91 protein-coding genes, 1 tRNA gene, 22 pseudogenes and 1 CRISPR repeat array (2 of these 115 running past the window's edge) are annotated in these 115,343 nt (G+C 68.0%); of the genes and pseudogenes, 86 read left to right on the forward strand and 28 right to left on the reverse strand.

What is annotated here, in order from left to right:
* From BW737_RS07315 to BW737_RS19145, 4 genes are all read left to right on the forward strand, one after another.
* Positions 1-711, forward strand: partial view of a protein kinase family protein gene (locus tag BW737_RS07315; protein WP_086614109.1) — the 3' portion only. 537 nt of this gene lie to the left of the window's left edge; 711 of the gene's 1,248 nt are visible here — the last part of the coding sequence; its start codon lies off the left edge, out of view; the stop codon is at positions 709-711.
* A gap of 200 nt (positions 712-911) precedes the next feature.
* Positions 912-2,375, forward strand: a complete 1,464-nt coding sequence (locus tag BW737_RS07320) for an alanine/glycine:cation symporter family protein (RefSeq protein ID WP_420835723.1) — start codon at positions 912-914, stop codon at positions 2,373-2,375.
* A gap of 51 nt (positions 2,376-2,426) precedes the next feature.
* Complete coding sequence (locus BW737_RS19140) at positions 2,427-2,927, forward strand: enolase-like domain-containing protein (protein ID WP_276567343.1); 501 nt, start codon at positions 2,427-2,429, stop codon at positions 2,925-2,927.
* A complete protein-coding gene (locus tag BW737_RS19145; RefSeq protein ID WP_276567344.1) occupies positions 2,928-3,596 on the forward strand; it encodes an enolase C-terminal domain-like protein in 669 nt (222 codons plus the stop codon).
* Positions 3,597-4,231: 635 nt separating this feature from the next.
* Here the strand turns inward: BW737_RS19145 and BW737_RS07330 are convergent.
* Together BW737_RS07330 and BW737_RS07335 are read right to left on the reverse strand one after the other, a co-directional pair.
* Positions 4,232-4,693 (reverse strand): hypothetical protein, encoded by a 462-nt coding sequence (locus tag BW737_RS07330; protein WP_086614108.1) that lies wholly within the window; start codon positions 4,691-4,693, stop codon positions 4,232-4,234.
* Positions 4,694-5,906 (reverse strand): annotated as a pseudogene (locus tag BW737_RS07335) (pyridoxal phosphate-dependent aminotransferase). It abuts the gene before it with no gap.
* Positions 5,907-6,076: 170 nt separating this feature from the next.
* Here BW737_RS07335 and BW737_RS07340 point away from each other — a divergent pair.
* From BW737_RS07340 to BW737_RS07365, 6 genes and pseudogenes are all read left to right on the forward strand, one after another.
* A tRNA-Trp gene (locus BW737_RS07340) sits at positions 6,077-6,149 on the forward strand.
* Positions 6,150-6,249: 100 nt separating this feature from the next.
* Complete coding sequence (secE, locus tag BW737_RS07345) at positions 6,250-6,483, forward strand: preprotein translocase subunit SecE (RefSeq protein WP_086614107.1); 234 nt, start codon at positions 6,250-6,252, stop codon at positions 6,481-6,483.
* 59 nt (positions 6,484-6,542) lie between these two features.
* Positions 6,543-7,274, forward strand: a complete 732-nt coding sequence (gene nusG / locus BW737_RS07350; protein ID WP_086614106.1) for a transcription termination/antitermination protein NusG — start codon at positions 6,543-6,545, stop codon at positions 7,272-7,274.
* Between the two features lie 192 nt (positions 7,275-7,466).
* A complete protein-coding gene (rplK, locus tag BW737_RS07355; protein ID WP_073327584.1) occupies positions 7,467-7,898 on the forward strand; it encodes a 50S ribosomal protein L11 in 432 nt (143 codons plus the stop codon).
* A 78-nt stretch (positions 7,899-7,976) separates the two neighbouring features.
* Positions 7,977-8,665 (forward strand): annotated as a pseudogene (gene rplA, locus BW737_RS07360) (50S ribosomal protein L1).
* Between the two features lie 159 nt (positions 8,666-8,824).
* On the forward strand, positions 8,825-11,143 hold the full coding sequence (locus tag BW737_RS07365) for a serine/threonine-protein kinase (protein ID WP_086614105.1): 2,319 nt from the start codon (positions 8,825-8,827) through the stop codon (positions 11,141-11,143).
* A gap of 21 nt (positions 11,144-11,164) precedes the next feature.
* Here the strand turns inward: BW737_RS07365 and BW737_RS07370 are convergent, their stop codons facing one another.
* Positions 11,165-12,769, reverse strand: a complete 1,605-nt coding sequence (locus tag BW737_RS07370; RefSeq protein WP_086614104.1) for an OmpA family protein — start codon at positions 12,767-12,769, stop codon at positions 11,165-11,167.
* 508 nt (positions 12,770-13,277) lie between these two features.
* Between BW737_RS07370 and BW737_RS15665 the strand changes: the two genes are divergently transcribed.
* The 4 genes from BW737_RS15665 (at position 13,278) to BW737_RS07385 (ending at position 16,504) form a co-directional block, all read left to right on the forward strand.
* The gene (locus tag BW737_RS15665; protein ID WP_143233319.1) at positions 13,278-13,796 is read left to right on the forward strand and encodes a hypothetical protein; all 519 of its coding nucleotides are present in this window, start codon (positions 13,278-13,280) and stop codon (positions 13,794-13,796) included.
* Positions 13,797-14,364: 568 nt separating this feature from the next.
* Entirely contained in the window at positions 14,365-14,880 is a 516-nt protein-coding gene (locus tag BW737_RS07375) for a hypothetical protein (protein WP_143233320.1), read from the forward strand.
* A gap of 131 nt (positions 14,881-15,011) precedes the next feature.
* The gene (locus BW737_RS07380; protein WP_086614102.1) at positions 15,012-15,485 is read left to right on the forward strand and encodes a hypothetical protein; all 474 of its coding nucleotides are present in this window, start codon (positions 15,012-15,014) and stop codon (positions 15,483-15,485) included.
* Positions 15,482-16,504, forward strand: a complete 1,023-nt coding sequence (locus BW737_RS07385; protein ID WP_143233321.1) for a hypothetical protein — start codon at positions 15,482-15,484, stop codon at positions 16,502-16,504. The genes BW737_RS07380 and BW737_RS07385 overlap by 4 nt, the downstream gene beginning before the upstream one ends.
* Positions 16,505-16,543: 39 nt before the next feature.
* Here BW737_RS07385 and BW737_RS07390 read toward each other — a convergent pair whose 3' ends face one another.
* Positions 16,544-16,732 (reverse strand): DUF192 domain-containing protein, encoded by a 189-nt coding sequence (locus BW737_RS07390; protein ID WP_086614153.1) that lies wholly within the window; start codon positions 16,730-16,732, stop codon positions 16,544-16,546.
* A 394-nt stretch (positions 16,733-17,126) separates the two neighbouring features.
* Between BW737_RS07390 and BW737_RS18095 the strand changes: the two genes are divergently transcribed.
* The 5 genes and pseudogenes from BW737_RS18095 to BW737_RS07415 all read left to right on the forward strand — a co-directional run bounded on the left by BW737_RS18095 (position 17,127) and on the right by BW737_RS07415 (position 28,115).
* A complete protein-coding gene (locus BW737_RS18095) occupies positions 17,127-18,674 on the forward strand; it encodes an OmpA family protein (protein WP_257210602.1) in 1,548 nt (515 codons plus the stop codon).
* A gap of 285 nt (positions 18,675-18,959) precedes the next feature.
* Positions 18,960-19,481, forward strand: a complete 522-nt coding sequence (gene rplJ / locus BW737_RS07400; RefSeq protein ID WP_086614100.1) for a 50S ribosomal protein L10 — start codon at positions 18,960-18,962, stop codon at positions 19,479-19,481.
* 79 nt (positions 19,482-19,560) lie between these two features.
* A complete protein-coding gene (gene rplL, locus BW737_RS07405; RefSeq protein ID WP_086614099.1) occupies positions 19,561-19,950 on the forward strand; it encodes a 50S ribosomal protein L7/L12 in 390 nt (129 codons plus the stop codon).
* A gap of 547 nt (positions 19,951-20,497) precedes the next feature.
* Positions 20,498-24,015: pseudogene (gene rpoB / locus BW737_RS07410) on the forward strand (DNA-directed RNA polymerase subunit beta).
* A gap of 134 nt (positions 24,016-24,149) precedes the next feature.
* Positions 24,150-28,115 carry a DNA-directed RNA polymerase subunit beta' gene (locus tag BW737_RS07415; RefSeq protein ID WP_086614098.1) on the forward strand — a complete coding sequence of 1,322 codons (3,966 nt, stop codon included), beginning with the start codon at positions 24,150-24,152 and terminating at the stop codon, positions 28,113-28,115.
* A 378-nt stretch (positions 28,116-28,493) separates the two neighbouring features.
* Here BW737_RS07415 and BW737_RS16205 read toward each other — a convergent pair whose 3' ends face one another.
* Positions 28,494-28,646: a hypothetical protein gene (locus tag BW737_RS16205; RefSeq protein ID WP_180272127.1), complete on the reverse strand. Its 153-nt coding sequence runs from the start codon at positions 28,644-28,646 to the stop codon at positions 28,494-28,496.
* A 10-nt stretch (positions 28,647-28,656) separates the two neighbouring features.
* Here BW737_RS16205 and BW737_RS07420 point away from each other — a divergent pair, with 10 nt between their 5' ends.
* The 17 genes and pseudogenes from BW737_RS07420 (at position 28,657) to rpsQ (ending at position 44,228) form a co-directional block, all read left to right on the forward strand.
* Positions 28,657-31,134, forward strand: coding sequence for a hypothetical protein (locus BW737_RS07420; RefSeq protein ID WP_143233322.1), 2,478 nt, complete (start codon positions 28,657-28,659; stop codon positions 31,132-31,134).
* A gap of 155 nt (positions 31,135-31,289) precedes the next feature.
* Positions 31,290-32,099 carry a hypothetical protein gene (locus tag BW737_RS07425; RefSeq protein WP_143233323.1) on the forward strand — a complete coding sequence of 270 codons (810 nt, stop codon included), beginning with the start codon at positions 31,290-31,292 and terminating at the stop codon, positions 32,097-32,099.
* Positions 32,100-32,921: 822 nt separating this feature from the next.
* Positions 32,922-33,296, forward strand: a complete 375-nt coding sequence (gene rpsL, locus BW737_RS07430) for a 30S ribosomal protein S12 (RefSeq protein WP_073327562.1) — start codon at positions 32,922-32,924, stop codon at positions 33,294-33,296.
* Positions 33,296-33,766, forward strand: a complete 471-nt coding sequence (rpsG, locus tag BW737_RS07435) for a 30S ribosomal protein S7 (protein ID WP_073327560.1) — start codon at positions 33,296-33,298, stop codon at positions 33,764-33,766. Before rpsL ends, rpsG begins: the two co-directional genes overlap by 1 nt.
* 75 nt (positions 33,767-33,841) lie before the next feature.
* Entirely contained in the window at positions 33,842-35,977 is a 2,136-nt protein-coding gene (fusA, locus tag BW737_RS07440; RefSeq protein WP_086614095.1) for an elongation factor G, read from the forward strand.
* 199 nt (positions 35,978-36,176) lie between these two features.
* Positions 36,177-37,367: an elongation factor Tu gene (tuf, locus tag BW737_RS07445; protein WP_086614094.1), complete on the forward strand. Its 1,191-nt coding sequence runs from the start codon at positions 36,177-36,179 to the stop codon at positions 37,365-37,367.
* A 1,580-nt stretch (positions 37,368-38,947) separates the two neighbouring features.
* On the forward strand, positions 38,948-39,256 hold the full coding sequence (gene rpsJ, locus BW737_RS07455) for a 30S ribosomal protein S10 (protein WP_003786051.1): 309 nt from the start codon (positions 38,948-38,950) through the stop codon (positions 39,254-39,256).
* An 11-nt stretch (positions 39,257-39,267) separates the two neighbouring features.
* Complete coding sequence (gene rplC / locus BW737_RS07460; RefSeq protein WP_086614092.1) at positions 39,268-39,930, forward strand: 50S ribosomal protein L3; 663 nt, start codon at positions 39,268-39,270, stop codon at positions 39,928-39,930.
* 4 nt (positions 39,931-39,934) lie between these two features.
* A pseudogene (rplD, locus tag BW737_RS07465) lies at positions 39,935-40,581 on the forward strand (50S ribosomal protein L4).
* Positions 40,578-40,883, forward strand: a complete 306-nt coding sequence (gene rplW, locus BW737_RS07470) for a 50S ribosomal protein L23 (RefSeq protein ID WP_086614091.1) — start codon at positions 40,578-40,580, stop codon at positions 40,881-40,883. Before rplD ends, rplW begins: the two are co-directional and overlap by 4 nt.
* 21 nt (positions 40,884-40,904) lie before the next feature.
* Entirely contained in the window at positions 40,905-41,741 is an 837-nt protein-coding gene (gene rplB, locus BW737_RS07475; protein WP_086614090.1) for a 50S ribosomal protein L2, read from the forward strand.
* A 12-nt stretch (positions 41,742-41,753) separates the two neighbouring features.
* On the forward strand, positions 41,754-42,032 hold the full coding sequence (gene rpsS, locus BW737_RS07480) for a 30S ribosomal protein S19 (protein ID WP_073327549.1): 279 nt from the start codon (positions 41,754-41,756) through the stop codon (positions 42,030-42,032).
* Between the two features lie 32 nt (positions 42,033-42,064).
* Positions 42,065-42,442, forward strand: a complete 378-nt coding sequence (rplV, locus tag BW737_RS07485) for a 50S ribosomal protein L22 (protein ID WP_086614089.1) — start codon at positions 42,065-42,067, stop codon at positions 42,440-42,442.
* A pseudogene (rpsC, locus tag BW737_RS07490) lies at positions 42,442-43,244 on the forward strand (30S ribosomal protein S3). The gene rplV and the pseudogene rpsC overlap by 1 nt, the downstream one beginning before the upstream one ends.
* Positions 43,245-43,247: 3 nt before the next feature.
* Positions 43,248-43,666, forward strand: a pseudogene (gene rplP, locus BW737_RS07495) (50S ribosomal protein L16).
* Positions 43,666-43,917 (forward strand): 50S ribosomal protein L29, encoded by a 252-nt coding sequence (rpmC, locus tag BW737_RS07500; RefSeq protein WP_086614088.1) that lies wholly within the window; start codon positions 43,666-43,668, stop codon positions 43,915-43,917. The pseudogene rplP and the gene rpmC overlap by 1 nt, the downstream one beginning before the upstream one ends.
* A gap of 20 nt (positions 43,918-43,937) precedes the next feature.
* Positions 43,938-44,228 (forward strand): 30S ribosomal protein S17, encoded by a 291-nt coding sequence (rpsQ, locus tag BW737_RS07505; RefSeq protein WP_086614151.1) that lies wholly within the window; start codon positions 43,938-43,940, stop codon positions 44,226-44,228.
* A 581-nt stretch (positions 44,229-44,809) separates the two neighbouring features.
* Here rpsQ and BW737_RS07510 read toward each other — a convergent pair.
* Positions 44,810-45,148: an Imm51 family immunity protein gene (locus BW737_RS07510; protein WP_086614087.1), complete on the reverse strand. Its 339-nt coding sequence runs from the start codon at positions 45,146-45,148 to the stop codon at positions 44,810-44,812.
* A 463-nt stretch (positions 45,149-45,611) separates the two neighbouring features.
* Here BW737_RS07510 and rplN point away from each other — a divergent pair, with 463 nt between their 5' ends.
* From rplN to rplQ, 19 genes and pseudogenes are all read left to right on the forward strand, one after another.
* Complete coding sequence (gene rplN / locus BW737_RS07515) at positions 45,612-45,983, forward strand: 50S ribosomal protein L14 (RefSeq protein WP_073327539.1); 372 nt, start codon at positions 45,612-45,614, stop codon at positions 45,981-45,983.
* A gap of 3 nt (positions 45,984-45,986) precedes the next feature.
* Positions 45,987-46,331 (forward strand): 50S ribosomal protein L24, encoded by a 345-nt coding sequence (rplX, locus tag BW737_RS07520; protein ID WP_073327537.1) that lies wholly within the window; start codon positions 45,987-45,989, stop codon positions 46,329-46,331.
* Between the two features lie 88 nt (positions 46,332-46,419).
* Entirely contained in the window at positions 46,420-46,914 is a 495-nt protein-coding gene (rplE, locus tag BW737_RS07525; RefSeq protein ID WP_257210620.1) for a 50S ribosomal protein L5, read from the forward strand.
* 1 nt (position 46,915) lies between these two features.
* Complete coding sequence (locus BW737_RS07530; RefSeq protein WP_073327534.1) at positions 46,916-47,101, forward strand: type Z 30S ribosomal protein S14; 186 nt, start codon at positions 46,916-46,918, stop codon at positions 47,099-47,101.
* Between the two features lie 58 nt (positions 47,102-47,159).
* Positions 47,160-47,558, forward strand: coding sequence for a 30S ribosomal protein S8 (gene rpsH, locus BW737_RS07535; RefSeq protein ID WP_073327533.1), 399 nt, complete (start codon positions 47,160-47,162; stop codon positions 47,556-47,558).
* A gap of 21 nt (positions 47,559-47,579) precedes the next feature.
* Complete coding sequence (gene rplF, locus BW737_RS07540; protein WP_086614085.1) at positions 47,580-48,119, forward strand: 50S ribosomal protein L6; 540 nt, start codon at positions 47,580-47,582, stop codon at positions 48,117-48,119.
* Between the two features lie 2 nt (positions 48,120-48,121).
* Positions 48,122-48,496 (forward strand): 50S ribosomal protein L18, encoded by a 375-nt coding sequence (gene rplR / locus BW737_RS07545; RefSeq protein ID WP_086614150.1) that lies wholly within the window; start codon positions 48,122-48,124, stop codon positions 48,494-48,496.
* Positions 48,497-48,527: 31 nt separating this feature from the next.
* Positions 48,528-49,234 (forward strand): annotated as a pseudogene (gene rpsE, locus BW737_RS07550) (30S ribosomal protein S5).
* Positions 49,227-49,448 (forward strand): 50S ribosomal protein L30, encoded by a 222-nt coding sequence (gene rpmD / locus BW737_RS07555; RefSeq protein ID WP_180272128.1) that lies wholly within the window; start codon positions 49,227-49,229, stop codon positions 49,446-49,448. The pseudogene rpsE and the gene rpmD overlap by 8 nt, the downstream one beginning before the upstream one ends.
* Positions 49,449-49,484: 36 nt before the next feature.
* Positions 49,485-49,922 (forward strand): 50S ribosomal protein L15, encoded by a 438-nt coding sequence (gene rplO, locus BW737_RS07560; RefSeq protein WP_086614084.1) that lies wholly within the window; start codon positions 49,485-49,487, stop codon positions 49,920-49,922.
* Between the two features lie 451 nt (positions 49,923-50,373).
* A complete protein-coding gene (gene secY, locus BW737_RS07565; RefSeq protein ID WP_086614083.1) occupies positions 50,374-51,666 on the forward strand; it encodes a preprotein translocase subunit SecY in 1,293 nt (430 codons plus the stop codon).
* The gene (locus tag BW737_RS07570; protein ID WP_218961845.1) at positions 51,663-52,247 is read left to right on the forward strand and encodes an adenylate kinase; all 585 of its coding nucleotides are present in this window, start codon (positions 51,663-51,665) and stop codon (positions 52,245-52,247) included. The genes secY and BW737_RS07570 overlap by 4 nt, the downstream gene beginning before the upstream one ends.
* A 14-nt stretch (positions 52,248-52,261) precedes the next feature.
* Positions 52,262-53,142, forward strand: a pseudogene (map, locus tag BW737_RS07575) (type I methionyl aminopeptidase).
* A gap of 347 nt (positions 53,143-53,489) precedes the next feature.
* On the forward strand, positions 53,490-53,711 hold the full coding sequence (infA, locus tag BW737_RS07580) for a translation initiation factor IF-1 (RefSeq protein WP_003781847.1): 222 nt from the start codon (positions 53,490-53,492) through the stop codon (positions 53,709-53,711).
* 33 nt (positions 53,712-53,744) lie between these two features.
* Positions 53,745-53,858: a 50S ribosomal protein L36 gene (gene rpmJ, locus BW737_RS07585; protein WP_073327519.1), complete on the forward strand. Its 114-nt coding sequence runs from the start codon at positions 53,745-53,747 to the stop codon at positions 53,856-53,858.
* A gap of 159 nt (positions 53,859-54,017) precedes the next feature.
* Positions 54,018-54,390: pseudogene (rpsM, locus tag BW737_RS07590) on the forward strand (30S ribosomal protein S13).
* A gap of 57 nt (positions 54,391-54,447) precedes the next feature.
* Positions 54,448-54,849, forward strand: coding sequence for a 30S ribosomal protein S11 (gene rpsK, locus BW737_RS07595; RefSeq protein WP_073327516.1), 402 nt, complete (start codon positions 54,448-54,450; stop codon positions 54,847-54,849).
* Between the two features lie 159 nt (positions 54,850-55,008).
* A pseudogene (locus BW737_RS07600) lies at positions 55,009-56,009 on the forward strand (DNA-directed RNA polymerase subunit alpha).
* Between the two features lie 30 nt (positions 56,010-56,039).
* Positions 56,040-56,819, forward strand: a complete 780-nt coding sequence (gene rplQ / locus BW737_RS07605) for a 50S ribosomal protein L17, sunset domain variant (protein ID WP_086614081.1) — start codon at positions 56,040-56,042, stop codon at positions 56,817-56,819.
* Between the two features lie 79 nt (positions 56,820-56,898).
* Here rplQ and BW737_RS07610 read toward each other — a convergent pair whose 3' ends face one another.
* Positions 56,899-57,657: an ROK family protein gene (locus BW737_RS07610; RefSeq protein WP_086614080.1), complete on the reverse strand. Its 759-nt coding sequence runs from the start codon at positions 57,655-57,657 to the stop codon at positions 56,899-56,901.
* A 353-nt stretch (positions 57,658-58,010) separates the two neighbouring features.
* Between BW737_RS07610 and truA the strand changes: the two genes are divergently transcribed.
* The 4 genes and pseudogenes from truA to glmM all read left to right on the forward strand — a co-directional run bounded on the left by truA (position 58,011) and on the right by glmM (position 61,678).
* The gene (truA, locus tag BW737_RS07615; protein WP_257210603.1) at positions 58,011-58,955 is read left to right on the forward strand and encodes a tRNA pseudouridine(38-40) synthase TruA; all 945 of its coding nucleotides are present in this window, start codon (positions 58,011-58,013) and stop codon (positions 58,953-58,955) included.
* A gap of 260 nt (positions 58,956-59,215) precedes the next feature.
* A pseudogene (rplM, locus tag BW737_RS07620) lies at positions 59,216-59,658 on the forward strand (50S ribosomal protein L13).
* Positions 59,659-59,718: 60 nt separating this feature from the next.
* Positions 59,719-60,189, forward strand: a complete 471-nt coding sequence (gene rpsI / locus BW737_RS07625) for a 30S ribosomal protein S9 (RefSeq protein WP_086614078.1) — start codon at positions 59,719-59,721, stop codon at positions 60,187-60,189.
* Between the two features lie 131 nt (positions 60,190-60,320).
* Positions 60,321-61,678 (forward strand): annotated as a pseudogene (glmM, locus tag BW737_RS07630) (phosphoglucosamine mutase).
* Between the two features lie 189 nt (positions 61,679-61,867).
* Here the strand turns inward: glmM and BW737_RS07635 are convergent.
* Together BW737_RS07635 and BW737_RS07640 are read right to left on the reverse strand one after the other, a co-directional pair.
* Entirely contained in the window at positions 61,868-63,382 is a 1,515-nt protein-coding gene (locus BW737_RS07635) for an NAD(P)(+) transhydrogenase (Re/Si-specific) subunit beta (protein WP_086614077.1), read from the reverse strand.
* 4 nt (positions 63,383-63,386) lie between these two features.
* Positions 63,387-64,949, reverse strand: a complete 1,563-nt coding sequence (locus tag BW737_RS07640; protein ID WP_086614076.1) for a Re/Si-specific NAD(P)(+) transhydrogenase subunit alpha — start codon at positions 64,947-64,949, stop codon at positions 63,387-63,389.
* Between the two features lie 266 nt (positions 64,950-65,215).
* On the opposite strand from BW737_RS07640, the gene BW737_RS07645 reads away from it, so the two are divergent.
* The 3 genes from BW737_RS07645 (at position 65,216) to BW737_RS07655 (ending at position 69,049) form a co-directional block, all read left to right on the forward strand.
* Positions 65,216-66,502: a hypothetical protein gene (locus BW737_RS07645; RefSeq protein WP_086614075.1), complete on the forward strand. Its 1,287-nt coding sequence runs from the start codon at positions 65,216-65,218 to the stop codon at positions 66,500-66,502.
* Between the two features lie 961 nt (positions 66,503-67,463).
* Positions 67,464-67,763 carry a hypothetical protein gene (locus BW737_RS15670; protein ID WP_143233324.1) on the forward strand — a complete coding sequence of 100 codons (300 nt, stop codon included), beginning with the start codon at positions 67,464-67,466 and terminating at the stop codon, positions 67,761-67,763.
* The gene (locus BW737_RS07655; protein WP_143233325.1) at positions 67,760-69,049 is read left to right on the forward strand and encodes a hypothetical protein; all 1,290 of its coding nucleotides are present in this window, start codon (positions 67,760-67,762) and stop codon (positions 69,047-69,049) included. Before BW737_RS15670 ends, BW737_RS07655 begins: the two co-directional genes overlap by 4 nt.
* Here BW737_RS07655 and coaA read toward each other — a convergent pair.
* Positions 69,016-70,037, reverse strand: a pseudogene (coaA, locus tag BW737_RS07660) (type I pantothenate kinase). The gene BW737_RS07655 and the pseudogene coaA overlap by 34 nt on opposite strands.
* A gap of 137 nt (positions 70,038-70,174) precedes the next feature.
* Here coaA and glmS point away from each other — a divergent pair.
* From glmS to BW737_RS07675, 3 genes and pseudogenes are all read left to right on the forward strand, one after another.
* Positions 70,175-72,111: pseudogene (gene glmS / locus BW737_RS07665) on the forward strand (glutamine--fructose-6-phosphate transaminase (isomerizing)).
* Between the two features lie 289 nt (positions 72,112-72,400).
* Positions 72,401-72,850 (forward strand): hypothetical protein, encoded by a 450-nt coding sequence (locus tag BW737_RS07670; protein ID WP_086614072.1) that lies wholly within the window; start codon positions 72,401-72,403, stop codon positions 72,848-72,850.
* Between the two features lie 125 nt (positions 72,851-72,975).
* Entirely contained in the window at positions 72,976-74,715 is a 1,740-nt protein-coding gene (locus BW737_RS07675; protein ID WP_257210605.1) for a bifunctional ADP-dependent NAD(P)H-hydrate dehydratase/NAD(P)H-hydrate epimerase, read from the forward strand.
* 200 nt (positions 74,716-74,915) lie between these two features.
* Here the strand turns inward: BW737_RS07675 and BW737_RS07680 are convergent, their stop codons facing one another.
* The 5 genes and pseudogenes from BW737_RS07680 to BW737_RS07700 form a co-directional block, all read right to left on the reverse strand.
* Positions 74,916-75,629, reverse strand: coding sequence for a response regulator transcription factor (locus tag BW737_RS07680; protein ID WP_257210606.1), 714 nt, complete (start codon positions 75,627-75,629; stop codon positions 74,916-74,918).
* A 532-nt stretch (positions 75,630-76,161) separates the two neighbouring features.
* A pseudogene (locus BW737_RS18105) lies at positions 76,162-76,926 on the reverse strand (histidine kinase dimerization/phosphoacceptor domain-containing protein); the annotation flags it as partial.
* Positions 76,884-77,678, reverse strand: a complete 795-nt coding sequence (locus BW737_RS07690; protein WP_257210607.1) for an ABC transporter permease — start codon at positions 77,676-77,678, stop codon at positions 76,884-76,886. The gene BW737_RS07690 and the pseudogene BW737_RS18105, both read right to left, overlap by 43 nt.
* 29 nt (positions 77,679-77,707) lie before the next feature.
* Complete coding sequence (locus BW737_RS07695) at positions 77,708-78,466, reverse strand: ABC transporter permease (protein WP_086614071.1); 759 nt, start codon at positions 78,464-78,466, stop codon at positions 77,708-77,710.
* On the reverse strand, positions 78,466-79,485 hold the full coding sequence (locus BW737_RS07700; protein ID WP_086614070.1) for an ABC transporter ATP-binding protein: 1,020 nt from the start codon (positions 79,483-79,485) through the stop codon (positions 78,466-78,468). The genes BW737_RS07695 and BW737_RS07700 overlap by 1 nt, the downstream gene beginning before the upstream one ends.
* A 126-nt stretch (positions 79,486-79,611) precedes the next feature.
* On the opposite strand from BW737_RS07700, the gene alr reads away from it, so the two are divergent.
* The 7 genes and pseudogenes from alr (at position 79,612) to BW737_RS07735 (ending at position 86,704) form a co-directional block, all read left to right on the forward strand.
* Complete coding sequence (alr, locus tag BW737_RS07705; RefSeq protein WP_086614069.1) at positions 79,612-80,952, forward strand: alanine racemase; 1,341 nt, start codon at positions 79,612-79,614, stop codon at positions 80,950-80,952.
* Positions 80,949-81,515, forward strand: a complete 567-nt coding sequence (tsaE, locus tag BW737_RS07710; protein WP_086614068.1) for a tRNA (adenosine(37)-N6)-threonylcarbamoyltransferase complex ATPase subunit type 1 TsaE — start codon at positions 80,949-80,951, stop codon at positions 81,513-81,515. The genes alr and tsaE overlap by 4 nt, the downstream gene beginning before the upstream one ends.
* 51 nt (positions 81,516-81,566) lie before the next feature.
* Positions 81,567-82,337: a tRNA (adenosine(37)-N6)-threonylcarbamoyltransferase complex dimerization subunit type 1 TsaB gene (gene tsaB, locus BW737_RS07715; protein ID WP_086614067.1), complete on the forward strand. Its 771-nt coding sequence runs from the start codon at positions 81,567-81,569 to the stop codon at positions 82,335-82,337.
* 349 nt (positions 82,338-82,686) lie between these two features.
* The gene (locus BW737_RS18110) at positions 82,687-82,917 is read left to right on the forward strand and encodes a GNAT family N-acetyltransferase (protein WP_257210621.1); all 231 of its coding nucleotides are present in this window, start codon (positions 82,687-82,689) and stop codon (positions 82,915-82,917) included.
* Positions 82,918-83,170: 253 nt separating this feature from the next.
* Positions 83,171-83,917: a succinate dehydrogenase cytochrome b subunit gene (locus tag BW737_RS07725; protein WP_180272135.1), complete on the forward strand. Its 747-nt coding sequence runs from the start codon at positions 83,171-83,173 to the stop codon at positions 83,915-83,917.
* A 17-nt stretch (positions 83,918-83,934) separates the two neighbouring features.
* Positions 83,935-85,934, forward strand: a pseudogene (locus tag BW737_RS07730) (fumarate reductase/succinate dehydrogenase flavoprotein subunit).
* Entirely contained in the window at positions 85,931-86,704 is a 774-nt protein-coding gene (locus tag BW737_RS07735; protein WP_086614064.1) for a succinate dehydrogenase/fumarate reductase iron-sulfur subunit, read from the forward strand. The pseudogene BW737_RS07730 and the gene BW737_RS07735 overlap by 4 nt, the downstream one beginning before the upstream one ends.
* Before the next feature lie 351 nt (positions 86,705-87,055).
* Here the strand turns inward: BW737_RS07735 and BW737_RS07740 are convergent, their stop codons facing one another.
* Positions 87,056-87,796, reverse strand: a complete 741-nt coding sequence (locus BW737_RS07740) for a hypothetical protein (protein WP_099330355.1) — start codon at positions 87,794-87,796, stop codon at positions 87,056-87,058.
* Positions 87,797-88,043: 247 nt separating this feature from the next.
* Here BW737_RS07740 and BW737_RS07745 point away from each other — a divergent pair, with 247 nt between their 5' ends.
* On the forward strand, positions 88,044-89,510 hold the full coding sequence (locus BW737_RS07745; protein ID WP_099330356.1) for a L,D-transpeptidase family protein: 1,467 nt from the start codon (positions 88,044-88,046) through the stop codon (positions 89,508-89,510).
* 7 nt (positions 89,511-89,517) lie between these two features.
* Here the strand turns inward: BW737_RS07745 and BW737_RS07750 are convergent, their stop codons facing one another.
* A complete protein-coding gene (locus BW737_RS07750; protein ID WP_086614061.1) occupies positions 89,518-90,162 on the reverse strand; it encodes a TetR/AcrR family transcriptional regulator in 645 nt (214 codons plus the stop codon).
* A 166-nt stretch (positions 90,163-90,328) separates the two neighbouring features.
* Between BW737_RS07750 and BW737_RS20215 the strand changes: the two genes are divergently transcribed.
* From BW737_RS20215 to tsaD, 3 genes and pseudogenes are all read left to right on the forward strand, one after another.
* Complete coding sequence (locus tag BW737_RS20215; RefSeq protein ID WP_086614060.1) at positions 90,329-92,161, forward strand: ABC transporter ATP-binding protein; 1,833 nt, start codon at positions 90,329-90,331, stop codon at positions 92,159-92,161.
* Positions 92,162-92,306: 145 nt separating this feature from the next.
* Positions 92,307-93,983, forward strand: coding sequence for an ABC transporter ATP-binding protein (locus tag BW737_RS20220; RefSeq protein ID WP_476723622.1), 1,677 nt, complete (start codon positions 92,307-92,309; stop codon positions 93,981-93,983).
* A gap of 63 nt (positions 93,984-94,046) precedes the next feature.
* Positions 94,047-95,092: pseudogene (gene tsaD, locus BW737_RS07765) on the forward strand (tRNA (adenosine(37)-N6)-threonylcarbamoyltransferase complex transferase subunit TsaD).
* 38 nt (positions 95,093-95,130) lie between these two features.
* Here tsaD and BW737_RS07770 read toward each other — a convergent pair.
* Positions 95,131-96,327 (reverse strand): annotated as a pseudogene (locus tag BW737_RS07770) (glutamate--cysteine ligase).
* A 62-nt stretch (positions 96,328-96,389) separates the two neighbouring features.
* Positions 96,390-97,787 (reverse strand): class I SAM-dependent methyltransferase, encoded by a 1,398-nt coding sequence (locus BW737_RS07775; RefSeq protein WP_086614058.1) that lies wholly within the window; start codon positions 97,785-97,787, stop codon positions 96,390-96,392.
* Between the two features lie 151 nt (positions 97,788-97,938).
* On the opposite strand from BW737_RS07775, the gene BW737_RS07780 reads away from it, so the two are divergent.
* The 3 genes from BW737_RS07780 (at position 97,939) to guaB (ending at position 100,823) form a co-directional block, all read left to right on the forward strand.
* Complete coding sequence (locus tag BW737_RS07780) at positions 97,939-98,634, forward strand: SanA/YdcF family protein (protein ID WP_420835721.1); 696 nt, start codon at positions 97,939-97,941, stop codon at positions 98,632-98,634.
* 228 nt (positions 98,635-98,862) lie between these two features.
* A complete protein-coding gene (gene groES / locus BW737_RS07785; RefSeq protein WP_073327475.1) occupies positions 98,863-99,159 on the forward strand; it encodes a co-chaperone GroES in 297 nt (98 codons plus the stop codon).
* A gap of 140 nt (positions 99,160-99,299) precedes the next feature.
* Positions 99,300-100,823 (forward strand): IMP dehydrogenase, encoded by a 1,524-nt coding sequence (gene guaB / locus BW737_RS07790; RefSeq protein WP_086614056.1) that lies wholly within the window; start codon positions 99,300-99,302, stop codon positions 100,821-100,823.
* Positions 100,824-100,851: 28 nt separating this feature from the next.
* Here the strand turns inward: guaB and BW737_RS07795 are convergent, their stop codons facing one another.
* Complete coding sequence (locus tag BW737_RS07795) at positions 100,852-101,616, reverse strand: exonuclease domain-containing protein (RefSeq protein ID WP_086614055.1); 765 nt, start codon at positions 101,614-101,616, stop codon at positions 100,852-100,854.
* Positions 101,617-101,953: 337 nt separating this feature from the next.
* Here BW737_RS07795 and BW737_RS07800 point away from each other — a divergent pair, with 337 nt between their 5' ends.
* Positions 101,954-103,363, forward strand: a complete 1,410-nt coding sequence (locus BW737_RS07800; RefSeq protein WP_086614054.1) for a hypothetical protein — start codon at positions 101,954-101,956, stop codon at positions 103,361-103,363.
* A pseudogene (locus BW737_RS07805) lies at positions 103,353-104,476 on the forward strand (GuaB3 family IMP dehydrogenase-related protein). Before BW737_RS07800 ends, BW737_RS07805 begins: the two are co-directional and overlap by 11 nt.
* A 90-nt stretch (positions 104,477-104,566) precedes the next feature.
* Here the strand turns inward: BW737_RS07805 and BW737_RS07810 are convergent.
* Complete coding sequence (locus BW737_RS07810) at positions 104,567-105,022, reverse strand: PLDc N-terminal domain-containing protein (protein WP_086614053.1); 456 nt, start codon at positions 105,020-105,022, stop codon at positions 104,567-104,569.
* A 63-nt stretch (positions 105,023-105,085) separates the two neighbouring features.
* Here BW737_RS07810 and BW737_RS18120 point away from each other — a divergent pair, with 63 nt between their 5' ends.
* The 3 genes from BW737_RS18120 to BW737_RS07820 all read left to right on the forward strand — a co-directional run bounded on the left by BW737_RS18120 (position 105,086) and on the right by BW737_RS07820 (position 107,783).
* Entirely contained in the window at positions 105,086-105,832 is a 747-nt protein-coding gene (locus BW737_RS18120; RefSeq protein WP_257210609.1) for an O-succinylbenzoic acid-CoA ligase family protein, read from the forward strand.
* The gene (locus BW737_RS18125; RefSeq protein WP_338063884.1) at positions 105,729-106,403 is read left to right on the forward strand and encodes an AMP-binding enzyme; all 675 of its coding nucleotides are present in this window, start codon (positions 105,729-105,731) and stop codon (positions 106,401-106,403) included. The genes BW737_RS18120 and BW737_RS18125 overlap by 104 nt, the downstream gene beginning before the upstream one ends.
* A gap of 156 nt (positions 106,404-106,559) precedes the next feature.
* Positions 106,560-107,783 carry an MFS transporter gene (locus tag BW737_RS07820; RefSeq protein ID WP_218961846.1) on the forward strand — a complete coding sequence of 408 codons (1,224 nt, stop codon included), beginning with the start codon at positions 106,560-106,562 and terminating at the stop codon, positions 107,781-107,783.
* A 38-nt stretch (positions 107,784-107,821) separates the two neighbouring features.
* On the opposite strand, the pseudogene purU reads toward BW737_RS07820, so the two are convergent.
* Positions 107,822-108,696, reverse strand: a pseudogene (gene purU / locus BW737_RS07825) (formyltetrahydrofolate deformylase).
* 440 nt (positions 108,697-109,136) lie between these two features.
* On the opposite strand from purU, the gene BW737_RS07830 reads away from it, so the two are divergent.
* Positions 109,137-109,613, forward strand: a complete 477-nt coding sequence (locus BW737_RS07830) for a helix-turn-helix domain-containing protein (protein ID WP_143233326.1) — start codon at positions 109,137-109,139, stop codon at positions 109,611-109,613.
* Between the two features lie 270 nt (positions 109,614-109,883).
* Positions 109,884-110,337: a CRISPR direct-repeat array (repeat unit 28 nt; unit sequence GGATCATCCCCGCTCGCGCGGGGTCGAC).
* A 52-nt stretch (positions 110,338-110,389) separates the two neighbouring features.
* Here BW737_RS07830 and BW737_RS07835 read toward each other — a convergent pair.
* Positions 110,390-111,597 (reverse strand): annotated as a pseudogene (locus tag BW737_RS07835) (IS110 family RNA-guided transposase).
* 255 nt (positions 111,598-111,852) lie between these two features.
* Here BW737_RS07835 and BW737_RS18130 point away from each other — a divergent pair.
* Positions 111,853-111,984, forward strand: a pseudogene (locus BW737_RS18130) (IS5-like element ISMt1 family transposase); the annotation flags it as partial.
* A 232-nt stretch (positions 111,985-112,216) separates the two neighbouring features.
* Here the strand turns inward: BW737_RS18130 and BW737_RS07845 are convergent.
* The 5 genes from BW737_RS07845 to BW737_RS07865 all read right to left on the reverse strand — a co-directional run.
* Positions 112,217-113,218, reverse strand: a complete 1,002-nt coding sequence (locus tag BW737_RS07845; RefSeq protein WP_086614050.1) for a TIM barrel protein — start codon at positions 113,216-113,218, stop codon at positions 112,217-112,219.
* Between the two features lie 12 nt (positions 113,219-113,230).
* The gene (locus BW737_RS07850) at positions 113,231-113,653 is read right to left on the reverse strand and encodes a C-glycoside deglycosidase beta subunit domain-containing protein (protein ID WP_086614049.1); all 423 of its coding nucleotides are present in this window, start codon (positions 113,651-113,653) and stop codon (positions 113,231-113,233) included.
* 55 nt (positions 113,654-113,708) lie between these two features.
* The gene (locus BW737_RS07855) at positions 113,709-114,101 is read right to left on the reverse strand and encodes a C-glycoside deglycosidase beta subunit domain-containing protein (protein WP_086614048.1); all 393 of its coding nucleotides are present in this window, start codon (positions 114,099-114,101) and stop codon (positions 113,709-113,711) included.
* Between the two features lies 1 nt (position 114,102).
* Positions 114,103-115,119 carry a sugar phosphate isomerase/epimerase family protein gene (locus tag BW737_RS07860; RefSeq protein WP_086614047.1) on the reverse strand — a complete coding sequence of 339 codons (1,017 nt, stop codon included), beginning with the start codon at positions 115,117-115,119 and terminating at the stop codon, positions 114,103-114,105.
* A gap of 218 nt (positions 115,120-115,337) precedes the next feature.
* Positions 115,338-115,343 carry the 3' end of a Gfo/Idh/MocA family protein gene (locus BW737_RS07865; protein ID WP_086614046.1) on the reverse strand. 1,119 nt of this gene lie beyond the right edge of the window, so only the last 6 of its 1,125 coding nucleotides appear in the window; the start codon falls outside the window, past its right edge; the stop codon is at positions 115,338-115,340.

Below are 115,343 nucleotides of genomic sequence, written 5' to 3' on the forward strand. Positions count from 1 at the left end.
GGCGTACCCGCGCCGGACGTGCTGCGCGATGATGCGGACGGCCTGGTGCTACTGTCCACCGGCCGGGGCGTACCCCTGTCCGGGCTGCTGTCGCGAGGCATGGATGAGGCCCAGGCCGCCCGCGTGTTCCAGGGGCTGACGGGCCTGTTGGACTCCCTGCCGGCCGCTGCCGTGCAATTGGCGGCCCACCCCGCCTGGTCCGAGCGCGCCCGTCACTACGCGCACGCCGCCGCCACCGTCCTGCCCGAGCACCTGGCCCGCGCCCGCGCTGTCGCCGAGGGCGTCGAACAGTTGATGGCCGCCTCGGACCCCGGGCCGGTGGTGCCCGTACACGGTGACTTCTATGAGGCGAACGTGCTCATGGAGGGAGAGCGAGTAGCGAGTCTGCTCGACGTCGACTCCCTCGGACCCGGGCGGCGCGTGGATGACCTGGCTTGTCTGCTCGGGCATGTCAGCGTGCTGGATCACCTGGCGCCCGCCTCCTACCCGCATCTGCGCCCCGTGCTGGAGACGTGGACGGCCCTGGCCGAGCAACAGGTGGACCCGGTGGCGCTGCGCGCCCGCTGCGCCGGCGTGGTGTTGTCGCTGGTGGCCGGGGCACGCCGGGAGGACGGCGGACCGTGGCGTGCCGACGCCGAGGGGCGCCTGGCTCGCGCCGAGTCCTGGCTGGCGCAGGGCCGGGAGCTACAGGCGCGCCGCGGCGCCCATTGAGTGGGGCGCTTGGGACCCGATGCCGCAGCGGGAGCGAGCTGCGCGTCGACGTCGTCGTTCTCCGGCCCGGTAGGGGGAGGTAGCCACGTTGTGGACAGTTACATGCCCGAAACCGTCCGAGTGCGTAACCTGCGGCCGCGCCGGTGCCCGCCGGCTGAAAGGCAGAAATCGTGTTCCCCACGTCCTCCGCTACTCCCACCATCTCTGCACTCACCGGACTGGGTGCGGCGCCCGCCGCGGCCCGGCCCGCCGGTTTCAGCGAGGCCCTGACCGCCGCCGATGACTTCCTGTGGGGTCCCTGGCTGCTCATCCCCCTGCTGCTGGGCACCGGCATCTGGCTGACGATCCGGCTGCGCGCCGTCCAGCTGCGCAAGCTCTTCCCTGCGCTGCGCTTCGCCTTCGTGGACCGCAGCGACGGCGAGGCGGACACCGCCGAGGGCGACATCTCCCACTACCAGGCGCTGACGACGGCACTGGCTGCCACCGTCGGGGTGGGCAACATCATTGGCGTGGCCACCGCCATCCACCTGGGCGGTCCCGGCGCCCTGTTCTGGATGTGGGTGACCGCCTTCTTCGGCATGGCATCGAAGTATTCCGAGGCCTTCCTCGCCGTGCGCTTCCGCACCACCGATGCCAACGGGCAGAAGTCCGGCGGCCCCCAGTACTACCTGCAACATGCGATCAAAGGGCGCGTGGGCACCGTGCTGTCGGTGTTCTTCGCCGTTGCCACGCTGCTGGCCTGCTTCGGCATCGGCTCCATGACCCAGTCCAACTCGGTCGCCGCCCAGCTGGAGCACTCCTTCGGTGCGGATCCGGCGCTGGTCGGCATCATCATGGCCGTGGCGATCGGCGGCGTGCTGTTGGGCGGTATCGAGTCCATCGGGCGCGTCACCGCCGCCTTCGTGCCGATGATGATCGTTTTCTACGTCGGCGGCTGCCTGTACATCCTCGCCATCAACATCACGGCGATCCCCGCCGCACTGGCACTGGTATTCGCGGATGCCTTCACCGGGCACGGTGCCGTGGGCGGCTTCGCCGGCTCCACCATGCTCATGGCGATCAAGTTCGGTATGGCCCGCGGCATCTTCTCCAACGAATCCGGCATGGGGTCGGCCGCCATTGCCGCCGCCGCGGCCAAGACCAACCATCCCGTCCGGCAGGGCCTGGTGTCCATGACCCAGACCTTCATCGACACCTTCGTGGTGGTCACCTGCACCGGCCTGGTGGTGCTGTCCACCGGCGCCTGGACGGGTGATGATCCGGCCACCATGACCGCTACCGCCTTCACCACCGGCCTGCCCGGGCAGTGGGGCCACTACATCGTCTCGGTCGCGCTCATCTTCCTGGGGTGCTCCACGATCCTGGGCTGGGCCTACTATGGCGAGCGCTGCATTGTGCGGCTGGTGGGCGTGCACGGAGTGCTGCCCTTCCGCCTGTTCTTCACCGTCCTGATCTTCCTGGGCACCGTCACCAGCCTGGACGACGTGTGGACCTTCGCGGACATCGCCAACGGGCTGATGGCCATTCCGAACCTGATCGGCCTGGTGCTGCTGTCCGGCCTGATCGCCCGCGAGACCAAGGCCTACCTGGAGCAGGACCCGTACCTGCGTCGCCCCGGGGAGGAGTTCACCTCCGTCCCGGAGGATGCCGAGGTGGAGGCCTGAGCGGCGCGACTACGATGGATGCGCGAGCCCGCGGCATGCAAAGGACGTTCAATGAAGATCGTCTCTGCTCACGTCGGCACCATCCCGATCAGTTCCCCGATACGCAACGCCTACATCGACTTCAGTTCCATGGATTGCTCGATCCTGGCGCTCGTCAGTGACGTGATCGTTGACGGCAAGCCTTTGGTCGGCTATGGCTTCAACTCCAACGGCCGTTACAACGCCTCCGCGATTCTTGAACAGCGGTTGCTGCCCCGTCTGTTGGCCGCCCCTGAGGCCGAGTTGCTCGACGGCGATGGCGCCCTCTCCCCGGAGCGCGCCTGGGAGGTGATGATGCATAACGAGAAGCCCGGTGGGCACGGGGAGCGCTCGGTCGCCGTGGGTGTAGCGGACATGGCACTGCACGACCTGGCCGCAAAGATCGCCGGTGTCCCCCTGTACCGCTGGATCTCCGACCACTACGGCGATGGCAGTCCCGACGCCGATGTCTTTGTCTACGCCGCTGGCGGCTACTACGCGCCCGGCAAGACCCTGACCGACCTGCAGGATTAGATGCGTCGCTTACTGGACGCCGGATACCGGGTGGTCAAGATGAAGATCGGCGGCGCCCCGCTGGATGAGGACCTGCGCCGCATTGATGCGGTAGTCGACGGCGTCCTGGATGGCGACGGCTCTCGCCTGGCTGTAGACGTCAATGGACGCTTCGACCTGGACACCGCGTTGGAGTACGCCCGCGCGCTGGAGCCCTTGGGCCTGTTCTGGTACGAGGAGATCGGCGACCCGCTCGACTACGCCCTGAACGCTGTGGTGGCCGAGAGCTACCAGGGGGCCATCGCCACCGGCGAGAACCTGTTCTCCATGCAGGACGCCCGCAACCTGCTGCGTTATGGCGGGCTGCGGCCGGACCGCGACTACATTCAGATCGACCCGGCGCTTTCCTATGGGCTGACCGAGTACCGTCGAGTCCTGGACACACTCGATCGCCACGGCTGGTCCTCGCGCCGCTGTATCCCCCACGGTGGGCACCAGTTCTCACTCCACATCGCGGGCGGGCTGCACCTGGGCGGCAACGAGTCCTACCCGGGCGAGTTCCAGCCGACCGGCGGCTTTACCGACGACGCCCAGGTGGTGGACTCTCGCGTGTCGCCGGGTGGGCTGCCGGGCATTGGGCTTGAGGGCAAGGCGGAGTTCTACTCCGTGCTGCGCGGTCTGCACGCCTGAGGAAGGAGCAGGAGTCAGCGAGTTAGGGTGTGGCGGTGCCGTCGGCCGGTTCATCCCGCGTGGTGGGATCTGTGCCGACAGCAGGCGGAGCCTCGTCGGGGCACTGGACGGCGATCAGCGCCGAGCTAGTGGCGGAGCCAGGGCCTTTCCCTGATGACCGCTTGGGGTGGGACTCCAGGACGGTGATGGTGCAGCCGAGCACCTCGCAGAGGAGCCGACTGGGATCAGCGTATATGGCTCGTTCTCGTATGAGTCCGCGAGGTCGCCCGACTCGGATCGAGAGAAATTGACGCCGATATTCTTCTCGCTGACAAAAGTGACGACGAGCACCCATTCCACGGCATCTCCCGTGCCGTGGCGTCCCGGCTGCAGCATAACGTAGCTTCTGGCCTGGTCTCGCAGCGCCTCAACCTCGGGCGAAAGTTTGGGCGTCCCTTGCGGCAATGGGAGCCAATGGGCGTTCGCGTACAAGCCGATTCCTGCTATCAGAAGAACCGCGAACGCGGCTGCGAGGTACCGTTTGGCGTGAAAACGTCTCGTTGCGGTCACGCTGCCAACCTTACCTACGCTCCGCGTCTGAAGGACGGCAGCGACCCGGCGTGGTGCGGTGCCGAGAGAAGCTATCCGCGGGTGTGTCAGGGCGTCGGGGCGCCGGTCGGTTCATCCTGAGCGTTGGGTGCGGTGGCAGTGGGCGTGGCGCTCTCGGGGCACTGGACGGCGATCAGCGCCGAGCTAGTGGCGGAGCCAGGGCCTCTCCCTGATAACCGCTTGGGGTGGGACTCCAGGACGGTGATGGTGCAACCGAGTACTTCCTCAGAAGAACCAACATCTATCCGTGCATCCGGAACTGCTTCACCGCCTCGGCTGAAGTGAACCCAGACGGTCTCGGCATTCGCGGTTCCGAGAACTAGAGACCAGTCATCGCCTGTGCCGGGTTGATTCTCTACGTAGCTTGTGGCCTGGCTGCGCAGCGCCTCTACCTCGGGGGCAAGCTCCGGTGTTCCCTGTGGCAGTGGCCACCAGAACATGTAGACCGCCGCCGCGGCGATGACGGCCAGCATGCCGATCGCCGCGGCCAGTAGCCGTTTGCGTCGCACTCAATCGACCTCGGCCAGCAGCTGTTGCATGCGGGCAACACCCTCGGTGATGGCGTCGTCGCTCATGGCGTAGGACATGCGCAGGAAGCCGGAGGGGCCGAAGGCCTCGCCGGGCACGACGGCCACCTCCGCGTACTCCAGCAGCAGTTCGGCCAGCGTAGCCGAGGAGTCGATCACGTGCCCGCGCAGCGACTTGCCGATCAGCGCCTCAACGCTCGGATAGGCGTAGAAGGCCCCCTTGGGGGTGGGGACCTGAACGCCATCGATCTCGGAGAGCATGGATACGATCAGCTGACGCCGACGGTCGAAGGCGGTCCGCATGTGGGCGACCGCGGACAGGTCTCCGCCCACCGCGGCTATGGCCGCGCGCTGGGAGACGTTGGCGACGTTGCTGGTCAGGTGTGACTGGAAGTTGGTGGCCGCCTGATGACGTCGGTGGGCCCATCATCCAGCCGACGCGCCAGCCGGTCATCGCGTAGGTCTTGGCGACGCCGTTGAGCACCACCGTCTGGTTGGCCAGTTCGGGCACGAGCGCAACGATGTGTGCCGGCTGGGCGTCGTCGTAGAGCAGGTGCTCGTAGATCTCGTCGGTGACCACCCAGATGCCGTGCTCCAGCGCCCACTGGCCGATGTGGGTGAGTTCGGCGGCGGTGTAGACGGCGCCGGTGGGGTTGGACGGCGAGCACAGTAGCAGCACCTTGGTGCGTTCGGTGCGGGCGGCCTCCAACTGCTCGAGCGTGACCTTGTAGTCCTGGTCCGCGCCGGCGAACACCTCCACGGTGGTGCCACCGGCCAGGGCGACTACCTCCGGGTAGGTGGTCCAGATGGGGGTGGGCATCAGCACCTCGTCGCCCGGGTCGACGAGTGCGGCGAAGGCCTGGAATACGGCCTGCTTGCCGCCGTTGGTGACCAGGATGTCCTCGGGGGAGACCAGATAGCCGGAGTCGCGCAGTGTCTTGGCGGAGATGGCCTCGCGCAGCTCGGGCAGTCCCTTGGCCGGGGAGTACTTGTGGTTAACCGGATCCTGAGCCGCGGCGACGGCGGCGGCGACGATGTAGTCCGGGGTGGCGAAGTCCGGTTCGCCCGCGCCAAACCCAATAACGGGGCGCCCGGCTGCGCGCAGGGACTTGGCCTTGGCGTCGACGGCGAGGGTCGCCGACGGGGAGATGGCGGCCAGACGGGCTGAGACTCGACTTATGGGTGCAGTACTCACGCGCCGATAGTCTCATGTCGCCATGGTGGGGCGGTGCCGCTGTCCCGCTATGCGGCGCAAGGTGGCGAGATTCTCATACCGGGGGCGGGCCGGCACCGCCGACGTGGCGCAGCCCACGGAACTGGAGTTCGGCATTCGCCGCTCGATGTGGCAAGATGGGTTGCCGCTGAAGGGCAGTGGCGCAATTGGTAGCGCACCGGTCTCCAAAACCGGCGGTTGTGGGTTCGAGTCCCGCCTGCCCTGCTGAGAACGGCGGATCTGTCGGGAGATCCCGTCGGCTCCGTCTTCTCGCCCACCAGGGCGTGACCGGACCGTCGACCCCGAGGATCACGAAAGCAGAAGCATGAGCGATACAACCGTCGCCAAGGGCAAGCGGAAGCAGAGGCGTGGCCCCTTCTCCCGTATCGCCTTGTACTTCCGGCAGGTGATCGACGAGCTCCGCAAGGTGGTCTGGCCCACCCGGAACGAGCTGTGGACCTACTTCGCGGTGGTTGTGGTGTTCATCTTGGCGATCATGCTGTTCACCGGGGCGCTCGACGCCATCTTCGATCGGCTCGTCATGTGGGCCTTCGCCTGACCATCCGTTCTCGCTAGTCGCCGTCGCCGTTAGATTCAGTCCGAGGAAAGAGAAACACCGTGTCCGAGGAGAACCTCCCCGAGGAGTCCACCGTCGTCGACGGGGTCGCACCCGCAGAGCCGCAGCAGTCGGCCGAAGTCGACCCGGTTGAGGAGTTCCGTCAGCAGCTGTCCTCGCTGCCCGGCGAGTGGTACGTGCTGCACACCTACTCCGGCTATGAGCGGCGCGTCGCTGCGGACATCATGGCGCGCGCGGAGAACTTCGAACTGGAGGACTACGTCTTCGACGCCGTCGCCCCCATGGAGACGGTCATCGAGATCAAGAACGGCAACAAGAAGAAGGAGGTCTCGCGGGTCCGCATCCCCGGCTATGTGTTCGTGCGCATGGATCTGGATGACCCGGAGACCTCCGAGCAGGTGTGGCGCACCATTAAGGACACCCCCGCCGTCACCGGCTTTGTTGGTGACCGCTACGACCCGGTGCCGCTGACCTTCGAGGAGGCTGTCTCCCAGCTCGGCCCCACTCCCGAGGAGGTTGCCTCCAAGCGCGCTGCCGCGGCCACCGCCGCCCCCGAGGAGGGGGCCGGAACCCAGGTTGCCGCCGACGGTCAGGTCTACGAAGTCGCCTATTCCGTGGGCGAGTCCGTCATCGTCACCGATGGCCCCTTCGAGTCGCTGCCCGCCACGATCTCGGAGATTCACCCCGAGACGCAGAAGCTGCAGGTGCTCATCTCCCTGTTCGGCCGCGACACCCCGGCCGAACTGGCCTTCAACCAGGTCGCCAAGATCTGATCGCCCCGCCCGGGCCCCAAGGGCCCACAGGCGAAGGCGCAGCACCTGTGAGACCGCCCACCGGCTGGCTCACGGGCGCGCACGCGGGTCTAAGATGGGCGCTCGCGTGCCAGGTACGTGCCCACGTGCCAACGCATGAACCCGCTGCACGGCAGGTGTGCAGCATTCCGGACAAGAAAGATCGAATTACCCATGGCTCCTAAGAAGAAGGTCGCCGGGCTGATCAAGCTCCAGATCCAGGCCGGTCAGGCCAACCCCGCCCCGCCGATCGGCCCCGCGCTCGGTCAGCACGGCGTGAACATCATGGAGTTCTGCAAGGCCTACAACGCTGCGACCGAGTCGCAGCGCGGCAATGTCGTCCCGGTGGAGATCACGGTTTACGAAGACCGCTCCTTCACTTTCGTGACCAAGACCCCGCCGGCCGCAGAACTGATCAAGAAGGCGGCCGGCGTCTCCAAGGGCTCCGCCACCCCGCACACGGACAAGGTCGGCTCGCTGACCCAGGCCCAGGTGCGCGAGATCGCCGAGACCAAGATGCGTGACCTGAACGCCAACGACGTCGACTCCGCCGCCAAGATCATCGCCGGCACCGCCCGCTCCATGGGCATCAGCGTCGAGGCCTGAGCCCAGGCCGACTCCCCAAACCGATAAGCGTGGAAGGGCCTGCGCGGCCCGTTCACCACGACTGCTAAGGAGAAGCAGATGACTAAGCGCAGCAAGGCTTACCGCGCCGCCGCGGAGAAGATCCAGTCCGGGATCCTCTACACCCCGGCGGAGGCCGTGAAGCTGGCCAAGGAAACGTCCGTCACCAAGTTCGACTCCACCGTGGACGTCGTCCTCCGCCTGGGCGTTGACCCCCGCAAGGCCGACCAGATGGTGCGTGGCACCGTGTCCCTGCCGCACGGTACCGGCAAGACCGCCCGCGTGGTCGTCTTCGCCCAGGGTGAGCGGGCCGAGCAGGCCCTTGCCGCCGGCGCGACGAGGTCGGCGGCGACGAGCTCATCGCGAAGGTCGCCGGCGGGTACACCGATTTCGACGCCGCCGTCGCCACCCCAGACCTGATGGGCAAGGTCGGGCGCCTTGGTCGTGTGCTCGGTCCCCGTGGCCTCATGCCTAACCCCAAGACCGGCACCGTTACCATGGACGTGGCCAAGGCCGTCGCCGACATCAAGGGGGGCCGCATCGAGTTCCGCGTGGACCGCGCCGGCAACCTCAACTTCGTGATCGGCAAGTCCTCGTTCACCGAGGAGCAGCTGGCCGAGAACTTCCAGGCCGCCTTGGACGAGGTGCAGCGTCTGAAGCCGTCGGCCTCTAAGGGCCGTTACATTCTCAAGGCCACCATGGCCACGACCATGGGCCCCGGCATTCCCATGGACGTCGCCAAGCTCTGAGGCATTGCGGCTGATACGCAGCTGAACGACCGGGCCGGTCCCCAGGCGGGGGCTGGCCCGGTCGTCATTCCAACGAGACTTTTCTCTTAGGATGGCGGTACCGGGCGGGCCGGGCGGACACGCCCGCATGCCCGCTATCCCGATTCCGAGGAGACGCCCATGCCCCCAATCAACGACGCTGCCCAACGTCTGGGAAGCGCCTACGTGCTGGACTCACGCATCGGGGCGGGGGCGCAGGGGGACGTCTGGCTGGCCCATCGCAGCGATGCGCCCGGCATCCCGCTGGCGGTGAAGCTGCTGCGCGCCGACCTGCTGGAGGACGCGGGTGTCGTTGAACGCTTCATCCGGGAGCGCGCCACCCTGATGCGGGTGGCCTCCCCCTACGTCGTGGGCGTGCAGGATATGGTGATTGAGGGCAGTCGCTTCGCCATCGTCATGGACTATGTGGGCGGCGGCAACCTGCGGGGCCTGCTCAATGAGCGAGGGGTGCTGCCGCCCGCCGAGGTGGCTCGGGTCGGGGCGATGCTTGCGAGTGGACTGGCCACCGTGCACGACGCCGGTATCGTCCACCGCGACATCAAGCCCGCCAATGTGCTGATCGCCACGTCGGGCGAGAGTGCGGATCCGGCCGACGGCGATACTGCCGTGATCGGGCGGGACACTTGGACGCCTCGGCTGGCCGACTTCGGGGTAGCCCGCATCTGCGATACGGTCGCCTCCTCCCGGGCCACCGGAGCCATTGGAACCCCGCTGTATATGGCGCCGGAGATTCTTGATCCTGCCGCCCCGACGCCCGCTGCGGACGTGTATTCCCTCGGGGTGCTGCTGTATGAAGCCGCCTGCGGTATCACCCCGTTCGTCGGTGCACCGTCCCAGGTGCTCGCCCAGCACGCGCGCCGTGCCCCCGGCCGCCCTGACGGCGTGCCCGACGCTCTGTGGCACGTGCTGGAACGCATGCTCGCCAAGCAGCCGGCCGCCCGTCCCAGCGCCCATGAGGTCGCTGCTGCGCTGCAGGCGGCCGCTCCCGCGCTGGCGGGCAGCGCCCCCGCTCGCCGCTTGACCGTGCCCCCGCCGTCGGCTCCCGCGGCAGCGCCGTACCTGTGGGCGGGTGACGCACTGCCCGAACCGGAGACAGCGCCGACGCTGGTGGGCCCGGCCAGCCCCGGGCCAGGTACGCCGGCCACCGTCCCGCTGACGCCGCCACCGACCATGGTCTCCGCATCCAGTCCACCACGGCGCAGTCGACGCAGAAGACGTGCGCTTTTTGGCGTGATCGCCGCCGCGGTCGTGCTCGCCGTCGCGGTCGGCGGGGTGATTACCTGGCGGCACCGGACCGCGGGCGCGCCCGGGTCGACCGCCGTCGCCGCGCTGCCTGCACAGGCCGATACGATCGAACTGCAGCGGATCACCGATGTGGATGAGTACCGATTGGCCCCCAACCATGGCGCCCTGGCGGCGGAAACCAGCTATAAGCACTGGTCGCTGTACGACCTGGACGCCGTGGGCCAGGCCCCGGTGTGGTCCGACGATTGCGACTCGGCGGGCTTCTGGACCAACGAGACCTTCCTGTGTGTACAAGACGACGCCGGGCAGTTGATCGGCCTGGACGGCGCCGAGACCGGCGACGTCCTCGCATTCGACGAGCGCACGCAGCTGGGAACCACCGGAAGCACCGCCATTGTGATCGACGGCAGCTACTCCGGCTCGCTCGTGGCCCTGGACGCCAGCGGCGAGCAGCTGTGGCGCCGTGACGGCAGCTTCCGGGATGCGCACATCGGTGCGGGCTTCATCGTCACCTACGAGACCGGCTCCGAGCGGCTGCTCGTGCTCTCCGCGGAAACCGGAGAAGTGCTGCTGTCCGAGGCGGCCGAGAACACCCCCGACTTCGACTCCTCCCTGCCCGGCGGCATTGGCATCGACGTGGGCACGCAGGCCTTCTACAAGGTCGATGGCGAGGCGGTGACCGTCTATGACGCCACCGGCACCGAGGTCGGCACCGTGGATGGGGTCGACGCCCGCTCGGACTGGGTACTCTCTGACGCGGTGAGTGCCGAGCAGCTGGTGGAGCTGCTGCGCGACGTGGCTGCCGATAACTCGGTGCACGTGCGCGGTCGGAGTACCGAGGCCGGGCTTGCCGTCGATGCGGTCACCTGCACCGTCACCGGCCCCGATGGGGCGAGCTATACCGTGCCCGAACGCACCGACGGAGAGGCCTGCGTCATCACCCCGGAGGGGCTCATCGGCAAGGACGAAGGCGTGCTATTCACCATGGGGCAGCCCTCCTCGCGCACGGATGCCACCGGCGACCACGTGATCGCTTACGACCTCGACGACGGCGAGCAACTCTGGCGGGTGGCCGGTACCCTGGTGGGCGTGCTCCCGCCTTCGGACAACGCCGCCGGCAAGGCCGCCGGGGCCCCGCGCATGCTGGTGGCCGAGGGGGACGACCTGGTGATTCACGCCGTCGTGGGGAAGTAAACCGAGGTCGGCCGCTGCCGGCTAGGCCTGTGCCACCGGGATGTCGGTCAGGCGCGCGGCCAGGTTCTTGCCGGGCAGGTCCAGGGTGACGGTGTCGGCGCCGGGGTAGGGCCAGACGACGGGCAGCCTCGTGGCCTCACCGCTGGCAATCTTGTACACATTCCGGTTGGTCACCGGGACGTACTCGCTGTCGGCATCCAGGTAGTTGGCTGCCAGGTAGCGCGTACCTCCCTGCAGGAGCGTGGGGTTGTGGACTCCGGTGAAGGAGGCCGGCCAGTGCAGGATCTGCAACTCGTTGGGCAGAGCGAACAGGCTCACGGTGATGCTCACGTCCTCCTGCGCGCTGAGCAGGAGCGCGCCGGTCACATAGTCGCCCACGCGCGTCACCGACTCCATCGCCAGGTGGACGGTCTGGTCGCTGATGCGCACGTCTACGCCGTCGGCGCCCGTGCCCACCGGGCCGACGGAACGGGGCATCTGCCCGGCAGTCGCCGTGGAGGCCTGGCCCGGCGGAGGAGTAGCTGCCGACAGGGCCGTGGCCTCCGCCGGGTTCTTCGGCGTCATCACCACTTCGACTCTGCGGTTGGTGGCGCGCGCCTCGTCGGAGGTTCCCTCCGCCCGGGGAGCGGACTCGCCCTTGCCGGTTACGGTGGCGTCCCAAGCAGACAGATCCGTGAGCTCTCCGAGCCGGTCGGCGACAGCTTGAGCACGCTGCTCGGACAGGGTCTGGTTGTAATCCTCCTCGTCGACGTCGTCGGTGTGTCCGGTAACTGACAGCTTCCCGCCGGATGGGTAGCGATTCAGCTGCTCGACCACCTTCGTCAGCACATCGTCCGCCTGTGCTGACAACTCGGTCGAGTCGGAGCCGAACGTAACGTCCCCCGAAACTGTCACCGTCGTTGAGTCCTCATCGGAATCGGTGTCATAGGAGCCGTCGGTGGCGACCACTAGCGAGCTGAGTTGGTAGGGGCCCGGGTCGGCCTCACGGTCGATCTCGGCCACGCTGAGCAGTTCTCCCGCCTCGAAACCGGCGTTCTCGGGGCTCACCACGGGGACGCCCACCGCCACCCCAACGCTGGGGAGGAACAACTCGACGGTCTCGACGCCGTCGTCGACCGCATCGAAAACCGGGAACAGCTCCACCGGGGATGTTCGGGAGACGGTGTCAAACAGCCCATCCGAACGCTCGCCAAGTTCGGGGAACACCAGTGACTGGTGCAGGGAGAGCAGCCGCATGCCGCGCATGGTGTAGGGGGAGGAACCACCGAAAGCGGAGGAGATGGTCAGCTCCTCGTCGGAGTCGGTGGATACTTCCACGCGTACCAGCGTGTAGCCGTCCTGCACCGTGGCGGGACCGACCCGGAAGGTAGCCGCCACACCGCCGAGCGCGGAGGCCAGGGCGACGGCGCCGGAGGCGTCCGCGGTAGGCACCGGGGGCGCAGTGACCGCGGGGGAGGCCGTAGGGCCGGCAGGACCGTCGGTAGACTGCGCTGCCCGCTGTAGCGGATTGCCGGAGCAGGCGGCCAGGCCAAGTCCGGCTGCGCCCAGCGGCAGGAGCGACAACAGGGTGCGGCGGGGGACGCGAATGGGGCCGGGGACATCGGGGTGGGAGGGTGAGATGCGCATGAGTGTGCCTTTCTGAACGTTGTGCAAGGCATCTGTCTTGACGTGGAGACGCTATTGGTGCTTCTGTGCGCCACGCGATGGGCAGAACTCAACGACTCCCCGGGTGTACCTGGGTAACCCCGGGCCGCCCTGCGGCCCGAGCCGGTAGGGCCGTCCGCCCATGGCGGAGACGTGATCGAGGCGTTATGATCGGCGCGCCCCGCTCCCGACCGGAAGGCTCGAACCGTGCTTGAGTGCAGTCATGTCGCCGTCCCGGCGCGTTTCTTTGACTCATTAGTGAATGTGGTGCGCGTTGTCGGCGACAGCTGTGATTGATTGACTTTTAGGTAAGGCTCGGGCAAGGTGACCTCCATAGTTGAGTGGACAACAATACGACGCTCAACAAGATAGGCGGTTGGCTCTTTGCGGTATCGCGAGTCGGCGTCTGTGCAGGGTGTGAAGATGGTTGAGGAGCGGCTAGCTTAGTTTCGAAGACTAGGTCACAAACGGAATTGGTGGTGTCTGAAAGGTGGAAACGATGGGTGGTCCTTGGAAACGAAGGACGTTCTTTCTTGGGGTTGCGCTCGGTGTGTTGTCCGCGGGTTGCGGGTGTTCGCAGCGTGGCCACTCGACGCCGCAAGGTTGGTACCGAGTCGCCCATGGATGTGGCGCGTTCGATCTAAAGGACGGCTGGCAGGAAGTCGATATCCCAGACGATGCGAACCTGCTTGGATGGGACTATGTGGTGCAGGATACTGCCGAATTTGGTAGCGAGGACACGCGGTTGCGGCTCGGTGCGATGACAAATGGGGGATATACTGATTACTTGGTGTATCCACCTGAATCGGCTGAAGACCTCGCGAGTGATCTGGCTGGATTCGAGTTATTTGGAAAGTACAAGGCGAAGTCGCCGAATCCAACTCGAATGGAGGGTGTGGCGGATGAGATCTGGCGCATCGACTATCCTAATGATGACGATCCGACGAGCCTGTCATACCTATTTACTGCCAAAGATGATGGTTATGATGAGATGCTTGTTGTGGGTTGACTGGCCCTGACGTTGATGAGCAGTTATTGGAGATTGTCGTGGCCGGCATCGAGGTGGTTCATCGTGACTGAATGTCGTGGCAAGAGGATCGGCCTGTATTGATGATTTCACGCTGTGCTCACGCTAGACGGCGCCGCCATCGGCGCGCTTATCGCAAGGTTGGTGCTGGTGATGCGGTGACGCACACGGCTTGTCGGGACGGTGTCGCCGAGCAGAAGAGCGCGTGGTCGGTTTGGGGAGGTTCCATCGGAGGGTTCGGTGTTGCAGGCGGTGTATTCGGATGTGCCCGGGTATACCTGGGGAGTTGGTCAGGGGTGCCCATGGGACGATTCCCTCGGGCGGTATACGGTTGGTGTATTCGGGATGAGAGATGCTGCGAATGTCGATGGATAGCGCGCAGGCCCGGGTATTCTTGAAGGAATGAGGTTGTCCTATGAGGCGTTGTATGTACAAGTTCCGGCGTGCGGCGGTCGTTGCGTCAATGGTTGGCCCGATGATGGTTGCTGCTACTAGCTGCTCAGCGGGAAGCAGTGGTGAGTCCACTGTCGAAGCGAAGGCGAGCGCGACGATGTCTGCGATTGAGACTACGGAAGCGGATGGTGTAAGCGTTGCGGTCGCCGAGGCTGCCCCGGGGCTCACGATCGAGATAGCCGCGAACGCATACACTGCGCCACCGGACACCTATAGTGACGGTCGTCGCGGAGTAACTTATCATGTGGATAATGAAGCGGCGTCTTACACGGTGATAGTGGAGTATTATGAGTCTGGAGGCAAAACTGCCAGCGAGGTTTTGGAATCTGAGCTGGGTGCGTTCGAGTTGCAAGGTGCATCTGCTGGCGTGACACAGAGTGATGTTTCAGTTGAAGGTAGCGAGGAGGCGTATCGACTCGATTGGACGCAAAGTGCGGAGGTGCCGTGGTCCGCGGAGGATGACACAGAGATTGATGTGCAGTGTTCCGGTGTGATATTCGACGGACAGGATGGCTATAGTTATGCGGTGTACGTCTATGCAGAAGTTTTTGACGAGGCGTCGCTTGCCGCAGTTGCCGACGTTATCGACTCAATCCAGGTGAGTCAGCCGTGAGGCGCCGTGCAGCGATTCTCGGGGGCATACTTCCTGCTGCGCTCGTAGTGTCGGCATGCGGCAGTGACGATGATGGGGCTGCGGCAAGTTCAGCGACTCCCGTGGAAGACGTTCCGCAGCCCGCTACGCCCATGGCGGGACCTACCGAAGACCCCTCGGCCTGGACGAACATCGAGGCTGACGACGGCCTGAACCTCGCAATTCCCGCTGCGTTTGAGGGGCCGGTCACCCACGACGATTGGGGCTCGTACACCGATTCTTACGACCTGAACGATGCTTCCGGCGCGATGGTCCAGAGGCTTATGCTCGGCGTCGTTGGCGAGGCGACGAGTGCCGACGGCATGCGGCAGATGGCTACGTTCACCAACAAGTTTTTGATCACCGACTATGAGGAGATCAACCGGATCAGCTGGCAGCAGGACGAGAACACGGCGATAGATCGGGTCACCTTCAAATGGGGCGATGACGCCAGCGGCGCCGGCACCTGCTGGTTGGTCGCCAGCAATGGCATCGTCGCGTTCGTGACGTTGTACGGGGAATACTTCGATGACGGGATGCGCAACGGCATTGAGGAGTCCATTACCTTTGCTCAGGAGGAATCATGAGCCGGTTGGTTGGACGCCGTCGCAGCTTGAAGGCTGCCGGTCTACTGGGAGTCGCAACGTTGCTGGCCGCCTGTTCCAAGAATGAAAGTAACGCGATGCAGGGCTGGGAGACCACTGAGGTAGATGGGCTGTCGTTTTTGGTGCGCTCCGACTGGACTCGCGGAGATGTCGAAGGTCAGGTCTGGACGGGGCGCTGGGATAGCGAGGACGGGCAGAATCGCCTCTTGGTTGCCAGCGACCTGGAGGCGGATGACGCCTATGCCGCCATCGAGATCGCAATGGATGCAGCACGCTCGGCTACCCGGGGCTACGCTCCCGTAGGGACTCGTACCGCTGAGCGCGTCGGTGACTTGCTCGTCGTCCGTCAGGACTATCGGACCTCGTGGCCGCTGAATGGCGACGGAACGGTCTGGTGCGTCAGCTCGGGGAACCGGCATGCGTTGGTGGATTTGTCCGGGGCCGACGTGTCCGCAGAAGAGCGCGACGGCGTCGGCGCGAGTTTTTCGGTCAGTGAATCGTTCGCGCAGGAAGCGAGTGCTGTAGCAACGTCTGCGGCGCCGCAGGACGCTCCCGAAGGCACGGCACTGCTCGAGCGCTCGGGCGTGCGACTAGCCGTGCCGGAAGGGTGGTACGACACGGACGGCATTGAGGGATCGGAACGGTGGACGGTGGGTTGGGCAATGATCGACGACGATGAGATCATCCAAGCGCGCCTCTTGGTAGCCCCGAGTATGCCGCAGGAATCGGTTTCGCTGGCCCTGGCGCAGATCGAAGTCGATCATCAAGCCGGATCCCTGGATGGCTACACCATGCGTTCGCGCACGCCGCTGACGCTCGCCGGGATGACGGAGGCGGTGCGCACCGACTTCGTTTCGGGTGATGCGGGCGAAGACCAAGGGTGCCTGTGGGTCTTCACGGATGGGACCACTGTTGCCGCCGTTCAGTACAACTGCGTGGGCCAGCTCGACACATCGGTCCGCGACGCGGTCGAAAACACCCTGGCATTCGTGACGGTCTGACGGCGCGCGGGTCGACCGGTTGGAAGCTGGCTGCTACCGTCAGCGATGGGGCTCGGTGCCGATAACGGTTCCGCGTTTAATGCCGAGCTTCGCGGCCGTGCCTGCCGGCATCTCGACGGTGGCATGGGCGGTCAGGCGGGGCAGGCAGAGCCGGCGCGGAGGAGTGGTGGTGAAGGCGACGACACGCCCATGGCGCCCGACGTATACCAGGTCAAGGGCATAACGCATGCCGAAGGTGTGCACCCAGTTGCACGCCTTGATCCACGGGCGCCATCGAGGCTATCGGTGCCCAGTAGACCGGCGTTGCGTTCCTTGCGGTTGCTGGCAACCCAGGCCTGTGTCGTCGTCGCCTCGCCGTCCACCGTCAGGACGTGCTCGGGGTTGCTGGTGGCCCGGGCGGGATGAGACAAAGTCATACGGTTATGGTCTCATAACCGCGGGGTGTTGTCATGCGCCGGCTGTGCGTGCCGTTGGTGCAGTGTCGTGAAGTCTTTGCGGGTAGGTGGTGCCCGGGTATACCCGGATAGTCGGGCTGGGCTCCCCAAGGCGTAGGGGTGATCATCTTGTTACTGTTGACGGGTTCCGGGTTTCCAAGGGCTTTGGCCTGCGGTTCGTTGTAGGAGTGGTGTTCGTGATGTTGCGTCGACGTGAGGTGCTGACCGGGTCTGTGTCGGTAGCGGTGGCGGCGGTGCTCGCCGCCTGCGCAGGGGGTCGTGGCGGAGATGGCGGTGCGGCTTCGCCTGCGTCGCCGACCGGTATGGGTAGCGCGTCGGCGGCGCCCGTGAACTCAGACCCGGTGGTGCTGAACTCGGTGTGGGAGGGCGAGTCTTTGACGACGCGTGTGGGTCCTGCGGTGGTGCAGGATGGTTTCACGGTGGTGCGGGTTGAGGTGTCCACCGATGATGCGGAGGGCGCGGTGGACTTGTATGGCATGTTGGGGCCTCATACCGCGGCTTGGACTTTGAACGCGGTGCGGCTGTTGTCACTCACTGAGGGGGTTGCGTTTCGTGAGGTGACGACGAATGGTGGTAATGAGAGTGTGGAGCCGGGTGGGTCGGCTCAGTTGTTTCCGGTGTTTGGGGGTGTGCCGGATGGTTTGAGTTCGGTGGATGTGTTTTTGCCGAATGTGGGTGTGGCGCTTGGGGTGCCGGTGGTGGATGCCGGTGAGGCTGGGTTTGATGTGGATGCGGCGTTGTCGGCCGCGGAGATTGATGAGAGTGTGGAGTCGGGTCCGTTTGAGTTGAACTCGGTGGTGGTGGCGGCGGATGGTTCGTCGGATACGGAGAAGGATGATGTGTCGACGACGGTGAATGTGTCGGGTGATGTGTTGTTTGCGACGGATTCTGCGGAGTTGAGTGGCCAGGCTGATGAGGTGCTGGGGAGCGTGGTGGAGCAGTTGGAGCTGTATCCGTCTGGTGGCGCGCTTGAGATTACTGGGCATACGGATGATGTGAATACTGATGAGCATAATCAGGAGTTGTCGGAGCGGCGGGCGCAGTCGGTGTCGGATCGTCTGGGGGACCTGGTCGACCTGTCGAATTGGGAGACGGTCGTGTCGGGTAAGGGTGAGTCTGAGCCGCGGGTGGCTAATGATTCGGATGAGAATCGGCAGTTGAACCGGCGGGTGGAGGTGCTGCTTACTCCCGCCGACCCCGATGAGGCCAGCACCGCGAGTCCGGGCGCTGGCTCGTCTGGTGAGATGCCCGAGCCCAAGGGGCCGGTGGGGCGCGGCCCGGACGGGGTGGATATCGAGGTTGACGGGGTGCCTGCGCGTATCTCCCTGGACAGCGTCACCAGGTACGAGGGCTACCTGATAGGCAACGTCAAGGTTGTGGCCGAACGCGATGCGTCGGTATCCATCGTCCATTTCGGTGTTCCAACCGATATGTATTCACTGCGTGAATGGGGTGCGTATCAGTCGACGGGGTTCAGTTTGCTGAAGGGCGGACAACGGTATCTTCTCGCTGATTTCACGGATGGTGAAGGCGTGAACCGGCCGCTGACGAATTTCTGGAGTAACAAACTCGAGGGGGAGGTTGAGCACTCGTTTCCGGTTGTGTGGCCTGACACGGGCGAGGACATGATCACGGTCGATGCGCCTGGCGGAACAAATGGCGGCTTGCCAGTGCTCGCTGTGCGCTTGACCGACATCCCCGTCATCGACGCCTGAGCGGGCCGGCGATCTGTCGCGGTTGGTGGCGGCGTGACCAAGAGCACCGCCGTCCGTCGTCGTCGGGCTTGCGTCGCAAGGGCTGGCGGCGTGTATGGTCGTGCCCGCCAAAGACCGCAGGTCTCCCGCGCAAGCGGGGCCAAGTCCGCGTCACGCGGAGCCGGCGCAGGTGAGAACGAGCCCAACGGCTCTCGGAGCATTCCGAGTGCAGCAGCGAGCCCCGTGCCCACCGGCGCGGGGCTTTTTCCGTGCCGGAGCCTGCGGCAGACCACGGAAGGAGGGCCCATGGCAAGGCCTGAGAAGGACGCGGCTGTTGCACAGCTGGCGGACAAGTTCCGTGAGGCCAACGCCGTTCTGCTCACCGAGTACCGTGGGCTGAGCGTCGCCGACCTTAAGGAACTGCGTCGCTCGCTCGCCGGCAACGCCGAATACACCGTGGCGAAGAACACGCTGGCTTCCATCGCCGCCCGTCGCGTCGGACTGGACGCGATTGTGGACGATCTGAAGGGCCCCACCGCCCTGACGTTCGTGACCGGAGAACCGGTCGAGGCCGCCAAGGCCCTGCGCGACTTCGCCAAGGACAACAAGAACCTCATCATCAAGTCCGGCGTCATGGACGGCAACGCCCTGACCGCCGACGAGATCGACCGGCTCGCTTCGCTCGAGTCCCGCGAGGTCCTGCTGGCCAAGGCTGCGGGCGCTATGAAGGCGTCTCTGTCCAAGGCCGCGTACCTGTTCGCTGCGCCCGCCTCCAATGCGGTCCGCACCGTCGACGCCCTGCGCGAGAAGCAGGAAGCCGCGGCCTGAGCCGCATCCACTACCAAACCCATAATCGCCCTGCGCATAAACAGGTGCAGGACCCCTTTTCCAGGAAGGAACGCCCATCATGGCGAAGCTGACCACCGACGAGCTCATCGAGGCCTTCAAGGAGCTCTCCCTCATCGAGCTGTCCGACTTCGTTAAGGCCTTCGAGGAGACCTTCGACGTGACCGCTGCCGCCCCGGCCGCTGCCGTCGTCGCCGCCGCTCCCGGCGCTGCCGCCGGCGGTGCTGCCGAGGAGGAGAAGACCGAGTTCGACGTCATCCTCGAGTCCGCTGGTGACAAGAAGATCCAGGTCATCAAGGAGGTGCGCGCCCTGACCTCCCTCGGTCTGAAGGAGGCCAAGGACCTCGTCGAGGCCGCCCCCAAGGCCATCCTCGAGGGCGCTGCCAAGGACGCCGCCGAGAAGGCCAAGGCTCAGCTCGAGGGCGCCGGCGCCACTGTTACCCTCAAGTGAGCCCGTCCCCGACGCCGTCGGCTGCTAGCCGGCGCTGGGGGACCGCATGAACACCGTCGCCGCCCCGACTACTGATCAGTAGTCGGGGCGGCGACGCGTTACGGCAGCGGCATGCGCCGACCCTTGCGTCGGTTTGGACCGCCTACGTCGGTTTGGACCCCTTGCGTCGGTTTGGACCCCTTGCGTCGGTTTGGACCGCCCCAGTTGCACACAACGGCGGTCCAAACAGGGGAGAGCGGTCCAAACAGGGGAGAGCGGTCCAAATGGACTTACGCGGTCCAAACAGGGGACGGCGATCCAGGTGGGGGAGTGGGGCAGTATGCGGGATTGTGGCGGGAATCGCAAGGCGGAACGCCGCCTTGGCGTGGATCGGTGAGGGGTGAGCGTGTAGGCTAGCTCTTCGCGTACCTTGTGTGTACTGGCCTCAGTGGTACTGCCCGCAATCCGGCCCGACCAGCCGACGGACCCGAGAGGGGACTGCGGGGAGTCGCCGAGACCGCACGCAGGCGTACGCAGAGTGATCCCCGAGATAAGGGAAGGATCCCCTTTGGCTGCCTCGCGCACCTCTGCACCAACCGCCGCTGACATCGCCGCGCGTACCGCGTCGCGTCGTATCAATTTCGCCAAGATCGCCGAGCCGATGCAGGCTCCGAATCTTCTGGGCCTGCAGACCGAGAGTTTCGACTGGCTCGTGGGCAACGAGAAGTGGCGCGCCCGGGTGGACGCCGCCAACGCCGCCCAGCCGGGTTCGCTGCCGGAAACCTCCGGGCTGGAAGAGATCTTCGAAGAGATCTCGCCGATCGAGGACTTCGGCGAGACCATGGCCCTGTCCTTCCATGACCACCGCTTCGAGGAGCCCAAGTACACGGCCGAGGAATGTCAGGAGAAGGACCTGACCTACTCGGCTCCGCTGTACGTGGTGGCGGACTTCGAGAACTTCACCACCGGTGAGATCAAGTCCCAGACGGTCTTCATGGGCGACTTCCCGCTCATGACCGACAAGGGCACCTTCATCGTCAACGGCTCGGAGCGCGTCGTCGTCTCCCAGCTGGTCCGTTCCCCGGGCGTGTACTTCGAGCGCACCACCGAGAAGGCCTCGGACAAGTACGTCTACAACGTCAAGTTCATCCCCTCGCGCGGCGCCTGGTTGGAGTTCGAGGTTGACAAGAACGACCGCGTGGCCGTGCGCATCGACCGTAAGCGCAAGCAGGACATCACCGTCTTCCTGCTGGCCCTGGGCCTGGACGAGGCCGAGATCCGCGAGGAGTTCAAGGACTACCCGGCGCTGACCGCCGCTCTGGATGAGGACCGCAAGGTCACTACCCAGGACGAGGCTCTGCTCGACATCTACAAGAAGATCCGCCCCGGCGAACCGCCCAGCGTCGAGGCCGGCCGTACCCTGCTGGAGAACTTCTACTTCAATGCCAAGCGCTACGACCTGGCCAAGGTCGGCCGCTACAAGATCAACAAGAAGCTCGGGCTGACCGCGGACCTGAACGAGTCCGTGCTGCGCATCGAAGACATCGTCGCCGCCATCAAGTACCTGCTCGCGCTGCACGCCGGCGCCGAGAGCGTCGAGGGCGTGCGCGACGGGGAGATCGTGGACATAGCCGTCGAGTTCGACGACATCGACCACCTCGGCAACCGCCGCATCCGCGCTGTCGGCGAGCTCATCCAGTCGCAGGTGCGCACCGGTATGAGCCGCATGGAGCGGCAGGTGCGCGAGCGCATGACCACCCAGGACGTCGAGGCCATCACCCCGAACACCCTGATCAACATCCGGCCCGTCACGGCCGCGATCAAGGAGTTCTTCGGCACCAGCCAGCTGTCCCAGTTCATGGACCAGAACAACCCGCTGGCAGGCCTGACCCACAAGCGGCGTCTGTCCGCGCTCGGCCCCGGCGGTCTGTCCCGTGAGCGCGCCTCCATGGAGGTGCGTGACGTGCACACCTCCCACTACGGGCGCATGTGCCCCATCGAGTCCCCCGAGGGCCCGAACATTGGTCTGATCGGCTCGCTGGCCACCTTCGGCCGCATCAACCCCTTCGGCTTCATCGAGACCCCCTACCGGGTGGTGCGCGACGGCCAGGTCACCGATGAGATCCACTACCTGACCGCCGACGACGAGGACCGCCACGTGATCGCCCAGGCGAACGTGGAGCTCACCGCCGACGAGCACTTCGCCGAGGACCACGTGTTGTGCCGGGTCACCGGTGGCGAGCCGGCCCTGGTGCCGGCTTCCCAGGTGGACCTCATGGACGTGTCCCCGCGGCAGATGGTCTCCGTGGGCACCTCGCTCATCCCCTTCCTGGAGCACGACGACGCCAACCGCGCCCTCATGGGTGCCAACATGCAGCGCCAGGCCGTGCCGCTGATCCGCCCGGACGCCCCGCTGGTGGGCACCGGCATGGAGCGGCGCACCGCCGTCGACGCCGGCGACGTGCTGGTCGCCTCCAAGGGCGGCGTGGTCACCGAGGTGTGCGCCGACTTCGTGCGCGTGGCCAACGACGACGGCACCGAGACCGTCTACAAGGTCGCCAAGTTCCGCCGCTCCAACCAGGGCAACTGCTACAACCAGCGCGTGGTCGCCTCCGAGGGTGAGCGCGTGGAGGTCGGCAGCGTGCTCGCGGACGGGCCCGCCACCGCCGACGGCGACCTGGCCCTGGGACAGAACCTCCTGGTCGCCTTCATGACCTGGGAGGGCCTGAACTACGAGGACGCCATCATCATCTCCCAGCGCGTGGTCGCCGAGGACCTGCTCACCTCGATCCACATCGAGGAGCACGAGGTCGACGCTCGCGACACCAAGCTGGGCGCCGAGGAGATCACCCGCGACATCCCCAACGTCTCCGAGGAGGCGCTGGCCAACCTGGACGAGCGCGGCATCATCCGCATCGGCGCCGAGGTCCGTAGCGGCGACATCCTGGTCGGCAAGGTCACCCCGAAGGGCGAGACCGAGTTGACCAGTGAGGAGCGGCTGCTGCGCGCCATCTTTGGTGAGAAGGCCCGCGAGGTGCGTGACACCTCCCTGCGCGTACCCCACGGCGAGTACGGCATCGTCACCGGTGTGCGCGAGTTCGACGCCTCCTCCGAGGATGCCGAGCTGCCCGCCGGCGTCAATCGGATGGTGCGCGTGTACATCGCTCAGCGCCGCAAGATCACGGTAGGTGACAAGCTCTCCGGCCGTCACGGCAACAAGGGCGTCATCTCCAAGATCCTGCCCGTGGAGGACATGCCCTTCCTCGCCGACGGCACTCCGGTGGACGTCATCCTCAACCCCCTGGGCGTGCCCAGCCGTATGAACGTCGGCCAGGTCCTCGAGCTGCACCTGGCTGGGTCGCCTCCCGCGGCTGGGACGCCTCCGCCGCCCGCGAGGCCGGCGAGGCCTGGGCCGAGCGCCTGCCCGAGAACGGCGTGGTGGCCGAGCCCCGCACGCCCGTGGCCACCCCGGTGTTCGACGGTGTGCGCGACGACGAGATCATGGGCCTGCTCGACTCCACCCTGCCCAACCGGGACGGTCTCCAGCTGGTTCAGCCGGACGGTAAGGCGCGGCTGTTCGACGGCCGCTCCGGCGAGCCCTTCCCGTACCCGATCTCGGTCGGCTACATGTACATCCTCAAGCTCCACCACCTGGTGGACGACAAGATTCACGCCCGCTCCACCGGCCCGTACTCGATGATCACCCAGCAGCCGCTGGGCGGTAAGGCGCAGTTCGGTGGCCAGCGCTTCGGCGAGATGGAGGTGTGGGCCATGGAGGCGTACGGCGCCGCCCACGCCCTCCAGGAGCTGCTGACCGTCAAGTCCGACGACGTGGCGGGCCGCGTGAAGGTCTACGAGGCCATCGTCAAGGGTGAGGACATCCCCGAGCCCGGCATCCCCGAGTCCTTCAAGGTGCTCATGAAGGAGATGCAGTCGCTGTGCCTGAACGTTGAGGCCCTGGACGCCGCCGGAAACGTCATCGGCCTGGATGACACCGACGACGACGGCCGGCGCGCCTCCGATGAGCTCGGCTTCGACCTGGGTCGCCGTCCTGGTGGAAGCGCCATGGCGGTGGACGAGATCTAACCCCCACGCCCGGGAGGGCGGGCGCCCAGTGCGTCGGCCCTCCCGGGCCAACGGGACCGGAGCCGCCGTGGAACCGCGGCACCGAGATCCCCTAAGACTTTTGAGCTGACCACTCTGATTCGGAAGTAGGAACTGTGCTCGACGCCAACGTGTTCGACAGGATCCAGCTCGGCCTCGCCACCGCCGAGGACATCAAGTCCTGGTCGCATGGCGAGGTCAAGAAGCCCGAGACCATCAACTACCGCACCCTCAAGCCGGAGAAGGACGGACTCTTCTGTGAGAAGATCTTCGGCCCCACCCGTGACTGGGAGTGCGCCTGCGGCAAGTACAAGCGCGTGCGCTACAAGGGCATCGTCTGTGAGCGCTGCGGGGTGGAGGTGACCCGCTCCAAGGTGCGCCGTGAGCGCATGGCGCACATCAAGCTGGCCGCCCCGGTAACCCACATCTGGTACTTCAAGGGCGTTCCCTCGCGCCTGGGATATCTGCTCAACCTGGCCCCCAAGGACCTGGAGAAGGTCATCTACTTCGCCGCCCACATGGTCACCGAGGTGGATGAGGAGGCACGCCACGACGACCTGCCCTCGCTGCGCAACGAGTTCGAGGTCAAGAAGCGGCACGTGGAGGAGGCCGGCCAGGCCGACATCGAGGCCCGTCAGCGCCGCCTGGAGGAGGATCTCGCTCAGCTCGAGGCGGAGGGCGCCGAGCAGGCGCAGCGGGACAAAGCCCGCAAGACCGCCGAGCGCGAGATGGCGTCCCTGCGTCGCAAGAACACCCGCACCCTGGAGCACATGGACAAGGTGTGGGACCGCTTCGTGTCTCTCAAGGTCGGTGACCTCGAGGGCGACGAGGTCCTGTACCGGGACATGGCCGCCGACTACGGCATCTACTTCAAGGGAGCCATGGGCGCAGAGGCCATTCAGGACCGCCTGCGCAGCTTCGACCTGGAGGCGGAGGCCGCCGCCCTGGCCGAGATCGTCGAAAGCGGCACCGGCCAGCGCAAGACCCGTGCCATCAAGCGGCTGAAGGTCATCAACGCCTTCCGCATGACCGGCACCGCCCCCGAGGCCATGGTGCTGGACAACATCCCGGTGATCCCCCCGGACCTGCGCCCCATGGTGCAGCTGGACGGTGGCCGCTTCGCCACCTCCGACCTCAACGACCTGTACCGCCGCGTCATCAACCGCAACAACCGCCTCAAGCGGCTGATGGACCTGGGCGCCCCGACGATCATCGTCAACAACGAGAAGCGCATGCTGCAGGACGCCGTCGACGCCCTGTTCGACAACGGCCGCCGCGGCCGCCCCGTCACCGGCGTGGGCAACCGCCCGTTGAAGTCCCTGTCCGACATGCTCAAGGGCAAGCAGGGCCGCTTCCGGCAGAACCTGCTGGGTAAGCGCGTGGACTACTCGGGCCGCTCCGTCATCGTCGTCGGCCCGCAGCTGAAGCTGCACCAGTGCGGTCTGCCCAGCCAGATGGCCCTGGAGCTGTTCAAGCCCTTCGTCATGAAGCGGCTGGTGGAGCTCAAGGAGGCGCAGAACGTCAAGGCCGCCAAGCGGATGGTTGAGCGCGCCAACCCGAAGGTCTGGGACGTGCTGGCCGAGGTCATCCGCGAGCACCCGGTGCTGCTCAACCGCGCCCCCACGCTGCACCGCCTGGGCATCCAGGCCTTCGAGCCGCAGCTGATCGAGGGTAAGGCCATCCAGCTGCACCCGCTGGTGTGCGGTGCCTTCAACGCCGACTTCGACGGCGACCAGATGGCCGTGCACCTGCCGCTGGGCGCCGAGGCGCAGGCCGAGGCGCGCATCCTGATGCTTTCGAGCAACAACATCCTCAAGCCCTCCGACGGCCGCCCCGTGACCATGCCCTCCCAGGACATGATCATCGGTACCTACTACCTCACCCAGGAGCCGGATCCGGCCGTGGCGGTGGAGACCGACGAGCACGGCGAGCCGATCGTCCCGGCCTTCTCCTCCTACGCGGAGGCGGTCATGGCCTACGACTTCGGCAAGCTGGACGTCAACGCCACCTGCGACATCCGCTTCGAGGAGGGCATCACTGCGCCCGAGGGATGGCAGCCGCCCGAGAACTGGAACGAGGGTGACCCGATCACCCTGCGCACCTCCTTCGGTCGCGCCCTGTTCAACACCGCCCTGCCCGAGTCCTTCCCCTACGTCAATTACACGGTTGACAAGAAGAAGCTCGGCAACATCATCAACACGCTGGCGGAGTCCTACCCGCGTGTGGAGGTGGCCGCCTGTCTGGACGAGTTGAAAGCCAACGGCTTCCACTGGTCGACCTGGTCCGGCATCACCGTGGCCTTCGCCGACGTGGTCTCGCCGCCCTCGAAGCCGGAGATCCTCGCCCGCTACGAGGCCGAGGCCGCCGAGATCGAGGAGCAGTTCGAGCTCGGTGCCCTCACCGAGGACGACCGCTACAAGTCGCTGATCGACATTTGGACCAAGGCCACCGACGAGGTCGCCCAGGCCATGCGCGCCAACTTCCCCGAGCGCAACACCGTCTACCAGATGGTGGCGTCCGGTGGCCGCGGTAACTGGGACCAGATTCGCCAGCTGGCCGGTATGCGCGGCCTGGTGGCCGACCCCAAGCAGCGGCTGATCGAGCGGCCGATTAAGGCGAACTACCGGGAGGGCCTGTCCGTCCTGGAGTACTTCATCGCCACCCACGGCGCCCGCAAGGGTCTGGCCGACACGGCTCTGCGCACCGCCGACTCCGGCTACCTGACTCGTCGTCTGGTCGACGTCTCCCAGGACGTGATCGTCCGCGAGGACGACTGCGGCACCCGCAAGGGCCTGACCAAGCGGTTGTTCACCTGGCGGGAGGTCGACGGTGAGCGCGTCAAGGAGGTCTCCGACATCCTGGAGACCACCGTGTTCGGCACCACGCTCGCCCGCGACGCCGTGGACGCCGACGGCAACGTCGTGATCGCGGCCGGCACCGACCTCGGTGACGCCGACATCCGCGCGGCCATCGACGCCGGTATCGAGGAGATCGTCTGCCGCTCCGTGCTGACCTGCGACTCCGCCGTCGGCACCTGCGCCGCCTGCTACGGTCGCTCGCTGGCCACCGGCAAGCGTGTCGACATCGGCGAGGCGGTAGGCATTATCGCCGCCCAGTCCATCGGCGAGCCCGGCACGCAGCTGACCATGCGTACCTTCCACACCGGTGGTGCGGCCGGTGCCGCCGACATCACCCAGGGTCTGCCCCGCGTCCAGGAGCTCTTCGAGGCCCGCACCCCGAAGGGTGAGGCCGCGGTGGCCGAGGCCGCCGGCACCCTCAAGATCGAGGACGACGCCGACGGCAAGCGGCTGGTGATCACCCGCGACGACGGCGAGGAGGACCTGGTGGTCCCCGTCTCCCGTCGCCAGCGGCTGCTGGTCGCCGACGGCGACCACGTGGAGCCGGGCGACGCCCTCACCGAGGGACCGATCGATCCCAAGAAGCTGCTGCGCCTGCGCAGCGTCGGCGCCACCCAGCGGCACCTGGTGGACGAGGTGCAGGAGGTCTACCGCTCCCAGGGCGTGGACATTCACTCCAAGCACATTGAGGTCATCGTGCGGCAGATGCTGCGTCGCGTGACCGTGCTGGACGCCGGTGACACCAACCTGCTGCAGGGTGACCTGGTGGACGTCTCGCGTTACCGCGAGGAGAACCGTCGGGTCATGGCCGAGGGCGGGAAGACCGCTTCTGCGCGCACCGAGCTCATGGGTATCACCAAGGCCTCGCTGGCTACCGACTCCTGGCTGAGTGCCGCCTCCTTCCAGGAGACCACGCGCGTGCTCACCGAGGCCGCCATGAGCGGCAAGTCGGACCCGCTGCTGGGCCTGAAGGAGAATGTCATCCTGGGCAAGCTGATCCCCGCCGGTACCGGTCTGGCCCGCTACTCGGACATCGAGGTGGAGCCGACCGAGGAGGTCAAGGCGGAGGTCTTCTCCCGCGCCGGCTTCGCCGGCAGCGACGGATTCTCCGCGGGCGACTCGGTGGCGCTGGACGACTTCTCCTTCGGCGGTGACTTCCGTGCGGACTTCTCCGACGACTTCCGCACCGGTTTCAACACCTCCTCGGAGGACATCCAGTTCTGAGGCGAGTGCGGCCGCTGGGCGACCGCACAGCGCCGAGTGACAACGACGGCGGCCCGCACCCCCACTACGGAGGGTGCGGGCCGTCTCGCCCGTCGCACGTCGGTTGCGATGTGCGTCACGTGGTGGCAAGGTGAGCTCGCGTCAGCCCTCCTCATTTCCAAAGGGATGCCATGAGTGACTACCGAAACTCCCTGAGTCCCGAACCTGTGCCCGAGAGCTATCCCGACGGCGTCGCCCCTGCCCCGGACCCATCGAACCCGCCTGCGAGCAGCGCATTCCCGGCGGCACCCGAGCGACCGGCTTTGAAACGGCCCCGCCGCCGGCCGCCGCGGCACCACCCCCGGCAGCGCCGGTATTCCCCCAGGCCGACGCCCAGCCTCAGCCGGCCATGCAGCCGCCCACGCCGACGCCGCCGACCGCCCAGCAGCCGGCCATGCAGCCGCCTGTGGTCAGTGCCGCCGCTCCCAGCCCGGTCGGGGCCACGATGCAGGCGCTGATGCGCAAGCCCGCGCTTACGACGGTAGGGCTCACGCTCGTGGTCGTGTTTGGGGCCGCGCTGGTCTCGGCGATACTGCTCATGACATCGCTCGAGTTGCTTGGGCAGCACAACGTGCCGACTTCCTTCGGATTGTTCGTGGTTGCCATTGGCTTCAGCCTCGGAGGCAGGCTGCAAGCCACGTTCTCCCCGGAGACGCTGGGGGTGGGCACATATGCCTCTGTCAATGCGGGGCTGACGGTACTGCCGCTGGGAACGCTGCTGGCGATCGCCATCGGCGTGTTCCTGCTCGCCCGCAAGCGCGCTCCCGTAGACGAATCCGCGGCGCCCCTGGGCGCGATGGCATTGCGTGCGGCCGTGGAGTCGGCTGCGGTCGCGCTCGTGGCGTGTCTGCTCACCGCCCTGGGCTCTTACGACCCAGCAGGAACCGGCGACGTGGTTGTGCGCGCCTCCGCCGGATCGTCACTACTGATCATCTGGGTGATCGTCTTCGCCCCGCTGATGCTGGCGCGTGCGGGGACGCAACTCACCTCCCGCGTTCCGGCCCGGTTGCGCCAAGTGTTGCGCGAACTCGGTGCACTGGCAGCGGTGACCGGGGTGGTGCTCGGCGCAGTCAGCCTCGTGGTCGGCGTGTTTGCGGCATTTAAGAATGACGCGAGTGGTGCGACGGTCTTATTGCCCGTGCTGCTGGGCAATCTGATCGTGTACGCGCTCACGCTCGGCACCCTGGGCAGTATCACGGGCTCCGTATCGGCTGTTGTCCTGCAGGAACTCGGCCTTGGCGATACCCCGTATCTTGCGGGCACCGTATCTGCCCGGGACATCATGGGCTCATGGTCCATCCTGCTGTACCTCGCCGTGGTGGTGGTCGCCATAGCCGGCGCGGCCCGCGTCGGTGTGCGCCGACAGCGGCTGGCCTCGGCGGACTTGGGCCGGACCTGGCAGATGCCTGTCGCGGCGCTGGTGGCAGGACTGCTCGTGCTGCACCTGCTCGCACCGGTACGCGTCTCGGGGAGCCTGCTGGGACAGCAGGCGTCGGCAAGCGTCGGTCCGGCCTGGTGGTCCAGCCTGACATTGGCGATCTTCGTGCTGATGGTCTCGGCGCTGGCGGAGGTACTGCCCACGTGGCTGTACGCCAACGCCATCTCCTTCCTACGACTGTGCGCGGGCGCTCGGGCGGTTGAATACTGGGTGAACGGTCAGGCACAGCCGGCCCGGCAATTCGTGGCGCCCGCCCAGCCCTACCCCTACGCGGCGGGCGTTGCACAGCCGGCCGGACCGGATCCCGCGGTACCACCCGCAGGCGCCGTCCCGCCCGCCCCTGCGCCGGCGGCGGGCGACGTCCCCGCCGGTTACGTCGCCCAGCCCTACGCGACTTCGGCGCCGACAGCGGTCTATGCGACGCCTGCACCCGCGCCGGCTTACGCGTCGTCGGCTCCGAGCATGTCGGCCGCCTCCGCGCCAGTAGCCATGTCGGCCAATGCGGCAGGAGTGCCTGCGCTGCCCGCGCCGCAGCCGATGGACCCGGCGGCCAGAAGGCGGCTGAAGCGTGTGGCTGGTGTAGTGGTGGCCTGCCTAGTTGTGATCGGAGCCGGTGCCATCGCGGTGCACGTGCTCAACTCGCGGCGGGGGCCGGAGCAGGCGGTCGAGGCTTACCTGGAACTGATCGCCGACGGCCAAGCCGCCGCGGCCACCGCCATGGTGGACCCCGGCGTGCCGAACAACCAGCGGCTGCTGCTGACCGACGACGTCCTCGGTGCCGCGACCTCCCGCATCCAGGTAGTCGATGTGCGGGTGCCTTCGGGTGCCGATGCGGACCTGAGCGGTAGTGACTCGGTCACTGTTAACGCAACGCTATCCCTGGACGGCAAGCGCTTGGACGTGCCCATCACCGTGAAGCCAGGGGACAAGGAGTACGGCTTGCTGAACACCTGGGAGGTCGACACCCCACTCATCCGGGAGATCACATTGTCCTCCTACTCGCTCAACGCTGTCACCGTCGGCGGCACGGAGGTGTCACTGGAGACCAGTGAATACGACGGCGCCTCGGCCACCCAGTACGTCTACTTCGGCATCTACGACGTCGGCGTTGGTGCAGACGTGTCCGATTACCTCACGGCCGACAACACCACGCTGAACGTCAATGACTCCTCCGAAGGCGAGTTGCGGGTCGAGGGCACACCCACCGAGGCGCTCAACACCCTGGTGCTTGACGCCGTCAACGCGCAGGCGTCCGACTGCGTGACTCCGCCCGGGAACCTCGACGAGGTCTGCCCGAGCCCGCTGCAGTCCACGCAGTTGGACTCGCTAGAGGTGAGCCAAGAGGCCGCGGAGGTGACGGTGGACGGAGCCAGCTTTGAAAGCGGCCCGGTTACCTTCACCACGCGCGACAATCCGAGCGACTGGAACAAAGACCCGGACCCCGAGGACTGGAAGTACACGCTCTACGGTTCCATTGAGTGGCCCGATGGGGGCGGCGAGCCGACGATCACCGTCACCGGGTCCTCCATCTACTGGTACTGACACGAACGTGTCTAAACGCACCCTCGTGACGACGCTGCGGATCGGTACCGTTTTGGGTGCACCGGTCCGCAGCGTCGTCGCCAAGGAGAGTTGCCCGTGACCACTCCACCGGAGTACCAGCCAATCCGCATCCATCGCGCGGCGCGACCAGGCGCGTGAGCGCTTTCGGCCGCAACGGCAATGATGGTCGGTTGGATCGCGACGCCGCCGACGCCCAGTGGCAGGATGCGCAGCCGACCCAAACGGTCGACACCACCACCGGCCTGGGTGACGGCGCCGCCACCACTGCGCTACCCGAGTCGTATGCACCCGCCGACTGTGCGGACATCGGCTATGCGCGCTCGGACGCAGAACCGGCCCCGACCATGGCGCTGCCGGTGGGTACCGGCTACGCGATGCCCACCACGCAGGCCGGGTACGCGCCCGCCGCGGGGCATGTGCAGCCGGGCACCCCAGTGCGCCTGCCGGCGGCTCCGACCCGACGCCATACGGCCGCCACTCCGCTGGGGATGATCCTGGTGCTGCTCGCATCGGCGCTGCTCGGCTGGGGCATCTACACGCTGCTCGCCTCCCTGGATGTCATTGCCGTAGCGCAGGGTGCGGGCAGCCCGATCAACACCACGGCCGCCGCGGCTTTTGCCACCGGGGGAGTGCTGGCCTTCATCGCCTTCATCGTCGCCATCGTGGCCGTGGCCCGGGCGCGTCCGAAGACGGCCGCGGTGATCCTGCTGCTGACCTGCCTGGTACTGCCGACCGTGGCGACTTTCGGCGGTGCCTATTACGGGGCAACAGCCCTCAAGGAGCGAACCGTGGCTCAGGCGGAGACATACGCCGACTTGCTCGACGTGGGTGCAATCGACACCGAGCAGATCGACGCCGTCATTGATCGGGTGGAGTCCCTGGGGGTGGACCTCCCCGGCAAGGACGAGGTCTTGGACATCCTCCGCGCCGCCAAGGGAGAGTAGGGGAAGTCCGCGCGGCGCTGGGCATCTTCCCGTCGGCGGCAACCGAGATCCGCACCACCGCGGTGCGCCAGTTCGATCAGCTTGCCGTCGGCCCGGAGACCGCCACCAACGGCTCCGTCTTGTACATACACCGAGCAGGTCCCGGAGATCCGGCATGAGCCGACCGCGACGCCGGCATCGCTGCGCTCGTACAGCCGTGCCAGCCGGTCGTCTGCTACGCCACTTCGGTGTTTGGAACGCCGGTTAGCGATCTGCTGTATACCCCGGAGGCCTTCAGCAGACCGCTAAGTGGCGTAGTAGACGGTGAACCGGCGTAGTAGACAGGCTCTTTGTGTTTGTGGGGGGCGGCGGTTCGGACTCGGGGCCGCGATGTGGTGGTCGTGTTCGGGTGTGGGCGGTCGTTCCCGGGTTGACGAGGACGACGTCGAGCCGGCGTTGTTGGCCTGTGCGGACGGTTCGTCCGGCCTCGCAGGCGGTTCGTCATGAACAGCGACCGGCGGCGAGGTGGGACGTGGCCAGGAACACCCCAACCCCGTCTGGCGCACGGCGTCACGCACGGGTAATGTGTCCCACTGGTGCCCGCGTACGGTCACCGTTCTCCATTCCGTTCCCAGCCACTCGGAGTTCAGGCTCCGGTCGGTGACGCGGGTCTGCCGCGGCGGGAACCGACGGGCCCCGTCACGGGGCTCCGGGCGCATCGCCGTCGGCCCGGCCGACGGTGGGCGGGCCGGCCCTAACCGTGGCGCAGTGCGCCGTCTCGGGGGAGCGGGCCGGCACGTGGGCAGCGACAGCCCGCAAGCACTTCAAGATGGAGAATCAGTAGTGCCCACGATTCAGCAGCTGGTCCGTAAGGGCCGCTCGACCAAGCGCGCGGCGTCCAAGACGCCGGCGCTCAAGTCCAGTCCGCAGCGCCGTGGCGTATGCACCCGTGTGTACACCACGACCCCGAAGAAGCCGAACTCCGCCCTGCGTAAGGTCGCCCGTGTGCGCCTGTCGACCGGCATCGAGGTCACGGCCTACATTCCCGGTGAGGGCCACAACCTCCAGGAGCACTCGATTGTGCTCGTCCGTGGTGGTCGTGTGAAGGACCTTCCCGGTGTCCGCTACCACATCGTGCGCGGTTCCCTCGACACCCAGGGTGTCAAGGGGCGCCAGCAGGCACGTTCCAAGTACGGCGCCAAGAAGGAGAAGAACTAATGCCTCGTAAGGGTCCCGCACCCCGGCGCCCGCTGGCCGTCGACCCGGTCTACGGCTCGCCCGTCGTCACCCAGCTCGTCAACCGTGTCCTGCTCGACGGCAAGAAGGCGACCGCAGAGCGCATCGTCTACGGCGCCCTCGAGGGCGTGCGCTCCAAAACCGACCAGGATCCGGTCTCGGTGCTCAAGCGCGCCCTGGACAACATTCGTCCGTCCCTGGAGGTCCGCTCCCGCCGCGTCGGTGGCGCGACCTACCAGGTCCCGGTCGAGGTTCGCCCCAACCGCGCCACCACCCTCGCTCTGCGCTGGCTCGTGGACTTCTCCCGCCAGCGGCGCGAGAACACCATGACCGAGCGGCTCATGAACGAGATCCTGGACGCCTCCAACGGCCTCGGCGCCGCCGTGAAGCGGCGCGAGGACATGCACCGAATGGCCGAGTCCAACAAGGCCTTCGCTCACTACCGCTGGTAATCAACCGCACGCCCCCGAGCCCCCGGGCCCGGGCGGCGCCCAACTCCCGCACCACAAGAACGAAGGACATTACTAGTGGCACTAGACGTGCTGACTGACCTCACTAAGGTCCGCAACATCGGCATCATGGCTCACATCGATGCCGGCAAGACGACCGTGACGGAGCGCATCCTGTTCTACACGGGCATCAACTACAAGATCGGCGAGACGCACGACGGCGCCTCGACGATGGACTGGATGGAACAGGAGCAGGAGCGCGGTATCACCATTACCTCCGCGGCCACCACCTGCTTCTGGAAAGACAACCAGATCAACATCATTGACACCCCCGGCCACGTCGACTTCACGGTCGAGGTTGAGCGCTCCCTGCGTGTGCTCGACGGCGCCGTCGCCGTCTTCGACGGCAAGGAGGGCGTCGAGCCCCAGTCCGAGACGGTGTGGCGCCAGGCGGACAAGTACAACGTGCCCCGCATCTGCTACATCAACAAGATGGACAAGCTGGGTGCGAACTTCGACTTCTCCGTGCAGACGATTCGCGACCGGCTTCACGCCACCCCGATCGTCATCAACTTCCCCATCGGTGCCGAGAACGAGTTCTCCGGCGTCGTCGACGTGCTGGAGATGCGGGCCATCCGCTTCCCGGAGAAGGACGCCGACGGCAAGGAGACCCGCGGCAGTGTCGTCGTTTACGAGGACATCCCGGCCGAGCTCGTCTCCCGCGCCGAGGAGCTGCGCAACGAGCTCGTCGAGACGGTCGCCGAGGCCGACGACGAGCTGATGGAGAAGTACCTGGAGGGTGAGGAGCTGTCGGTCGCCGAGCTCAAGCGCGGCATCCGCAAGCTCACCATCGCCGGCGAGGCGTTCCCGGTCTTCGCCGGGTCCGCCTTCAAGAACAAGGGCATTCAGCCCGTGCTCGACGGCGTGCTCGACTACCTGCCCTCTCCGCTGGACGTGCCCGACGTCGAGGGCCACGTCCCCGGAGACGAGTCGAAGATCATCACCCGCAAGGCCGATGAGCACGAGCCCTTCTCCGCGCTGGCCTTCAAGGTCGCCACGCACCCGTTCTACGGCAAGCTCGTGTACGTGCGCGTGTACTCCGGCAAGGTCTCCCAGGGCGACACGATCTTCAACGCCACCAAGGGCCGCAAGGAGCGCGTCGGCAAGCTCTTCCAGATGCACTCCAACAAGGAGAACCCGGTGGAGCAGGCCCACGCCGGCCACATCTACGCGTTCATCGGGCTGAAGGACGTCACCACCGGTGACACCCTGTGCGCTCAGGGCGACCCGATCATCCTGGAGTCGATGACCTTCCCGGACCCGGTCATTCACGTGGCCATCGAGCCCAAGACCAAGGGCGACCAGGAGAAGCTCGGCGTTGCCATTCAGAAGCTCTCCGAGGAGGACCCGACCTTCACGGTCGAGCTAGACGAGGAGACCGGCCAGACCGTCATCGGCGGTATGGGCGAGCTGCACCTGGACGTGTTCGTGGACCGCATGCGGCGCGAGTTCAAGGTTGAGGCGAACGTCGGTAACCCGATGGTCGCCTACCGCGAGACCATCCGTAAGAAGGTCGACAAGGTCGAGTACACGCACAAGAAGCAGACCGGTGGTTCCGGCCAGTTCGCGAAGGTGCTCATGACCTTCGAGCCGCTGACCCACGACGACGCGGACGAAGAGGGCGAGAACAAGCACTACGAGTTCGTCAACGCCATCACCGGCGGCCGCGTGCCCCGCGAGTTCATCCCCAGCGTCGACGCCGGCGTGCAGGAGGCCATGACCACCGGTGTGCTGGCCGGCTACCCGATGGTGGACGTCAAGGCGACCCTCGTCGACGGCGGCTACCACGAGGTCGACTCCTCCGAGATGGCCTTCAAGATCGCCGGTTCCATGGCCTTCAAGGAGGGTGCCAAGAAGGCCAAGCCGGTTCTGCTCGAGCCGGTCATGGCCGTCGAGGTGCGCACCCCCGAGGAGTACATGGGCGACGTCATCGGCGACCTGAACTCCCGGCGCGGCATGGTCCAGTCGATGGAGGACGCGCAGGGCGTGAAGGTCATCAAGGCCAACGTCCCGCTGTCGGAGATGTTCGGGTACGTGGGCGACCTGCGATCCAAGACGCAGGGCCGCGCCGTGTACTCCATGGAGTTCGACTCCTACGCCGAGGTTCCCAAGAACGTCGCGGACGAGGTCATCGCCAAGGCCAAGGGCGAGTGACCCAGGCCGCACCCGGTGCCGGGGCGTGACGACACGCGCCGTCCGCCCCGGCCCCACCGGCCCCGGAATTGCATCCGGGGCAGCCCATCCAAGTAAGATTTCCAACAATTCATCAGTAGACACTCTCGCAGTCGGTATGGCTACCATGTGCTAGTCGATCCCCGACGAAGAGAACTACCCGAGTCCCAGGAGGACACCAGTGGCCAAGGCCAAGTTCGAGCGGACCAAGCCGCACGTCAACATCGGAACGATCGGTCACGTCGACCACGGCAAGACGACGCTGACCGCAGCGATCTCCAAGGTCCTGCACGACGAGTACCCGGACCTGAACCCCTTCACTCCCTTCGACGAGATCGACAAGGCTCCGGAGGAGCGTCAGCGCGGTATCACCATCAACATCGCGCACGTCGAGTACGAGACCGCCAAGCGTCACTACGCTCACGTTGACGCCCCGGGTCACGCCGACTACATCAAGAACATGATCACCGGTGCCGCGCAGATGGACGGCGCCATCCTGGTGGTCGCCGCCACCGACGGCCCGATGGCCCAGACCCGCGAGCACGTTCTGCTCGCCCGCCAGGTCGGCGTCCCCGCCCTGCTGGTCGCGCTGAACAAGGCCGACATGGTCGACGACGAGGAGCTCCTCGAGCTGGTCGAGATGGAGGTCCGCGAGCTGCTGTCCTCCCAGGACTACGACGGCGACAACGCCCCCGTGATCCGCGTGTCCGCGCTGAAGGCCCTTGAGGGCGACCCGGAGTGGACCGCCAAGATCAAGGAGCTGATGGACGCGGTCGACGAGTACATCCCGACCCCCGAGCGCGACATGGACAAGCCGTTCCTCATGCCCATCGAGGACGTCTTCACCATCACCGGCCGCGGCACCGTCGTCACCGGCCGTGTCGAGCGCGGCAAGCTGCCGATCAACTCCGAGGTCGAGATCCTCGGTATCCGCGAGCCGCAGAAGACCACCGTCACCGGTATCGAGATGTTCCACAAGTCCATGGACGAGGCTTGGGCCGGTGAGAACTGTGGTCTGCTGCTGCGCGGTACCCGCCGTGAGGACGTCGAGCGCGGACAGGTCGTCTGCAAGCCCGGCTCCATCACCCCGCACACCCAGTTCGAGGGCCACGTCTACATCCTGACTAAGGACGAGGGCGGTCGCCACAACCCCTTCTACTCGAACTACCGTCCGCAGTTCTACTTCCGCACCACGGACGTCACCGGCGTCATCACGCTGCCCGAGGGTACCGAGATGGTCATGCCCGGCGACACCACCGAGATGTCGGTTGAGCTGATCCAGCCCATCGCCATGGAGGAGGGCCTCGGCTTCGCCATCCGCGAGGGCGGCCGCACCGTCGGCTCCGGCCGCGTCACCAAGATCATTAAGTGACGATCCACCTGCTTTGAGGCGCCCCGGGCGCCACTTAGCCAAGACAATCCCCTTCCTCGCCTCGCGGCGGGGGAGGGGATTTCTTTGTCCTGGCGCTCTGCGAATGAGGTTCTACGGGATCACCCGAATGCGACCACCGCAGGCGGCAGGGCCGAATCACCACCTGCCCCAGTCTCCGCAGCTGCTCGAAAGGCGCTTCTAAGGCATCTTCGAAACCGGTTCTTTGGGTTTGAGGTTGCGGTGGTCGTGGTCGGGTGCTGAGGTCGTTGTCGGGCGGGATGGTTGTCGGTGTTGTGCGTTGTTGGTTGTCCGGATCGGCGGGTCGGTGGGGATGGTTCGAGGGCGTGGGTTGGCCCGCGAGGACGTGGCCCGGTCCTTCCAGGACGCCGCCCCTCAGGGCGTTCTCGACGGTGGGCCGGCGTCCTGGCCGAACTCGCGTCCTCGAGCGATCTTCGCCTGGAAGAGACAGCGACCCGTAAACGTCCCCGCCCGAAGACGTCCTTGTCAGCCCGAAGGTGTCCGCGGGCGGATGAGGTCGCATTCGACGAGCGCGGGGTGTTCGAATACCGCCTCGCGAGCCCGAAGGTGTCCTCGTGAGCCTCGGGACGACCCGGCCCGGCCGGCTAATACGAACTCTTGTGCCCGAGTGCGACTCTCGCAGGGTAGCCCGTGCTGAATCATCACGGGATATCGGCGCGACCGTGGTGCTTCGGCCTGGTGTGTTGTGGGGAGCGTGCTGCCAACCCCCTAGATGTTTGGACCGGGATCCCGCGCTTGGACCGGGTTCCCGCACTTGGACCGCGTTTCTTCAGTTGGACCGTCTGAGAGTGCGTTTGAGGCGGTCCAACCGCAGGCAGGCGGTCCAGCCGCAGCTTGATGGTCCATCTGGATGCGGGTGGCCCAAGTCTGGGACGAAGGGGGCAGCGACGAGCGTCTGGGAGCACACCTTGCCAGCGACAGGCGGGCGGGGCGGGGACCATGCCGGCGTTGGGCGTCCCCGGCGGCTACACCACACTACGAGACCCACCCGTGAGAGCAGGGACTTCGTCAATACACGCGACTTAGGCGAGGCCGGGGTACTGGTCGCCAACGTTCCCCGTGCCTAGACGGGTGACGCCCTGGACAGTCTTTAAAACAAGGTCGTTGAGCCGGAACAGACCGAGGAACTGCGCGCCGATCCCTAACGCGACCCGGTGACCCCGGTCACCTGCACGCCCATGGGTGTCAACAACCACCGAATACTTGTCACAGGAGAGCGGACACCAGCACCCTGCCACCAAGCGATCGCGGTACGCGACACGCCCGAACGCGTGGACCCGTGCGCGGTCTCACAGGCCCGGCGGGTGCCCTCGGCTTTCACATGCGGGGGCGGCGCTGATAGCGTAGGCCAGCCGGCGGGCCCACACCCGTTCCGGCCGCACCGGGGGCCCACCCCGGAATCCAGTCTGACGGACCCGATCGCCATCGGGACTCCGTGTGTCCAGACCGGCTCACCAGCTTGACTGGGCCGAGGTGCGCGTCGCATCGCGACACGCCCGAGCGCGTGGACCGGTTACCGAAAGCAAGAGAGGTTAGGCGCCATGGCGGGACAGAAGATCCGCATCCGGCTCAAGTCCTACGACCACGAGGTCATCGACTCCTCGGCGCGCAAGATCGTCGACGTCGTGACCCGCGCGGGCGCGACGGTCGTGGGCCCAGTGCCGCTGCCGACCGAGAAGAACGTGTTCTGCGTCATCCGGTCGCCCCACAAGTACAAGGACAGCCGCGAGCACTTCGAGATGCGTACGCACAAGCGGCTGATCGACATCGTCGACCCGACGCCGAAGGCCGTCGACTCGCTCATGCGTCTCGACCTGCCGGCCGACGTCAACATTGAGATCAAGCTCTGAGGACTGAAGCCATGACTACCAACCAGCGGTCCGCCGCGCCGACCAAGGCGCTGCTCGGTACCAAGCTCGGCATGACTCAGATCTGGGACGAGAACGGTGTGCTGCGTCCGGTCACGGTCGTGCGCATCGACACCAACGTCGTCACCCAGGTCCGCACCGTCGAGAACGACGGCTACGAGGCCGTCCAGCTCGCCTTCGGCGAGATCGACGAGCGCAAGGTCACCAAGCCGCTCGCCGGTCACTTCGCCAAGGCCGGCGTAACCCCCCGCCGTCACGTCGCCGAGGTGCGCACCTCGCTCGCCGGCGAGTTCACGCCCGGTCAGGAACTCACGGCCGACACCTTCGAGGTCGGCCAGCTGGTCGACGTCACCGGCACCTCGAAGGGTAAGGGCTTCGCCGGCACCATGAAGCGCCACGGCTTCTCCGGCGTCGGCGCCTCCCACGGTGCCCACCGCAACCACCGCAAGCCCGGCTCGGTCGGCGCCTGCGCCACCCCGGGCCGCATCTTCAAGGGCCTGCGCATGGCCGGCCGCATGGGCCACGCCACCACGACCGTCCAGAACCTCAAGGTCCGCGGCGTCGACACCGACAAGGGCGTGCTGCTCATGGGCGGCGCCATCCCCGGCCCCAAGGGCTCGGTGGTCGTCATCCGTACCGCCGTGAAGGGAGCCTGACACCATGGCAGACACCATCACCGTCGACGTCGTCGACTCCACCGGCGCCAAGACCGGCACCGTCGAGCTTCCCGGCGAGATCTTCGACGTCGAGCTCAACATCCCCCTGATGCACCAGGTCGTCGTGGCCCAGCTGGCCGCGGCCCGCCAGGCACCCACGCCACCAAGACCCGCGGCATGGTTCGCGGCGGTGGCCGCAAGCCCTACCGGCAGAAGGGCACCGGTCGCGCACGCCAGGGTTCCATCCGGGCGCCCCAGTTCACGGGCGGTGGCACCGTGCATGGCCCGCAGCCGCGCGACTACTCCCAGCGCACGCCCAAGAAGATGAAGGCCGCCGCCCTGCGCTCGGCTCTGTCCGACCGGGCCCGCAACGGTCGCATCCACGTCATCACCGAGTTCGTCACCTCCGAGACGCCGTCGACCAAGGCGGCCCTCGCCGCTCTGCGCAACCTCACGGACCGCCCGAAGTCCCTGGTGGTTGCCACCGGCGCCGACGACCTCACCCGCCTCAGCCTGCGCAACGCCCCCGAGGCGCACGTACTCAAGGCCGACCAGCTGAACACCTACGACGTCCTCAACTCCGACGACGTCGTCTTCACCGCCGCCGCCCTGGACGACTTCCTCGGCAAGGGTGAGGAGGAGTCCAAGTGAGCTTCGTAAAGAGTAAGAACCCCCGCGACGTCATTATCGCGCCGGTCGTCTCCGAGAAGTCGTACACCTGCATGGACCGCGGGCAGTACACCTTCATCGTGGCCCCCGACGCCAACAAGACCGAGATCAAGATCGCCATCGAGTCCATCTTCGATGTCAAGGTCGCCTCGGTGAACACGCTCAACCGCCGCGGCAAGACGCACCGCACCCGCACGGGCATCGGCAAGTCGAAGGACACCAAGCGCGCGATCGTGACTCTGCGCGAGGGCACCATCGACATCTTCGGCGACGTGACGGACTGACACGGAAGGTAGAAGATCGAGATGGCAATCCGTAAGTACAAGCCGACGACCCCGGGTCGCCGTGGCTCGTCGGTCGCCGACTTCAGCGAGCTGACCCGCAACCGCCCCGAGAAGTCGCTGGTTCGGCCCCTGAGCAAGACCGGTGGACGTAACTCCTCCGGGCGCATCACCACCCGCCACAAGGGTGGCGGCCACAAGCGCGCCTACCGGCTGATCGACTTCCGTCGGCACGACAAGGACGGCGTGCCCGCCAAGGTCGCGCACATCGAGTACGACCCCAACCGCACCGCCCGCATCGCCCTGCTGCACTACGCCGACGGCGAGAAGCGCTACATTCTGGCTCCCAACGGCCTGCGTCAGGGCGACCGGATCGAGGCCGGCCCCGGGGCCGACATCAAGCCCGGCAATTGCCTGCCGCTGCGCAACATCCCCACCGGTACCGTGGTGCACGCCGTTGAGCTGCGCCCCGGCGGCGGCGCCAAGATCGCCCGCAGCGCGGGGACCTCGGTGCAGCTGGTCGCCAAGGAGGGCAAGTACGCGCAGCTGCGCATGCCCTCCGGCGAGATCCGCAACGTCGAGGCCGCCTGCCGGGCGACCATCGGTGAGGTGGGCAACGCCGAGCAGTCCAACATCAACTGGGGTAAGGCCGGCCGCATGCGTTGGAAGGGCGTCCGCCCGACCGTGCGCGGCGTGGTCATGAACCCGGTGGACCACCCCCACGGTGGTGGTGAGGGCCGCACCTCCGGTGGCCGCCACCCCGTCTCGCCCTGGGGCAAGCCTGAGGGCCGTACCCGTCGTCCCAACAAGTCCAGTGACCGGCTCATCGTGCGCCGTCGCCGGACCGGCAAGAAGCGCTGATAGGAGCCAGTCATGTCGCGAAGCCTTAAGAAGGGCCCCTTCGTCGACGACCACCTGCAGAAGAAGGTGGACGCCCAGAACGAGCAGGGCACCAAGAACGTCATCAAGACCTGGTCTCGGCGTTCGATGATCACGCCGGACTTCATCGGGCACACCTTCGCCGTCCACGACGGTCGCAAGCACGTCCCGGTGTTCGTTACCGAGTCCATGGTGGGCCACAAGCTCGGTGAGTTCGCTCCCACCCGTACCTTCCGTGGGCACGTCAAGGACGACCGCAAGGCGCGTCGCTGACGGGCGCCGGAGAGTTTGAGAGGCTGAGAATCATGGAAGCCAAGGCGCAGGCCAAGTACGTGCGCTGCACGCCGATGAAGGCACGCCGGGTCGTGGACCAGGTCCGCGGCAAGCGCGCCGTCGACGCCGTGGGCGTGCTGCGTTTCGCACCGCAGTCCGCTGCAGTGCCCGTCCGCAAGGTCATCGAGTCCGCAATCGCCAACGCCCGGTACAAGGCCGAGCGCGACGGCGAGCGCTTCGACGAGAACGACCTGTTCATCACCGAGGTGTACGCCGACGAGGGTCCGACCCTCAAGCGGTTCCGTCCACGCGCCCAGGGGCGTGCGGCGCGGATCCTCAAGCGCACCAGTCACATCACCGTCGTCGTCGGCGACCGCGCCGACGCCCCCAAGCAGGAAGGAGCCCGGTAATGGGGCAGAAGGTCAACCCGACCGGTTTCCGCCTGGCATCACCACGGACCACCGCTCCCGCTGGTTCGCCGACTCCACCAAGCCCGGTCAGCGTTACCGCGACTTCGTGGATGAGGACGTCAAGATCCGTCGCCTCATGGAGAGCGGCATGGAGCGTGCCGGCATCTCCAAGGTCGACATTGAGCGCACCCGCGACCGGGTTCGCGTCGACCTGCACACCGCCCGTCCCGGCATTGTCATCGGACGTCGCGGTGTGGAGGCCGAGCGGCTGCGCGGCCAGCTGGAGAAGCTGACCGGCAAGCAGGTTCAGCTCAACATTCTCGAGGTCCGCAACCCCGACCTGGACGCCCAGCTGGTCGCCCAGGGCATCGCCGAGCAGCTCGCCAGCCGCGTCTCCTTCCGCCGCGCCATGCGGCGGGGCCTGCAGTCGGCCATGCGCGCCGGCGCCAAGGGCGTGCGCGTGCAGTGCTCCGGCCGCCTGGGTGGTGCGGAGATGAGTCGCAGCGAGTTCTACCGCGAGGGGCGCGTGCCGCTGCACACCCTGCGGGCCAACATCGACTACGGCTTCTACGAGGCCAAGACCACCTTCGGCCGCATTGGCGTGAAGGTGTGGATCTACAAGGGCGACATGACCGAGCGCGAGTTCGCCCGCCAGCAGGCCGAGTCCGCTCCGCGCGGTCGCGGCCGTGGTGAGCGCCGCGGCGGCCGCCGCGGTGAGCGCGCCCCGCGCCAAAGCGAGCAGCAGGCCGAGCAGGCGCCGGCCACCGAGAACGCTGCCCCCGATCAGGGAACGGAGGCCTGAGCCGTGCTCATCCCCCGCCGGACCAAGTACCGCAAGCAGCACCGCCCGCACCGTTCGGGCATGTCCAAGGGCGGCAACCAGATCGCCTTCGGCGACTACGGCATCCAGGCTCTCGAGCCGCCTACGTCACCAACCGGCAGATCGAGGCGGCTCGTATCGCCATGACCCGCCACATCAAGCGCGGCGGCAAGGTGTGGATCAACATCTTCCCGGACCGCCCGCTGACCAAGAAGCCCGCCGAGACCCGCATGGGTTCCGGTAAGGGTGCCCCGGAGTGGTGGATCGCCAACGTCAAGCCCGGACGCATCATGTTCGAACTCGGCGGCGTCGACGTCGATCTGGCCCGCGAGGCCATGCGTCGCGCCCAGGCGAAGCTGCCGATGAAGACCCGTTTCGTGACCCGTGAGGGTGGTGACATCTGATGGCTATCGGTTCCAAGGGGCTCAGCCCCGCAGACCTCGACGCCATGGACAACGAGCGCCTCGCCGAGGAGCTGTCCAAGGCCAAGACGGAGCTGTTCAACCTTCGGTTCGCGGCCGCGACCGGGCAGCTGGAGGACCACGGTCGCATGAAGGCTGTGCGTCGCGACATCGCCCGTATCTACACCATTGTGCGCGAGCGTGAGCTCGGCATCCGCACCGCTCCGAGCACGCAGGAGGAGGACGCCAAGTGAGCGAGCAGACCACTGACAACGTGACCCCCAGCAACGAGCAGACCGGCACCGACGCCCCCGAGCGCAACCACCGCAAGGTGCGTCGCGGCTACGTCGTGTCCGACAAGATGCAAAAGACCATCGTCGTCGAGGTTGAGGAGCGCTACAAGCACTCCCTGTACGGCAAGGTTCTGCGTCGCTCGAAGAAGTACAAGGTCCACGACGAGCACAACGACGCCCACCCCGGCGACCTGGTGCTCATCATGGAGACCCGTCCGCTGAGTGCCACCAAGCGCTGGCGGCTGGTGGAGATCCTCGAGAAGGCCAAGTGACCGCTCGTAGGGGCCGGTAGGCCATCGGACCGCTGGTCCGCTCCGCCCTCATCACAAAGACGACGCCGCAGCCTCCGGGGCAGCCCGGGCTGCGGCGTCGTCGTATTCAACAGAGACAGAGATCATCGGTGTGCATGCAGTGCCTCTCAGACAGGCGCGTCGTAGGCGCAGCGGCTGGTGTAGTCGGTTTGGACCGTCTGAAAGTGTCTGCCAACTAGTCCGCAGTGACGCTGACGGTCCAATCAGGCTTGGCCAGTAGCGTTCCATAGACAGCACGCGCCCCAGGCCCACGCCGATCCCCGCCCCGCGCCTAGGGCGACGTGCCGAAACCGGTACTGGTGACGTGCTGGGAACGGCTGGTGGTGTTTTGGGGTGTGGTGGTGGCTGGGGTCATCTATGACGCCGGTTAGGTGTTCGTTGAAGGGATGCGGAGCCTTCAGCAGACGCCGAAGTGGCGTCCCCAACGAACATGTCCCAGACTCCCGCACCTCTACGGCGCTACCCACGCCGCGGCGCAGGCCTGCGCCGCCATCACACCCACAAACACCAAGGGCCGGAAGACCTGTGGCACAGGCGGTATATCAGTCGTCGAAGTCGAAACCGTCCGCTTCCGCCGCGGTGACGAATGCGGTCAGTGCGTCTGGATCCGTCAAGTACGGAACGAGCGCCTGCGCCAGCCGTTCCATCAAGGCGTGGGTGCCAAAGGCGCTGAATGTGTCGCCCTCGGGGTCGGTCTCGACTTCGGGGAGCTCGCCGAGATCGACCAGGCGGCGAACCACGCCGGCCCAGAAGTAGCCGTTGGGCTCGTGGCCGAGATCGGCGACTCGCTCGGTCGTGCGCGGCCCGCTGACGTCGAAGCAGCAAGACCACTGGTCGAACTCGGGCAAGTCGTGCAGGCGGAGATAGCCGGGGAGCTGCACGGACGCAGGTTCATCGGAAGGGGGCACGTGCTGCCTTTCTGAGCGATCGAGTACAGTGGTGACGATCTTACGAGGCGTCGCTGCGGATTACCGGCATGGCCGGCTCTTTCCTCAGTTACCCCGAACGGCCGAGTCGTTGAGGCCCGCCGGCTTCAGGAGAGGTACGCCCCCACCTCGTAGGGGCGGCATGGCCGGTCGGCTCATAGTGGTGAGCAAAGGCACAGGCCTGGAGTTCTCGGCGGACTACCGGCAAATCCGCGCCTTGGACTAGGTTGGGGAGTTGCGCGCGCCCTCCGTGCGCCCGGCAGAGACCTCGCGCTCATGCGCCTGTGTCTGTCGGGACCCGCGTACCGGAACTTTGCCCGCCGTCGGCGGGCAGCGTGCACCACCAGAAGGAACGTTCGGCCAGGCTCGCGCCGCCATGCGCGGCGGGAGAACCGGCTCGACGACAGGAGAACATTCAATGATCCAGCAGGAGTCGCGACTAAAGGTCGCCGACAACACCGGTGCCAAGGAGATCCTGTGCATCCGTGTGCTCGGCGGCTCGGGTCGGCGCTATGCGGGCATCGGCGACCAGATCGTCGCTACCGTGAAGGACGCCATCCCCGGCGGCAACGTCAAGAAGGGCGAGGTCGTCAGGGCGGTCGTTGTGCGCGCCACCAAGGAACGTCGCCGCCCGGACGGCTCGTACATTCGTTTCGACGAGAACGCCGCCGTCATTATCAGGGACAAGGATGGCGAGCCCCGTGGCACGCGCATCTTCGGCCCCGTCGGCCGTGAGCTTCGCGAGAAGAAGTTCATGCGCATCGTATCGCTCGCACCGGAGGTGATCTGACCTATGGCACGTATCAAGAAGGGTGACCAGGTCATCGTCATCGCCGGTAAGGACAAGGGCAAGACCGGTCGTGTGCTTCGGGTCATCCCGAAGGAAGACCGCGTCGTCGTCGAGGGCGTGCAGCGGGTAACCAAGCACACGCGCCCGCGGCAGACCGCTCAGGGAGCCCGCGCCGGCGGCATCGAGACCGTCGAGGCCCCCATCCACATCTCGAACGTCATGCCCATCGACCCCAAGACGGGCCAGCGCACGCGCGTCGGCTTCCGGGTTGAAGAGGGCGTGCGCCCCAACGGCCGCAAGCGCACCGTCCGCGTGCGCTACGCCAAGAAGTCCGGGGAGGATCTGTGACCATGGCTGAGAACACGGCTGAAACCACGGCAACCGCCGTCGCCCCCCGCTGAAGGCCAAGTACGACGAGCAGGTGCGTCCCGCCCTGATGGAGGAGTTCAAGCACTCCAACGTCATGGAGGTTGGGCGCGTCGCCAAGGTCGTAGTCAACATGGGTGTGGGCGAGGCCGCCCACGACTCCAAGCTGATCGAGGGCGCCGTGCGCGACCTCGCCGCTATCACCGGCCAGAAGCCGCAGGTGACTCGGGCACGCAAGTCGATCGCCCAGTTCAAGCTGCGCGCCGGACAACCCATCGGCGCCCACGTCACGCTGCGTGGTGACCGCATGTGGGAGTTCCTCGACCGGCTCATCTCCATCTCGCTGCCCCGCATCCGCGACTTCCGCGGCCTGAGCCCGAAGCAGTTCGACGGTAACGGCAACTACACCTTCGGACTGACCGAGCAGGCGGTGTTCCACGAGATCGATCCCGACGCCATTGACCGCGTGCGCGGCATGGACATCACCGTGGTGACCACGGCCAAGACCGACGAGGAGGCCCGCTCGCTGCTCAAGCAGCTCGGCTTCCCCTTCAAGGAGAAGTGACATGGCGAAGACCTCTTTGAAAGTCAAGGCGAACCGCAAGCCGAAGTTCGGCGTCCGTGCCTACACGCGCTGCCAGCGCTGCGGCCGGCCCCGCTCGGTGTACCGCAAGTTCGGCCTGTGCCGCATCTGCCTGCGCGAGATGGCTCTCAACGGCCAGCTCCCCGGCGTGAGCAAGTCCAGCTGGTAAGAACTTACGTCGCAGGTCCGAAGAGGAAACCGCGACGAGGAAGGGCGCAGGCCCACTCATGACAATGACAGACCCAATCGCAGACATGCTGACTCGTCTGCGGAATGCCAATAACGCATACCACGAGACCGTCTCCATGCCCTCCAGCAAGCTGAAGGTGAACATCGCCAAGATGCTGAAGAACGAGGGCTACATCGACGGCTACGAGGTGACCGACGCTCAGGTCGGCAAGACGCTCACGCTGACCCTGAAGTACGGTGCCAACCGGCAGCGTGCCATCCAGGGACTCAAGCGCGTGTCCAAGCCCGGTCTGCGCGTGTACGCAAAGTCCACGAACCTGCCCAAGGTCCTCGGCGGCCTGGGGGTGGCCATCCTGTCCACCTCCTCCGGCCTGCTCACCGACCGGCAGGCGGAGGCGCGGGGCGTAGGCGGCGAAGTGCTCGCCTACGTCTGGTGAGAGAAGGAGCGGAGAAGAACCATGTCTCGTATTGGACGCCTTCCCGTTTCGGTTCCCGCCGGCGTGGATGTAACCATTGAAGGAAATGACGTGACGGTCAAGGGCCCCAAGGGCACCCTGAGCCGCACCATCGCCCAGCCGCTGACGGTCGCCCGCCAGGAGGACGGCTCCATCCTGGTGTCCCGGCCCGACGACGAGCGCCGCTCGCGCTCGCTGCACGGCCTGTCCCGCACCCTGATCAACAACATGGTCATCGGCGTGACGGAGGGCTACTCCAAGGTGCTGGAGATCGTCGGCACCGGATACCGCGCAGCCCAGAAGGGCACCGGCATCGAGCTGTCGCTCGGCTTCTCCCACACCGTCGTCGTCGACGCCCCCGAGGGCATCGAGCTGAAGGTGGACGGTCCCAGCAAGGTGATCGTCTCGGGCATCTCCAAGGAGCAGGTCGGCGAGGTCGCCGCGAACATCCGCAAGATCCGCCCGCCGGAGCCCTACAAGGGCAAGGGCGTGCGCTATGCCGGCGAGAACGTGCGCCGCAAGGTCGGAAAGGCTGGTAAGTGACCATGGCTTATGCGATCAAGAGGGACAAGACCAAGGCCGTCGCCCGCAAGATCCGCCACCAGCGCGTGCGCAAGCACGTGTCAGGCACCGCCGAGCGCCCCCGCCTGGTGGTCAGCCGTTCCAACCGCCACATGGTGGCGCAGGTTATCGACGACACCATCGGCCACACGCTCTGCTCCGCCTCCACACACGAGGCCGCGGCCCAGGGCGTCGAGGGCCACAAGGTTGGCGCGGCCCGCCGCGTTGGCGAGCTGGTTGCAGAGCGCGCCAAGGCCCTGGGCATTGAGAAGGTCGTGTTCGACCGTGGCGGCAACAAGTACCACGGTCGCGTCGCGGCCGTCGCCGAGGGCGCCCGCGAGGGCGGCCTGGCGTTCTGAGCCAGACGACGAGAAAGCTAAGGAGTTTCTGATGGCTGCACCGCAGCGAGACAGGTCCGCGTCGTCCGACGGCTCGGCCCGGCGCGAGAGCGACCGCGGCGAGGGCCGCGGCCGCCGTGACCGCAACACTGACCGCCGCGACCGCAACAGCGGCCGGGGCAACGACGACAAGTACATCGAGCGCGTCGTCACCATCAACCGCGTGTCCAAGGTCGTCAAGGGCGGCCGCCGCTTCACCTTCACGGCGCTGGTCGTCGTCGGTGACGGCGAGGGCACGGTGGGTGTCGGCTACGGCAAGGCGAAGGAAGTTCCCGCCGCCATTGCCAAGGCTGTCGAGGCGGCGAAGAAGGAGTTCTTCCACGTCCCGATGATCCGCCGCACCATCCCGCACGTGGTCCAGGGGGAGGACGCCGCCGGCATCGTGCTGCTGCGTCCCGCCTCGCCCGGTACCGGTGTTATCGCCGGCGGCCCGGTGCGTGCCGTCCTGGAGTGCGCCGGTGTCCACGACATTCTGTCGAAGTCGCTCGGCTCCTCGAACGCGATCAACATCGTCCACGCGACGGTGGCCGCGCTCAAGCAGCTCGAGCAGCCGGAGTCGGTCGCGGTCCGCCGTGGCCTGCCCCTGGAGGAGGTCGCGCCGCAGTCCATGCTGCGCGCCCGCGCCGAGGGTGAGGCCGCCAAGCGCGCCGAGGCCGAGAAGAAGGAGCCGAGAAGGCCGCTGAAGGAGTGGGTGTGTGATGCTGACGCCGCAACCGCTAAGACACAGCAGGACGCCCGACAGATCAAGGTGACTCAGGTCCGCTCCGGCATCGGGGGCACCCGCCGCCAGCGCGAGACCCTCAAGTCCCTCGGCCTGCGCCGGATCCGCCAGTCCGTGGTCCGCGAGGACAACCCGTCCGTGCGCGGCATGATCGCCAGGGTGGCGCACCTCGTCACCGTTGAGGAGGCCTGAGATGGCTGACACGAAGAAGCACGAGGAGGCCGGCAGGTGGTTCGCCTGCATGACCTCCGCCCCGCTCCGGGCGCCAAGAAGGCCAAGACCCGTGTGGGTCGCGGTGAGGCGTCCAAGGGTAAGACCGCAGGCCGCGGCACCAAGGGCACCAAGGCGCGGTACCAGGTTCGCCCCGGTTTCGAGGGCGGCCAGATGCCACTGCACATGCGCCTGCCGAAGCTGCGTGGCTTCCGCAACCCGAACCGGGTCGAGTACCAGCCCGTCAACGTCGGGCGCATCGCCGAGCTGTTCCCCGAGGGCGGCCAGGTCGGCGTCGACGACCTGGTTGCCAAGGGCGCGGTGCGCAAGGGCCAACTGGTCAAGGTACTGGGTGGCGGCGACGTGGCGGTCAAGCTCGACATCACCGCCGACGCCTGGTCCAACTCCGCCAAGGAGAAGGTCGAGGCCGCGGGCGGCACGCTGGTCGCACGCTGACCGCGGGTCGGCTGCCGCCCCGACGGCGGCCGACAAGCACGGCATATCACGGCTCCGGCCGGGCACGGGAGGCACTCGTGCCAGGCCGGAGCCGTATTCTCTGACCACACGTACACGTTTGGCTCTGACGTACGGGTTTCGCTCTGACGTACGCGTTTTGGAGTTCTCCCCGTGTCTGGCAGTCGGAAAGCTCCAAAACGCGTACGTGAAGCGGGAATTCGTACGTGTGAACAGCCTCCGGAGATGTGTTCGGCGTGGGGTGGCGTGACCGATACCCTGTCGGCTTTGTGCCTGTGTGGCAAGCTGGACATGTGCGGCGGGGGTAGGGTTGCCCAGGGTATGCCCCCGGACAGGCGCGACGTGTGTCCGGAACGCCTCGGCGGTCGGTCCGCAGGACGCGTGTGCGCCCGCCGTTTCCCACATCCGCAATCAGCCGCCCACAGGAGACCGAGTGTTCAGTGCGTTCATCCAGGCGTTCAAAACGCCGGACCTCAGGAGAAAGCTCCTGTTCACCCTGGGCATCATGGCCCTGTTCCGGCTCGGCTCCGTGCTGCCCACCCCCGGAGTAGACCTGGCCAACGTGCAGGTGTGCGTGGGTGAGGCCGAGGACGCGGGCCTGCTTGGGCTGATCAACATCTTCTCCGGCGGCGCGCTGCTGCAGCTGAGCGTATTCGCCCTGGGCATCATGCCCTACATCACCGCATCCATCATCATTCAACTGCTGCGGGTGGTGATCCCGCGCTTCGAGGAGCTGTACAAGGAGGGCCAGTCGGGCGCCGCCAAGCTGACCGAGTACACCCGCTACCTCACCATCGGCTTGGGCGTGCTCCAGTCGGCCACCATCGTCGCCACCGCCGCCAACGGCAACCTGTTCACCGGCTGTTCGGTGGACGTCATCCCGAACGACTCGCCGGTGAACCTGGCGCTGATGATCGTCACCATGACCGCCGGCACCGGCCTGATCATGTGGCTGGGCGAGCTTATTACCGAGCACGGTATCGGCAATGGCATGTCCCTGCTGATCTTCACCTCGATTGTGGCGCGCATGCCGCAGAACCTGCTGTCCATCCTGGGAGGCTCCGGCGGTGTCTCCCGCTTCCTGGCGGTGGTCGCCATCATCCTGGTGGCCACGCTCGCGGTGGTGTTCGTCGAGCAAGCCACTCGCCGGATCCCCGTGCAGTACGCCAAGCGCATGGTGGGACGGCGCCAGTACGGCGGTTCCACCACCTACATCCCCATCAAGATCAACACCGCCGGCGTCATCCCGGTTATTTTCGCCTCCTCCCTGCTGGCCATGCCGCAGCTGGTCGCCCAGTTCGGCTCGCCCACCAGTGCTTGGGTGCAGTGGATCGGCACCAACCTGGGGCAGACGGACACGATCTACCTGGTGGCCTACGCCCTGCTGATCTTCGCCTTCGCGTTCTTCTACACGGCCATCACCTTCAACTCCGAGGAGATCGCCGACAACATGAAGCGCTACGGCGGCTTCATCCCCGGCATCCGTGCCGGGGAGCCGACGGTGCGTTACCTCAGCTATGTAATCAATCGGATCACCGCGGCGGGCTCCGTCTACCTGGTGATCCTGGCCCTGCTGCCGACGCTCGCCGTCATCTGGCTGGGCCTGTCCCAGAATCTGCCGTTCGGCGGCACGACCATCCTGATCATGGTGGGAGTCGGCCTGCAGACGGTTAAGGAAATCAACTCTCAGCTGCAGCAGCGGCACTACGAAGGGTTCCTCTCATGAGCGCACGTATGGTCATCCTCGGTCCTCCCGGAGCCGGCAAGGGAACCCAGGCCGCCCGCATTTGCGAGCGCCTGGGCATCCCCGCCATCTCCACCGGCGACATCTTCCGCGCGAACGTCGCCGGCGGCACCGAACTGGGCCGCCAGGCCAAGCAGTACATGGACGCCGGCGAGTACGTACCCGACTCGGTCACCAACGCCATGGTCGCCGACCGGCTGTCCGCCGCCGACGCCGCCGACGGCTTCCTGCTGGACGGCTACCCCCGCACCGAGGCGCAGGTGCACGAGTTGGACAGCATGCTCGCCGCCGCCGACCTGTCCCTGGACGTGGTCCTGGAGATCACCGCCGACGCCGAGGTAGTGGTGCAGCGCCTGCTGGGGCGTGCCGCCGAGCAGGGCCGTGCCGACGACACGGAGCCGGTCATTCGCCGTCGCCTGGAGGTGTACGCGGAGCAGACCGAGCCGTTGGCCACCTTGTACGAGCAGCGCGGACTGCTGGTACGCGTCGACGGCGTCGGCGCGCTGGACGAGGTCACCGACCGGATCATGGCGGCGCTCGCCACCCGCGGCGTCACCGCCTGAACGGTCCGCCGGTCATGCTGACGCGCGAGCGGATTCAGCTCAAGACCCCTGACCAGCTGCGGCATATGCGCCGGGCCGGGTTGGTTGTCGCCGACATCCACGCGGCCTGCGGGAGGCGGTGCGCCCCGGCATCACCACCGCCGAGTTGGACGCCGTCTCCGCCGATGCCATTGCCCGCGGCGGGGCGCGCTCCAACTTCCTGGGCTATTACGACTACCCGGCCACCGTGTGCATCTCCGTCAACGACGAGGTGGTCCACGGCATCCCGGGCGAGCGGGTGCTCGAGGCGGGCGACCTGGTCACCTTCGACTGCGGCGCCTACATCCTCGACGACGCCGGCACCCAGTGGCACGGCGACGCCGCCTTCACCACCGTGGTGGGCGGCCGCTACGCCTCCGAGGCCGACCGGGTGCTGGACACCACCACTCGGCAGGCCCTGTGGGCTGCGATCGCGGCCGTCGCCCGCGCCGCCGCCGGTGAGGCCAGCGGGCGGGACGCGCGACTGAACACTGTGGGGGACACGGTCGAGGCCACCGTCGCGGCGGCGAGTGCACGCGAGGGCGTGCACCTGGGCATCCTGCAGGACTACGTGGGCCACGGCATCGGTACCGCCATGCACATGGCCCCCGACGTGCTCAACTATTCCGTCAAGCGCAAGGGGCCCAAACTGCGCCCGGGCATGGTGCTCGCCATCGAGCCTATGCTCACCGCCGGTGGTCCCGAGGTGGATGAACTCGACGACGGCTGGACCGTGGTCACCCGGGACGGCTCGCGCGCCGCCCAGTGGGAGCACACGGTGGCGCTTGTGCCCGGCGGGGTGTGGGTGCTGACTGCTCCCGATGGGGGAGTGGAGGGCCTGGCCCCCTACGGTATCGAGCCCCGCCCCCTGGCCTGAGCGCCGACCCTTCGCCACGGCCGGTCGAAGTCACGCACCGCGACCGGCACCAATGACGCACCGAGACCGGCAGAAGTGGTTTCGGCGGGGCGAGTCGACTTCGCTCCGCGGACCGGCGCGGCACACAGTGTGTCAGGAAACACCGCCGGATAATGCCCTCCCGCGGTGGTCAGCCGTGGCGGGTTTGCCGTATCGTTGGCGATCGGCGCGTCCAGGACGCGGTGCCAGACCATTTTGCCCGCCGGTTCTCCGGCTACCAGCAAGATGGCGCGGCACGTCCAGCGCACCATGCCGGCGGCGTCGTCGCCGGAAGGAGTATCCAGCGAGAAAGCAACCGACGGAGGAACATGGCTAAGAAGGACGGCGTCATCGAGGTCGAGGGATCGGTCGTCGAGGCCCTTCCGAACGCGATGTTCCGGGTTGAGCTGAGCAACGGGCACGTCGTGCTCGCGCACATCTCGGGCAAGATGCGGCAGCACTACATTCGCATCCTGCCGGAGGACCGCGTGGTCGTTGAACTCAGCCCCTACGACCTGTCGCGTGGCCGCATCGTCTACCGGTACAAGTGACAGTCCTCCCAACCGGGAGGACGGAGGAACAACATGAAGGTCAAGCCGAGCGTCAAGAAGATCTGTGACAACTGCAAGGTGATTCGTCGCCACGGCAAGGTCATGGTCATCTGCGACAACCCGCGGCACAAGCAGCGTCAGGGCTGACACCCGCGCGTCGTCGGCCTGGTGGCCGGCGGCAAAACAACTCAGCACCCACCCCAGTGGCGCCCCGCGCCACCACCCCCGGTTCCTGGAGGCCGGGGCACCGGAAGGCGGTGGAGGGGATGGGTGACGACCTCCGGGAACACACAGGAGAACCACACAGTGGCACGCATTTCCGGCGTTGACCTGCCTCGCGAGAAGCGAGTCGAGGTAGCGCTCACCTACATCTACGGGATCGGACGCACCCGCGCCCAGAAGACTCTTGAGGCCACCGGGGTCAACCCGGACACCCGCGTCAAGGACCTGACCGAGGACGAGCTGGTCGCGCTGCGCAACCACATCGATTCCAGCTACCAGGTCGAGGGCGACCTGCGTCGTGAGGTCCAGGCGGACATCCGCCGCAAGATCGAGATCGGCTCCTACCAGGGCCTGCGCCACCGGCGCCACCTGCCGGTCCGCGGCCAGCGCACCAAGACCAACGCCCGCACGCGCAAGGTCCCAAGCGCACCGTGCCGGTAAGAAGAAGGCCAAGTAACCAGTCGTTATCCGGGTGCCGCAGGCCCGGAATTAGACCTCACCCGAAGAAGGAAGCATGCCCCCTAAGACTCGTTCCACCGCGCGCAAGCCGCGCCGCAAGGACCGTAAGAACGTCACCCACGGTCACGCCTACATCAAGTCCACCTTCAACAACACCATCGTGTCCCTGACCGACCCCAACGGCGCCGTTATCGCCTGGGCCTCCTCCGGTCAGGTCGGCTTCAAGGGCTCGCGCAAGTCGACGCCGTACGCCGCCCAGCTCGCCGCGGAGGCCGCCGCCCGACGCGCCCAGGACCACGGCATGAAGAAGGTCGACGTGTTCGTCAAGGGCCCCGGCTCCGGTCGTGAGACCGCGATCCGCTCGCTGCAGGCCGCCGGCCTCGAGGTCGGCTCGATCACCGACGTGACCCCGCAGGCGCACAACGGCTGCCGCCCGCCTAAGCGGCGTCGCGTCTGAGTCTTGACACTGCGGTCGGCGTCCTCCTCACGCACGTGGGGGACGACGTCGGCCCTTGGCTCCGCCCGGCAGGACGGGCCGGCCGCCGACGCGCGTCGGCGGCCAACACCATGAGGAACGGCGTCATATAGCGGGCGCCGCGACGAAAGGAAACCCCTAGTGCTCATTGCACAGCGACCCACACTCTCCGAGGAGGTCATTGAGGAGGACCGCCGCTCGCGGTTCATCCTCGAGCCCCTCGAGCCCGGCTTCGGCTACACGCTCGGAAACTCCCTGCGTCGCACGCTGCTGTCCTCCATTCCGGGCGCAGCCGTGACCTCCGTCCGCATTGAGGGAGTGCCCCACGAGTTCCGCACCATTCCCGGGGTCAAGGAGGACGTCGCCCAGATCATCCTGAACATCAAGGAGATCGTCCTGTCGTCCGAGAACGACGAGCCGGTGGTCATGTACCTGCGCAAGTCCGGTCCGGGCGTCGTCGTCGCCGGCGACATCACCCCGCCGGCGGGCGTGGAGATCCACAACCCCGACCTGGTCATCGCCACCCTCAACGAGAAGGGCAAGCTGGAGATCGAGCTGACCGTCGAACGCGGCCGCGGCTACGTCTCCGCGAACCAGAACAAGGACCCGAACGCCGAGATCTCCCGGATCCCGGTGGACTCGATCTACTCGCCGGTCAAGAAGGTCTCCTACGCGGTGGAGGCCACCCGTGTGGAACAGCGCACGGACTTCGACCGTCTGGTGGTCGACGTGGAGACCAAGGCCTCAATGACGCCGCGCGACGCGCTCGCCTCGGCCGGTAAGACGCTGGTTGAGCTGTTCGGACTGGCCCGGGAGCTCAACGTCGAGGCCGAGGGCATCGAGGTCGGCCCCTCGCCGATGGACCAGGCCCTGCAGCAGGACCTGGCCATGATGATCGACGAGCTGGACCTGCAGGCCCGCTCCTCCAACGCCCTCAAGCGCGAGGCATCCACACCGTCGGTGAGCTCGTCGCGCGCAGCGAGGCAGACCTCCTCGACATCCGCAACTTCGGTGCCAAGTCGATCTCCGAGATCAAGGACAAGCTGGCCGAACTCGGGCTGTCCCTCAAGGGGTCCCCGGTCGACTACGCCCCGGAGGGCGACTACACCAACCCCACCTTCAGCGACGAGCAGCAGGCCTGACGCCGGCTCGCCATTCCACTAGGAGACAACATGCCTCGCCCCACCAAGGGTCCCCGGCTGGGTGGATCCCCCCAGCACGAGCGCCACATGCTGGCCAACCTGGCCACGCAGCTCATCGTCCACGAGTCGATCACGACCACGGAGGCGCGCGCCCGCCGCCTGCGCCCCTACGTCGAGAAGCTCATCACCAAGGGCAAGCGCGGCGACCTCCACGCCCGCCGCACGGTGATGAAGAAGGTGACGGACAAGTACGCCGTCTACCGTCTCTTCGACGAGATCGCCCCGCAGATGGCCGACCGCGACGGCGGTTACACCCGCATCGTCAAGACCGCACCGCGCCGGGGAGACAACGCCCCCATGGCCGTGATCTCGCTGGTGCTGGAGCCGGTCGCCAAGAAGGCAGTCGTCGACGACGCCGTGCGCACCGCCAAGCGTGCGGCCGAGCAGGCCGTGGCCGAGGTCGAGGAGGCCGCCGCCGAGGTTGAGGCGGAGGAGACCCCCGCCGCTGAGGACGCCGTCGAGGAGACCGAGGCTGTGGCCGAGGAGACCGCTGCCGAGGCCGACGCAGAGGACGAGGCCTCCGGCAAGCCCGTCTACGCCGGCTCCGTCCGCCTGGAGAAGGGCACCACCGAGGCCCCCGACGCCGACCATGAGGTCAAGGGCAACGAGGACTCCATGAAGTACCACGTGCCCGGCTCCCGCTGGTACGACAACACGGTGGCCGAGGTCTGGTTCGCCAGCCCCGAGGACGCCGAGGCCGCGGGCTTCGCCCCCGCCGGCGGTGCCGCCGCGCAGAAGGTCAAGAAGTGAGCCGGTCCCGCTAAGGGCCACGCGTTACGACGTACACGGGAGGGCTGGTCGCCTGCGGGTGACCGGCCCTCCCCGCGTCTCAGCGGCGGGCCATCTCCCAGCAGCGGGCGCCGCCGGTCATGCCCGCCTCATTGGGCACGACGACGACGTCGTCGCCGACCTTGTCGAGCTGGAAGGCGGTGATGCGGCGGGAATTGCCGCCGCCCAGGTAAAGCCGGTCCCACATGTACATGGGCCGCAGCGCCTCGACCACACGCCGCACTCGCCGCGACCAGTGGGCGTCCCCCAGGCGCAGCCGCTCGTGCTCGCCGATATAGTCGTCATAGGTGAGTCCCCAGCGCACCGGCCCCTGGGAGACCTCTACGTGGGGGGCGAGCACGCCGTTGTCGAAGACGGCGTTGCCCAGGCCGGTGCCCAGGGTCACGATCATCTCCAGGCCGTGCCCGGTGACGACGCCGGCGCCGGCGACCTCGGCGTCATTGAGCACTAGCACCGGGCGGCCGAGGGTCGCCTGGAGGCGACCACCCATGTCGAAGCGTGCCCAGGCCTCCACCAGTTCGGGCAGCACGCGGGAACGCGGGCCGTCCTTGGTGATGTAGTGGGGGGTGGCGATGACGACCCCGTGGCGGATCATGCCGGGCATGCCGACGGTCACCCGGTCGGCGGGCGGCAGTTGATCGGCCAGGTCCTTGATGGTGTCTACCAGCAGCTCGGGCGGCAGCGGGTAGGGGGTGGGGGTGCGCAGGGCGCGGGAGATGATGGCGCCGTCGGCGTCGAGCACGGAGGCCTTGATGCCGCCGCCGCCGCAGTCGACGCTGAGGGTGGTTGTAGTGGTCACGCCCCGACGCTACCGCCTCGGGCGCGTCGGTAGTGGTTGGCGGTGGCCCGGCAGCAAATACCGCGGCGGCCACCGCGGCCGAGCTGCGCGCCTAGGGTCCTCGTCTCCGGGCGTGCGCGCGAAGCACCGGGCTGGCCGCTGAAGGTGAGGCGGGGGCCGTTGCCGTTGCTGTTGAACGACCCTGGGCCACGTTGCACGACCTTGGGGTGTTTTGCACGACCCCGGGGTGGTCGTGGAACGCACACCAAGGTCGTGCAGTGGCACCAAGGTCGTGCAAGTGAGACGCGGCCCCGGCGGCTAGCGCCGAGCCAGCTGGGCGAAGGCAGCATCCCGGCTGTGGTCTCATGGTTGCCATGAGCGACGCCGCCCCCTCCCACCCCGACGCCGTGCGCGTGCGCCTGGACCTGGCCTACGACGGCACCGGCTTCCACGGCTGGGCCGCCCAGCCCGGACAGCGCACCGTCGAGGGCGTGCTGACCGACGCCCTGGCCACCGTGCTGCGCACCCCGGTGCGGCTGACGGTGGCCGGGCGCACCGACGCCGGCGTCCACGCCGTCGCGCAGGTCGCGCACCTTGACGTGCCCACCGCAGCCTGGCGGACACTGCCCGGACGCTCCACCCGCACCCCCGAGCAGGCCCTGCTGGACCGGCTCGCCGGCGTGCTCGCCCGCGAGGCCCAACACGGCCCCGTCCCCGCCCCGCGCGGTGCCGGCGACCTAGTGGTCTACGGCGTCCGGCAGGTTCCCCCCGCCTTCGATGCCCGCTTCTCCGCCCTGACCCGCCGCTACTGCTACCGCATTGCCGACGGTGGCCCCGCCGGCGCCCCACGCGACCCCGCCCGCCGCGGGCAGGTTCTCTGGCTGGGAGAGAGGCTCGACGTCAACGCCATGCAGGCCGCCAGTCGCCCCCTGCTGGGGGGGCACGACTTCCTGTCCTACTGCCGCCCCCGCGAGGGCGCCACCACCATCCGCACCCTGAAGGAGCTGAGCTGGCGGCGCCTGCCCGCCGATGCCCTAGGCCCCGACGGCGGCCTGGTTACCCTCACCGTCGTTGCCGACGCCTTCTGCCACTCCATGGTGCGTTCCCTGGTGGGCGCCGCCCTCGCCGTCGGAACCGGGCGGCGCGACGTCGAATGGCCCGCCCGGCTGCTGGAGGCTCGCAGCCGTCAGCAGGCGGCCCCCGTCGCACCCGCCCACGGCCTCACCCTTCAGGAGGTCACCTACCCGGCCGACGACGAGCTCGCCGCCCAGGCCGAACGGGCCCGCACCCTGCGCCGAATGCCCGGCTGCTGCGACTGAACGGGGGGTATCTGCCCGTCGCGCCCGGCGGCGTGTCAGGTCTCACGGCCCTGGGGGCGCCGACCGCTTTGACCACCCCTGAACCCGCCGGTAGGGTAGGGCACCGTCGTGCAGCACGCGATCACGCTTGTGGTGCCATCCCACTCGCCACTTGCGGCCGGTGCTCCGACCACCTCATCTGACCATGGCGGTCCCGCCGGATGCCAGCGCCTGCGCTGTATCCGCGTGTCCGCCCGCCAAGAGAAACGAAGGCAACGCCAGTGCGCACGTACACACCGAAGCCCGGCGACGTCAAGAAGAACTGGTACGTCATTGACGCCAGCGACGTCGTGCTCGGCCAGCTCGCAGCCCAGGCTGCAACCCTGCTCCGTGGGAAGCACAAGCCGCAGTTCGCGCCGAACGAGGACTGTGGCGACTACGTCGTCATCATCAACGCCGACAAGGTCGTCCTCACCCGCGGCAAGGCCGATAAGAAGTTCGCCTACCGCCACTCCGGCTACCCGGGTGGTCTGACCGCCGTCTCCTACCGGGAGCTGTTGGCCACCAACCCCGAGCGGGCCGTCCAGAAGGCCATCAAGGGCATGCTGCCCCACACCCGCCTGGGACGCGCCCAGCTGAAGAAGCTGAAGGTGTACGCCGGCCCGGAGCACCCGCACGCTCCCAGAACCCGCAGAGCTACCAGCTCACCCAGGTCACCCAGTAAGCGCTCCAGCGCCCGGCACCCGACAAGCAAAGGACACATCGTGCTGAGACCACCGTCGACATCGACGCGCTGGACGAGGACAACGCCCCCGCCAGCTACACCACCGAATCCACCCCCACCGAGGGACGCGGCCAGTCCATCACCGCCCCCGGCATGGGGCTCGGCCGCCGCAAGGAGGCCGTCGCCCGCGTCCGCCTCATCCCCGGCACCGGCCAGTGGAAGATCAACGGCCGCACCCTGGAGGACTACTTCCCCAACAAGCTGCACCAGCAGCTGGTGCGCGCCCCCTTCACCATTCTCGAGCTCGAGGGCCGCTTCGACGTCATCGCCCGCATCAACGGCGGCGGCATCTCCGGCCAGGCCGGCGCCCTGCGCCTGGGCATTGCCCGCGCCCTGAACGAGATCGACCGTGAGGCCAACCGCCCGGCCCTGAAGAAGGCCGGCTTCCTCACCCGCGACGCTCGCATCGTGGAGCGCAAGAAGGCCGGTCTGCACAAGGCCCGCCGCGCCCCGCAGTACTCCAAGCGCTGACCGCGGCGGCGTCCTCCTACGGACGCGCCGAAGCGCAGATTTCGCACCGGTGGCCGTCTTCCCTCGGGGAGGCGGCCACCGGATTGCGTTCCGCGTGGAATGATGGGGCCGTCTACCCACAGGAGGATCCCATGTCACGACTCTTCGGCACCGACGGCGTCCGCGGACTCGCCAACGAACTGCTCACCCCTGATCTCGCAGTCAGCCTCGGCCGGGCCGCGGCCAGCGTCCTGGCCGGCACCGACGACTCCACCCACCGGCTGGGCCGCCGCCCGCGCGCCGTCGTGGGCCGCGACACCCGCGCCAGCGGCGAGTTCCTCGACCATGCCATCAGCGCTGGCCTAGCTGCCTCCGGCATGGACGTCACCCGCGTCGGCGTGCTGCCCACCCCCGCCATCGCGCACCTGACCGCCAGCCAGGACGTCAGCCTCGGCGTGGTCATCTCCGCCTCCCACAACCCCTTCCCGGACAACGGCATCAAGTTCTTCGCCCGCGGCGGCTACAAGCTCGAGGACGCGGTGGAGGACCGCATCGAGGCGGCCCTGAGCGAGGATTTGCCCCGCCCCACCGGCGCCGACGTGGGCCGGGTCATCAAGGGTGAGACGGTCGCCGACCAGACCTACATCAACCACCTGGTGGACTCCGTGGCCACCGACCTGTCCGGCCTGCGCATCGTGGTGGACGCCTCCAACGGCGCCGCCAGCAACGTAGGCCCCGCCGCCCTGCGCTCCGCCGGCGCCGAGGTGATCGCCATCAACGCCTCCCCGGACGGGCTGAACATCAACGCCGACTGCGGCTCCACCCACCCCGAGCAGCTGCAGGCATACGTGCGCAGCGTCGGTGCGGACATGGGCGTGGCCTACGACGCGATGCCGACCGCTGCATGGCCGTGGACGCCGACGGCAACCTGGTGGACGGCGACCAGATCATGGGCCTGCTGGCCGTGGGCATGAAGGCCGACGGCACGCTCGGCTCCGACACGCTCGTGGTCACCGTGATGAGCAACCTGGGTCTGATCCTGGCCATGCGTGAGCACGGCATCCGCACCGTACAGACCGGCGTGGGCGACCGCTACGTGCTGGAGAAGATGCTGCAGGGCGGCTACACCCTCGGGGGTGAGCAGTCCGGGCACGTGATCGACACCATCCACGCCACCACCGGCGACGGCGTGCTCACCTCCCTACGCGTGGCCGCCCGTATGAAGCGCACCGGCAAGTCCCTGGCCGAGCTGGCCAGCATCGTGCAGCGCCTGCCACAGACCCTCATCAACGTCCGCGGTGTAGACAAGTCCGCCGCCGGCACCAACAAGGCGGTGCAGGACGCCGTCGCCGACGCCGAGAAGCAGCTGGGAGAGACCGGTCGCGTGCTGCTGCGCCCCTCGGGCACCGAGCCGCTGGTGCGCGTGATGGTCGAGGCCGCCAGCCAGGAGGAGTCCGACCGCGTGGCCGCCGGCCTGGCCGCCGTCGTCAAGGAGAACCTCGCGCTGTGAAAGTGCGGCCCGGGCTGCTGCAGCAGCCCGGGCCGCCTGACGTACGACTTCTTGCCACACGTACGCGTTTTGGAGGTTTCCCCGCGCTAAAACGTCGGAAAGCTCCAAAACGCGTACGTGAGAGGCATATGGAGGGCCAGGGCCCCGTCGCCGACAGTTTCGGCGGAGGGCTTGCCCCGGCCCTCCAGCTCACTCCATGGCGCGGATGACCGCCTCCACGGTCTCCTTGGCATCGCCGAACAGCATGGAGGTGTTGTCCTTGAAGAACAGCGGGTTCTGCACACCGGCGTAGCCGGTCGCCATGGAACGCTTGAACACCACGACCTGCGCGGCGTCCCACACTCTCAGCACCGGCATGCCGGCGATGGGGGAGCCGGGCTCCTCCGCGGCGGGATTGACCGTGTCATTCGCACCAATGACCAGCACCACGTCGACGTCGGAGAAACTGTCGTTGACCTCCTCCATCTCCAGCACCAGGTCATAGGGGACCTTGGCCTCGGCCAGCAGCACGTTCATGTGCCCGGGCAGGCGACCGGCCACGGGGTGGATGCCGAAGGTGACGTCCACGCCCTCGCCGCGCAGCATCTCGGTGAGCGTGGCCACCGGGTACTGGGCGTGGGCCACGGCCATGCCGTACCCGGGGGTGATGACCACGCGCTTGGCGTCCTGCAGCGCGCGGGCCACGGCGCCGACGTCGGTCTGGTGGAAGGTGCCCTCCTCGCCCTCAGCGGGGGCCGCCACCGCGCCCTCGGTGCCGTAGCCGCCCAGCAGCACGGAGACGAAGGACCGGTTCATGGCCTGGCACATCAGGTATGACAGGTAGGCGCCAGAAGAGCCCACCAACGCGCCGGTGATGATGAGCAGGTCGTTGTTGACCATGAAGCCGGTGAAGGCCGAAGCCCACCCGGAGTAGGAGTTCATGATGGACACGACCACGGGCATGTCGCCGCCGCCGATCGCCATCACCAGGTGTGCGCCCAGGGCCAGGCCGATAACCGTCATCACCGCCAGGCACGCCCAGGCCGCCGTCGAGCCGGCCGGAAGCACGATGAACGCGACCATCAGCACCAGACTGGCCAGCAGCGCGGCGAGATTGAGCTTATTGCGACCTGGCAGGGTGATGGGGCGGCCCGGCACCCGTCCGGCCAGCTTTAGCGCCGCCAGCACCGAGCCGGTGAAGGTCACCGCGCCCACGAATACGCCGAGGAACACCTCGCCCAGGTGGAATCCTCCCAGCAGCTCCGACATCGCATCGGGGGAGGAGTAGGAGCTGTAGCCCACGAGCACGGCGGCCAGGCCCACTAGCCCGTTGAGGACTGCGATTAGCTGCGGCATGCCGGTCATGGCGACTCGTCCGGCCAGCACCATGCCGATCACCGCACCGATCCCCAGGGCCAGGGCGATCAGGATCGCGGTTGTGACTACCCCCTGGCCGGGGTCGGAGGTAAGTGCCAGGCCGATGGCGGCCGCGATGGCGATCCCCATGCCGACGGCGCCGGCAATGTTCCCAGCCACCGCCGTCTCGTGCCGGGATAGTCCGGCTGCGGCCAGGATGAACAGCACTGCCGCCGCAATGTAGGCCAGGGCCACTGGCGAGGGCAGGGTCAGGCCGACGGCGTCGGCGGAGGCCACAGGGGACACGGCGGGCGCCGCCGCGGGGGATACGGACCAAACGGACAGGGGGAAAACGGCTGCGCAAAGCATGCCCTCACTCCTTCCTGAACATGGCGAGCATGCGGTGAGTGACCGCGAAGCCACCGAAGACGTTGATGGATGCGAGCATGATCGCGATGAAGGCGACGGCGCTGATCGTCGGGTTGGCGTTGCCGACCTGGGAGATGGCGCCGAGCAGGATGATGCCGGAGATCGCATTCGTCACCGACATCAGCGGGGTGTGCAGCGCCGGGGTCACGTTGGAGATGACGTGGAAGCCGAGGATGATCGCCAGGGCCAGCACGATGTAGTGGCTGGTGGCGGCCGCGGGCGTGACCAGCACCAGCACGGCGACGGCGACGGCGGCAAGCGCGATCCCTACCGTCATGCGGCGGCGTGAGCGGGCCTGAGCGGCGGCCTGTGCCTCAGCCTCAGCGGCCGCATCCGCCTCGGAGGGCAGGGCCGAAGAGGCAGCGGCAGTGGCCTTGGGGACGGCCGAGACCGCCACGGGCGGCGGCGGCCACAGCAGCTCGCCGGCCTGGCACACGGTGATGGCCCGCACCACCTGGTCGTCCAGATCCAAGGCCAGATTGCCGTCCTTATCTGGGGTGACCAGGGTGAGCAGGTTGAGGATATTGCGGCCATACAGCTGGGAGGCCTGGGCGGGCAGGCGCTCGGCCAGGTCGGTATAGCCGACGATGGTGACGCCGCCGGGGGTGGTGACGACCTCGCCGGGCACGGTCAGCTCGGTGTTGCCGCCATTGGCGGCCGCCATGTCCACGATCACCGAGCCGGGTCGCATGGCCTCGACGGCGGCCCGGTCCAGCAGCAGCGGGGCGCGGCGGCCGGGGATGTTCGCCGTCGTAATCACGATGTCCGCGGCGGCGGACTGCTCCGCGTACAGCGCGTTCGCGAGGGCCGCCTGGTCGGCGCTCATCTCCTTGGCGTAGCCGTCGTCGGAGACCTCCTGGGCGGTGGGCACGGGCACGAACTCGGCGCCCACCGACTTGACCTGGTCGGCCACTTCCGGGCGCACATCGGTGCCCTTGACGACGGCACCCAGTGAGTAGGCGGTGCCGATTGCCGCCAGGCCCGCCACTCCGGCGCCGATCACGTACACCGAGGCGGGCGGGAACTTGCCGGCCGCGGTCACCTGGCCGTTGAGCAACCGGCCGAAGTGCGCGGCGGCCTCGATGACGGCCCGGTATCCGGCCAGGTTCGCCTGAGAGGAGAGCACGTCCATGCTCTGGGCCCGGGAGATGCGCGGCACGGTGTCGATCGCCAGGGCGGTCAGGGAGCGATCCTGCAGGCTTTGGACGAGCTCGGGGTGGCGGGCGGGGTCGAGTCGACCGATGAGGGTGGCGCCGGGGTGCATGAGGTCGAGTTCGGCGTCGTCGGGTGCGTAGGCGGTGACGACGACGTTGCAGCCCCAGGTCTCGGCGCGGTCGGCGAGCTCGGCGCCGGCCTCCTCATAGGCGGCGTCGGGGAACTGGGCCGGCGCCCCGGCTCCGTGTTGGACGACGACCTCGTAGCCCAGACGGATCAACTGCTCCACCGTCTGCGGCGTGGCCGCGGTCATGGAACGATCCGGAGGCTGACAGGGGATTCCAAGACGCATTGAAACTCCTTTCAGCGGGCGCGCCCGGTGCCGCGGCGGCGGCCGCGGGTTGGGAAGACGGACACGCGCGGTGACTCAGGTAACGGTAGAACGCGTCCGGGCATGTGTCACACGGCGTCTCACCGCCGAACGGTTCGGCAAGGCTGCTGCGGCTCTGCTACGCTCCAAAATAACGGGATGGATACGGCGGTGGGTTTCGCGGCCGGTCTGAATCTCGCCGAGCCCTAGTCCGTGTCCTGGCCGCTCAGACATGCGAAGGAGTTGACATGCCGGCACTCGCTGATCGCCACCCGTATGGCCCTCACGGCGACGCCCCCGAGGCCGGTGTGTCGGCGCAGGTCCCGGAGTCGCTGGTGCGCAAACCGGGCGTGTCGACCTGCGTCGGTGGCGCACTGATCGCCTCGGTGGGCATCTTTATCGCTGTGGTGGGTATCCGGATGGCTCCGGATCCGGACATGGAGATTCGTTACGTCTGGCTGGCCTTCTGGCTGGGTGTTGCGTTGATGTTGCTCTGCGCGGGCCTCACGTTGGCTGTGCGACGCACGGTTTTCGACGCCAGTGGCATCCATTCCCGCGGTCTGATCAGGCGCGTGGACCTGCCCTGGCCGGATACGCGCGCCGCCTTTGTTGTGGACGTGCATGAGTCCAGTCGCGACAGGGGCAGGGGCAGGCGCTCCAGGCGGCGGGAGGTGACCCTGACCGTCCAGGTCATGACGCCGGAGCGAACGGTGACGTTGGCGATGCCGCGCATCCTGTCCGCGGACGTGGACAGGGAGACGGTTCTGCGTGCGCGTCTAGAGGCGGACTTGGATGAGATCTGGGGTTGGGCGCTCACGCGCGGCTATGCGCACGAGCGGGTGCCCGGTGGGCACGCGCCTGGGCGTTCGGGGCAAGACCCCCAAAGGGTGTCATACGGCGGCCTGCCCGCAGATCAGACACTGTTGGCCCAAGAACCGTTGGTACTCAAATGGCGGCCGGATGCGAGATCGGCGGCGTTCATAGGCGCCTCGATCGGCTTCATGCTGGCGGGCGGCCTCGGGATTGTGCACGCGCTGCGAGCCGCTGACGACCTGGCGTCTGCCAGCGTCGAATCGGTAGTCGTAGCGGTTTCATGCGCGGTGGTCGGCGTCGCGCTCCTCTTCCTGATCGGCGAATGCGCCAACCTGCGTTCGCGGTTGACCATCTCGCGCGACGGGCTGGCATGGACGGGGCTGTGGCATGCCCGACAACTGGCGTGGCCGCGGTCGCGCTCGTGCATCTTCGTCCACTCCCGCAGGCGCTCCGGACGCACCACGGCCACGGTGCGCGTATTGGCGCCCGACGGAAGGACGCTGGCCGTGCCCGGGCTGACTTGGCGTTCGAAGCACGACCGTCAGGCGCTGCTGCCGGCGGCGACGGCGGCGCACTCCATCTGGCAGTGGGGCGCCTCCCGGGGCGCTGCCCGCGACAACGGCGAGTACTACATCGCCGCTGACGCGGACACCGAACGCAGCCGAGTCGACGCCGCGCGGAGGATCGACTACCTGCTCGCACACTCCCAGGAGCCGCGATGACAGGGGTACGACGGCGGGGCGCCGAGTCCTTGGTTCGCCGACCGAGCCCCTTCACCTACGTTTTCGGCGGCTTCCTCGCGTTGGTGGGGGTCATGTTTCTGGCCATCGGCTCCCAGCTACTCGCCTTTCGTGTGTCCATGCCGCCGTTCGCCGTGGCGGTCGGCCTGGCCGTGGCATTGCTGTTGATCGGTGGCGGCCTGGTACCACCGCTCAGACTTCGCACGGTCTTCGACGCCGCCGGCATTCACTCCCGCGGTGTGCTGCGCACGGTCCACCTGCCCTGGCCCGACTCCCGCACCGCCTTTACCATCAACGTCTCCGAACGGGTCAGAACCGAGAGCGGGCGCACGACGGACGTGCTGACCGCCACGGTTGCCCTGGCCACGCCCCAAGGCAACGTAACCCTGGCGGCGCCCCGCATTGCCGCCATGAACCCCAATGGGCTGCGCTCGCGACTGGAAGCGGAGGTCGATGAGATCTGGGCGTGGGCGCAGGCACGCGGCTACACGCATGGCGTCGACGCCGCGCCAGTCATGTCGATATCACCGCAGCCACCGTCCGCGCCGGGGAACACCTGTGGGTACGACGCCCCATCCCAGGCGCGTGCAGATGGGCTTTCGCCCGAGGACACGGTCCTGCTGTCTCGTGACCTCCTGGTCTTCAAGCCGGCGAGAAGTGCTATCCGGCCGGCGATCATTCTTTGCGCCGTATGTTTGGCCCTGGCGGGAGGGCTGCGTCTGCTCACGGTTCTGGGGCCGCGCTTTCTTCCAGCGCTGTCCGGGCGTTTTCCGGACTCCGGGGCCTTCGCCGGGGTGCCCGTACTGCTGCTGATCTATGTGGCCGGTTACCTCCTGTTCTCCGTCTTGCGGATCATGAGCACCCGGCTGACCATGTCGCCCGAGGGACTGGTATGGCAAGACAGCTGGCGCACTAGACGGCTGACCTGGCCGCAGTCGCGCTCGTGCATATTCGTGCTGGCGTCCCACGAATCGGCGCGCACCACGCGTCTCTGCGCCTGCTCACACCCGACGGCGAGGCGCTGCGCGTACCGGGACTGCACTGGGCATCCCGGGACGAGCGTCAGGCGCTGCTGGCGGCCGAAGCGATGGCGCAGGCGATCTGGGAGTGGGGCGCTTCCCGGGGCGCGGCCCGCGACGACGGCCTCTACCGCCCTGCCGCTGACGCCGAGGTGGAGCAGCAGCGCCTCGCCACCGCCCAGCGCATCGCGCATCTGCAGGCGCATCCCCAGGAGCAGCAATGACTATTCCCCAGCAGGAGCCCCATGGTGGCTACGGCTGCGGTGCCGCGCCATACGGCGACGTACAGGCGACCGCCTCGGCGCCGTTCCAGGGCCGGGAATCCCTAATACGCCGACCGGCTGCCTCCAGGATGCTTGCAGGCTTCGTCTTCCTGTGTGCCGGTCTTATGCTGCTGTACCTCGGCTACATGCTGCATGTCCTCGATCCCGCGTTGCCGGTCGCCGCGCCCCTGTGCGTGGTTGGGGCACTATCGCTGTTCCTCGGCATTGCGATGCTGCGACGCCGCACCGTATTCGACGCCCGCGGTATACACTCCCGCGGCCTGCTGCGGACGGTGCACCTGCCTTGGCCCGACTCCCGCGCCGGATTCATCGTCGTCCTGGCCGCCGGCGAGCGGGGCTCGGTGCCCGTGGTCGAGGTAGGAACGGCAGGTCACAGGACCAGATTGTCCGCCCCGCGCGTGTCATCCCAAACGCGACTCGAGGCCGAGGTCGACGCCATCTGGGCCTGGGCGCTGACCCGCGGCTACGCCCGCGAGACCATGCCTGCTCTGCGTGCCCGGCAAAGCGCGGACCCACGTGCTGCGCAAGCCATACCTTCCATGGGAGCGGTGCCACGCGCCCTGCCAGTCGACCAGACACTGCTTGCCCACGAGCCTCTAATCCTCAAAGACAAGCCGAACTGGCACGGTCTCATCCCCAACATCGTCATCCTCGTGTTCCTATGCATCCTGGCGCTGCCGGCCGTGCTCGGCCCGGAGCGGACGCCGCATGCATTTGCTGGAGTGTTCCGGGAGGACGGGACGCTGCGCCTGTCCGGCGGTTTTTGGATGCTGCTGGTCGTGGCCGTGGGCAGTCTCGTAAACAACCTGCACCATATTGTTCGGGCGCGCACGACCATCTCCCGTGAGGGACTGGTACTGGCGGGGTGGCGAACCCGCCGGGTGGCGTGGCCGCCGTCGAGTTCGTACTTCTTCGTACGAAGCCGGCGCTACTTCGGGCATACCGAGGCCTCCGCATGGCTGCTCGACCCTGCCGGACTAGCGCTGCGCGTGCCCGGCACGGCGCGTTTCTCTAAGCATGAGGATCAGGCCTTGCTGGCCGCTGCGGCCGCAGCACAAACCATCTGGGAGTGGGGCGTCTCCCGCGCAGTCGCCTACGACGACGGCGGCTACTCTCCGGTCCCCGACGAGGCGGTCGAACAGGAGCGCCGCGCCAACGGTCGAAGAATCGCCTACCTCACCTCCCGCGGAAGTCAGGCCTTGCGCAGCAGCACCCGGCTCATGTGATGGTCGGCGTCCTTGTGCAGTACGAGGGTGGCCCGCCCGCGGGTGGGGGCGATGTTCTCCCGCAGGTTCACCAGGTTCACGCTCTCCCACACCTCATTCGCCGCGGCCAGCGCGATGTCGTCCGGGATGGCCTGATAGCGCCGGAAGTAGGAATTGGGATCCTTGAAGGCCGTGTGCTTCAGCGTCAGGAAACGGTCCAGGTACCAGCGGCGGATATCCTCCGGATCGGCGTCCACATAGATGGAGAAGTCGATGAAGTCGCTGACCGCCAGCGCCGACGTCACCGGGCGGTCAGCGTCACCGGGGGAGTGACGCACCCGCGGGGCGGGCTGCAACACATTCAGCCCCTCCAGCACCACCACGTCCGGCTGCTCGATGACGAGCCTTTTGCCCGGCACGATGTCGTAGACGGTGTGCGAGTACACCGGTGCCTCCACCCGGGGCGCCCGGACTTCACCGCGGTGACGAACTCCAGCAGGGCCTTCTGGTCGTAGGACTCCGGGAACCCCTTGCGGGCGGTCAGCCCGCGCTCCTCCAGCACGGCGTTGGGCAGCAGAAACCCGTCGGTGGTCACCAGGTCCACGCGCGGGGTGTCCGGGAAGCGGGCCAGCAGGTGGGCGAGCAGCCGCGCCGTCGTCGACTTGCCGACCGCCACCGAGCCGGCCACGGCGACGACGAATGGCGTGGGCCGCTCATCCACGCCTAGGAAATCGGCGGTGCGGCGAGCGCGCTCGCGGGCGGTGGTGATGAAGTGCTCCAGTAGTGCCGTCAGCGGCCGGTAGACCACGTCGACCTCCGGCAGGTCGATCGGGTCGCCCAGGCCGCGCAGCTTCTCGACGTCCGCCTGGGTCAGGGGCAGCGGTGCGGAGGAGGCGAGTGCACGCCACTGGTCGCGGTGCAGCTCGATGTACGGCGAGGGAGCGGTGCCGGTCCGGGAGACCAACGCCGCAGGGGAGACGGGGGTGTTCACTCCACCAGTGTGACGCATTGTCACCTCATAGGCACGTGTGGCGCCGCCGGGACGCTGTGACGCCGCATCTCTCACCGGGCGTGCCGACCAACTTCATCACCCGTTTTCGGCGCGGGCGTTGTGCCCGAGCGCCGGTTGGTGGTTCGATCGGGCACATGTGTGGAATCGTCGGCCACGTCGGCCCCCTGAACTCAACCAGCCCCGCGGACGCCCCCGGCTCCGGCCGCTCCCTGGAGGTGCTGCTGGATGGCCTGTCCCGCCTGGAGTATCGCGGCTATGACTCGGCCGGCATCGCTCTGGTGCGGCCCGACGGCGCCGAGCGGCTCACCACCGTGAAGGCCGCCGGCAAGCTCGATAACCTGCGCGCCGCCCTCGATGAGGCGGCGCCCGCGCCGGCCACTGCGGGCATCGGCCACACCCGCTGGGCCACCCACGGCGGCCCCACCACTGAGAACGCCCACCCGCACTGCGCCGGTCGCCTGGCGGTCGTCCACAACGGCATCATCGAGAACTTCCGCGCCCTGCGCGCCGAGGTGGAGGCCGCGGGCCGCACCCTGCGCTCCGCCACCGACACCGAGGTGGTCGCCCACCTGCTCGACCTCGACTTCACCGCTCGCCTGGCCGCCTCCGGCCGGGATGAGGGCGCCGTCGACCCGGACGCCGCCGCCGCGACGCTGGTGGAGTCCATGCGCGCCGTCACCGCCCGCCTGGAGGGCACCTTCGCGCTGCTCGCTGTCACCGAGCTCGCCCCCGGCGCGATCGTCGCCGCCCGCCGCTCCAGCCCGCTGGTGATCGGCCTGGGTGAGGGCGAGAACTACCTCGGCTCGGACGTGGCCGCCTTCGTCGCCTTCACCACCCGCGCCGCGGAGGTCGACGACGACCAGGTGCTGCTGCTGACCGCCGACGCCGTCACCGTGTGGGACGCCGTCGGCAACGTCATCGCCCCGCGCGAATGGGAGGTCTCCTGGGACGCCTCGGCCGCCGTCAAGGGCGGGTACGAGACCTTCATGGACAAGGAGATCCACGACCAGCCGACCGCCGTCGCCGACACCCTGCTCGGGCGCGTCGACGACCGCGGCGAACTCGTCCTGGATGAGATGCGCATCGACCCGTCCGTGCTGCGCAGCATCGACAAGATCATCGTGGTCGCCTGTGGGACCGCCGCCTACGCCGGGCACGTGGCCAAGTACGCCATCGAGCACTGGTGCCGCATCCCGGTGGAGATTGAGCTCGCCCACGAGTTCCGCTACCGCGACCCCATCGTCTCGGAGAAGACCCTGACCGTGGCGATCTCCCAGTCGGGGGAGACGATGGACACCATTCAGGCCGTGCGTCACGCCCGCGAGCAGGGCAGTCGGGCGCTGGCGATCGTCAACACCTACGGCTCCACCATCGCCCGCGAGGCCGACGCGGTCCTGTACACCCACGCCGGCCCGGAGGTGGCGGTGGCCTCCACCAAGGCCTTCCTCGCTCAGATCACCGCCTGCTACCTGTTGGGCCTGTACCTGGCGCAGCTGCGCGGCAACAAGTGGCCCGACGAGGTCGCCGAGTACCTGGAGAATCTGGGCAAGATGCCCGCCAAGATCGAGCGCCTGCTCGCCGAGCAGGAGGACATGGTCCGCGAGCTCGGGGCGCAGCTGGCCGACCAGACCTCCTTCCTGTTCCTGGGGCGGCACGTCGGCTACCCGGTGGCCCTGGAGGGGGCGCTCAAGCTCAAGGAGGTCGCCTACGTGCACGCCGAGGCTTCGCCGCCGGCGAGCTCAAGCACGGCCCCATCGCCCTGGTGGAGGACGGGCTGCCCGTGTTCGTCATCGTCCCCACCCCGCGGCGCCCCGTCCTGCATGACAAGGTCATCTCCAACATTCAGGAGGTGCGCGCCCGCGGCGCCCGGACCATCGTCATTGCCGAGGAGGGCGACGAGGCGGTCACTCCCTTCGCCGACACGGTCATCCGCATCCCCGCCACCCCGACCCTGATGTGGCCGCTGCTGACGGTGGTGCCGCTGCAGATCTTCGCCGCCGCCCTGGCCAGGGCCAAGGGCCTGGACGTGGACCAGCCCCGCAACCTGGCCAAGTCCGTCACCGTGGAATAGCGCTCATGAATGGAGCTCCAGCGTCTGCCAAGAAGCAAATGCAGGGGCTGGGTTGAAGTAACGGTTCGCGTGGCGACTTGCCACGCCTGTTGTCTGTGGTTTGACTCACTTTCAAGTGGTGAGTCGGCTAGAATACCCAGTCCCTGGATAGGCAGGAGTCGCCATGCGTGTGTGTATGCCGGCAATGGGACGAAGACGGAACGGCTCATGATTACTACGGAATCGCGCCGGGCGTGACCCCTTGAGGATTGCTATGTCTGTTTCATCTTCTATCGCAGAGCCACGGCCGATGCGGCTTGTCTTCGTCGCCGCGTTCCTGCATGCGCTGCTTGTCGCAGGCGCCATGGTGTATCTGTACCTGCTGGTCGGTGAGATCTACGCCACTGAGCCCTCGCTGAGATTCCCGCTTCTCGCATCCGTGCTGGTCACCGCAATACCTCTGCCCTGGTTGGGTGCATGCCTGCTCGTTGCGGGATACGCGTGGAGAGCAATGCATGGTGAAACCCGTGGGCTCGAGATGCTGTTGCACCGAGTGCGGCCACTGCTGGCGGTCCAAGCCGGTGCGGCCCTGCTCATTCCACCGTTCATCGGCTGGCTCGAGGATGTGGGACACATAGCCGTCGCAGGGGCCTCACTGTTCGTCGCCAGCCTGGCGCTGCTCGCCTGGGCGTTGACAGGTGTCATCCGGGCGGAGGCCGAAGCCCATTCCGACAACGGAGCCGTTCTCGAGCGGCGTTAGTGGCACGGTGTCTTCCAGACGGCGGCGTGCTCCAAGCGCTGTTCCGGGCGGATCCGACGCGGCTCGACCACGTGGCGTGGCGGCAATGCGGACCGGGGTTCTGGCAAATGTACAAGAATTAAGCCGTGAGTCAGCTTCTCCCAACCGAAAACGCCTACCCGGCTCGCGCTGTCGCCGCCGCGGAGGCGCCGCTGACCGCGGGCACCGACCGCTACATGCACGCCGCGGCCCATGCGCTGACGCGGGCGGCGGTGGAGGAGATCCGGGCGGTGCGTGGCTCCGTGCCCGGTGCGCGCGTGCTGCTGCTCGTGGGCGGCGGTCACAACGGCGGCGACGCCCTGCTGGCCGGTGCCCTGCTGGCCCGCCGCGGATGCGCCGTAACCGCCGCCCCCGCAACCGACGTCTCCCGCCTGCACGCCACGGCCCTGGCGGCCGCCGACCGGGCCGGCGTGCGCCTTGCCGCTGATCCAATTGCCGCGTCTCGCACAGCCGCCGCCGGGGGAGCGGCCGGAGTCGACCTGGTGATCGACGGCCTCACCGGCATCGGCGCCACCGGGTCGCTGCGCCCCGCCGCGGCCGGGCTCATCGCGCCGCTGTGCGCCGTCGGGCAGCCGGGGGAGCGGCCCTTCCGGGTGCTGGCCGTGGACCTGCCCTCCGGTGTCGGCGTGGACGATGGCACCGTGCCCGGCCCCGTGCTGGCAGCCGACCGCACCGTCACCTTCACCTGTATCAAGGGCGCCCACCTGCTGCCGCCGGCCGCGCCACTGTGCGGGCGGGTGGAGGTAGCGGACCTGGGGCTGCCGGTGCCCGGCGGGGAGCCCCTGGCCGTCCGGCCCGCGGATGCGGAACTGGGTCGCCTGTTGCGCGTGCCCGGGGACCGCGACCACAAGTACACGCGCGGCGTGGTCGGCCTGTGGGCCGGTAGCCAGACCTATCCGGGTGCGGCGGTGCTGGCTGTCTCCGCGGCGGTGCGCACCGGCGCCGGCATGGTGCGGCTGGTGGCGCCGGCGCGGGTGGTCGACCTGGTGCTTGCCCGCCGCCCCGAGGCCGTGCCCGGCGACGGACGCTGGCAGGCGCTGGTCATTGGCCCGGGCACCGATCCGGCCGACGCCCCGCGTGCCGCTGAGTTGGATGCGGCCCTGGGGCGGGCGCTTGGAGAAGACAAGGCGACCGCCGCCTGCACCGAGGCGGTAACTGCCACCACCGACACCGATACTTCCTCAGTTAAGTCCGACATAGTCGCCGCGGTCATTGATGCGGGCGCCTTGCCGTTGCTGGCCTCCCGCATTGCCGCCGGTGGTCGCTGCGGTCCGCAACATGTGCTCACTCCGCACGCCGGCGAGGCCGCCGCCCTGCTGACCGCGCTGGGGGAGCAGACTGCGCGGGAGGAGGTTGAGGTCGCACCGGCCGCGGCGGTGCGCCGCCTGGCGGGGCTGACCGGGGCGACTGTGCTGCTTAAGACCACCCCCACGCTTATTGCCTCTCCGGGCGGGGCGCTGCTGTCGGTCGACTCCGGCCCGGGCTGGCTGGCCACCGCCGGCAGCGGGGACGTGCTGGCGGGCATTATCGGCGCTCTGCTGGCGGCCGCCCGGGCCGATGCCGACAACGAGGTGGCCGCGGGCGGCGGGGACGTGTATGCCGAAGTCTCCGCCCGCTGCGCGGCCCTGGGCGTGCGGCTGCATGCGCTCGCGGCGGAGCGGGCGACGGACATGGCTGACGCCGACCCCGCAGCCACCACTGGGCCCGGCCGGCCGTTTGAGCGCTCGGGTCATCCAATTGCTGCACTGGACCTGACCGAGGCGATTCCGGCCGCCTGGGAACAACTCTGGAGCGCCGGCCGGAGACCAGAGCCAGCCACCGCATGAGTTCTCGGGCCTCGGCTGGGGCCGACTACGGGCTTCAGGGGAAAAGTGTCCATCTGACGCCACTTTGGCCCTGGTGTCGCCATTCGTCTGCCGGGACGGCTCGGACCTTTCCCTGTTATGGGGCCGTTTACCACTCGGACGCCAAGTGGGCCCGTAGCTGAAAGCGGCGTTAGATGGACACTTTTTGCCGCATGGCCCCTTCACTGGGACTCAATGTCCCGCATGAGGATGACGAGTTGCACCCGGTCGCGCAGGTCCAGCTTGGCCAGGATGCGGGTGACGTTCTTCTTCACCGAGTCCGTGGCGATGACCAGGCGCCGAGCGATCTCCGAGTTGGTCAGTCCCTGAGCCACCAGTTCGGCGACCTCACGTTCGCGTGGACTCAGCCGCTCGAGGCGCTCCTGGGCGGCGCGCTGCTGTGGCGAAGCGACGGGGTGGAAGGCATGGCGCCTGAGCAGCTCCCGCGTGATGCGCGGGGTGAGTATGGCGTCCCCCGAGGCGACCGCCCGGATCGCCTGATGCAGCTGCGCCGTACGCGTGTCCTTGAGGAGGAAACCGGAGGCCCCAGCGGACAGGGCGCCGAAGGCATAGTCGTCCTGGTCGTAGGTGGTCAAGGCGAGCGTCTTGACCGAGGGATGGAGCTGACTGATGCGTGCAATGGCCTCCACACCGTTCAGGACGGGCATGCGGATGTCCATCAACACCACGTCCGGGAGGGAGCGACGATCCGTTTCCAGGTGCGTGAGCTGATCGAGTGCGTCTTGCCCGTCGGTGGCCTGGGCGATTACTTGTAGGTCTTCTGCGCGGTTGATGATCAGTGATAGGCCCATGCGGGCGGCGCGCTGATCGTCGACCACCATGACGGTGATGACCCTGCCGGTCTTGTTGAGACGTGGGGCGGTGGACGGGGTCATACGGCCTCCCGATGCGGAATGAGGCCCGCAGCCGCCAGCCTCCCGGGCCGGGGCCGGCGTTCAGGCTCCCGCCAGCCTCGCCCAACACATCCGCCAAGTGTGCGAGCCCATGTCCCGAGTTCTGGGGATTGACCGTTGCCGTCTCGGTGTTTGCGCCTTGGGCGGTCGGGCCGTCGTCGGACACGGTGACTTGGGTTAGCGGAGCGGCATGATCCAGGGAGATCACGACGCGCGTGGCCCCGTCCGCATGCCGCATGACATTGGTCAGGGCCTCACGCACCACCATGTAGACCATCGCTCCTGTTCCAGCGTCCTCGGTGCGGTGACCGGTCTCGGTCAGGGCGACGGCAATGCCAGCGCGTCGAGTCGTGTCCAACAAGCCGGACAGCCCGTCCCAGCCGAGCTCAGGCTGTCCGGTGCCGGACAGCTCATACTGAGAACTGCCGTCCTGGTAGGTACTGGGCTCGGTACGCTTGGGCTGGAGGGCGTCGACGGCACGGCGCGTATCGGCGAGTCCATCGCGGGCGAGGCCGTTGATGGCGGTGAGTGCCTCGTCGACATCGTCAATGCCCGTGGCACCGGCCAACCCCTCCGACAGGGCGATGATGGCGGTCAGATCGTGCCCCACCGAGTCATGCAGCTCCCCGGCCACACGGGCCTGACGGCGGGCGGCGTCGCGCTGCGCCGTTAACCGGTGTTCGGCGGCCTGGGCGGCTAGCTGAGCGTCGCCGTGCTCCAAGGCCTCCCGCCGGGCCCGGGAGATCGCCGCAGCCGCGATCACGGCCACAGAGAAGAAGATGTACGGCGTGAGCCGAGCGGTCAGCGGATACGACAGTCCCCTGAATATCGGAGGCAGTATCCAACCGGCTAGCAACACCGGCGCGCCGATCAAGCGCTGAAGCGCTCCGGCGTTCACGAACAACGCGTACAGGGCAATTAGTGGAGGCAGATTGAGAATCGCACCCGGCCCCCACAGCTCCGCGGCGGCGGAGGCCAGAGTCGTCAGGATCAATACCGCCAGCGGCCAACGCCGCCGCCCGAGCAGGGCAAGGGCGACGAGCAGGCTGACTGCCGTCCACACTCGCACTTCGGGCACCGGTCCCTCGGCCAGCAGATGAGCCAGCATAACGAGCTCGAACAGCCCCATCCCGATGACCACGGCCCATAACCCCAGTGCACTGTTGCGCCACCAGGCGGCGAGGCGATCGATGAGGGTCCGTGGCACCATGGATGGCTCCGGTGATGCGGGAGACATCAGGCGACCTTGGCGACGGCGCGGCGCAGCAACGCCGTCCATACGCCTGACCAGGCGGCAACGACCGCGGTTGTCACGAGGATTGAGCCCACGGAGGCGACACTGTACAGGTCTCTTGGGCTGCATGCCGCCGTCATGACGGACAGCGGGTAGAACGGCGCCATCTGGGGGACCACCAGGATCAGGAAGCTGCCAATCACGGTCCCCGCGAGCACCACGGTCATGACGGACGCGAATGATGTCATGACCACGCCGAGCCAGGCGACGAACACCTCGGTGGCGAGGACGGCCAGTGCAACGGGAATTCCCCGCAGCAGAAAAGGACCGATATCCGCAAGGTCGAATCCAAGCAGCAGCCCGGTGACGGCGAACTCACCGAGCAGCACCAGCGCGGTCAGCACGGCGATCTGCACCATGTGCATGACCTTGCCGCGTAGCATCACTCCCTGCAGGTGGTTGGCGCGCATGCGCTGCCAGTTGCGTCCACTGTGTTCTCCAACAGCGATCTGAGCGACTAACGATCCCACCAGAAGGGGAAAAGCCAGCATGGTCGTCAGCAGCGTCCCCTGACCCCAGACCGCCAGCCAGGTCATGCCCTGTGCCTCGAACTCCGCGCGGTACTCGAGATAGTTGGTCGCTCCATTGACCATGCCGACACCGCACAGCAGTGCCAGGACCGGCCAGTACCACCAGGCGGCTGCCTTGCGGTTCTCCCACTTCCAGGCCGCCCACAGCGAGGGTATTGCGGCGCTGGAGTTCGGCCGCTGCGAGGAATGCTTAAATGGGCGCGCCATGGGTCGTTGGAATGAAGAAGTCGCTGTACTCATCGGTGATTCTCCCGGTAGTTGATGATGAACCAGGCCAGTGCGGTCCAGGTGCTGGCTGCCAGTACCGCCCATAGCGCGTTGAGCCAGGGATGGTCGACCAGAATCACCGTTCCCGCCTGCTGCGACGCCTGTGAAAGCGGTGCCGCGGCGCCGACGATGCCCCAGGGAAACAGCCAGTCCACTGCACCCAGGTGCATGAATGGCAGTGCGGAGCACAGCAGCGCAGCCACCGCTCCGACGCCCAGGCCCACCGCCTGTTTGGGCACACAGATCGCCAGCATCAGTTGCACCGCCATCGCCGCGACGCAGGCCGCGATCATGACGACGGCGATGGACCAGATCAGTTCTCGGTCTGCGGAGTCCGTCCGCAGCCCCATGCCAGGTCCGGCCAGGGCGGCGAGCCCCAGCATTGCCAGCTGACCGACGGCGACGGTGAACGAGCCCAGGAGCAGCTTCCCGAAGAACCGGGAGCGCTCGGCCTGTCCGAGGGCAGTGAGCCACTGGCCCATGCGCTCCTCGGAATCGACCGTGGCCAGGCGGGAGGCCAGCAGTGCTGCGATGAAGGGAAGCAACATGGTGGTCATGTTGAGTGAGTCGGCCAAGCCGAGGCTCAGTAGTCGCATCTGCTCCACACCGTTTGCACGTGCTGAAAGCAGACCCGCCGACCACGCTACCGCCAGACCTCCCAGCAGAGCTGCCATCAGCCAGAAATGACGCCGCTTAAGTTTGCGCGCCTCCATGACAATTGCGCTCATTAGTTAACTCCTCGCACCGTGAAAGGAGCAGCAGTGGTGGAGGTCGGGAGCGACGGTGAGCCGAGTGGATCGGTTAGCTCCAGGAAGGCCTGCTCCAGTGTCTTGCGGACCGTCTGCACGCGGAAGACGGTGCCGCCGCCGTGCACGATGCGACTCACCAGCGCGCCGACCGCCTCCTCGGGCAGCATCGGTGTGCGCACCGTCCGCCCGCGAAGTTCATGCTGGATGTGCTGCTCACCGAGGAGGGCCGCAGCACCAGCAGGATCGGAGACCGTGAAGTCGATGACCCCGTCATCCTGCAGACCGGAAAGGGGACCCTGATAGCGCAGCCTGCCGTCGCAGATGATGCCGACCACGTCGGCCATCTGCTCGATCTCCGACAGGATGTGGGAGGAGACGATGATGGTCGTGCCCTCCTGCCGGGCCAGGTCCACGATCAGCTGGCGGATCTCTGCGACGCCGGCCGGGTCCAGCCCGTTGGTGGGCTCGTCCAAGAGCATGAGCGGCGGCTGGGCCAGCAGGGCCATGGCCAGTCCCAGGCGCTGTTTCATACCCAGGGAGTAGTCCTTGACCAGCTTCTTGTCCTGGCCTGTGAGCGAGACCGTGGACAGCGCGTGCTGCACGCGGCCACGGGACAGACCGAGGTAGTCGGCCACCATTGCGAGGTTCTCCGGGCCGGTGAGCCGCGGATAGAAGGAGGGCCCCTCGATGAGGGAGCCGATGGCTCCGGCCGGCAGTGGGGAGCGGGCGCTTACCGGGTGCCCGAGTACCTGCATGCTGCCGGAGCTGGGGCGGGTCAGCCCCAGCAGCAGCTTCATGGTGGTGGACTTCCCGGCTCCGTTCGGGCCCAGGAAGCCATAGACACCGCCGCGCGGCACGCGCAGGTCCACATGGTCCACAGCGGCCGCGCCGTTATAGGTCTTCGTCAGGCCGATGGTGGTCACGACCAGATCGTGCTTATTCGCGGTGGGGTGCGTCGGCGCTGCAGCCGGCGCCGCCTCGTTCAGTGCTGTGTTCATGCCCCTATGGGAACCCGCCGCCGTCTGCGCTGGCATCGCCGAAGACGTGATTGACCCCCACGGGGGACCGATCCCCGCCGGCTTCCCACCGCCGCATCCCCGCACCGAGCCCCAGGGAGTGGAACAATCGCCACCGTGAACGCGTCAATCGGAAATCCTCTTCCAGCGACGACCTCCCGGGCCGTCGTCGACCTCGACGCCGTCGCGCACAACGCCCACGTGCTCGCCGCGGTCGGCGGCGTGCCCTGGATGGCCGTGGTCAAGGCCGACGCCTACGGCCACGGCATCGCCCCGGTGGCAATCACCTGCCTGCGCGCCGGCGCCACCTGGCTCGGCGTCGCCCAACTGGCAGAGGCCCTGCACCTGCGCGCCCTGCTCGACGACGCCGGAGTCGCCCGTCCCTCGCGCAATCCTGACTCCGTTCCCACCTCCGAGCGCCCCCGCCTGCTGTGCTGGCTCCTACCCGTGCTCACGCCCGATCAGGCCGCTGCCCCCGGCTCCCCGCTGCGCGCCGCGCTCGCTGCCGGCCTCGACCTGTCGGTGTCCACCCGCACCCAGCTCGACGCGATTGTGGCGGCCGCACGCGCCGAGCTGGCCGACTCCCCGGATGCCGCTGCGGCGCCGGCGCGCATTCACCTCAAGGTTGACACCGGCATGTCCCGCGGCGGCGCCACCCCCGCAGACCTGCCCGCCCTGGCGGCTGCCGCCAAGGCCGCCGAACAGGACGGCATCATCGCCGTCGTCGGATTGTGGAGCCATCTGTCCCGCGCCGACGAGCCCGCCTCCGGCTCCACCGAGAAGCACCTGTCCCGCTTCCTGGCCGCCGAACGCGTCGTGGCCGAGGCGGAGCTGAACCCGCGCGTGCGCCACCTCGCCGCCACCGCCGGACTGTTGTGGCACCCCGACACCCGCTTGGACTTGGTGCGCATCGGCATCGGGCTATACGGCCTGTCCCCGGACCCGGCCGTGGCCACCTCCGCCGCCCTGGACCTGGTTCCGGCCATGCACCTGGAGGCCCCCCTGACCCAGGTCAAGCGCATCCCCGCCGGCCAGGCCGTCTCCTACGGCGGCACCTGGCGCGCTCCCACCGACCGCTGGCTGGGCCTGGTCCCACTCGGCTACGGCGACGGCATCCCCCGCGCCGCCTCCAACGGTGGCCCGGTCGCGGTGAATGGCCTGCGCGCCGCCATCGTCGGCCGAGTGTGCATGGACCAGGTGGTCATCGATCTCGGCCCGGCCACCACCCCCGAGGGCTCTCCGCTGGACCCACCGGCCAGTCCCGGAGATATCGCCGTGCTGTGGGGCGTGCCCGACGCCGTCACCCCCACCGCCGACGACTGGGCCCAGGTCTGCTCCACCATCAACTACGAGATCGTCACTCGCCTGGGAGCGCGCGTTCCGCGAGTCTTCACCGGTCGCGACGCCGCCCGCATCCCGGCCTCACCCGTCCAGGAGACGCGCGCATGACCGCCGATGCCACTCGCCCCGCCCGTCCGGCCGCCATGATCAGTGTTCCCACCGACTCCGCCGACGCCACCCGGGCCCTCGGGGCCCGTCTGGCCGCCCTGTTGCGCGCCGGCGACGTCGTGGTGCTGACCGGTGGGCTAGGCGCTGGCAAGACCACCCTCGCCCAGGGCGTAGGCGCCGCCATGGGCGTGCGCGGGCGCATCTCCTCCCCGACCTTCGTGATCGCCCGCGTCCACCCCGCCACGGGTAACGGACCGGACCTCATCCACGTGGACGCCTACCGGATCTCCTCCCTGGAGGAGCTCGACGCCCTCGACTTGGACTCCTCCGTGGCCGACTCGGTCACCCTCATGGAGTGGGGCGAGGGCAAGGCGGAAGCGCTCTCGGGCAGCCGCCTGGAGATCACCATCGCCCGTCCCCACGGCGGACTGGCTGCGCCCACCGCATCCGCCACCGGGGCGGTCACCGACTTGGAACAGGCCGACGACGGCCGCCGCACCATCACCATCACCGCCGTCGGCCCCCGGTGGGCCGGCGTCGACCTCGGGGCGCTGGCCGGTTGAGGCCCCGGCGGCCGATCGCACTGCCGGGGCAGCTCATCTAGGCTTGGGCCCGTGCGCATCCTCTCCATCGACTCCTCACTGGGAACCCAGCTGCTCGTGGCCGACGCCGTGGGCGGAGGCGGCTCCGACGCACCTGCCGCCGGCATACTTCTGAACGTCCTGACCACGGCCCGGCAGGACAGCCCCCGCCGCCACGCCGAGTCCCTCGGCCCCATGCTGGCGGAAGCGCTCGCGGATCCGGCGGTGGCCGCGGCGCCACTGGACGCCGTCGTCGCCGCTACCGGCCCCGCGCCCTTCACGGGCCTGCGTGCCGGGCTGGTGACCGCCCGCGCCGTCGGTCGCGCCCGCAACATCCCCGTCTGCGGCGTGCCCAGCCTCGACGCCGTGGCCCGCGCCGCCCTCGACGAGCTGGCCCGGCGGGACCAGTCCGTCGCGCTGTCGGCCACGGTCCTGGTGGCCACCGACGCGCGCCGCAAGGAGGTCTACACCGCCCGCTACCGGGCCCGCGGTGCCGACGACGTCGAACGCCTGGGGGAGTACGAGGTGCTGTCCCCCGCCGCCCTGCGTGAGCGCGAGGAGAACGGTGCGCAGCCGCCCGCCGACGCCGTGGCGGGCTCCGGCGCCGCGCTCTACCCCGAGCTGGCTGCCGGCCGTGGAGTGCTGGCCCCGGTCTCCGGCGACGCCGCCGCCCAGATCCGCATAGCCCTGGCACGTTTACCCGCGCTGGCGGAGGGAGACGCACTGCAGGAGGCCGGGCTGGGCACGCAACCGCTTTATCTGCGGCGGCCCGACGTGCATATGCCCGCGGGACGCGCCCGGTGAACCGGCCCGTCGCTCGGGCCTCGGCTGACTCCGCTCCGCCGGGGGTGCGGCTGCGTCCCATGACGCCGCGTGACCTGGAAGTGGTCTCCCGCCTGGAGCCGGAACTGTTCGGCGCGGAGGCCTGGAGCCCGGCGACGCTCGCCGCGGAGCTGGACCGCACCACCGGCCCGGGCGCCGACCGCGCCTACCTGGTCGCCCACCTGGAGGAGGCCGCGCCAGTCGGCGCATCCGACCCGCAGGAGGCGCCCGCTGCGGCGGACCGGGGCACTGTCGGCGCCGATGCCGAGCCGATGGTCGCTACGCCGGCCTGTGGTACGGCGACGGCCGCGGGGATGCCGACCTGCTTACCATCGCCACGGTTCCCGCCGTCCGCCGCCGCGGCGTGGCCACGGCCCTGCTGGGCGCGCTGCTGCGGGTGGCCGCCGACGCCGGCTGCCGCGCCGTCCTGTTGGAGGTGCGTGCCTCCAACGAGGGCGCCCAGCGCCTGTATGAGGCCCACGGCTTCAAGGCGATCGGACACCGCCGCCGCTACTACCTGGCGCCGGTGGAGGATGCCGTCGTCATGCGGCGGCCACTCTGATATTTGTCTGACAATGGCGTGACGAAATGGCGTCGCTTGCCGGCGCCGACCGGCGCGACATGACGCCTTGAACTGAGCCGCATCCTGCGCTGCCGATGCCCGGTTTTCCGCGGCAGGGCGGGGACACGCGAATACTCGTGGGGACACCGGCGCCGGTTTGGGACCATCGGCCAAGGGGCGTTCGTAAACTGCCCCCGTGGTGAAAACGTCTGCTCCCCCCAAGAAGAAGGCCGCCTACACAACGACGGTCTTTATGAAGCGTTTGATGGCCTGGTCGGGCATCATCTTCATCGTCTACCTCTTGTTCCACGCCTACGGGAACACCCACTACTTCCAGGGAGAAATCGCCTACGACCACTACGCGGTCTGGCTGCGCTCCCTGCTGGAGCCGCTGCTTCCCTACGAGGGCGTGCTGTGGATCCTGCGCGTCGTCCTGACAGTGCTGATCCTCGCCCACGTGGTCAGCGCCCTGTACCTATGGCACCGCAACCGCAAGGCCCGCGGGAACGACAAGTATGAGGTCAAGAAGGCCAATGCCGAGTACTTCGCCTCCCGCTACGCCATGCGCACCATGCGCTGGGGCGGCATCGCCCTGGCACTGTTCATCATCTGGCACCTGCTGCAGTTCACCACTCTGACGCTGACCCCCGGCGGCGAGTACATCCACGGGCGCGCCTACTCCAACATGTACTACGGCTTCCAGCTGTGGTGGGTGTACCTGATCTACGTCGTCGCCCTGGCCTGCCTGTGCCTGCACGTGTGGCACGGCGTGTGGTCGGCCCTCCAGACCCTCGGCGCCACCCGCGGCAACACCGTTCCCTTCGTCCGCCTGATCGCCTTCATCGTCGCCTTCGGCCTGTTCTTCGTGTTCATGATCGTGCCGACGGCGATCCTCTTCGGCTGGGTCGACGCCCCGATGGCCGCGGCCGACTACTACCCCCAGTTCTGCGATGCGATCGGCTCGTCCGCCGAGCAGTTCGCCGAGTGCGCTGCCCACTGATCGAGAGCGAGTGAATGATGACTGAACTCATCGACGGCCTGTACCTCGAGGGCGAGAAGATCGCCGACACCAAGGCGCCGCACGACGTCCCGATTGCGCAGCGCTGGGAGCAGCGCAAGTTCAACGCCCAGCTGGTCAACCCCGCCAACCGGCGCAAGCTCGACATCATCGTGGTCGGCTCCGGGCTGGCCGGTGGCGCCGCCGCCGCATCGCTCGGGGAGCAGGGCTACAACGTCAAGTGCTTCTTCTACCAGGACTCCGCTCGGCGCGCCCACTCCATCGCCGCCCAGGGCGGCATCAACGCCGCGAAGAACTACCGCAACGACGGCGACTCCGTCTACCGGCTCTTCTATGACACGGTCAAGGGCGGCGACTACCGCGCCCGCGAGGACAACGTCTATCGGCTGGCGGAGGTTAGCGCCAACATCATCGACCAGTGCGTCGCCCAGGGGGTCCCCTTCGCGCGCGAGTACGGCGGTCTGTTGGATAACCGCTCCTTCGGCGGGGTGCAGGTCTCCCGTACCTTCTACGCCCGCGGCCAGACCGGCCAGCAGCTGCTGATCGGTGCCTACCAGGCCCTGGAGCGGCAGGTCCACGCCGGCACCGTCAAGGAGTACCGGCGCCACGAGATGGTCGAGCTCATTGTGATCGACGGCCGCGCGCGCGGCATCGTCACCCGCGACATGGTCACCGGTGAGATCGAGACCCACCTGCCGACGCCGTCGTGCTGTGCACCGGCGGCTACGGCAACGTGTTCTTCCTGTCCACCAACGCCATGGGCTGCAACGCCACCGCCATCTGGCGGGCGCACCGCAAGGGCGCCTACTTCGCCAACCCCTGCTACACGCAGATCCACCCGACCTGCATCCCGCAGTCCGGTGACTTCCAGTCCAAGCTGACCTTGATGAGTGAGTCGCTGCGCAACGACGGCCGCATCTGGGTGCCCAAGAAGGCCGAGGACTGCGACAAGGACCCGCGTGACATCCCCGAGGAGGACCGCGACTACTACCTGGAGCGGATCTACCCCGCCTTCGGCAACCTCGTCCCGCGCGACATCGCCTCCCGCCAGGCGAAGAACATGTGCGACGAGGGGCGCGGCGTCGGCCCCGCCATCAAGGAGCGCGACCCGCAGGGCAACGAGCGCATGATGCGCCGCGGCGTCTACCTGGACTTCTCCGAGGCCATCGGGCGGCTGGGTCGGGAGGCCGTCTCCGCCCGCTATGGGAACCTGTTCGAGATGTACCAGCGCATCACGGGAGACGACCCCTACGAGGTCCCCATGCGCATTTACCCGGCCGTGCACTACACCATGGGCGGCCTGTGGGTCGACTACGACCTGGAATCCAACATCCCGGGCCTGTACGTGGCCGGCGAGGCCAACTTCTCCGACCACGGCGCCAACCGGCTCGGCGCCTCCGCCCTCATGCAGGGATTGGCAGACGGCTACTTCGTGCTGCCGGACACGCTTAACGACTACCTGGCGGACATGTTGCGGATCGGCAAGGCCGACCCCGACGCCCCCGAGGTGGCCGAGGCCCGCAAGAGCGTGGAGGAGCGCATTGAGCGGCTCATGGCGCTGCGCGGCACCCGCTCCGTGGACGACTTCCACATGGCGCTGGGCCGCATCATGTGGGAGTACTGCGGCATGGAACGCCGCGACGAGGGGCTGCGCGAGGCCATCCGCCAGATCCGCGCCCTCAAGGAGGAGTTCTGGCGGGACGCCCGGGTCACCGGCGAGGCCATGGAGCTCAACCAGGCGCTGGAGAAGGCGGGCCGCCTGCTCGACTTCTTCGAGCTGGCCGAGCTGATGTGCATCGACGCCCTCCACCGCCGCGAGTCCTGCGGCGGTCACTTCCGCGCCGAGTCTCAGACCCCTGAGGGTGAGGCGCTGCGCCACGACGATGAGTTCCTCTACGTGGCGGCCTGGGAGTGGGGCGGCGAGGACCAGCCCCCGATCCTCCACAAGGAGGACCTCATCTACAAGGACATCGAGCTCAAGCAGCGGAGTTACAAGTGAACATCAAGCTGAAGATCTGGCGCCAGAAGAACCAGAACTCGGAGGGTCACTTCGAGGAGTACTCGATGACCGGCATCGAGGAACACATGAGCTTCCTCGAGGTCCTCGACCTGCTCAATGAGCAGCTCTTCGCCGAGGGCAAGGAGCCCGTCGCCTTCGACTCGGACTGCCGCGAGGGCATCTGTGGGCAGTGCGGCGTGGTCATCAACGGGCAGGCCCACGGGCCGATCCGCTCCACCACCTGCCAGCTGCACATGCGCCACCTGGCGGAGGACCCCTCCTTCAAGGACGGCTCCACGATCACCATCGAGCCGTGGCGCTCCACCGGCTTCCCGGTGCTCAAGGACCTGATCGTGGACCGCTCCGCCCTGGACCGCATCGTGCAGGCCGGCGGCTACATCTCCGTGAACACCGGTGCCGCCCCGGAGGCGCACTCCGTGCCCGTGCAGAAGGACAAGGCCGACGCCGCCTTCGAGGCCGCCGCCTGCATCGGCTGCGGCGCCTGTGTGGCCGCCTGCCCGAACGCCTCCGCCATGCTGTTCACCGGCGCGAAGATCTCCCACCTGGGCCTGCTGCCGCAGGGCCAGCCGGAGCGCCTCGCCCGCGTGGTCAACATGCTCAACCAGCACGACGCCGAGGGCTTCGGCGGCTGCACCAACATCGGTGAGTGCGCGGCCGTGTGCCCGAAGTCGGTGCCGCTGGAGGTCATCACCCGGCTGAACCGCGACCTGGGCCACGCCCTGTGGAAGGGCCAGAAGGCCACCGCCTGAAGCGCTTGGCTCCGGCTGAGGCTCCCACCTGCGCGCCGCGCAGCCGCTCTGCTCAGAGCTGCTGCGCGGCGTCGTATATGTCCCGGGCCTCTTCCCGTGGGTATCCGCTGTCTCGGTCGATGACGCCGTCGCGCATGTCGTAGAACACGCAGGAGTAGCCGGAGACGCCATTGGCGGCCCCGTCCGCGGTGCACAGTTTGACGTCGGTGAATCCCGGATTCCCGTCAATGGCCGCGAGGATCGGGGCGGCGTGGTCAAGCGCAGGAGCGTCCTCATCGCCTATGGGCAGGCCGCGTACGTCGATAGTGGGTTGAAGCTCGTTGCCCGGATAGGTATTGGTGGCGTCGAGCGTCAGCCTCGCTCGGTACCAGGCGCCGGAGGTATTGCGGTGACCTGGTCAATAGCATCGAGCGGTGGCTGGTTATCCGCGGTCGACTCGATTTGGACCTCCCATCCGTTCATCGTGAACCGGTCATTCAGGCTGACTGTGGCGGCGTTGTCGCTGAAAGACGTTGTGGCGAGCAGGTCGGTGGGGACCGCGTCCACCTTGCCGCGCTTGACGTCGAGTGAGTTCGATCCGATGGTCACGGACTCGGCGCCGCTCTGCGCTAGATCAATGGCAATGCCGATCAGTTCTATCCGCCGGGCACGTACCGGCTCGGTGAGTTCGTCGTCGCTCGTTGTGCGCGGGTACACGATGACGCCGTAGTGGGTCAGGGAGGCGGAGCGATACTGCCATTCCAGCTCGATGCTGAAGTAGTCCGCAGTGACGTGGCGGTCCTCCATCGCCTTCTCGAGTGCGCCGTCGATCACGGCGGCGGCGTCCGCGGCGTTCGTATCCGGAACCAGAGCGACGTCAGCGGTGAGGCCGCACCCCGTCTCCATGTAGCTGACGCAGTAGACATCGACGGCATCAACGGCACTCTGGTCCTCGAGCCAGGCGCGCATCGTGTGCCCCCCGTTCATCGTTGCGCAGCCGGTGAGGGGCAGCGCGGCCAGTACCAGTGCAAGCGTTGATACGGCAATGCCGCTACGGCGTCGTCGGCTGGACCGGGCGGTGGGAGGAACGACTTCGCGGGTGCCGGTGAACATGACCGAATCATGCGTGAGGTGTCGGAGCGGCACCACGGGCAGCACTCCCCATCACTGGTCCCGCGGACCTGGGTCGGGCAGCCAGGGCTCTCATCAGAGTCCTCCGCCATATCGACCGACCTCGGCACGTAACGCCTACCGACCTTGGCGCATGTGGCGGGTGCCGCAGGTCGGCAATCACAGGCGGCCGCTGTATGGTTACCGCCTCCCCTCAAGATGTCGTTACACTGCCTTTACCGGAGGGACGGTGAACAGACTCCTGCGACTACGGCGCGCACTGGCCGCGCATACGCCCAGACACGCCGCCGGCGGACTCGACGTTCGCCGGCGGGTAATCTCCGTGCTGCTCGCGCTGCTCTTGGCGGCGCCGCTGGCCGGCATCTCCGGCCGCGCCGCCTATGCCGTGGACCTCGCGCCCGCCGACGCCAGCATCGGTGGGCAGAGCATGGCCGGCATGACCCGCGATGAGGTCGCGGCCGCCGTCTCCGCCAGCGCCGCCGAGACCACGGTCACCATTACCGTCGCCGGACAAACCATCACGACCCCGCTGGCGCAGGCCGGCGGGCATGTGGATGCCGACGCCCTGGCCCTCGCCGTCGTGTCCGGCAAGGATCCGGCGTCCCCGGCTACACCCGGGGATGAGCCGGCCGCCGCCGTGGACCCCGAAGCCGTAGCCGCTCTTGCCGCCCGCATCGACGCTCAGGTCGGCACTCCCGCCGTGAACGCCTCCATCCAGCCCACCGCTGCCGGGGACGCCTTCGAGGTCGTCCCCGGAACCAACGGTCGGGGCATGGACGTCGAAGCACTGACCGCCGTCGTCGCCACGGCCACCGAGTCGCTCACCTCTCAGAGCGCTGAGCTGACGCTCGTGGACATTGCCCCTGTCGTCTCCGACGCGGCTGCCGAGCGGGCCGCTGCGGACGCCGACGCGCTCATCGCCCCCACGGTCACGCTCACCGCTGCGGGGGAGACTATTCAGGCCGACGCCGCTACCCGTGCCTCCTGGGTGGGCACCACCGCCGCAGAGGGCGAACTCGTACCCACGCTACTGGACGAGAGCGTCGCCGTCTGGGTCGACGATGCCGCCACCGCAATCGAACTGGACCCCATTACCGGAATCGACAACGTCGACGCCGACGGCAACCTGCTAGAACCCGCCCGCCCCGCCCAGGACGGCCTGGAAGTCACCAACCGCGACGCGGTCACCGACGGCATCATCGCCGCCCTGGAATCCGGCGAGTCCTACAGCGGCGAGCTGACCAGCCGGGCGGTCGCTGCCGATACCGAGCAAAGGGTGGTGTCCTCCGGCACCGACCGCTTCGCCTACAGCGCCGAGGACGGCGAGAAGTGGATCGACATCAACCTCACCGACTCCACGATCACCGCCTACGAGGGCTACGAGCAGGTGCACGGCCCGAATCTCATGAACCACGGCGGCCCCGGGAACGAGACCATCACCGGCACCTACGAGGTGTACCTGAGCTATGAGACACAGGACCTGGGTTGCAGTCCTGGCTGGTCCTACTGTCAGAAGGACGTGCACTGGGTGACCTACTGGCACGGCAACTACGCCATCCACTCCGCCCCCTGGGCCGAGCACTTCGGGGTCGGTTCCGACGCCGGCTCGCACGGGTGCATAAACCTCCCGGAAGAGGAGGCCCACTGGTATTACGACTGGGCCGAGACTGGCACTACCGTCGTCAGCCACTACTGAGCCACGGCTACCCGTCGGCGGCCGCGATGCCGCGGATAATGACCTCGATTTTGCGGTCCAGCCAACCACGGTCGATCCATGCGCTGGAGGGGGCCAGCTCGGAGGGCAGCTGCGTCGCCCGTCCGTCCGCCTCGTAGCGCCTGCGTGCCACCTCCAGCCCGCTCGGGCCGTCGGGGCCGCCCTGGGCGTCGGCGTCGTGCGCCTCCGGCGAGGCCCCCGAAGCCTCGCCGACGGGCGCGCGCGCAACCTCGGTCTGCAGATGCACGCTGATGACCGTGTCGGCAATGAAGTCCAGGGTTAGGACCGCATTGTCGGGGGCCAAGCCGCCCCGCGTGAGTGCGCGCTGTGCGTCCGCAATGGGCCGGGCGAAGAACTGATAGGCCCAGGATGTGGACACCAGCGTGCCGGCCAGGCCCGGGTGCTCCTCCAGCAGGGTCCACAGGTGCTCGGCGTAGTCGCGCGCTACCTGCCGCCAGGGCCCGACCAGGTCGGAGAAGTCGGTGTCGGCAGCGATCCGCTCCAGGCAGGCGCGCAGCAGATCCTCGCGTGAGCTGATCGTGCGGTACAGCGCCGAGGTTGCGACCCCCAGCCGCTGGGCGACGCCGGAGAGCGTGAACCGGTCGACGCCGATCTCGAGGGCAACGTCCACCACGTCCCGGCGAGTGAATCCGGGCTTCGGCCCGGTGGGATTGCCTGGCGCGTCATGCGGGTCACGTTACGCGACACAGGTTTGCTTACGACTCTTGTGCGTCACGTCCTGTGAAAGTAAGTTCGTACTTACTCAATAAAGAACGACTTTCTTGATTGGAGTGTGAGACATGCTGAGCACGTCTACGACGACGGCACCCGACCAGGCGCCGTCGTCGACCCGGCCAGCCGACGACCGCGCCCGCGTCGTCGCCGGGCAGGCGGCCATCAAACGGCTCGGTGCGCCGGTACGCTCTCGACTGCGGCTAGGTCAAGCACTCGTCGTCGCCTCCGGGTTGCTGTCCATCGCCCCGTACGTGGCGCTCGTACAGTTGGGTGACATCCTGGTGTCGGCGCATGAGGCCGGCGCCGCGCCCGATCCGGAGCGCGTGCGCGCCACGGTGATGGTGCTGATCGGCGCCTACTCCACCCGCCTGCTGCTGTACTCCCTGGCCCTGCTGATCACCCACTTCGCCGACCTTGCCCTGCGCGACCGGTTGCGTCGCGATATCGTCGCCCGCCTGACCCACACGCCCCTGAGCTGGTTCACCGCCTCCACCTCCGGGCGGCTGCGCAAGGCCGTGCAGGACGACACCACCACCGTGCACACGGTGATCGCCCACGGGCCGGTGGAGCGTCTCAACGCGGTGGTCTCCCCGGTGGCGCTGCTGGCCTGCGCCTTCTGGATCGACTGGCGACTGGGACTACTGAGCATCGGCACCATCCCCCTGTACTTCGCCACCTACTCGCTGTCCCTGCGCGGCATGAATGAGAAGACCGTGGAGATGGATCGTCGCTTGGAGGACATCTCCTCCGCCATGGTGGAGTTCGTTGCCGGCATCGGGGTGGTCAAGGCCTTCGGACAGGTCGGTCGCGCCCATGCCGCCTACCTGCGGGCTGGAGACGAGTTCTCTAAGTTCTACCGCGCCTGGGCCATGTCGCTGATGAACATCAGCTGCCTGTCCATCACTTGGGTGTCCATCCCGGTGCTCCTGCTGGTCAATCTGGGCGGTGGAAGCCTGCTGCTGCGCGCCGGCCTGGTCACGCTTCCGCAGGTGCTCACCACCACCCTGATCGCCCTGGTGCTGCCCGGAGCCATGGTCACGATCGCCACCGTGTCCTGGTCCTACCAGCAGGCCGGGGCGGCCGCGCTGCGCCTGTGTGACATCCTCGACGCCCCCACCCTGCCCGCCGCCGTCCACCCGCGCCGCCCCGACGACGCCCGCGTAGAGATCGAGCACGTGTCCTACTCCTATGGGGATACCCTCGCCGTCGACGACGCCTGCCTCACCCTGGAGCCCGGCACCGTCACCGCCCTGCTGGGGCCATCCGGCTCTGGCAAGTCGACCCTGGCGACCCTGATTGCCCGCTTCGCCGACCCCGACGCCGGCGCCGTGCGCATCGGCGGAGTAGACCTGCGCGACATGGACGAACAGACCCTGTATGACACGGTCTCCTTCGTCCTCCAGGATGCCCAGCTGCTCGACGCCCCCATCCGCGACAACATCGCCCTCGGCCGTCCCGACGCGGATCTGGAGCAGGTGCGCGCCGCCGCCCGCGTCGCCCAGATCGACGACTTCATCATGACGCTCCCCGCCGGTTATGACACCGTCATTGGGCGCGACACGGCGCTGTCCGGTGGGCAGGCTCAACGCATCGCCATCGCCCGTGCCGTCCTATGCGACACGCCGGTGATCCTGCTCGACGAAGCCACCGCCTTCGCCGACCCCGAGTCCGAGGCGGAGATTCAACAGGCCCTTTCGGAGCTGGTTAGGGGGCGCACGGTGCTGGTCATCGCCCACCGGCCCGCCGCCGTTCGCGGCGCCCACCGCATCGCGGTCATGGATCGCGGCCGCATCGTCGCCTCCGGCACACATGCCGAGCTGCTCGCCGAGCCTCACTACCGGGCACTGCTGCGTCAGGGCGGCATCGACCTCGACCCCCAGGAGAACAGCCATGACTGAAACCATGAACTCGGCCGCCCGGACCACCGTGAACCCGACCACAGTCGGTGCCCAGGCTGGAGATGATCGGTACGCTTCCCGTTCCCTGATGGCCCGCTACCACCGCCTCATGGGCCCCGTCGCCTGGCGACAGGTGACAGGCGGCATGGGGATCGGCGTCCTCAGCGGGATCTTCTCGGGACTGGCGCTGCTGTTCCTGCTGCCCGCCTCCGTAGCGTTGGCGACCGGCCGACCCTGCTGGGGGCTGAGCTTCGGCGGGTGGCTGATTGTGCTCGCCGTCCTCGCCGTCGCCGCCGCGATCGCCGACTACTTCAGCCAGCGCATCGGCATGACGGGCGCACTCGGCTTCCAACACGACGTCCACTACGCTATCGGCGACCAGGTGGCCCGCGTGCCATTGAGCTGGTTCGACGCCGACTCCGCCGGCGTCATGTCCCGCGCCGTCTCCCGGGAGATGATGTCTCTGTCCGAGTCGGCGGCGCACTTCCTGAACTCGCTGAGCACCACGGTAGCCGGATGCGTGGTCATCTGGCTCGGTTCCTGGGCATGGGACTGGCGCCTGGGACTGCTGCTGACCTGCGCGGCGCCGCTGCTGGCCGTGTTCCTGCGCGCTTCCCGCCGCCTGATCGACCACGGCAAGGCCGTCTCCGAGCCCGCGGAACGCGAGCTCGCCGCCCGCATCGTGGAGTTCGCGCGCTGCCAGGGAGCGCTGCGCTCCTGCCATGCGGCCGCCGACTACCGCCAGCTGTCCGACGCCTTCGACGCCGTCGCCCGCACGTCCCGCCGCGGCCTGTGGTGGGAGACCGCCGGCAATCTGGTCAACGGAGTCCTGGTGCAGGTGATCGTCGTGGCCATGATCGCCCTGTCGGCGGCACTGGCCGTCTCCGGAGCCTTGGAGCCGTTGCAGGCGGTGGTCACCATCGGTATCTGCCTGCGCTTCACCACCATGCTCGACTCCATCGGCACCACCACCGCCGGCATCGAGGAACGCCGCCAGATGATGGACCACCTCGACACCGTAATGGATGTCGCCCCGCTGCCGGAGCCAAGCGCCGCCGCTGCGGAGTCCGAGCCCGGTGCCGTCGAACTCGACGATGTTCACTTCTCCTACCTGCCCGGCACGCCGGTGCTGCGCGGAGTGAGCGTGCATGTGCCCGCGCGCTCCATGTGCGCCATTGTGGGCCCCTCCGGCAGCGGCAAGACCACGATCGCCCGGCTGATTGCCCGCTTCTGGGACGTGGAAGCCGGCACCGTGCGCGTGGGCGGCACCGACGTGCGTGACATGCCCGTAGCGGACCTGATGAGCCGGCTGTCCATGGTCTTCCAGGACGTGTATCTCTTCGATGACACCCTTGAAGCCAACATCCGCATCGGCAACCCGGACGCGGACGTCGCTCGGGTGCGCTGGGCGGCCGACCTGGCGGGGGTGACCGAGATCGCGGACCGACTGCCCGACGGGTGGGACACGCGCGTCGGCGAGGGCGGGCAGGCACTGTCCGGCGGGGAGCGCCAGCGGGTGTCCATCGCCCGCGCCCTGCTCAAACAAGCACCCATCGTCCTGCTCGACGAGGCCACCAGTGCCCTAGACGCGGAGAACGAGGCACACATCGTGGCCGCCATGCAGGAGCTGCGCTGCACCTCCACACTGATCGTGATCGCCCACAAGCTGGAGACCGTTGCCGCCGCCGACCAGGTCGTCGTCCTGAGCGAGGCCGGGCAAGTCGCCCAGCACGGCACTCACGCCGACCTGGTGGAGGCCGCCGGTCCCTACCGGGACTTCTGGAACTACCGCAGCCGCACCGCCGGTTGGCGGCTCGTGTAGCCGCTCAACCGCTGGTCGCGCGGAATCCCGGCCGGGGCCGCTGGGCGGCTAGGCTTGGGCGCCGTGAGTGAACCACTGATCCTCGGCATCGAGTCCACCTGCGATGAGACCGGCGTCGCCTGGTACGCGGCCGTGAGCTGCTCGGCGACGTCGTGGCCACCTCCATGGACGAGTACGCCCGCTTCGGCGGCATCATTCCGGAGATCGCCTCCCGCGCCCACCTGGAGTCCTTCCTGCCCACCCTGGACGCCGCACTGGACCGGGCCGGAGTGACGCTTGCCGACGTCGACGCCATTGCCGTCAGCGCCGGCCCGGGACTGATCGGCTCTCTCACCGTCGGCGTCAGCGCCGCCAAGGCCCTGGCCGCCAGTCTCGGCAAGCCCATCTACGGCGTCAATCACGTCATCGGGCACATCGCCGTCGACGAACTCATCGACGGACCCGCGCCCGAGCACTTCATCGGCCTGATCGTCTCCGGCGGCCACTCCAGCCTGCTGGACATCCACCACCTGGCCACCGACGTCGTCGAGCTGGGGGCCACCCTCGACGACGCTGCCGGGGAGGCCTTCGACAAGGTCGGGCGCCTGCTCGGCCTGCCCTACCCCGGCGGCCCGCACGTCGACCGGCTCTCACGGCAGGGAAACGTGGAGGCGATCCGCTTCCCACGCGGGCTGGCCGCTGCCAAGGACCGCGAGCGCCACCGCTACGACTTCTCCTTCTCCGGCCTGAAGACGGCGGTCGCCCGCTACGTGGAGTCGCTGACGGATGCCGGCCAGGAGGTGCCGGCGGCCGACGTCTGTGCCGCCTTCTCCGAGGCGGTCAACGACTCGCTGACCGCCAAGGCGGTGCGGGCCTGCCAGGACACCGGCTGCGACACCCTGGTGATCGGCGGCGGCTTCTCCGCCAACTCCCGGCTGCGGGCGCTGGCGGCACAGCGCTGCGAGGAGGCCGGTATCACCCTGCGGCTGCCGCCGTTGAAGTACTGCACGGACAACGGCGCCCAGATCGCCGCCCTCGGTGCGGCGGCCGTGCGCGCGGGCGTGGAACCCAGCCCCATGGACTTCGCCCCCGACTCCGGCATGCCCCTGGACGTTCCCGTGGCCCACTGATCGCGACCATGCCGGTCACAGCGACCGGTTTCGGTGCGTTACTTGTGCCGATCTCGCGAGGGGCGGGCCGGCGTCGCCGGGGCAGGCGCGACGCCGTCGGCGACCAGGGCCGTAACCTCCGCGGGAACCAGCGGTCGGCCGGCGCGCACCTCCTCCAACAGCAGCCGCATGGCCGCCTCGTTGCTACCCGCGGCCGTAGCGGCGGCCAACTGGCGCTGGTAGGAGGCGCCCGCGTCCAGAGTCGCGCGCACGCTCTCCAACTCCGTCTCACAGCGCAGGTCCGCGGCCACCGGTGCCAGCTCGGTGAGCATCCGCTCCACGGTGTCGGTGACCAGCTCCTCCGTGCCGGACGAGTCGGTGATCAGGATGGCGTCCATCCCGTAGCGGGCCGAACGCCACTTGTTCTCATTCACGTACCACGGCGGCAGCGCGTCCAGTTCCTCCCCGCGGTCCAGTCGGCGGGAGAAGTCCTCAACCAGGCACTGAGTCAGGGCGGCGATGCCGGCCAACTCGGTCAGGTTGGTGGCGGCGTCGCAGGAGCGCACCTCGATCGTGCCCAGGCGCGGCGAGGGGCGCACGTCCCAGCGGACCTCGGTGAAGTCCTCGATCACGCCGGTATGGACCATGTCCCCGACGAAGCCCTCCAGTTCTTCCCAGGAGCCGAGCTGGTGCGGGGCGCCGGCGGTCGGCAGCTGCTGGAACATCATCGCCCGGTTGTCCGCGTAACCGGTGGAGGCACCCGCCAGAATGGGGAGGAGGCGCTCAGGCACTGCAGATGGGCGGTGCGGGTGAGTAGGGCGGACAGAATCGGTAGCACCTTGTCGCGATTCTCAATGCCCACGTGCACGTGTGTGCCGAAAATGAGCATCTGGTGGCCCCACAGCCGGGTGCGGTCAACCAGGCGGGCGTAGCGCTCGGCATCGGTGACCTTCTGCACCAGCGGGTCGGCGAAGGGTGGTGCCGGCGCTGGCCAGTTGCACCCGCAGCGGGTCCACCACCGGCAGCAGCCGCCCGTAGGCCAGCGCGATGTCCTCGATGCACTCGGCGACCGTGCGACGCGCCCCGGAGACCAGCTCCACGGTATTGAGCATCATCTCCCCATGGATGTGTGGGTCCTGGCCCACCGGGCCCAGGATGTCGGCGGCGCACTGGCGCAGGTCCAGACTGTCGCGGTCCACCAACTGCAACTCCCACTCGATGCCGAGCGTGGAGCGTTCAGAGCGAGCGAAGGGCATATCCGTGCGGTGGATCAGGGGAGCACGGTGCCTTCGGGTGAATGCGGGCGTGGTCGGTGTCATTACGGAGCTCCTTCGCGGGAGGCGTTTTGCGGATGCTTAAGGTGCTGAACGGTCCGGACGTGGGAGCGCGGGCGGGACGGCAGGGCCGAGCCTGCCGGGGCGGGCCCGGGTGCGGCCATCTCGGCTTCGATGGGTTCGACGACGAGCACCGCGCCTCGGGGGGAGCGGCCGTGCTCGCCGCGCGCGCCGATGCGCGTCAGCAGCCAGGTCTCCCCGGCGTCGCCACGCGGACGCAGGGAGGCGCGCAGCGCGTCGGGGGAGAGGTCGACGCCGCGGGCGTGAATCTCCAGGCGGCCGATGCCACGGCTGCGCAGGCGTGAGCGCAGCGCCTTCAGGTGCAGGGGCAGAACCTCCACCAGCCGCCAGGAGCGCACGAAGGGGGCCAGCTCCGGCCCGGCGGGCCGCGAGCCGGTCAGGTAGGCGATGCGGTGCCCGACCGGGCGGGCATCCAGTCGGCCCGCCAAGTGGGCGACCAGGCCAGCGCGGATGGCGGCGCCGTCGGGCTCATGAATGAAGCTCCCCAATGTCTCCGGCCCGGCGACCGGGTCGAGTTGGACCGGCGGGACGGCGGGGTCGGAGCAGTCGGGGTCGGTCAACACCTGGGCGGGGGGTCCGCCGTCGGGCCGCGTGCGCAGCACCAGGGCGGAGCGGCCGGGGCCCTCCGGGGCGAGCGGGCCGCACCAGATGCCGGCCTCTACCACCTCGCCATCCACGCTCACCCATTGGGCGTGGGCGTCGGCGGGCAGCAAAGCGTGGTCAATGCCCGGGGCGACCTTCACGCCGAGCGCCGCCACCTGCTCGCGCAGGGCCAGCACGCTGCTCAGCGGTGGCGACCAGTGCTCGGGGTCGGTCAGGCGCCGCCCGCCGGCGCGTCGCGCCGGGTCGGCGAAGACGGCGTCCACGCCCGCGGCCGCCAGGTCCAGCGCCAATGCGTCGGCACAGCGCACCTCGGCGTTGGGGAAGGGGGTGAGGTTGATGGTGGCCAGCGCCGCCGTCGCCTCGTCGCGCTCCACCGCCAGCACCCGGGGGCACAGCGAGGCCAGCGCCAGTGCGTCCCCGCCAATACCGCAGCCCAGATCGGCCACCAACCGACTGCCGGCGCGCGCGTAGCGGGCCGCATGGTGGGCGGACACGGCCAGCCGCGTGGCCTGCTCCAGGCCATCGGGGGTGAACAGCATGCGGTCGGCGAAGGGGCCGAACTTGGCGGTCGCGCGCTGGCGCAATCGCTGCTGAGTCAGTGCGGCCGAAACCAGCGCGGGGGAGCGGCCCTCGCGGCGCAATGACTCGGACAGGGCGAGGGTCTGGTTAGGGTCGTAGGGTGGCAATGATTCGAGCAGCTGCCACCCTCGGGGGTCAGCAGCGGGGCGAGGTCGGAGCCGTCCATCGCGCAAAATCATGACACGCCGACCCGCTCACGCGCCGCAGGGGGAGACCCGTCTCACTATCGCCGCGCCATCGGCCGACAGGGGCTACGCTGACACGTCCGTATGGGCCGACTGGTCCGCAGGCGAAACGTCCGGGCCGTCGGCCGGGAGAAGGAGGACACGCGTGGCACGACGCAGCAGGCACCGCCGCTGGCGATGGGCCCTGGGCGGGCTGGTAGCGCTCGCGGTGGCCGCGGTGACGCTGCCCAACGCCTGGGTGTGGGCGGCCGCCTCCGGGCACGTGACCGACTTCGGGGCCGCCGACGATGACGCGACCGCGCCGGTGGCCATCGTGCTGGGAGCATCCGTCTACTCCTCCGGCGAGCCCTCCCCGTGGCTGCGCTACCGACTGGATGTGGCCGCCGGCCTGTACGAGTCGGGTCGGGTGGACGCGATCCTGGTTTCGGGCGACAACGGTCAGGCCAGCTACAACGAGCCCATCGCCATGTACGACTACCTGGTCTCGGTCGGCATCCCCAGCGAGGCGATCGCCGTCGATTACGCCGGCTTTGACACCTACGCCACCTGCGTGCGCGCCAGCCGGGTCTTCGGCGTGTCCGAGGCGATTATCGTCACCCAGGACTTCCACGAGGCGCGGGCGGTGGCCGTGTGCCGCGCCGTCGGGGTGGATGCCAGCGGTGTTGGAGACGCGCGCGCCCGCGCCAACCGCTCCACCTGGACCTACAGCTGGCTGCGCGAGCGTGGGGCCGCGGTCAAGGCAGCCTGGGACGTGGCTACCCGCCGCACCCCGCTGCTGGGGGACCGGGAGACCAGCGTGGAAGAGGCCATTGCTTTCACCCGTGCCGACCGGGAGGCGTAAACGACAGGCCCGGGCACGCCCTCGGCGAACCGTGATGCGCGGCTTAGCACTCGCGTTGACTGAGTGCTAATGGTGCGCGTAGATTCTGTTTCGGCGCGCGAGGTGCTTCGGCACCTTGTGCGACCCGCAGCTCACGCGTGTCGGACCGACCCCCGCGACGGCGGCTCGGCACTCCCGGGATGCGGCATCCAGTCATTCCACATTCAAGAAGCGAGAAGGGGAGAACGCATGTCGATCTCCATCAAGCCGCTCGAGGACCGCATCGTCGTACAGACGGTCGAGGCCGAGCAGACCACCGCGTCCGGGCTGGTCATCCCGGACACCGCCAAGGAGAAGCCGCAGGAGGGCAAGGTTCTGGCCGTGGGCCCGGGCCGCGTCGACGACTCCGGCAAGCGCATCCCGGTGGACGTCGCCGAGGGCGACGTCGTCATCTACTCCAAGTACGGCGGCACCGAGGTCAAGTACGACGGCGAGGACTACCTGATCCTGTCCGCCCGCGACGTGCTGGCGGTTGTCACCCGCTGACCCGGCACCCGCCGAGGTTTTGACATTACCCGTGGGGCGGCAGGCACGTGCCTGCCGCCCCACAGGTCTGTTCCGGGGCTGTGGGGGCTGTGGTGCATCCCGGTGTGCGGCAGGCGCCGTCGGGGCTTTACGATGCCTCTGTGAGCGACTCGATCACCAGCCCCGACATCTTCGCCCCCACCGGACTCACCTACGACGACGTCCTCCTGCTGCCCAGGCTCACCGACGTCATCCCCTCCGAAGTCGATACGACCTCCCGCCTGACCCGCAAGATCTCCCTGGCCACCCCGCTGCTCAGCGCCGCCATGGACACCGTCACCGAATCCGACATGGCCATCGCCATGGCCCGACAGGGCGGCATCGGCATCCTGCACCGCAACCTCTCGATCGAAGAGCAGGCCCAGCACGTGCGCCGCGTAAAGCGCTCGGAGTCCGGCATGGTCTCCGACCCGGTCACGGTGGGCCCGGATGCCACCATCTCCCAACTGGACGAGCTGTGCGGCCACTACAAGGTCTCCGGCCTGCCGGTGGTCGACGAGGCCGGTAACCTGCTGGGCATCATCACCAACCGCGACCTGCGCTTCGTGCCGCCCGAGCGCTGGGACACCCTGACCGTGCGCGAGTGCATGACCCCGCGCGAGCGGCTGATCACCGGCCCCGCCGGCATCTCCCGCGAGGACGCCAAGGCGCTGCTGGCCGAGCACCGCATCGAGAAGCTGCCGATCATCGACGCCGACGGCCGCCTGTCCGGCCTGATCACCGTCAAGGACTTCGTCAAGACCGAGCAGTACCCCAACGCCACCAAGGACGAGGCGGGCCGCCTTGTGGTCGGCGCCGCCGTCGGCTACTGGGGCGACACCTGGGAGCGGGCCGGCGCCCTGGCCGAGGCCGGCGTGGACGTGATCGTGGTGGACACCGCCAACGGCGGGGCGAAGCTGGCTCTGGAGATGATCTCCCGGCTCAAGCGTGACCCGGCCTTCGCCGGCATCGAGGTGATCGGTGGGAACGTGGCCACCCGCGAGGGCGCGCAGGCGCTCATCGACGCCGGTGTGGACGCCGTCAAGGTGGGGGTGGGCCCCGGCTCCATCTGCACCACCCGGGTGGTCGCCGGCGTCGGCGTGCCCCAGGTGACCGCCGTGTACGAGGCCGCCCGCGCTTGCACTCCGGCGGGTGTGCCGCTGATCGCCGACGGCGGCCTGCAGTACTCCGGTGACATCGCCAAGGCGCTGGTCGCCGGCGCCGACACCGTCATGCTCGGTTCCCTGCTGGCCGGCTGCACCGAATCCCCCGGGGACCTGGTCTTCGTCAACGGCAAGCAGTGGAAGCGCTACCGCGGCATGGGCTCGCTGGGGGCGATGAGCTCGCGCGGCCGCAAGTCCTACTCCAAGGACCGCTACTTCCAGGCCGACGTCTCCGGGGACGACAAGATCATCCCCGAGGGCATCGAGGGGCAGGTGCCCTTCTCCGGCTCCCTGGCCGACGTCGTCTACCAGCTGGTCGGCGGGCTGCACCAGTCGATGTTCTACGTGGGTGCACGCACCATCCCCGAGCTGAAGGCCAACGGCCAGTTCGTGCGCATCACCGCGGCCGGGCTCAAGGAGTCCCACCCGCACGACGTGAAGATGACCGTCGAGGCCCCCAACTACACCGGCCGCGAGTCCTGACCGCGGTCGCGCCGCGGCGCCGACGCCGTCACATGCCCTCGGGTAGCGGCCATGCCGGGTCGACGTCGGGCGTGCGGCCGCGGCGGCGCAGGAAGTCGTTGAAGGAGACCGCCCAGTCGCGGTGTGCCGCCGCCTGCCAGGCCATCAGATCCGCGCGCGGAATGCGGGCGATCTCCGGGTGCGCGTAGGCCATGGCGTCGAGCACGTCGAGCGTGGCAACCACATCCACCTCCGCGGTGTGCAGCCCGCCCGCTTGCGGGTCCACGCCGTAGAAGGCGCACAGGTCCGTCAAGCGGCGCTTGCCCCTGCGGTAGCGGTCCACCCGCCGGTCGATCACCAGTGGATCCACCACCGGGCCCAGCTCCCGCCCCAGCCGTTCGCGCACGGTGGGCAGGTGATGGCGGGCCAGCTCGGCCTCCAGCAGCGTCAGGTCATAGGCGGCGTTGTAGGCGACCACGGGTGTGCTGGCGGCCATTGCCTGTGCCAGCGCCGCCGCCACCTCCTCCAGCACCTGTGCGACCGGGCGGCCCTCGGCGCGGGCGCGCTCGGTGCTGATGCCGTGCACGGCCGTGGCCGACGCGGGGATCGCCACCCCCGGGTTAGCCAGCCAGGTGGTGATGCGCTGCGGGCGCGTGCCATCGGCGCCGCGCGGGCCGCGGGCGACGAGTGCCGCCGTCACCAGCCGGTCCGCGGTGGGGGAGACCCCGGTGGTCTCGGTGTCGAACCCGAGCAGCGGGCCGGCGGCCCAGGAGTCGGGCGCCTTGGCCGGGAGGGATGCTGGTTGCTCGCTCATGTGCCGAGTGTGCCACCGGCCACCGACACAAACCGTGTGGGTTACGTGGGTTACCGGCGTAGACGCGGCGCTTGAGGCGGCGTGCAGCGCGGTGACGGCGGGGCGCGGAGATGGGGGCCTGGCGTCTTACCGTCGCAGCCGTTCGCCAAAGCCCGCCTGGTTCGGCGTCGGCAGGTTCTGAGCACGCCAGTTGTCTGCTCCGGGCGGCGGGTCGGTACCTACGCGGCACACCACATAGGGGCGCCCCGGTCTGGAGCACCGCGCTGACGCCGACGACTCGGATGCGTTGACCGGTGTTGTTTCGTGTGAACCGGTCTGGGTAACATTGGAGGTGACAGTGAGCGCCCGAAAGGACGTCGCTCACTTCACATTGCTGGAGGTCCGGGGCGAACACCTGGGCCTCCAGTGCTGTCTGGATGTCTGGAAGGAAGTGCAGATGCCAGGTGCGGAGTCCATCGTGTCCGCGCTCGCCCGGGCGCTGCGCCGTACATGGGGCACTCCCTCCGAGCAGTACCTCCACGAGTCTTGGCAAAGGCGGCTCCTGCACGCGACTCTCGGGCGCGAAACCGGCCAGGAGGCACTGCTGGCCGCAGCGCGGCGCTCCCTGGCGCCCATTGCTGTGCATGAGTACTCGCCGGACGCCCTCACGGAGGCGACCCAGCGTCTCGAACGCGCCTTGCAGGGGCACGACCTCACCGAACTCGCCATCCAGGCGGCCACCAACAAGGCAGCGGTTCGCGCCGCTTTGGTCGAGGCCTGTGACCATGGAGATACGTCCGCCGACGGTGCCGTGGACCTCACCCAGCGCATGACAGATGCTGCTTTGAGCACGCTGGTGGAGCTGCTGCGCGAGGATCCCGGTTCGCTGCCCGCGGTGGCGGTGGCGGGGCTGGGGCTGATGGGCGATGTGCACAGCGGACAGGCGGAGATCGCTCAGAGACTGCAACACCTTGAAGGAACACTGGTTGAGCGCTTGGCAGACCTGCACCGGGGGCAGCAGCACCGGGATCCTTATCCAACCGTGTTGCTCCCCCTGCTGAGTGAGTCTCGGATGCGGCGCTACCGGGAGCTGACAGACAGTGACGAGGCCGCGCTGCGCCTGTACCAGTGGAACATCGACATGTCGGCCGAGCTGTACGCCTCCCTGCACCTGGTAGAGGTTCTCATGCGCAACTCCATTGACATGGCGTTGCGCCCGTGGAACGCCTCTCAGAAGGGTTCCAACGGCTCTGAGCTGTGGACCCTGGCGCCTTGCTTGCAGTTGCACAAGCGACTCGGAGCGGACCTGGCTGACGCAGAGCAGCGCGTACAAGCCGCCTTCCGGCGTAGGCCCCGGACTCAACGGCCCGAGCACCCAAGCCATGACGACATGATCGGGCAGCTTCCCTTCGGCGTCTGGGCCAAGCTCATGCCGCGTCGCCACCGGCGGCGTGGAGCCAGCAGGTGGCTGTGGCGCCAGGCCCTCCACCAGGCATTCGCTAACCTCGACCCGGCTTCGGAAGAGGCGCCGTTTCTCCTCGCCGACGCTGTCCGTCGGCTGCATGCCGTGCGTAACCGGGTTGCACATCTTGAGCCGGTGCTGTCCAGTGAGGAGATCCGAGGCACGTATCGTGACGTCCGTCTGGTTCTCGGAGCTATGGCGCCCGAGGCCGAGGAGTGGTTCATTTCCCAGCAGCGGCTGACTCAGTTGCTGCGCGACCGTCGGTACAGGACCGAGACAGAAAGGACAACCACGGATGAGCGGTGAGATCGAGATCGGGCGGGACAAGCGCGCCCGGCAGGCCTACTCCTTCGACGACATTGCGCTGGTCCCGGCGCGCCGCACCCGCGATGTGCGCGACGTGCGCGTCGGCTGGCAGCTGGACGCCTACCACGTGGACCTGCCGGTGATGGCCTCACCCCAGGACTCGGTGATGAGCCCCGAGACGGCGATCCTGGTCGGGCAGCTCGGTGGCATCGGCGTGCTCGACCTGGAGGGGCTGTGGACCCGCTACGAGGACCCGGCCCCCGCCCTGGAGCGCATCCGCTCCGCCGCCCCCGAGCAGGCCACCGCGGTGCTGCAGGAGGTCTACCGCCCGCCGGTGCAGCCCGAGCTCATTACCGCCCGTCTGGCGCAGATTCGCGAGGCCGGCGTTGTCGTCGCCGGACGCCTCAGCCCCTCCCAGACTCAGCGGCACTGGCGCACGGTCGTCGAAGCGGGCGTCGACCTGCTGGTGATCCGCGGCTCGGTCGTCTCCGCCGAGCACGTCTCCGGCTCGGTCGAACCGCTCAACCTCAAACGCTTCATCTATGAGCTGGACGTGCCCGTGGTGGTCGGCGGGGTCACCACCTACACCGCGGCCCTACACCTGATGCGTACCGGCGCGGCGGGCGTGCTCGTCGGCCAGGGCGGTGGCGCCTCCTCATCCGTGCGCCAGGTCCTGGGCCTGCACATGCCCATGGCTACCGCAGTCGCCGACGTCGCCGCCGCCCGGCGCGACTACATGGATGAGTCCGGTGGCCGCTACGTGCACGTCATCGCCGACGGCTCGGTCGGCAACTCCGGTGACGTGGTCAAGGCCATCGCCTGCGGCGCCGACGCGTCATGCTCGGCGCGGCCCTCGCGCGCGCCGAAGAGGCCCCCGGCGGCGGCTACCACTGGGGTGCCGAGGCCCGTCACGAGCGGCTGCCCCGCGGCTACCGCAGCTACGTCGGCACGGTCGGCACCATGGAGCAGATCCTCTCCGGCCCCTCGGACCGTGCGGACGGGACCCTGAACATCATGGGCGCCCTGCGCCGTACGCTCGCCACCACCGGGTACGCCGACGTCAAGGAGCTTCAGCGCGTCGAGATCGTGGTCGCCCCCTACGAACCAAGTTGACGACGCCGCGCGGGAGGGCACTTCGGGGGGGTACCTGGAGCGTCTGGCTGACAGTGCTAGGGGTGCCGGACGGTGCCAGCGGGGGGGGAGTCAGGACGTCGGGGAGCCGTCCGAGGACACGCCCGGGCCGTCCGACCTGTGATCGTCCGGGCCCTTGCCGGAGCCACCATCCTTGCTGCCCGGAGCGTCGCCCATACGCGTGTCCTTGTCCTGGCGGCGACGGCGGCGGATGTCCCGTTCGAGATGGGCGAGGAACTCCGGATCGTCGTCGGGGGCGACCGGGCGGGGGCGCTGCGCCAGGTGCAGATCGATGCTCTCCCTGGAGGACCACACGGTGCGCTCGATTTCGCCACCGCGTTCCTCGGCTGCGCGCACCCGGGAGGTGATGATCCAGGCGATCGGTCCCACCACGATCATCAGCAGGATCAGCAGGATCCATATGGGCTTGGGCAGGCGGGCCGGCATGTTTTCGGACGGGGTGCGCACGCAGTCGAGCAGGGCGTAAAGGGTCAGCGCCAGCGGGAGGATGTAGGCGACGGCACGCACGTATCTACCCTATCCGTTCGTCGAGCTATGGTGGCGGCCGGTTGGCGTGCCACCCTGGTGTTTGTGTCTTCGACAACTAGCTTTCCCCGCCCGTTGTTCCTCATGCGCGGGGGCAATCGCCCCGACGACGTCGCCGCCTGCATCACAGTGCTGCGCGACCGGATCGGGGCAGGTGCCGGGCGGGCCGGCCAGGCCCGCCCCCTGTTGGTTCCCATCGGCCCGGGGGAGGACGAGAACGCCGTCAAGTCTGACCTGGCCCGGCGGCTCGACCCCGGCGGACCCGCCGCCGACCCGGAGACCGACTTGCTGCTGCGCACTTCCGGTTCCACCACCGGCACCGGCGCCCTGGTCGCCATGAGCCTGACCGCGCTGACGGCCTCGGCGCGGGCGACGCACGCTCGTCTGGGTGGCCGCGGGATCTGGGTGCTGGCCCTGCCTGCGCAGCATGTTGCCGGGCTACAGGTGCTCATCCGATCCATCCTGGCCGACCGCGAACCGGTGGTCGTCGACCCCAGCGGCGGCTTCGATCCCGGGACGCTCGCGGACGGGGTTGAGCGCGCTCTGGCCGCCCGCGGCGGTCCGGTCCGGCTGTCCCTCGTACCCACCAATTGGTACGCGTGCTGGCTCCCGGGCAGGAGCGGCTGCCGCCATCCTGAGTCGCGTCGACGCCGTCCTGTTGGGTGGGGCTGCCGCCGACCCGTCCCTGTTGGAACGCGCCCGCGCCGCCGGGATACGGGTGGTGACTACCTACGGCATGAGCGAGACCGGCGGCGGTTGCGTATACGACGGCGTGCCATTGGACGGCGTTAAGGCCCGCATCGACAGCCCCGATGCGAGCGGCGTCGGCAGGATCGTGCTGTCCGGGCCGGTGCTGGCCCGCGGCTACGCCGAGAAGGGGGCGTCGGACAATCGGCCGGCGGGCGCGGCGGTCTTCCGGGAGCGTCCCGATCTGGGGACCGGGCGCGAACTGCTCACCAGCGATATGGGGAAACTGATCGACGATGCGGACGGGATGCGGCGCCTGCGCGTGCTGGGACGCGTGGACGACGTGATCATCACCGGCGGCATCAAGGTTGTCCCGCGGGAGGTCGAACACGTGCTCACCGCGCTGGACGGGGTGGCGGAGGCCTGCGTCGTCGGGCTGCCCGATGCACAGTGGGGGCAGGCGGTTGCCGCCGTCGTCGTCCCGGAGTCGATGGAGGAGGTTGGCGACCGGCGGGACTGGGCACGGTGGCTGCGCGCCGTCGCGCGGGAACGACTGGACGGCGCCCACGCGCCCAAGCACGTCGTCGTCGCCGAGGCACTACCACTGCGCGGTCCGGGCAAGGTTGATCGGCGGGCAGTTGCGCGGCTGGCCGGTGAATCCGGTGCGGTCGCTTAAGACTCCAGCGTAGGCGCGCAGGTGAGAGCAGGGGGCGGTGGGGCTACGGTGCCCTTGCGCCCGGGGAGGGAACGAGTAAAATAACACCATCGGTCAATTTGTGGTTGGTGCTGTACGGCCTGTCAGTACCGCGTTCCATTACCCCGAGAGGTTCCCGTGTATCTGCTGCTGCTCGCCATCATCTACCTGGCCTTCATCAGTCTGGGGCTGCCGGATTCGCTCGTGGGGGCGGGCTGGCCCGTTATGCACGAGGACTTGGGAGTGCCGGTCTCCTTCGCCGGGGGCGTCACCTTCATCATCGCCGTCGGCACCATCGTCTCCTCTCTCGCGTCGGAACGCCTGACCCGCCGCTTCGGCGCGGGCGTGGTCACGGCGGTGAGTGTGGCGATGACGGCCGCGGCGCTGCTGGGTTTTTCCACGGCCACCCAGTTCTGGATGCTGTGCCTGTGGGCCGTCCCCTACGGCCTGGGCGCGGGCGCCGTCGACGCGGCACTGAACAATTATGTGGCCCTGCACTACAGCGCGCGGCACATGAACTGGCTGCACAGCTTCTGGGGCGTGGGCGCCTCAATCAGCCCCTTCGTCATGAGCCTGGCTCTTTCCGCCGACGGCGATTGGTCGGCGGCCTACCGGGGGATCGGCCTCCTGCAGATCGGGCTGGCCGCGGTGCTGCTTGCCAGCCTGCCGCTCTGGCGCCGCGTCGCGGCTATCCATCCCGGCGAGTCGACGACGGAGGACGAGGGCGCCGAGATGAACGAGGCCGCCGGGGCCGGCGGTGCCGCTGGAGACGCCGCCGGGCACGTCTCGATCCGGACGGCGTTGCGCATCCCCGGGGTGCCCTCCGTGCTGCTCGCATTCTTCGCCTACTGCGCCTTCGAGCAGACGGCGATGCTGTGGGGCGCCACCTTCTTCGTCGCGGACCGAGGCTTCGACGCCTCCACGGCGGCATCCTTCGGCGCCCTGTTCATTCTGGGGCTGACCGCGGGCCGCTTCCTATCCGGCTTCTTCGCCGACCGGGTTGGGGACCGGATGCTGATCCGCGGCGGCTTCCTGCTGGGGGCCATCGGCGCGGCGATCGTGGCGCTGCCTTTGGGGCAGGTGTCATTCGTCGGCTTCGCGCTGGCCGGCATCGGGGCGGCCCCGGTGTATCCGGCGGTGATTCACTCCACGCCCGCGAACTTCGGGCGCGCCAACTCGCAGGCGATTATCGGCATCCAGATGGCGGCTGCCTACACGGGGACCACTATCATGCCGCCGTTGTTCGGGATCATCTCCGGCCGGGTCGGACTCTGGCTGCTGCCCTTCTACCTTCTGGCCCTGGCCCTGCTGGGACTGGCAATGACCGAGCGGCTCAACCGGCTGCCGCGCCGGAGCGCCTGAGGCTGCGGGCAGGGACGGTTCACCGGCGCCAGGTGGCGTCAGGCGAAGACGACGGTGCGGTGACCGTTGAGCAGTACCCGGTGCTCGGCGTGCCAGCGCACCGCCTGGGCGAGCACCCGGCGCTCGACGTCCTGTCCCTTGGCGCGCAGCGTCTCCACGGAGTCCTCGTGGCTGGCGCGGGTGACGTCCTGCTCGATGATAGGGCCTCATCCAGATCGGGGGTGACGTAATGGGCGGTAGCACCGATCAGCTTCACGCCACGCTCGTGCGCCTGCCGGTAGGGGTTGGCGCCCTTGAAGCTGGGCAGGAACGAGTGGTGGATGTTGATCACGCCGCCGTGGAGACGCTCGCACAGGGCGGGGGAGAGGATCTGCATATAGCGGGCCAACACCACCAGCTCTACGTCCAGGGAGTCCACCAGCTCTAGCAACTGCGCCTCGGCGTCGGCCTTGGTGTCCTTGGTGACCGGGATGTGGTGGAAGGGGACTCCGTAGAAGTCCGCGACCGGTCGCAGGTCCTCGTGGTTGCCGACCACACCGACGACGTCGATCGGCAGGCCCTGACTGCGGGCGCGGAAGAGCAGATCGGTCAGGCAGTGGCCCTCCTTGGAGACCATGATGAGGGTGCGCATGGGGCGGCCGACCTCGTCCAGCGACCAGGTCATGGAGTAGGTGCGGGCGAGCTCGGCCAGGTCCTTCTCCAGCTCCTCGCGGGCCACGGTGGTCTGCACCTGCACGCGCATGAAGAACAGGCCGGAGACCTCGTCGCCGAACTGCTTGGACTCGGTGATGTTGCCGCCGCGCCGGGCCAGTGCGCCGGAGACGGCATTAACGATCCCGGGGCGGTCGGGGCAGGACAAGGTCAGCACGAGGTGACGGGTGTCGGCGGGCGCGGTGGTGACGGGCGTGGTCATGGCAGGAGGGTAGCCGGGTGCGGCGGGTGTGTGGGCGGCGGGCCGGAGGGCGGACGGGGCAGGGAAGGAGGTATGGGACTGACTGGGGACTGGGTCTGACTGGGGGCGCAGCGCGCTCGGCTAGTAGGAGGCATGGAAAGAGGAGACCGGGGTGGCGAAGACGATTGGGCTATCCGTAACGCTTATGCGTCGTGGTGGAACAACTATCGGCTTCAATTCGGGTGTACTGGGTTGGTAGTAATGGTGCGCTTGTCGGGAATGCGTAATAGAGTTACCGGGACAGAGGCGGGAGCCAGCCCCCACTTGGCGCGTAACGTGCTGCGGGCAGGCCAACCCGTCTCTGCCTATGAGTTTCTGATGTCCGCGCGGGCCGCCTTCGTTTGCGTGGACTAGGAGGAGAAGACTTCCTGTCTGCACGTGGCTGAGAGGTTGCGATCAGGGTGGAAGTGGACGCCTATTCATACGGCAACGCAGCGGCGCATTATGTGAAGGTGATCATGTACAGCGGGGAGTTCAGAGTAGTCCGAGAGCATCTAGGGCTGTCGCGACGGGAGATTGCTGAGCTTTTGGCAGTATCCGAGGGCACGGTCCAAAACTGGGAGAAGGGTAAGTATACGCCGCCGCCTGGCGTGGCAGCGGAGGTTCACCAGCTGGAGGTGTACACGCGCAACGCTGTGGATGCCATCGTGGCGGAAGCCGCCGAGCGGAAGCAGCCGATGCTCCTGGTGTGGCGTCAGGACGCCGACATGCCACCCGGTCGGGCACGCACGCTCGGGGCGTCGTGGTGGCGTGGCGTGGCTGCACGTGTTCGTGAGCGTGTGGATGACCTGGTTGTGGCTTACGCCGATGAACTTGATGAACTCACGGGGAGTCGTGAAGCTACGCTTCGGCTTGCCATCAGTGTCGGTGCCGTTTAGTGAGGTCATAGACAGCTCAACTTAGGTCATGTGATCGTCCTCGCTCGCGCGGGGTCGACGCCTCCAGGCCGGGGCCGGGCGTGGTGGGGATCATCCCCGCTCGTGCGGGGTCGACGGCTGACTTGGGGCGGGTCGGATGGGTGCCTGCGGGATCACCCCCGCTCGCGCGGGGTCGACGTAATCAGCAAGCCCTCCGCCATGGTCAAGGCAGGATCATCCCGCTCGCGCGGGGTCGACTTCTCGTCGGGCGTCTTGCCGTCCAGTAGAGCGGGATCATCCCCGCTCGCGCGGGGTCGACTCCTCCCCGTCCTTAGCGAGGGTGACCAGGCCCGGATCATCCCCGCTCGCGCGGGGTCGACGAGCCGTTTTTGACCGCCTGGCCTGTGGATAACGGATCATCCCCGCTCGCGCGGGGTCGACGAGCCGTTTTTGACCGCCTGGCCTGTGGATAACGGATCATCCCCGCTCGCGCGGGGTCGACTGCAGGGCGTCGGCGATCACCTGGCCGACGCTCTGGATCATCCCCGCTCGCGCTGGGTCGACCAATCCTGGACCTGGCGTCGGCGCCTACACCCGGATCATCCCCGCTCGCGCGGGTCGACCTGAACAACGGGGAGATCAACCCGTTTGAGATGGGATCATCCCCGCTCGCGCGGGGTCGACAGAATCAGTATGACCATCATCGCCATCGCAATCGGATCATCCCCGCTCGCGCGGGGTCGACGCCCGAAGTCAGGCTCGTCGCACACGCCTGGGGGGTGCCCCTATGTGGTTTGTCAAGCGGCGGCGGGTAGTTGTTGCTGGGCTGGTTGGGGGTCGTAGAGGGAGCCGTCGCGGATCATGGCGTATAGGGTGAGGATGCGGCGGTGGGCGAGGGCGAGTATGGCTTGGCCCAAGTTTCTTGTTTTGGGCGCGTTTGCGGTCGTAGTAGGCGCGGGATGCCGGGTCGGAGCGCAGCGAGGAGAAGGCTGATAGGAACATGGCGCGTTTGAGGCGCTTGTTGCCGGCGTGGGAGACGTACTCGCCGCGTATGGAGGACCCGGAGCGTCTGGTTACGGGGGTTAGTCCGGCGTAGGAGGCCAGGTGTGCGCCGGAGGGAAAGGTCTTGCCCGCGGTCTCTGCCAGGAAGACGGCTGCGGTCCTGACCCCCACCCCGGGCATGGAGGTCAGGACCGGGTAAAGAGGGTGGGCCTCCACCAGGGCCTCAACCTGGGCGGCGACATCGTCGCGTTGGGCGTGCAGCGCGATGAGCTGGCGAGCCAGGTGGGGCAGCACCACCCCGGCGGCGTCGGTACCAGCGACCACCACGGTCTGCTTGCCCAGGGCGTCGGTGATGGCCTGCGCCCAGGCGGCATGGCGGCGGGCGCCCTTGGCCTTGAGCTTGGCGTCAATCCGCGCCCGGCCAGCCTTCTTCAATGACTGTGGGGTGGGCCAGGCGGCGATCACCTCCAGCACGGCCTCGTGTTCGAGCCACTTGCCCAGCACCTGTTCGAGGGCTGGGTGGATTTGGGTGTACAGGCCCCGGATCCGGTTCGCGGTCTGGTTGACCTGGCGGGCCAGGTCCAAGTCAAAACCGGTCAGCATCGACAAGGATGCGGCGTCCTCGTCCGAAGTGCTGATGGACCTGAGCGTGTGGGGCATGGTGCGGGCAGCATCCGCGATAACCGCGGCATCCTTCGCGTCGGTTTTGGCGTTGCCCGGGGTCAGGTCCGCGATCCTGCGCATGGACAGACCGGGCAGGTAGCCCACGGTTATCCCCATGTCCTGGGCGACCGCGACCGCCAGGGCGCCGATCGTCGCTGGCTGGTCCACCACTACCAGGAGCCGGCCGTGCTCACCGAGCCGCTCGTACAGGTCCCTAAGCCTGGATTCGTCGTTGGGCAGGGCCTTGTCGACGAGCTTCTTGCCGTCTGTGGTCAGGGCCGTCGACCAGTGCTCGGCCTTGCCCACGCCCGGTACCGACGAAGACCTCCACGTCCTCGATGTTCACCTTTCCTGCGCCCCTTCGTGCGTTAGTGGGTCAGCCTGTAAGGCAGACGGTCCCGCACCCACGCCTGCGAAAGACCTTAATGGGTCGTTCCCCTAATCAGCGGTCACCATCCGCCCGCCTCCACCGGTGGCTTTCGCCCCCCGGATCATCAAACGACAGGGGCAAGACATCATGCCCACAGCGGCTGGCCCAGCCACCGGCACTCCTTCACCGGCGACAACAAACAAGGTAACAGGGGCAAGTCCCGCCACCATCCCCGTCAAGGCCGACCAGGCCGACTACCGCAAGGCCCGCGGCCGACTGGGTGGACGGCCGCCCACCTTCGACCCGATCGCCTACAAGGACTGCAACGCGGTGGAGCGCGGCTTCGGCCGTCTCAAATAATACCGCGGTTTCGCCACCAGGTACGACAAACTCGCCGTCCGTTACCAAGTCACCACCCACATCGCCAGCATCGACCACTGGCTCAAACAACTTACATAACGCGACTAGTGCCGGTCTCGGTGTGTAACAGGTGCCGGTCGGTGAGGGAGGGGCGGTGCCAGGCGTCGTAGGCCTGGCACCGCCCCTCCCCTCGTCTATTGGGTTCGCCTGCCCCACCGGAGCCGGCCCGTCACAGGTTCTCGAGAATGCTCTTCCCGAGGGCCAGGTGGCGGTCGAGCTGCTCGTCGGCGTCGTTGAGGTAGAAGGCGTGGCCCTCGTACTCGCTGATGAAGACGCCCTGGAAGCCACCCTCGGCGAGGATGGACAGCGCCTTGTCGTACGGGATCGTCGGCTCGAAGACCTTGCCGTTCTCGTCCAGTTCCAGGTGGTAGAACTTGCCGTGCACGTACTTCACATACGGCACCATCGCGGCGAAGGAGTCGAGCTCCGCCGGCGCGAAGGACAGGTAGCCGAACCATTCGGAGATGGCGACCTTCTCTCCCTCGCCGCCGCCCATGTTCTTGGCGACGTGCTCCTGCATCTCCTCCTCGGTCATGCCGTTGTGGCGGTTGGCGATGATCCAGTCGAGGGTCTCCCGCTTGGCGCCCAGGCCCACGTAGCGGTTGATGGCGATCTCGGTGGGCCGCTCGATGAACATGCCGAAGTCGGGCACCAGGCCGAAGGAGCCGAGCTGGTTCTTCTCGATCGTCTCCATGAAGCCGAGCGTGGTGGCGTCGGAGGGGGTGTGCGGGGCGTGGATCTCGAAGCCGATCTGCACGCCGTAGCGCTCGGCCAGGTCGTTGACGGCGGGGGCCAGCTCCGGCTCGAAACCGGTGGCGCGCATGTACTTCGCGCCGACGTTCCGGGCGGTCATGATGTCCAGCCGGATGTCGGACAGGATGTCCTCGCGGCTCATCTGGTAACCGGTGATGCGCCCGAGGTCGACGTAGCCGCCGTAGGAGAAGACCTCCACGCCGTGCTTCTCGCCGGCGGCCAGCACCGCGTCGATCTCATCGGCGCGAGGAGTGGGGTACTGCTGGAAGGTCTGCCCGCCGACCAGCTCCACCTTGCTGATGCCCTTGGCGGCGACGTGCTCGAAGATCGTGTCGATGCTCCAGTCGTCGTTCTCGATGAACTCCTGGGTGTAGCTGTAGCAGGAGATGGCCTGCTCGATGCCGTTGATCTTTGCCATGGGTCTTGCTCCTCAGTTCTCAGAGTCCTCGGCCACCGTGAGGGTGGCGGACGCGGAGGCGTCAAACATTCCGTAGACGCCGGGGGCGAACTGCATGTAGACGACGCGCGCCTCGCACACGAAGTCGACGTCGTGCTCGCCGGCGGCCAGCGGCTCGCCGGTCACGTGCAGGCGAATCGGGGTCTTAACGCCCCAGTACTCGGTGAAGGCCAGTGGCACCTGCGGCAGGCGCAGGAACTTGCCGTTGATCTCCACCAGGATGCGGTCGTCGTCGACCCGCTCGCCGTCGACGCTGAGCTCCATCCGCTCGACGGCGGAGATCGGGGTGCCGCGGTAGTAGTTGAGGCCGACTTCGAGGACGTAGCCGTCGGAGTCGTTGACGAGGCGGCGCAGCACCTTCTCGTCAAAACCGAGCTTCATGAATTTGGTGGGCATGGATGGTTCCTTACGAAGGATTCTGATGAATGTATGCAGTCAGGCCGACGACGCGTCAGGCGACCGTGACCTTGCGGGTGAAGCGGTTCTCCGAGGTATAGGGCAGGTACGACACCCGCAGACGCAGGTTCACGTACACCTCGTGCTCCCCGGGCGTGAGCCCGCCGGGGCGCAGCACGGTGATAGTCGCGAAGGTACGCAGTTCCCAGCGCACGTCCGAGACGTCGGCGAGCTCGTCGAAGGTGCGGGTCACGCCGTTGTAGGTGAAGCGCAGGTCCTCGACGGGCACGGCCTCGCCGTCGACCGTGACCTCGGGGGTCTCGATCATGGACAGTCCCAGGCCGCGGTAGTAGGGGATGTGGCTCTCGAAGGAGAAGCCCGTCACCTCGCCGTCGGGACCGGTGATGTTGTGGACGGTTCCCTCGCGGATGATCATCTCGTCGAACATGTCAGTTCTCCTCTCCTATGAGTGCCTTGAGCATGGCCTGGTGCGCCGCCACCTGGGTGACGGAGTCGACGGTCTGGGCGTCCTCGATGTGGCGGTTGCCCTCGTACTCGCTGGACAGATAACCGTCGTATCCGATCTCGTCCAGGACGGGGACGATCTCGTGGTAGGGGATGGAGTACTCGTGCCAGTAATCGGAGCCGGGGACCTCGTGCATCTCGAAGAACTTGGCGTGGATGTGCTTGATGAACTCGGCGTGATCGCGCAGGCTGTCCACCGGCTTGGCTCCCATGTGGGTGCCGAATCGAGCAAGCCCCAGGGTGACGCCGTCGACGCCCTGGCGCTCCAGGCGGTCGAAGAGGGCCTGGGTGTCGCCGTGGGAGTTGTAGGTCTCCACGATCTCGCGGGTGAGTTCCGGGTCGGCGCCGTCGCGTAGGGCGCGGTCAACCACAACCCGCTGGAGGCGGTGGACGAAGATGCCCATGTCCGGGACGCAGCCGACGACGTCGGCGCCCTGACGCTCAGCGACCTCCAGGTGCCGCTTGATCCAGTCGTCCTCGAAGGAGTACGGCGCGTGGACCTCCACGCCCATCCACACGCCGTGGTCGCGCGCGTAGGGGGCGGCGGACTCGACGACCTCGGGCGGGGTGTTGACGATGATGCGGATGCCCTTGGCGCCGAGCTTGGCGGTGTGCCGGATGTCGCGCTTGAGGGAGTCGACCATCTCCGAGTGGTTGAGCAGGCGGCCCCGGTAGCGCTTGGTGTCCAGGAACATGTCGTGGACCGTCGGCGTGGTGCCGTACTTCGCCATGAGGTCCTTCCACCAGGAGTAGAAGGAGTCGGGCAGGTCGGCCTGCCCGGGGAAGGGGAAGCCGGGGATCATCTGTTCGCCGAGGGTCTCAATGCCCAGCGCGCCCTCCTTGGCGGCTGCGGCGACGCAATCCTCGAGGGTGAAGGTGCCGTGGGCGTACTCGTGCTGGTACGAGTACAGGCTGACTCCGCGTTTGATCTGCGAGGTCATGGATGCGCTCCTCTCTGAGTGCGGAATGTGTTTGGAACTTGTAGCGGGATGCGGTTCGGCCCCGGCCCCGCGGTGGGACCGGGGCCGAACCTGTTGCTGTCCGTCAGGTCAGCGCCTGGTAGCGCGGCCGGGACGGTGCGGCGTGTTATCGCGGGGCGACGGCGTGACCGCGGTTGTGCCACGGCGTCGACCCCGCTGGGTTGTGGGAGAGATCGGGCTCAGTC

Origin of the sequence: Actinomyces ruminis (assembly GCF_002154335.2) — a bacterium.
GTDB lineage: Bacteria > Actinomycetota > Actinomycetes > Actinomycetales > Actinomycetaceae > Actinomyces > Actinomyces ruminis.

Excerpts from the sequence above, each read along its gene's own strand:
- BW737_RS19140 (WP_276567343.1), top strand. The coding sequence starts at position 2,427 with ATGAAGATCGTCTCTGCTCACGTCGGCACCATCCCGATCAGTTCCCCG.
- BW737_RS19145 (WP_276567344.1), top strand. The coding sequence starts at position 2,928 with ATGCGTCGCTTACTGGACGCCGGATACCGGGTGGTCAAGATGAAGATC.
- secE (WP_086614107.1), top strand. The coding sequence starts at position 6,250 with ATGAGCGATACAACCGTCGCCAAGGGCAAGCGGAAGCAGAGGCGTGGC.
- rplK (WP_073327584.1), top strand. The coding sequence starts at position 7,467 with ATGGCTCCTAAGAAGAAGGTCGCCGGGCTGATCAAGCTCCAGATCCAG.
- BW737_RS07365 (WP_086614105.1), top strand. The coding sequence starts at position 8,825 with ATGCCCCCAATCAACGACGCTGCCCAACGTCTGGGAAGCGCCTACGTG.
- BW737_RS07370 (WP_086614104.1), bottom strand. The coding sequence starts at position 12,769 with ATGCGCATCTCACCCTCCCACCCCGATGTCCCCGGCCCCATTCGCGTC.
- BW737_RS07375 (WP_143233320.1), top strand. The coding sequence starts at position 14,365 with ATGTCTGCGATTGAGACTACGGAAGCGGATGGTGTAAGCGTTGCGGTC.
- BW737_RS07380 (WP_086614102.1), top strand. The coding sequence starts at position 15,012 with ATGGCGGGACCTACCGAAGACCCCTCGGCCTGGACGAACATCGAGGCT.
- BW737_RS07385 (WP_143233321.1), top strand. The coding sequence starts at position 15,482 with ATGAGCCGGTTGGTTGGACGCCGTCGCAGCTTGAAGGCTGCCGGTCTA.
- BW737_RS07390 (WP_086614153.1), bottom strand. The coding sequence starts at position 16,732 with ATGCGTTATGCCCTTGACCTGGTATACGTCGGGCGCCATGGGCGTGTC.
- rplJ (WP_086614100.1), top strand. The coding sequence starts at position 18,960 with ATGGCAAGGCCTGAGAAGGACGCGGCTGTTGCACAGCTGGCGGACAAG.
- rplL (WP_086614099.1), top strand. The coding sequence starts at position 19,561 with ATGGCGAAGCTGACCACCGACGAGCTCATCGAGGCCTTCAAGGAGCTC.
- rpsG (WP_073327560.1), top strand. The coding sequence starts at position 33,296 with ATGCCTCGTAAGGGTCCCGCACCCCGGCGCCCGCTGGCCGTCGACCCG.
- rpsJ (WP_003786051.1), top strand. The coding sequence starts at position 38,948 with ATGGCGGGACAGAAGATCCGCATCCGGCTCAAGTCCTACGACCACGAG.
- rplC (WP_086614092.1), top strand. The coding sequence starts at position 39,268 with ATGACTACCAACCAGCGGTCCGCCGCGCCGACCAAGGCGCTGCTCGGT.
- rplB (WP_086614090.1), top strand. The coding sequence starts at position 40,905 with ATGGCAATCCGTAAGTACAAGCCGACGACCCCGGGTCGCCGTGGCTCG.
- rpsS (WP_073327549.1), top strand. The coding sequence starts at position 41,754 with ATGTCGCGAAGCCTTAAGAAGGGCCCCTTCGTCGACGACCACCTGCAG.
- rplV (WP_086614089.1), top strand. The coding sequence starts at position 42,065 with ATGGAAGCCAAGGCGCAGGCCAAGTACGTGCGCTGCACGCCGATGAAG.
- rpmC (WP_086614088.1), top strand. The coding sequence starts at position 43,666 with ATGGCTATCGGTTCCAAGGGGCTCAGCCCCGCAGACCTCGACGCCATG.
- rplN (WP_073327539.1), top strand. The coding sequence starts at position 45,612 with ATGATCCAGCAGGAGTCGCGACTAAAGGTCGCCGACAACACCGGTGCC.
- rplX (WP_073327537.1), top strand. The coding sequence starts at position 45,987 with ATGGCACGTATCAAGAAGGGTGACCAGGTCATCGTCATCGCCGGTAAG.
- rplE (WP_257210620.1), top strand. The coding sequence starts at position 46,420 with ATGGAGGAGTTCAAGCACTCCAACGTCATGGAGGTTGGGCGCGTCGCC.
- BW737_RS07530 (WP_073327534.1), top strand. The coding sequence starts at position 46,916 with ATGGCGAAGACCTCTTTGAAAGTCAAGGCGAACCGCAAGCCGAAGTTC.
- rpsH (WP_073327533.1), top strand. The coding sequence starts at position 47,160 with ATGACAATGACAGACCCAATCGCAGACATGCTGACTCGTCTGCGGAAT.
- rplF (WP_086614085.1), top strand. The coding sequence starts at position 47,580 with ATGTCTCGTATTGGACGCCTTCCCGTTTCGGTTCCCGCCGGCGTGGAT.
- rplR (WP_086614150.1), top strand. The coding sequence starts at position 48,122 with ATGGCTTATGCGATCAAGAGGGACAAGACCAAGGCCGTCGCCCGCAAG.
- BW737_RS07570 (WP_218961845.1), top strand. The coding sequence starts at position 51,663 with ATGAGCGCACGTATGGTCATCCTCGGTCCTCCCGGAGCCGGCAAGGGA.
- infA (WP_003781847.1), top strand. The coding sequence starts at position 53,490 with ATGGCTAAGAAGGACGGCGTCATCGAGGTCGAGGGATCGGTCGTCGAG.
- rpmJ (WP_073327519.1), top strand. The coding sequence starts at position 53,745 with ATGAAGGTCAAGCCGAGCGTCAAGAAGATCTGTGACAACTGCAAGGTG.
- rpsK (WP_073327516.1), top strand. The coding sequence starts at position 54,448 with ATGCCCCCTAAGACTCGTTCCACCGCGCGCAAGCCGCGCCGCAAGGAC.
- rplQ (WP_086614081.1), top strand. The coding sequence starts at position 56,040 with ATGCCTCGCCCCACCAAGGGTCCCCGGCTGGGTGGATCCCCCCAGCAC.
- truA (WP_257210603.1), top strand. The coding sequence starts at position 58,011 with ATGAGCGACGCCGCCCCCTCCCACCCCGACGCCGTGCGCGTGCGCCTG.
- BW737_RS07635 (WP_086614077.1), bottom strand. The coding sequence starts at position 63,382 with ATGCTTTGCGCAGCCGTTTTCCCCCTGTCCGTTTGGTCCGTATCCCCC.
- BW737_RS07640 (WP_086614076.1), bottom strand. The coding sequence starts at position 64,949 with ATGCGTCTTGGAATCCCCTGTCAGCCTCCGGATCGTTCCATGACCGCG.
- BW737_RS07645 (WP_086614075.1), top strand. The coding sequence starts at position 65,216 with ATGCCGGCACTCGCTGATCGCCACCCGTATGGCCCTCACGGCGACGCC.
- BW737_RS07655 (WP_143233325.1), top strand. The coding sequence starts at position 67,760 with ATGACTATTCCCCAGCAGGAGCCCCATGGTGGCTACGGCTGCGGTGCC.
- BW737_RS07670 (WP_086614072.1), top strand. The coding sequence starts at position 72,401 with ATGCGGCTTGTCTTCGTCGCCGCGTTCCTGCATGCGCTGCTTGTCGCA.
- BW737_RS07680 (WP_257210606.1), bottom strand. The coding sequence starts at position 75,629 with ATGACCCCGTCCACCGCCCCACGTCTCAACAAGACCGGCAGGGTCATC.
- BW737_RS07690 (WP_257210607.1), bottom strand. The coding sequence starts at position 77,678 with ATGGCGCGCCCATTTAAGCATTCCTCGCAGCGGCCGAACTCCAGCGCC.
- BW737_RS07695 (WP_086614071.1), bottom strand. The coding sequence starts at position 78,466 with ATGAGCGCAATTGTCATGGAGGCGCGCAAACTTAAGCGGCGTCATTTC.
- BW737_RS07700 (WP_086614070.1), bottom strand. The coding sequence starts at position 79,485 with ATGAACACAGCACTGAACGAGGCGGCGCCGGCTGCAGCGCCGACGCAC.
- tsaE (WP_086614068.1), top strand. The coding sequence starts at position 80,949 with ATGACCGCCGATGCCACTCGCCCCGCCCGTCCGGCCGCCATGATCAGT.
- BW737_RS07725 (WP_180272135.1), top strand. The coding sequence starts at position 83,171 with ATGAAGCGTTTGATGGCCTGGTCGGGCATCATCTTCATCGTCTACCTC.
- BW737_RS07740 (WP_099330355.1), bottom strand. The coding sequence starts at position 87,796 with ATGTTCACCGGCACCCGCGAAGTCGTTCCTCCCACCGCCCGGTCCAGC.
- BW737_RS20215 (WP_086614060.1), top strand. The coding sequence starts at position 90,329 with ATGCTGAGCACGTCTACGACGACGGCACCCGACCAGGCGCCGTCGTCG.
- BW737_RS20220 (WP_476723622.1), top strand. The coding sequence starts at position 92,307 with ATGGGGATCGGCGTCCTCAGCGGGATCTTCTCGGGACTGGCGCTGCTG.
- BW737_RS07775 (WP_086614058.1), bottom strand. The coding sequence starts at position 97,787 with ATGATTTTGCGCGATGGACGGCTCCGACCTCGCCCCGCTGCTGACCCC.
- groES (WP_073327475.1), top strand. The coding sequence starts at position 98,863 with ATGTCGATCTCCATCAAGCCGCTCGAGGACCGCATCGTCGTACAGACG.
- BW737_RS07795 (WP_086614055.1), bottom strand. The coding sequence starts at position 101,616 with ATGAGCGAGCAACCAGCATCCCTCCCGGCCAAGGCGCCCGACTCCTGG.
- BW737_RS07845 (WP_086614050.1), bottom strand. The coding sequence starts at position 113,218 with ATGGCAAAGATCAACGGCATCGAGCAGGCCATCTCCTGCTACAGCTAC.
- BW737_RS07850 (WP_086614049.1), bottom strand. The coding sequence starts at position 113,653 with ATGCCCACCAAATTCATGAAGCTCGGTTTTGACGAGAAGGTGCTGCGC.
- BW737_RS07855 (WP_086614048.1), bottom strand. The coding sequence starts at position 114,101 with ATGTTCGACGAGATGATCATCCGCGAGGGAACCGTCCACAACATCACC.
- BW737_RS07860 (WP_086614047.1), bottom strand. The coding sequence starts at position 115,119 with ATGACCTCGCAGATCAAACGCGGAGTCAGCCTGTACTCGTACCAGCAC.